General features: G+C 29.7%; 95 protein-coding genes, 1 tRNA gene and 6 pseudogenes. 40 read left to right on the forward strand and 62 right to left on the reverse strand.

The annotated features are described in order from the left end of the window. Both AJ882_RS02275 and AJ882_RS02280 read left to right on the forward strand, forming a co-directional pair. On the forward strand, positions 1-1073 hold a 1073-nt coding region (locus AJ882_RS02275; protein ID WP_070279650.1), incomplete at its 5' end, for a methyl-accepting chemotaxis protein. A gap of 134 nt (positions 1074-1207) precedes the next feature. Then, entirely contained in the window at positions 1208-2989 is a 1782-nt protein-coding gene (locus AJ882_RS02280; protein WP_011049598.1) for a PhoX family protein, read from the forward strand. Between the two features lie 37 nt (positions 2990-3026). On the opposite strand, the gene trxB is transcribed toward AJ882_RS02280, so the two are convergent. The 19 genes from trxB to mqnP all read right to left on the reverse strand — a co-directional run bounded on the left by trxB (position 3027) and on the right by mqnP (position 16480). Further along, positions 3027-3965: a thioredoxin-disulfide reductase gene (gene trxB / locus AJ882_RS02285; protein WP_002859362.1), complete on the reverse strand. Its 939-nt coding sequence runs from the start codon at positions 3963-3965 to the stop codon at positions 3027-3029. A gap of 133 nt (positions 3966-4098) precedes the next feature. Beyond that, on the reverse strand, positions 4099-4413 hold the full coding sequence (trxA, locus tag AJ882_RS02290) for a thioredoxin (protein ID WP_002778629.1): 315 nt from the start codon (positions 4411-4413) through the stop codon (positions 4099-4101). 56 nt (positions 4414-4469) lie between these two features. Next, on the reverse strand, positions 4470-4808 hold the full coding sequence (locus AJ882_RS02295) for a YraN family protein (protein ID WP_002851874.1): 339 nt from the start codon (positions 4806-4808) through the stop codon (positions 4470-4472). After that, positions 4808-6055 (reverse strand): homoserine dehydrogenase, encoded by a 1248-nt coding sequence (locus tag AJ882_RS02300; protein WP_002851705.1) that lies wholly within the window; start codon positions 6053-6055, stop codon positions 4808-4810. Before AJ882_RS02300 ends, AJ882_RS02295 begins: the two co-directional genes overlap by 1 nt. Before the next feature lie 3 nt (positions 6056-6058). Then, on the reverse strand, positions 6059-7261 hold the full coding sequence (locus tag AJ882_RS02305; protein WP_011049599.1) for an LL-diaminopimelate aminotransferase: 1203 nt from the start codon (positions 7259-7261) through the stop codon (positions 6059-6061). A gap of 11 nt (positions 7262-7272) precedes the next feature. Continuing rightward, positions 7273-8079 carry a hypothetical protein gene (locus AJ882_RS02310; protein ID WP_002876178.1) on the reverse strand — a complete coding sequence of 269 codons (807 nt, stop codon included), beginning with the start codon at positions 8077-8079 and terminating at the stop codon, positions 7273-7275. After that, on the reverse strand, positions 8073-9011 hold the full coding sequence (locus AJ882_RS02315; RefSeq protein WP_011049600.1) for a membrane protein: 939 nt from the start codon (positions 9009-9011) through the stop codon (positions 8073-8075). Before AJ882_RS02315 ends, AJ882_RS02310 begins: the two co-directional genes overlap by 7 nt. Next, the gene (rlmB, locus tag AJ882_RS02320) at positions 9004-9687 is read right to left on the reverse strand and encodes a 23S rRNA (guanosine(2251)-2'-O)-methyltransferase RlmB (protein ID WP_002854186.1); all 684 of its coding nucleotides are present in this window, start codon (positions 9685-9687) and stop codon (positions 9004-9006) included. The genes AJ882_RS02315 and rlmB overlap by 8 nt, the downstream gene beginning before the upstream one ends. A gap of 13 nt (positions 9688-9700) precedes the next feature. Next, positions 9701-10525 (reverse strand): 16S rRNA (cytidine(1402)-2'-O)-methyltransferase, encoded by an 825-nt coding sequence (rsmI, locus tag AJ882_RS02325; protein ID WP_002869759.1) that lies wholly within the window; start codon positions 10523-10525, stop codon positions 9701-9703. Positions 10526-10527: 2 nt separating this feature from the next. Beyond that, positions 10528-10728, reverse strand: a complete 201-nt coding sequence (gene rpmE / locus AJ882_RS02330; protein ID WP_002851603.1) for a 50S ribosomal protein L31 — start codon at positions 10726-10728, stop codon at positions 10528-10530. Positions 10729-10806: 78 nt separating this feature from the next. Next, on the reverse strand, positions 10807-11463 hold the full coding sequence (locus AJ882_RS02335; RefSeq protein WP_002851903.1) for a 16S rRNA (uracil(1498)-N(3))-methyltransferase: 657 nt from the start codon (positions 11461-11463) through the stop codon (positions 10807-10809). A 1-nt stretch (position 11464) separates the two neighbouring features. Next, the gene (locus AJ882_RS02340; RefSeq protein WP_002851635.1) at positions 11465-11872 is read right to left on the reverse strand and encodes a membrane protein; all 408 of its coding nucleotides are present in this window, start codon (positions 11870-11872) and stop codon (positions 11465-11467) included. Then, positions 11872-12297: a c-type cytochrome gene (locus tag AJ882_RS02345; RefSeq protein ID WP_011049601.1), complete on the reverse strand. Its 426-nt coding sequence runs from the start codon at positions 12295-12297 to the stop codon at positions 11872-11874. Before AJ882_RS02345 ends, AJ882_RS02340 begins: the two co-directional genes overlap by 1 nt. Then, the gene (locus AJ882_RS02350; RefSeq protein WP_070279652.1) at positions 12297-12878 is read right to left on the reverse strand and encodes a 6-pyruvoyl trahydropterin synthase family protein; all 582 of its coding nucleotides are present in this window, start codon (positions 12876-12878) and stop codon (positions 12297-12299) included. Before AJ882_RS02350 ends, AJ882_RS02345 begins: the two co-directional genes overlap by 1 nt. After that, positions 12875-13618: a 7-carboxy-7-deazaguanine synthase QueE gene (locus tag AJ882_RS02355; RefSeq protein WP_002909594.1), complete on the reverse strand. Its 744-nt coding sequence runs from the start codon at positions 13616-13618 to the stop codon at positions 12875-12877. The genes AJ882_RS02350 and AJ882_RS02355 overlap by 4 nt, the downstream gene beginning before the upstream one ends. Before the next feature lie 2 nt (positions 13619-13620). Next, a complete protein-coding gene (moaA, locus tag AJ882_RS02360) occupies positions 13621-14583 on the reverse strand; it encodes a GTP 3',8-cyclase MoaA (protein WP_011049602.1) in 963 nt (320 codons plus the stop codon). A 12-nt stretch (positions 14584-14595) separates the two neighbouring features. Then, positions 14596-15111 carry a DUF6115 domain-containing protein gene (locus tag AJ882_RS02365; RefSeq protein ID WP_002851715.1) on the reverse strand — a complete coding sequence of 172 codons (516 nt, stop codon included), beginning with the start codon at positions 15109-15111 and terminating at the stop codon, positions 14596-14598. Next, positions 15108-15605, reverse strand: a complete 498-nt coding sequence (locus AJ882_RS02370) for a hypothetical protein (protein ID WP_002872897.1) — start codon at positions 15603-15605, stop codon at positions 15108-15110. Before AJ882_RS02370 ends, AJ882_RS02365 begins: the two co-directional genes overlap by 4 nt. Beyond that, positions 15596-16480 carry a menaquinone biosynthesis prenyltransferase MqnP gene (gene mqnP, locus AJ882_RS02375; RefSeq protein ID WP_002859371.1) on the reverse strand — a complete coding sequence of 295 codons (885 nt, stop codon included), beginning with the start codon at positions 16478-16480 and terminating at the stop codon, positions 15596-15598. Before mqnP ends, AJ882_RS02370 begins: the two co-directional genes overlap by 10 nt. Positions 16481-16550: 70 nt before the next feature. Here mqnP and miaA point away from each other — a divergent pair, with 70 nt between their 5' ends. Next, positions 16551-17420 (forward strand): tRNA (adenosine(37)-N6)-dimethylallyltransferase MiaA, encoded by an 870-nt coding sequence (gene miaA / locus AJ882_RS02380; RefSeq protein ID WP_002851982.1) that lies wholly within the window; start codon positions 16551-16553, stop codon positions 17418-17420. Here the strand turns inward: miaA and AJ882_RS02385 are convergent. Beyond that, on the reverse strand, positions 17406-17969 hold the full coding sequence (locus AJ882_RS02385; protein WP_002851996.1) for a manganese efflux pump MntP family protein: 564 nt from the start codon (positions 17967-17969) through the stop codon (positions 17406-17408). The two genes, miaA and AJ882_RS02385, sit on opposite strands and share 15 nt — an antisense overlap. A 147-nt stretch (positions 17970-18116) precedes the next feature. Between AJ882_RS02385 and AJ882_RS02390 the strand changes: the two genes are divergently transcribed. Further along, positions 18117-18191, forward strand: a tRNA-Glu gene (locus tag AJ882_RS02390). 135 nt (positions 18192-18326) lie between these two features. Here AJ882_RS02390 and AJ882_RS02395 read toward each other — a convergent pair. Further along, complete coding sequence (locus AJ882_RS02395; protein WP_002888234.1) at positions 18327-18509, reverse strand: hypothetical protein; 183 nt, start codon at positions 18507-18509, stop codon at positions 18327-18329. A 263-nt stretch (positions 18510-18772) separates the two neighbouring features. Between AJ882_RS02395 and sodB the strand changes: the two genes are divergently transcribed. Continuing rightward, positions 18773-19435, forward strand: coding sequence for a superoxide dismutase [Fe] (gene sodB, locus AJ882_RS02400; protein WP_002851662.1), 663 nt, complete (start codon positions 18773-18775; stop codon positions 19433-19435). A 27-nt stretch (positions 19436-19462) separates the two neighbouring features. On the opposite strand, the gene AJ882_RS02405 is transcribed toward sodB, so the two are convergent. The 5 genes and pseudogenes from AJ882_RS02405 to AJ882_RS02425 all read right to left on the reverse strand — a co-directional run bounded on the left by AJ882_RS02405 (position 19463) and on the right by AJ882_RS02425 (position 24349). Next, positions 19463-20668, reverse strand: a complete 1206-nt coding sequence (locus AJ882_RS02405) for a saccharopine dehydrogenase family protein (RefSeq protein ID WP_011049603.1) — start codon at positions 20666-20668, stop codon at positions 19463-19465. Between the two features lie 41 nt (positions 20669-20709). Continuing rightward, on the reverse strand, positions 20710-21618 hold the full coding sequence (locus AJ882_RS02410) for an ABC transporter ATP-binding protein (protein WP_010891842.1): 909 nt from the start codon (positions 21616-21618) through the stop codon (positions 20710-20712). Continuing rightward, positions 21602-23218: an ABC transporter permease gene (locus AJ882_RS02415; protein WP_014517168.1), complete on the reverse strand. Its 1617-nt coding sequence runs from the start codon at positions 23216-23218 to the stop codon at positions 21602-21604. The genes AJ882_RS02410 and AJ882_RS02415 overlap by 17 nt, the downstream gene beginning before the upstream one ends. Continuing rightward, the gene (locus AJ882_RS02420; RefSeq protein WP_070279654.1) at positions 23218-24222 is read right to left on the reverse strand and encodes a Fe(3+) ABC transporter substrate-binding protein; all 1005 of its coding nucleotides are present in this window, start codon (positions 24220-24222) and stop codon (positions 23218-23220) included. Before AJ882_RS02420 ends, AJ882_RS02415 begins: the two co-directional genes overlap by 1 nt. Continuing rightward, a pseudogene (locus tag AJ882_RS02425) lies at positions 24219-24349 on the reverse strand (hypothetical protein). Before AJ882_RS02425 ends, AJ882_RS02420 begins: the two are co-directional and overlap by 4 nt. 222 nt (positions 24350-24571) lie before the next feature. Here AJ882_RS02425 and AJ882_RS02430 point away from each other — a divergent pair. The 7 genes from AJ882_RS02430 to AJ882_RS02460 all read left to right on the forward strand — a co-directional run bounded on the left by AJ882_RS02430 (position 24572) and on the right by AJ882_RS02460 (position 32313). Continuing rightward, positions 24572-25423 carry a ChaN family lipoprotein gene (locus tag AJ882_RS02430; RefSeq protein WP_011049606.1) on the forward strand — a complete coding sequence of 284 codons (852 nt, stop codon included), beginning with the start codon at positions 24572-24574 and terminating at the stop codon, positions 25421-25423. After that, the gene (locus AJ882_RS02435; protein WP_014517169.1) at positions 25420-27687 is read left to right on the forward strand and encodes a TonB-dependent receptor domain-containing protein; all 2268 of its coding nucleotides are present in this window, start codon (positions 25420-25422) and stop codon (positions 27685-27687) included. Before AJ882_RS02430 ends, AJ882_RS02435 begins: the two co-directional genes overlap by 4 nt. Positions 27688-27698: 11 nt before the next feature. Further along, a complete protein-coding gene (locus AJ882_RS02440) occupies positions 27699-28460 on the forward strand; it encodes a MotA/TolQ/ExbB proton channel family protein (protein WP_011049608.1) in 762 nt (253 codons plus the stop codon). Continuing rightward, entirely contained in the window at positions 28447-28857 is a 411-nt protein-coding gene (locus AJ882_RS02445; RefSeq protein ID WP_002851714.1) for a biopolymer transporter ExbD, read from the forward strand. The genes AJ882_RS02440 and AJ882_RS02445 overlap by 14 nt, the downstream gene beginning before the upstream one ends. A gap of 1 nt (position 28858) precedes the next feature. Continuing rightward, the gene (locus AJ882_RS02450) at positions 28859-29605 is read left to right on the forward strand and encodes an energy transducer TonB (protein ID WP_002867104.1); all 747 of its coding nucleotides are present in this window, start codon (positions 28859-28861) and stop codon (positions 29603-29605) included. A gap of 45 nt (positions 29606-29650) precedes the next feature. After that, the gene (locus AJ882_RS02455; RefSeq protein WP_074482885.1) at positions 29651-30856 is read left to right on the forward strand and encodes a putative transporter; all 1206 of its coding nucleotides are present in this window, start codon (positions 29651-29653) and stop codon (positions 30854-30856) included. Between the two features lie 98 nt (positions 30857-30954). Beyond that, on the forward strand, positions 30955-32313 hold the full coding sequence (locus tag AJ882_RS02460; RefSeq protein WP_014517170.1) for a hemolysin family protein: 1359 nt from the start codon (positions 30955-30957) through the stop codon (positions 32311-32313). Positions 32314-32326: 13 nt separating this feature from the next. On the opposite strand, the gene AJ882_RS02465 is transcribed toward AJ882_RS02460, so the two are convergent. From AJ882_RS02465 to tig, 10 genes are all read right to left on the reverse strand, one after another. Further along, positions 32327-33511 (reverse strand): metallophosphoesterase, encoded by a 1185-nt coding sequence (locus AJ882_RS02465; protein WP_011049610.1) that lies wholly within the window; start codon positions 33509-33511, stop codon positions 32327-32329. A 9-nt stretch (positions 33512-33520) separates the two neighbouring features. Next, positions 33521-33730 carry an alkylphosphonate utilization protein gene (locus tag AJ882_RS02470; protein ID WP_002851709.1) on the reverse strand — a complete coding sequence of 70 codons (210 nt, stop codon included), beginning with the start codon at positions 33728-33730 and terminating at the stop codon, positions 33521-33523. Next, positions 33723-34442 carry a TerC family protein gene (locus AJ882_RS02475; RefSeq protein WP_002867107.1) on the reverse strand — a complete coding sequence of 240 codons (720 nt, stop codon included), beginning with the start codon at positions 34440-34442 and terminating at the stop codon, positions 33723-33725. Before AJ882_RS02475 ends, AJ882_RS02470 begins: the two co-directional genes overlap by 8 nt. Positions 34443-34513: 71 nt before the next feature. Beyond that, a complete protein-coding gene (purN, locus tag AJ882_RS02480; protein WP_002867108.1) occupies positions 34514-35080 on the reverse strand; it encodes a phosphoribosylglycinamide formyltransferase in 567 nt (188 codons plus the stop codon). Then, positions 35071-36441, reverse strand: coding sequence for a bifunctional ADP-dependent NAD(P)H-hydrate dehydratase/NAD(P)H-hydrate epimerase (locus AJ882_RS02485; protein WP_002867109.1), 1371 nt, complete (start codon positions 36439-36441; stop codon positions 35071-35073). Before AJ882_RS02485 ends, purN begins: the two co-directional genes overlap by 10 nt. Then, positions 36425-37123: an NYN domain-containing protein gene (locus AJ882_RS02490; protein ID WP_011049611.1), complete on the reverse strand. Its 699-nt coding sequence runs from the start codon at positions 37121-37123 to the stop codon at positions 36425-36427. Before AJ882_RS02490 ends, AJ882_RS02485 begins: the two co-directional genes overlap by 17 nt. A 1-nt stretch (position 37124) precedes the next feature. Then, complete coding sequence (locus AJ882_RS02495) at positions 37125-38630, reverse strand: YifB family Mg chelatase-like AAA ATPase (protein WP_002867110.1); 1506 nt, start codon at positions 38628-38630, stop codon at positions 37125-37127. Beyond that, complete coding sequence (gene def, locus AJ882_RS02500) at positions 38627-39154, reverse strand: peptide deformylase (RefSeq protein WP_002851936.1); 528 nt, start codon at positions 39152-39154, stop codon at positions 38627-38629. The genes AJ882_RS02495 and def overlap by 4 nt, the downstream gene beginning before the upstream one ends. Positions 39155-39189: 35 nt before the next feature. After that, a complete protein-coding gene (gene clpP, locus AJ882_RS02505; RefSeq protein ID WP_002806309.1) occupies positions 39190-39774 on the reverse strand; it encodes an ATP-dependent Clp endopeptidase proteolytic subunit ClpP in 585 nt (194 codons plus the stop codon). Beyond that, complete coding sequence (gene tig, locus AJ882_RS02510) at positions 39774-41108, reverse strand: trigger factor (RefSeq protein WP_002851938.1); 1335 nt, start codon at positions 41106-41108, stop codon at positions 39774-39776. The genes clpP and tig overlap by 1 nt, the downstream gene beginning before the upstream one ends. 143 nt (positions 41109-41251) lie before the next feature. Here tig and folE point away from each other — a divergent pair, with 143 nt between their 5' ends. Continuing rightward, complete coding sequence (gene folE, locus AJ882_RS02515) at positions 41252-41824, forward strand: GTP cyclohydrolase I FolE (protein WP_002867111.1); 573 nt, start codon at positions 41252-41254, stop codon at positions 41822-41824. Next, positions 41824-43209 (forward strand): flagellar protein export ATPase FliI, encoded by a 1386-nt coding sequence (gene fliI, locus AJ882_RS02520; RefSeq protein WP_002867112.1) that lies wholly within the window; start codon positions 41824-41826, stop codon positions 43207-43209. The genes folE and fliI overlap by 1 nt, the downstream gene beginning before the upstream one ends. Before the next feature lie 2 nt (positions 43210-43211). Here fliI and purF read toward each other — a convergent pair whose 3' ends face one another. The 7 genes from purF to AJ882_RS02555 all read right to left on the reverse strand — a co-directional run bounded on the left by purF (position 43212) and on the right by AJ882_RS02555 (position 49127). Beyond that, positions 43212-44549 (reverse strand): amidophosphoribosyltransferase, encoded by a 1338-nt coding sequence (gene purF, locus AJ882_RS02525; RefSeq protein ID WP_070279656.1) that lies wholly within the window; start codon positions 44547-44549, stop codon positions 43212-43214. Position 44550: 1 nt separating this feature from the next. After that, positions 44551-45279 (reverse strand): 4-hydroxy-tetrahydrodipicolinate reductase, encoded by a 729-nt coding sequence (gene dapB / locus AJ882_RS02530; protein WP_002867114.1) that lies wholly within the window; start codon positions 45277-45279, stop codon positions 44551-44553. 62 nt (positions 45280-45341) lie between these two features. Next, positions 45342-46523: a replication-associated recombination protein A gene (locus tag AJ882_RS02535; RefSeq protein WP_002867115.1), complete on the reverse strand. Its 1182-nt coding sequence runs from the start codon at positions 46521-46523 to the stop codon at positions 45342-45344. Beyond that, positions 46523-47650, reverse strand: coding sequence for a hypothetical protein (locus AJ882_RS02540; protein WP_002867116.1), 1128 nt, complete (start codon positions 47648-47650; stop codon positions 46523-46525). Before AJ882_RS02540 ends, AJ882_RS02535 begins: the two co-directional genes overlap by 1 nt. Positions 47651-47783: 133 nt before the next feature. Further along, a complete protein-coding gene (locus AJ882_RS02545; RefSeq protein WP_002867117.1) occupies positions 47784-48131 on the reverse strand; it encodes a hypothetical protein in 348 nt (115 codons plus the stop codon). Positions 48132-48229: 98 nt separating this feature from the next. After that, entirely contained in the window at positions 48230-48802 is a 573-nt protein-coding gene (locus AJ882_RS02550; protein ID WP_002825721.1) for a YiiX/YebB-like N1pC/P60 family cysteine hydrolase, read from the reverse strand. Between the two features lies 1 nt (position 48803). Continuing rightward, complete coding sequence (locus AJ882_RS02555) at positions 48804-49127, reverse strand: DUF4878 domain-containing protein (RefSeq protein ID WP_002867119.1); 324 nt, start codon at positions 49125-49127, stop codon at positions 48804-48806. 243 nt (positions 49128-49370) lie between these two features. Between AJ882_RS02555 and AJ882_RS02560 the strand changes: the two genes are divergently transcribed. The 11 genes and pseudogenes from AJ882_RS02560 (at position 49371) to AJ882_RS02640 (ending at position 64453) form a co-directional block, all read left to right on the forward strand. Next, entirely contained in the window at positions 49371-50717 is a 1347-nt protein-coding gene (locus AJ882_RS02560; RefSeq protein WP_002859390.1) for a CitMHS family transporter, read from the forward strand. Positions 50718-50899: 182 nt separating this feature from the next. After that, on the forward strand, positions 50900-52897 hold the full coding sequence (locus AJ882_RS02565; protein WP_072227264.1) for an OPT family oligopeptide transporter: 1998 nt from the start codon (positions 50900-50902) through the stop codon (positions 52895-52897). A gap of 73 nt (positions 52898-52970) precedes the next feature. Further along, the gene (locus AJ882_RS02570) at positions 52971-53774 is read left to right on the forward strand and encodes an undecaprenyl-diphosphate phosphatase (protein ID WP_002854708.1); all 804 of its coding nucleotides are present in this window, start codon (positions 52971-52973) and stop codon (positions 53772-53774) included. A 130-nt stretch (positions 53775-53904) separates the two neighbouring features. Further along, positions 53905-55713 carry a threonine--tRNA ligase gene (gene thrS, locus AJ882_RS02575; RefSeq protein WP_002867122.1) on the forward strand — a complete coding sequence of 603 codons (1809 nt, stop codon included), beginning with the start codon at positions 53905-53907 and terminating at the stop codon, positions 55711-55713. Beyond that, positions 55710-56228 carry a translation initiation factor IF-3 gene (gene infC, locus AJ882_RS02580; RefSeq protein ID WP_002851726.1) on the forward strand — a complete coding sequence of 173 codons (519 nt, stop codon included), beginning with the start codon at positions 55710-55712 and terminating at the stop codon, positions 56226-56228. Before thrS ends, infC begins: the two co-directional genes overlap by 4 nt. Before the next feature lie 38 nt (positions 56229-56266). After that, the gene (locus tag AJ882_RS02585; protein WP_002900789.1) at positions 56267-57358 is read left to right on the forward strand and encodes a DNA adenine methylase; all 1092 of its coding nucleotides are present in this window, start codon (positions 56267-56269) and stop codon (positions 57356-57358) included. Between the two features lie 39 nt (positions 57359-57397). Beyond that, positions 57398-60848, forward strand: a pseudogene (gene vvfC / locus AJ882_RS09480) (autotransporter serine protease VvfC). An 80-nt stretch (positions 60849-60928) separates the two neighbouring features. Then, a complete protein-coding gene (gene argC, locus AJ882_RS02625) occupies positions 60929-61957 on the forward strand; it encodes an N-acetyl-gamma-glutamyl-phosphate reductase (RefSeq protein WP_002857251.1) in 1029 nt (342 codons plus the stop codon). 9 nt (positions 61958-61966) lie between these two features. Further along, positions 61967-62413, forward strand: coding sequence for a GNAT family N-acetyltransferase (locus tag AJ882_RS02630; RefSeq protein ID WP_002860626.1), 447 nt, complete (start codon positions 61967-61969; stop codon positions 62411-62413). Between the two features lie 3 nt (positions 62414-62416). Further along, positions 62417-63262: an acetylglutamate kinase gene (gene argB / locus AJ882_RS02635; protein ID WP_083261803.1), complete on the forward strand. Its 846-nt coding sequence runs from the start codon at positions 62417-62419 to the stop codon at positions 63260-63262. Between the two features lie 3 nt (positions 63263-63265). Further along, positions 63266-64453: an aspartate aminotransferase family protein gene (locus tag AJ882_RS02640; protein ID WP_074482881.1), complete on the forward strand. Its 1188-nt coding sequence runs from the start codon at positions 63266-63268 to the stop codon at positions 64451-64453. Between the two features lie 19 nt (positions 64454-64472). Here the strand turns inward: AJ882_RS02640 and AJ882_RS02645 are convergent, their stop codons facing one another. Beyond that, complete coding sequence (locus tag AJ882_RS02645; protein ID WP_002851780.1) at positions 64473-65102, reverse strand: protein-L-isoaspartate(D-aspartate) O-methyltransferase; 630 nt, start codon at positions 65100-65102, stop codon at positions 64473-64475. Between the two features lie 88 nt (positions 65103-65190). Between AJ882_RS02645 and AJ882_RS02650 the strand changes: the two genes are divergently transcribed. After that, positions 65191-65739 (forward strand): gamma carbonic anhydrase family protein, encoded by a 549-nt coding sequence (locus tag AJ882_RS02650; RefSeq protein ID WP_002867133.1) that lies wholly within the window; start codon positions 65191-65193, stop codon positions 65737-65739. On the opposite strand, the gene AJ882_RS02655 is transcribed toward AJ882_RS02650, so the two are convergent. The 7 genes from AJ882_RS02655 to AJ882_RS02685 form a co-directional block, all read right to left on the reverse strand. Further along, a complete protein-coding gene (locus tag AJ882_RS02655) occupies positions 65708-67081 on the reverse strand; it encodes a nicotinate phosphoribosyltransferase (protein ID WP_079254344.1) in 1374 nt (457 codons plus the stop codon). The genes AJ882_RS02650 and AJ882_RS02655 overlap by 32 nt on opposite strands. Beyond that, positions 67068-68090, reverse strand: coding sequence for a ribonucleotide-diphosphate reductase subunit beta (locus tag AJ882_RS02660; protein ID WP_002859397.1), 1023 nt, complete (start codon positions 68088-68090; stop codon positions 67068-67070). The genes AJ882_RS02655 and AJ882_RS02660 overlap by 14 nt, the downstream gene beginning before the upstream one ends. A gap of 2 nt (positions 68091-68092) precedes the next feature. Next, positions 68093-68515, reverse strand: coding sequence for an RDD family protein (locus AJ882_RS02665; protein WP_002867136.1), 423 nt, complete (start codon positions 68513-68515; stop codon positions 68093-68095). Continuing rightward, positions 68516-69124, reverse strand: a complete 609-nt coding sequence (gene pyrE / locus AJ882_RS02670; protein ID WP_002867137.1) for an orotate phosphoribosyltransferase — start codon at positions 69122-69124, stop codon at positions 68516-68518. Between the two features lie 2 nt (positions 69125-69126). Next, entirely contained in the window at positions 69127-69690 is a 564-nt protein-coding gene (gene frr, locus AJ882_RS02675; RefSeq protein WP_021137781.1) for a ribosome recycling factor, read from the reverse strand. A gap of 9 nt (positions 69691-69699) precedes the next feature. After that, positions 69700-70071: a preprotein translocase subunit SecG gene (gene secG / locus AJ882_RS02680; RefSeq protein ID WP_002854650.1), complete on the reverse strand. Its 372-nt coding sequence runs from the start codon at positions 70069-70071 to the stop codon at positions 69700-69702. Positions 70072-70174: 103 nt separating this feature from the next. Beyond that, positions 70175-70870 (reverse strand): Bax inhibitor-1/YccA family protein, encoded by a 696-nt coding sequence (locus AJ882_RS02685; RefSeq protein ID WP_002851668.1) that lies wholly within the window; start codon positions 70868-70870, stop codon positions 70175-70177. Between the two features lie 160 nt (positions 70871-71030). On the opposite strand from AJ882_RS02685, the gene AJ882_RS02690 reads away from it, so the two are divergent. After that, a complete protein-coding gene (locus AJ882_RS02690) occupies positions 71031-71666 on the forward strand; it encodes a carbonic anhydrase (protein WP_002859401.1) in 636 nt (211 codons plus the stop codon). Continuing rightward, positions 71663-73546, forward strand: coding sequence for a mechanosensitive ion channel family protein (locus AJ882_RS02695; RefSeq protein ID WP_002859402.1), 1884 nt, complete (start codon positions 71663-71665; stop codon positions 73544-73546). The genes AJ882_RS02690 and AJ882_RS02695 overlap by 4 nt, the downstream gene beginning before the upstream one ends. Before the next feature lie 22 nt (positions 73547-73568). On the opposite strand, the gene AJ882_RS02700 is transcribed toward AJ882_RS02695, so the two are convergent. The 4 genes and pseudogenes from AJ882_RS02700 to AJ882_RS02715 form a co-directional block, all read right to left on the reverse strand. Then, entirely contained in the window at positions 73569-74540 is a 972-nt protein-coding gene (locus AJ882_RS02700; RefSeq protein WP_002890622.1) for an iron-sulfur cluster assembly scaffold protein NifU, read from the reverse strand. A gap of 9 nt (positions 74541-74549) precedes the next feature. Further along, positions 74550-75731 (reverse strand): NifS family cysteine desulfurase, encoded by a 1182-nt coding sequence (locus AJ882_RS02705; protein ID WP_070279664.1) that lies wholly within the window; start codon positions 75729-75731, stop codon positions 74550-74552. A 177-nt stretch (positions 75732-75908) separates the two neighbouring features. After that, a pseudogene (locus AJ882_RS02710) lies at positions 75909-76309 on the reverse strand (hemerythrin domain-containing protein). Positions 76310-76442: 133 nt separating this feature from the next. Beyond that, positions 76443-77609, reverse strand: coding sequence for a hypothetical protein (locus AJ882_RS02715; RefSeq protein WP_002860616.1), 1167 nt, complete (start codon positions 77607-77609; stop codon positions 76443-76445). Between the two features lie 158 nt (positions 77610-77767). Between AJ882_RS02715 and rpmI the strand changes: the two genes are divergently transcribed. Both rpmI and rplT read left to right on the forward strand, forming a co-directional pair. Next, positions 77768-77959 carry a 50S ribosomal protein L35 gene (gene rpmI / locus AJ882_RS02720; protein ID WP_002777995.1) on the forward strand — a complete coding sequence of 64 codons (192 nt, stop codon included), beginning with the start codon at positions 77768-77770 and terminating at the stop codon, positions 77957-77959. 93 nt (positions 77960-78052) lie between these two features. Continuing rightward, a complete protein-coding gene (rplT, locus tag AJ882_RS02725) occupies positions 78053-78406 on the forward strand; it encodes a 50S ribosomal protein L20 (RefSeq protein WP_002851731.1) in 354 nt (117 codons plus the stop codon). A gap of 58 nt (positions 78407-78464) precedes the next feature. Here the strand turns inward: rplT and AJ882_RS09545 are convergent, their stop codons facing one another. Together AJ882_RS09545 and AJ882_RS09700 are read right to left on the reverse strand one after the other, a co-directional pair. Continuing rightward, positions 78465-79001: an FIST C-terminal domain-containing protein gene (locus tag AJ882_RS09545; protein ID WP_002867794.1), complete on the reverse strand. Its 537-nt coding sequence runs from the start codon at positions 78999-79001 to the stop codon at positions 78465-78467. Continuing rightward, positions 78977-79542 (reverse strand): annotated as a pseudogene (locus tag AJ882_RS09700) (FIST N-terminal domain-containing protein). Before AJ882_RS09700 ends, AJ882_RS09545 begins: the two are co-directional and overlap by 25 nt. 482 nt (positions 79543-80024) lie before the next feature. Here AJ882_RS09700 and cheP point away from each other — a divergent pair. Beyond that, complete coding sequence (gene cheP / locus AJ882_RS02740; protein ID WP_002860614.1) at positions 80025-80882, forward strand: cheVAW transcriptional regulator CheP; 858 nt, start codon at positions 80025-80027, stop codon at positions 80880-80882. Positions 80883-80909: 27 nt separating this feature from the next. Next, on the forward strand, positions 80910-81389 hold the full coding sequence (cheQ, locus tag AJ882_RS02745) for a cheVAW transcriptional regulator CheQ (RefSeq protein ID WP_002854628.1): 480 nt from the start codon (positions 80910-80912) through the stop codon (positions 81387-81389). Here cheQ and AJ882_RS02750 read toward each other — a convergent pair. Further along, a complete protein-coding gene (locus AJ882_RS02750; RefSeq protein WP_011049644.1) occupies positions 81358-82668 on the reverse strand; it encodes an MFS transporter in 1311 nt (436 codons plus the stop codon). The two genes, cheQ and AJ882_RS02750, sit on opposite strands and share 32 nt — an antisense overlap. Continuing rightward, a complete protein-coding gene (locus AJ882_RS02755) occupies positions 82652-82828 on the reverse strand; it encodes a highly acidic protein (protein WP_002865818.1) in 177 nt (58 codons plus the stop codon). The genes AJ882_RS02750 and AJ882_RS02755 overlap by 17 nt, the downstream gene beginning before the upstream one ends. Positions 82829-82920: 92 nt before the next feature. On the opposite strand from AJ882_RS02755, the gene moaC reads away from it, so the two are divergent. Genes moaC through AJ882_RS02770 form a run of 3 tightly spaced genes read left to right on the forward strand, consistent with a single transcriptional unit; the run spans position 82921 to position 84785 of the window. Continuing rightward, the gene (gene moaC, locus AJ882_RS02760) at positions 82921-83394 is read left to right on the forward strand and encodes a cyclic pyranopterin monophosphate synthase MoaC (RefSeq protein ID WP_002865819.1); all 474 of its coding nucleotides are present in this window, start codon (positions 82921-82923) and stop codon (positions 83392-83394) included. Then, positions 83372-83635, forward strand: coding sequence for a DUF493 family protein (locus AJ882_RS02765; RefSeq protein WP_002867797.1), 264 nt, complete (start codon positions 83372-83374; stop codon positions 83633-83635). The genes moaC and AJ882_RS02765 overlap by 23 nt, the downstream gene beginning before the upstream one ends. Then, complete coding sequence (locus tag AJ882_RS02770; RefSeq protein WP_002859413.1) at positions 83625-84785, forward strand: hypothetical protein; 1161 nt, start codon at positions 83625-83627, stop codon at positions 84783-84785. Before AJ882_RS02765 ends, AJ882_RS02770 begins: the two co-directional genes overlap by 11 nt. Positions 84786-84803: 18 nt before the next feature. Here AJ882_RS02770 and AJ882_RS02775 read toward each other — a convergent pair whose 3' ends face one another. Next, entirely contained in the window at positions 84804-85562 is a 759-nt protein-coding gene (locus AJ882_RS02775) for an exodeoxyribonuclease III (protein ID WP_002867799.1), read from the reverse strand. Positions 85563-85679: 117 nt separating this feature from the next. Here AJ882_RS02775 and eptC point away from each other — a divergent pair, with 117 nt between their 5' ends. The 5 genes and pseudogenes from eptC (at position 85680) to AJ882_RS02800 (ending at position 91960) form a co-directional block, all read left to right on the forward strand. Further along, complete coding sequence (eptC, locus tag AJ882_RS02780) at positions 85680-87218, forward strand: lipid A/FlgG phosphoethanolamine transferase EptC (RefSeq protein ID WP_002876162.1); 1539 nt, start codon at positions 85680-85682, stop codon at positions 87216-87218. Beyond that, positions 87215-87571, forward strand: a complete 357-nt coding sequence (locus AJ882_RS02785; protein ID WP_002876164.1) for a diacylglycerol kinase — start codon at positions 87215-87217, stop codon at positions 87569-87571. Before eptC ends, AJ882_RS02785 begins: the two co-directional genes overlap by 4 nt. Beyond that, positions 87568-87812, forward strand: a pseudogene (locus tag AJ882_RS02790) (replication/maintenance protein RepL); the annotation flags it as partial. The gene AJ882_RS02785 and the pseudogene AJ882_RS02790, both read left to right, overlap by 4 nt. Then, positions 87804-88799 carry a dihydroorotase gene (gene pyrC, locus AJ882_RS02795; RefSeq protein ID WP_002876170.1) on the forward strand — a complete coding sequence of 332 codons (996 nt, stop codon included), beginning with the start codon at positions 87804-87806 and terminating at the stop codon, positions 88797-88799. The pseudogene AJ882_RS02790 and the gene pyrC, both read left to right, overlap by 9 nt. Positions 88800-88808: 9 nt before the next feature. Continuing rightward, positions 88809-91960 (forward strand): annotated as a pseudogene (locus tag AJ882_RS02800) (type ISP restriction/modification enzyme). A 5-nt stretch (positions 91961-91965) separates the two neighbouring features. On the opposite strand, the gene AJ882_RS02805 reads toward AJ882_RS02800, so the two are convergent. Both AJ882_RS02805 and AJ882_RS02810 read right to left on the reverse strand, forming a co-directional pair. After that, a complete protein-coding gene (locus tag AJ882_RS02805; RefSeq protein WP_014517175.1) occupies positions 91966-92679 on the reverse strand; it encodes a class I SAM-dependent methyltransferase in 714 nt (237 codons plus the stop codon). Between the two features lie 80 nt (positions 92680-92759). Further along, positions 92760-93832, reverse strand: a 1073-nt coding sequence (locus AJ882_RS02810) for a methyl-accepting chemotaxis protein (protein ID WP_070279650.1), incomplete at its 5' end; no start/stop codon positions are given.

Below are 93832 nucleotides of genomic sequence, written 5' to 3' on the forward strand. Positions count from 1 at the left end.
TCATCCTCCTTTATTTCATCGTATCAAAATACCTCTCCCCACTTGCAGCTATCCAAACAGGTTTAACTTCATTCTTTGATTTTATCAACTATAAAACAAAAAATGTTTCTACTATAGAAGTAAAAAGCAATGATGAATTTGGACAAATCTCAAATGCTATCAATGAAAACATTCTTGCTACTAAAAGAGGCTTAGAACAAGACAATCAAGCCGTTAAAGAATCAGTTCAAACCGTATCAGTTGTAGAAGGTGGTAATTTAACAGCAAGAATTACTGCTAATCCAAGAAACCCACAACTTATTGAACTTAAAAATGTTCTAAATAAACTTCTTGATGTTTTACAAGCTAGAGTAGGTTCTGATATGAATGCTATTCATAAAATTTTTGAAGAATACAAAAGCTTAGACTTTAGAAATAAATTAGAAAATGCTAGCGGTAGTGTAGAATTAACTACTAATGCTTTAGGTGATGAAATAGTTAAAATGCTAAAACAAAGTTCAGACTTTGCTAATGCTTTAGCTAATGAAAGTGGAAAATTACAAACTGCTGTTCAAAGCTTAACCACTTCTTCAAATTCTCAAGCTCAATCTTTAGAAGAAACTGCAGCAGCTTTAGAAGAGATCACTTCTTCTATGCAAAATGTTTCAGTTAAAACTAGTGATGTTATCACTCAATCTGAAGAGATTAAAAATGTTACAGGTATTATAGGTGATATTGCAGATCAAATCAATCTTTTAGCTTTAAATGCAGCTATTGAAGCAGCTCGTGCTGGAGAACATGGTAGAGGCTTTGCAGTGGTAGCTGATGAAGTTAGAAAGTTAGCTGAAAGAACTCAAAAGTCTTTATCAGAAATTGAAGCTAATACTAATTTACTTGTTCAATCTATCAATGATATGGCAGAAAGTATTAAAGAACAAACTGCAGGTATCACTCAAATCAATGATAGCGTAGCTCAAATTGATCAAACTACTAAAGATAATGTTGAAATTGCTAATGAATCAGCTATTATTTCTAGTACAGTAAGTGATATAGCTAATAATATCTTAGAAGATGTTAAGAAGAAAAGGTTTTAATTAATCATTTATACCTAGTAAAAAACTAGGTATAAATTTTTCCTTCAATTTAAATTTTTCATCAAAGTTTCTAAAAAGTTTCCAAATATTTTTATACTTCCATTGTTTTAAATTTCAATATGGGGTAAAAACAAATGGAAAGAAGATTGTTTTTAAAAGGTTCAGCTTTAGGTTCTATGGTGGCTTTTTTTGCAAGTTCAAATTTAAGTGCTGTTATGCTTAAGGATAAGGATTTGTTAGGTTTTAAAGCTGTTAGTGCAAGCACACAAGATAAAGTTATAGTACCGCAAGGTTATGAAGCAAAGGTTTTAATTTCTTGGGGTGATCCACTTTTTAGTAAAGCAAAACCTTATGATGAAAATAAAATCATCGATATGAATGCAATTAAAAATGCTCATTTGGTTTTTGGAGATAACGATGATGGTATGAGTTTTTTTCCACTTTCAAAAAACAGAGGAATTTTAGCTGTTAATAATGAATATATAAATCCTGAAATCATGTTTAATCATCATGGTAAAAATTTAAGCAAAGAAGATATTTTATATGAGCAAGCCAGTGTGGGTGTGAGTATCTTAGAAATCGAAAAAAAGGGTGATGATTGGACTATGGTTTTAGACTCTAAGTATAACCGCAGAATCGATGCAAACACTAAAATGCAAGTAAGTGGAGCAGCTAAAAAAGAAGTTTTAAAAAATGAAAAATTTGTTCATGGAACTTTTGCAAATTGTGCAAATGGACAAACACCTTGGGGAACTTATATCACCTGTGAAGAAAATTTTGACGATTTTTTTGGAAGTTCAGATGAAAATCTAGAATTTAATGACTCTCTTAAACGCTATGGATTTAACAAAACTAGTCTTTATGGATGGGAAAAATTTGATGAAAGATTTGATTTAGCTAAAAATATCGATGAAGCCAATCGTTTTGGCTGGATAGTGGAAATCAATCCTTTTGATGCAAAAAGCACACCTGTTAAAAGAACTTCTTTAGGGCGTTTTAAACATGAAAATGCAGAAATTATCGTAGAAAAAGATGGTTCTGTTATAGTTTATATGGGTGATGATGAGATGAATGAATTTATTTATAAATTTGTTAGCAAACATAAATACAAAAAAGGTGCTGATACAAGTAAAATTTTAGATGAAGGTATTTTGTATGTAGGACAGTTTAACGGCAATGTGGGAGATTTTAAAGGACAGGGAAAATGGATAGCTTTAGAATATGGCAAAAACAGCCTAAATGAAAAAAATGGTTTTAAGTCTCAAGCTCAAGTACTCATCAATACGCGTCTTGCTGCAAGTATTGTAGGTGCAACTCCTATGGATAGATGTGAATGGATAGCAAGCCATAAACAAAGTGGTTCTAAAGAAGTATTTGCAACACTAACGAACAACAAAAATCGCCAAGAACCTAATGCAGCAAATCCAAGGACTAAAAATGTTTATGGACAAATTTTAAAATGGATGCCAAAAAATTCTCATAAAGACGATGATTTTACTTGGGAAATTTTTGCTCTTGCTGGAAATCCTGATAACCAACAAGGCTTATATAAAGGCTCAAATAATATTACAAGTGAAAATAAATTCAATTCTCCTGATGGACTTAAATTTGATAGAGATGGAAGACTTTGGATACAAACAGATGGATCTTATTCTAATAAAGATGAATACGAAGGCATGGGAAATAACTGCATGCTAGCAGCAAATCCAAAAACAGGGGAAATCAGACGCTTTTTAACAGGACCTATTGCTTGTGAATTAACAGGGATTGCTTTTAGTGAGGATTATACTACAATGTTTGTAGGCATACAACATCCAGGAGAAGGTTTGAAAGGTAGTACTTTTCCTTATGGAAAAACGCCAAGATCAAGTGTAATGATGATAAGAAAACTTGATGGTGGAGTGATAGGAAGCTAAATAAAAATAAAGTTGCTTTTAGCAACTTTATAAAATCTTAATGCAAGCTTTCTATATAAGCCATAGCACTTAATGCAGCTACAGCTCCATCACCTGCAGCACAAATAACTTGCTTAGGCGCATCTTTTCTAAGGTCCCCTGCGGCAAAAAGTCCAGCAACGCTAGTTTGCATTTTAAGATCAACACTTACTTGCCCACCTTCTTCCATATTGCATAAAAACTTACCATCGTCTTGTTTTAAAATTTCATTTCTTACATTAAGACCAACAAAAGTAAAAATTCCTGGAACATTTAAATCTCTAATACTACCATCTTTTAATTTTACTTTTACCCCAGTAACACCCATTTTATCACCATATACTTCATCTACACTTGCGCTAGTAATGAGTTCTATTTTTTCGTTTTTCTTAACTTTTTCTACTGTAGATGGAGCTGCTCTAAACTCATCTCTGCGGTGGATAAGATAAACCTTAGAACAAATATTTGCTAGATATAAAGCTTCTTCTAAAGCCGTATCTCCACCACCTAAAACTGCAACTTCTTTATTTTTATAAAAAAATCCATCACAAGTTGCACAAGTGCTTACACCTTTTCCAAAAAATTTATCTTCGCCCTTAAAACCTGCTTTTTTTGGAGCTGAGCCTGTACAAACTATCACAGCTTTAGCAAGTTCTGTTTTACCACCTTCTAATTTGATGGTAAAACTTCCATCACTATTTTTTAAAATTTGTTCTACTCCAACCATTTCATGTTTTAAACCAAAACGCATACATTGTTCATTCCAAGGAGTCATAAAAGAAATTCCATCCATAACTTGGGCTACACCTGGATAATTTTCTATTTCAGAACTTGAGGTAATTTGTCCACCAGGCATACCTTTTTCAAACATTACTACATTCTTAAGACCACCTCTAGTTGCATAAAGTCCAGCACTAAGTCCAGCAGGACCTCCACCTATGATTGCTACATCTAACATTTATATTTCCTTTATATTGAATTTTATTATTAATAATGATATAAAAATTATTCTTAATAGTAGTTAATAAAAATTATTATTTAGTATAAATTTGAAATTTTTAAGAAGAAGGCTAGTTATACTAGCCTTTAGTTTATAGTAAAGAGTTTAGTTTATCACTAATTGCTTGTTTAGATTGTGCACCAACGAGTTGATCTACAACTTCACCATTTTTAAAGAAAATAAGCGTAGGAATAGAGCGAACACCAAATTCAGCTGCTAAATCACCTTGTTCATCTGTATTTACTTTGCAAATTTTAGCTTTACCATCGAAGTCATTTGCAAGTTCATCAATAACTGGAGCAAGCATTCTACAAGGTCCGCACCATGGAGCCCAAAAATCAACTAAAGCTACACCTTCTTTTGCTTGAGCAAAATTATCACTTGTTAATTCAATATATTTTCCCATAATTTTTCCTTTCTTTAATTTTTGTCTAATTGTATTTTATTTTTTTAAATATCAGCTTAAAAACTTATATTTTCGCAAAATTGTATCACATCATTTTTAATGCAAATCAGATCAATCTGAAAATCCGATGAAATTCCATTTTTAAGATGATAAAATTCTATAGTTTTTAAAATTTTTTCAAGTTTTTTTCTATCCAAACGCTCGGAAACTTCATAATCATTTTGAGTAAATTTAACCTCTATAAAATGTAAAATTTCATCTTTTTTGGCTATTATATCGATTTCTCCAAATTTAGAATGGAAATTTCTTTTTAAAATTTCAAAGCCTTGTTTTTTTAAAAATTTACAAGCCTTATCTTCCCCTAAAATTCCATCTAAATAAGCTTTTACACCCATTATTCTATACGCATCATAAAAGGCTTGGTTTTTATAAAATCTTGTTTGCGTAAAATTTCAAGCAAATTTTGTATGCTTTTTTCATAAGTTAAATGTGTAGTAAAAAACAAAGTGCTGTAATTTTCATCATTTTTTTTAGGTTTTTGTAAAAAACTATCGATAGAAATATTATTTTCACTCATCAATTGTGTGATTTTAGATAAAATCCCTATTTTATCTTCAACTTTCACCCTTAAATAATATTTTGTATAAATTTCATCTTTGCTTAAAAGCTTGTATTCTAAAGTATTCACAAAACCAAGCATTGGTGCTTTTACCTGATCTCTTGCTATATCCATAAGATCTGAAATCACAGCACTTGCAGTGGCCTCTCCTCCTGCTCCTGCTCCATAATACAAACTTTCACCCAACAAATCTCCATTAATGCTTATAGCATTCATCACTCCATCAACTTTTGCAAGCATTTTTTCTTTATCTATCATAGTAGGATGCACCCTTAATTCTACTTTATTTTCACGCACCTTAGCTATACCTAAAAGTTTTATGGTAAATTCAAACTCATTAGCAAAATACATATCTTCAGGTGCAATTTCACTAATACCCTCGATCAAAATATCTTCAGGTTTAGCTTTAAGATTATAAGCGATACTTGATAAAACAAGCAGTTTATGTGCTGCATCTTGCCCTTCTATGTCAAAAGTTGGATCAGCCTCTGCATAACCTAAATTTTGAGCTATTTGCAAAGCTTGTTTAAAACTCATATTTTTTTGACTCATAGAACTTAAAATATAATTACTCGTACCATTTAAAATCCCTTTTATAGCCAAAATATTATTTGCACTTAAACCTTCTTTTAAAACCTTGATAATAGGAATTCCTCCAGCCACACTTGCTTCATAACCAAAAGCTAAATTTTTAGCCAAATTTTCAAGTTCATAACGATGATAAGCAAGCATAGCTTTATTTGCAGTAACAACAGCTTTTTTCTTTTTTAAAATTTCACTCACTATTTTAAAAGCTTCATCCACCCCACCCATTAATTCTACAAAAACATCTACATCAGCATTTAAAATTTCTGCAACGCTATGAGTAATTGGAATTAAAGCATTTTTTTTAGGACTTCTAGCAAGAGCGATCACAGGAGTTATGCTTTGCCCACATCTTGCACGAATGAGTTTATCATTTTCTAAAAGAAATTTAACCACCGCACTTCCAACAGTGCCATAACCAAGAATCGCTACTTTCATAACTTACTCTTTTAAATATTTTTTGATATTACGTGCAGCTTGGCGTATGCGATTTTCATTTTCAATTAAAGCAATTCTTACATACTCATCACCTGCTTCGCCAAAACCTACCCCAGGACTTACTGCAACACTAGCACGCTGTAAAAGTTGCTTTGAAAATTCTAAACTTTTTAAATGTCTTTTGCTTTCAGGGAGTTTTGCCCAAACAAACATACTTGCTCTTGGTTTTTGAAGTTTCCAGCCTGCATTTTCAAAAGCTTCAAGTAAAATGTGCATTCTTTTATCATAAGTTGCACGGATTTCATCTACACAAGTTTGATCTCCATCTAAAGCTATGGTAGCTCCTACTTGAATAGGTGTGTACATACCATAATCAAACCAAGATTTTATTTTTTTAAGCGCACTGACTAAGCGTTTATTTCCTACTACAAAACCCACGCGCCAGCCTGCCATATTGTAAGATTTTGAAAGAGTGTAAGTTTCTACCGCTATATCTTTTGCGCCTTCAATTTCCAAAATAGAAGGAGTTTTATAGTCATCATAAGTTAAATCTGCATAAGCAATATCTGAAATAATATAAAATCTTTCTTTTTTTGCCGTTGCTATCAATCTTTCATAAAAACTTTTCTCACAAGTTACTGTTGTTGGATTATGCGGGAAATTAACAACGACATATTTTGGACGCGGGATGCTTTCATTTAAAGTTTTATGTAAATTTTCAAAAAATTGATTTTCATCAAGCTCAAATTTTTCATTATAAGCTAAAGGCATTTTTGCTACATTACCTCCTGCTATAATAAAAGCTTGAGTATGTATAGGATAAGCAGGAGTTGGCACAATAGCAACATCTCCAGGATTTATAATCGCTCTTGCAAGATTTACAAAACCCTCTTTTGAACCCATAGTAGCTACAACTTCATTTTCAGGATCTAGGTTGACATTATATTTTCTTTTATACCAATTACAAATTGCTAAGCGAAGTTTATAAATCCCCATGGATGTAGAATATCCCGAGGTTTTATCTTTGTTAGCACTTTCACAAAGTTTATCTATAATGTGTTGTGGAGTTTTACCATCGGGATTTCCCATTGAAAAGTCGATGATATCCTCTCCAGCACGTCTTGCTGCCATTTTTATCGCATTTACTTCTGCGAAAACATAATTTGGAAGTCTTTCTATGGTATTAAAACGGATTTCATCAAACATTTCTTAATCCTTTATTTTTTAAGTGTGATTTTTAAACCCCTGCGTATATTATCTAAACTATACATATCGCTTACAATAGCATATATAGCACCATTTGGAATAAGTTCTGAAAAATGATTATTTTTATTTTCGCTTTTTACTGCTTTAATTAGATTCAGATTTTTATCTAAAAAGAAGATTTTAGGAAACCAATTGTCTAAATCATTTGCATCAATAATCAAATTTGTAGCATTTTTTAAATCAAACACATAGTCTTTAAGGGGTTTTTCTAATGATTTTGGAGTATTTAAATTAACATTTGTATTGGTTTTTAATACAGCATTGGAAAAATTTAAATCATATTCATAGTCATATGCTCCAATGCGCTTAATATTATCTATATAGACAGAATTTTCTTTTAAGAGATTGTAAAGCGTTCCAGGATCTAAAACATATTGAGATTCTACTTGTATGGTATAGTCAATATTTCCTTCTCTTAAAATCAAATCTGTAGGGATAAAATATATATATCCAGCATCTGTTAAAACATCGGATAAAATTTTAAAAAACATAACTTCATCAGCTTTTGCTTTAAAATTTAGTTTTAGACTTTGAGGATTTGATAGTGTTAAGGCAATTAAAGAATTGGTTTTTAATATTTGAGATATTTTTGCAATATCACAATTTCCATTATTATCTATGTAAGAATTATTTGAGAATAATAATTCTAGTTGAGAATTTTTACTAGGATTGTTTACTAAATTTTTTGCTAATTCAAGACTTGAGATTGCAAAAGATATATTAACCCAAAAAGTAAGAATAATAATTTTTTTTACCATTCTTTACCTTTATTTAATTTTACAAATTCAGCAGCTGAAATACTTGTAATTTTTCCATCTTTAATCAAGAAACGTTTTGAAATTCCTACAGGAAATTTTTGTTCTTTATTTTCTTGATCAAACATTGTTAAAGCTGCAGCCCCTGTTAAAATTAACTGATCTTTATCTAAAGAAATATTAAAATCTTTTTCTTTAACAAAGCTTGTTTTTTTAAGGCTTTTTAAATCTATCAAACCTATCCAAATCTTGGTAGAGGTTTTAAAATGTGCTTCTTTTAAAGAATCAGTTTTTAGTGTATTTGTGTCTTCTTGGATTTGGGTATTTTTTTCTTCATCGAGTAGAGTTGTGTTATTTTCACTGATATTATTTTCTATGCTTATGTTTTTATCATTTTCTTGTAATGAGGTGTTTTGGCTTGGTAAAACGCTCTCTGTTTGATTTGTTTCTTGTGCTTTATTGTTGTCTATAACAACAACATTGTTTCCACCTAAAGATTTTAAATTTTCTTGTGCTTGTCCTATTATGTCTATAACTGTTGCACTAGTATTATTTTGTTCATCTTTGAAAAAAGTTTTAAGTGTATCAAAATAATAAATTCCACTTCCTATAATCACTAAAACAATAAGAACAATCAAAAAAGGCCAAGTGTTAAAGGATTTTTGACTATAAGCATCTAGTTTTGGGGTTATCATTTTTGATTTTGTTTGTGGAGTAGGATTGTTTTCGTTAAGATAAGCTTCATACTCTTCGTTAAAATCACTAAAGTCGAGTTCGTATTCTCTGCTTAAAATTTTAACAAAACCTTTAACATTAAAACGACTTAAAACAGCAAAATTCTTTTCTACTAAAGCTTCAAGAAAATCAAGTTCAATTTGCGTTTTTGCTGCAACTTCTTTTAAATTTAATTCTTGTATTTTTTTCCAATTAAGCATTTAACATCCTATCACAAAGTATTGCAAAAGCAGCGCTGACATTAAGACTATCAAAATTATTTTTCATCGCAATGCCCACACATTCATCGCACTTTTTTATAATTTTAGAGCTTAAACCAAAACCCTCACTACCCAAAACTAAAACTTTTTTACCATTGCTTATTTTTACACTGTGAATTTCTTTTCCCGAGCCATCGCTCGCATAAAAATAAAAACCTACTTGTTTTAGTTCGTTTATTACACTTAAAGCATCGTTGCTTATTGCAATAGGTAAATCAAGAGCCGCTCCGCTGCTTGTGCGAATTACTCCTTCCATGGCTAATTTTTCACCAATAAAAATTAAAGCCCCAACCCCTAAAGCATAAGCTGTACGCGTGATAGCCCCTATATTTCCTACATCGCTAATTCCATAAAGCATAACAATAAAATCATTTTTTTTGATCTCATTTAAATTCGCAAAAGAACTTTCTTTAATATCTAGCAAAAAACCTTGATGATTTCCACCTTTCGCATAAGCTTGAGCAGTTTTAAAATCAAGTTTTTTGATTTTAAAACCAGATTTTGCGATTTTGGAAAAAGTAATTTTATCACATTCTTTTGCTAAATAAAGCTCATTGATACAGTCTTTATGATATTCTAAAATATAAAAAAATATTTGCTTCCCATAAACTATCATATTAAAATTTTACCTAATCTTGACTTAAAAGCAGTTTTTGATAAATTTCTTTTGCATTTTTTCCATTGATCTTTGATAATAATTTTGCTTTTGCTTTTAAAGACAGCTCTAAATCCATAATATCTTTTTCACAAAGAGTATTTTGCAAAAAATTTTGCTCTTTTGATTGCAGTACTACAACCCATTCACCGTTTAAATTAGACTTTTTTAAAATTTCAGAAAGCTCTTTAGCATTGCCTTTAAATTTTTTTTCAAATTTTTTACTGATTTCTTTAATCAAAAAAATTTCTCTTTGGCTGTCTAGAATCATAATCTGTTCTACTAAAGATAAAATACGCTTGGGGGATTCGTAAATAATACTTGGATAAGGAAAGTTTAAAATTTTTTCTATATCTTTTTGTCTTTCTTTGCCTTTATTTGCTAAAAAACCAATAAAGATAAATTCTTTTTGACAAAATGCTGAGCTTACAAGAGCAACTAAGGCTGCATTTGCACCTGGTAAAATTTCATAGGTGATATTATTTTCTTGTGCAAATTCTACCAAAGCCTTGCCAGGATCACTAATCCCTGGCATTCCTGCATCGCTTAAATAAGCTACATTTTTTTCAAATATCTTTAAATCAATACTTGCTAAAACTTCTTTTTCATTATGGGAGTGTAAGGCTATAAATTTAGAAATATGTATATCAGTGTGAAATTTGGTATTTAATAACGAAATCAAAGACTTACTTACTCTTGTATCTTCGCAAAACACAAGATCGCAAGTCTTTAAAAGTTCTAAGGCTCTAAAAGAAATATCGCTTAAATTTCCTATGGGAGTAGGAATAAAATAAAGCATAATTATTGCATTGCGTATTTTTTCTTAAATTTCTCTACACGACCTGCAGCATCTACAATTTTTTCACTGCCTGTAAAAAAAGGATGGCAATTTGAACAAATATCTACTCTTAATTCTGCTTTGTTTGACTTTGTTGTAAAAGTATTTCCACAAGCACAACTTACTTTGCATTCTACATATTCTGGGTGAATTTCTTTTTTCATTAGTTTTCCTTAAAAATTAAAACAATAAGCCGTGATTATAAATTATTTAACATAAAAAAGAGATTAATTTAAGAAAAGTTAAAGCAAAATTTTTGAAGCTATAGCTATAATAGCTGTTTGACTTTTTAGAATATTAGAGCTTTTAAGAGAGATTTTCCGGTTAAACAATAATCTCTCATCATTGTTAAATCCACCTTCAGGACCTATAAAATATAATTCTTTTTCATCGAAATGACTTTGTTGTTCTCCTTGAAAATCAACCATAATTGCATTTGGAAATTTTTGAACAAATTCTTGAGTGCTTTGGTGGATAATTAAATCCATTTTAGTATTTCTACCGCATTGTTCACAAGAAGAAATAATGATTTTTTCAAATCTTTCTAAATCGATTTTAAAATTTCTTTGTGAAAAATTTGTAAAAACCAAATGTAACTTTTTTACTCCAAGTTCATTTAAGAAAGGTAGAGTTTTTTCTAAAATTTTAATATCTATAATGGCTAAGGCTAAGTTTAATTCACTTTGTTTTATATTTTGTGATTTTTTGTTTAAAAATTTTAAAGTGCAAGAATTTCTTGTTAAATTTGTGATTGTATAGTTGTAAAGAAAATTATCTTGTAAATTTCTAAGATTTAGCTCCGAATTTTCCTTTACTCTTCTTACTTTTAAATGGTTAAAGTTTTCACCTTGAAGTTGTATAAACTCTTCTCCAGCTTGCTTGTTATACAAAAATTGCATTTTATAGATATCTTTCTATTAAAAAAGGCAAAAACAATAAAAAAATTTCAAAAGGTAAAATCAAACAACTAATCCATCTAAAAGTGGCATATTTTCTAAATCTTCTTGCTTTTTTAAAACAAACAAAGTGAAAAATTGCTAAGGCAAAAATTAAGATCCAAGAAAAAATCATTACCCAGATATTGACATTCATTTGAAATTGTTTCATTGCTGATAACAAACAACCTGTAAAAATAATCAAAGCTAAAAATAAATAATAAATTGGTAAAAATAATCGTATTCTGCGAATAAAAATGAATTCGGTTTTAAAATTTCCTTGTGTTAGTATAAGATAAAAAAGCATTAAAAAACCGCTCGCATAAAGACTATAAAGATGTAAAGCTAAAAAGAATTCGTAACTTTGATCCATTATTTTCCTTTGTTTATAAAATCAGCTAAATTTTGAATTTGTTCATCACTTAAAAAACTATGGTTTTTATCTTTTATCGTTTTTATTTTTTGTATAAAAATTTTATTGCTCAAGGTTTTAATGGCCGTGCTGTTTTTAGGTTTTAATTCCCCTTTTTCTCCATGACAAGTGGCGCATTTTTGTTTATATAAAGAGTTGATAATACTAGGATTGACTTCATGTTCATCATCTAAACTTTGTGCTTCATCATCTACAGGTAAAGGCAGGTTGGAGTCACTTAATTCTGTTTTTTCATCGTTTTGTTCTATTTGGACTACTTCTTGATCTGTATTTTGAGTCTTAGAAATATTTTTTTCATCATTAGAACAGGCAGATAAAACTAATAAAAAAAAACTTAAGGCAATTAAAATTTTAGCTTTTTGCATTAAATCTCCTTTGGATTTATAAAAATTTCTTCATTTTTTAATTTGTTATAAAAATCTATATCATTCCATTCTGCTTTAATGCCATTGGAAAATTCTATGTCTTGAAGTGAAATTTTTGGCATTAGCTCACTATAGGCATCTTCTCTAAAACCTTGTGCATAGCCTGTTCTTGTTTCATGAACAATGATGCTTTGTAAAGTCACTCCTTGTTCTCCATTTACCATTTTTGTTTGTTTTAATAAAGCATCTATAAGTATGAAAAATACACGACAAAAATTTTCAGCACTTACATTAACAGGCAGGCAAATCCAACGACTTGAATATTTTTTCATTTCTTCTAAATATTTTGCGTCATCATATTTAAAAAGAGTGATAGCATGATCAAAACTATCAATAATTTGGCATATATAGGTTTTTAAAAGTCCAAAATCATAGACCATTCCAGCATTATCTAAATATTTGCTTTCAAGTAAAACTTCAACTTTGTAAGAATGTCCATGAATGCTACTTTTGCAACGCTTAGAAGAACAAAATCTAACAATGTGTGCGTTTTCAAATTCAAATAATTTTCTTATAATCATACACCCTCTTTATCGTTCCAAAGACGAATATGAATTCTATCAGAATAATTATAACCATTCTTAATACAAAATTCAGCAATTTTTTGAGCATTTTTTTTAAGGTTTTGCTCATTTTCACCCATAGGCATACAAAAAATTTGATTTGGAGCTTCTTTTAGAATTTCATTGATTTCTAAAAATGAATTATCAAGAGTATTGGCATCTAAAACAAATTTATAAAAACTATCTTTTGCGTAATTTTTAAATGCTTTTAAAGCTTTAAAATTTAATCGTTTATCTTTTTTTATCCCACTATTTTGGAGTTTAACGCTTAAAGCAAAAATACATTCTTTGTAAAAAGGATATCTATCAAAATTAATTTCTATGCTTCCATTGCTTTCAAAGTGTATTTCGAATTTATTTTTTAATAACATTTGGATAAATTCTATAAATTCAGGATTTTCATAATGGATTAATGGCTCTCCACCTGTGATAACAACTATAGGATCAAAGTCTTTTTTTAATTTTATCACTCTTTTTAAAAGTTCATTAGCATTTAAAGTTTCATAACTTTCTTTAAAATCTTTTGTGAAAACAGCTCTTATCGTGTCACATCCAATGAGAGTTTTATCGTTTTTTGATATTTTTACATTAAAACCTAAACAGTTGAAATTGCAACCAGCAAAACGCATAAAAATAGCTAATTTTCCATTATATTTGCCTTCTCCTTGAATGCTTAAGAAACTTTCAACAAGTTGCAAAATTAACCTCCAGTTTGATAAAAAGCACGAGATGAGGTTTCATTATCAACAACACTCCATTTATTTTTTTCTGGTTTATTTCTTAATACTTCTTGTAATATTTCTACAGCGGCTTTAATATCACCTTTTCGAACCGCTTCTTTTATGCTTAATGCTTCATCAAAATAAAGGCAAGGTATTAACAAGCCTTCAGCACTTAAGCGTATGCGATTGCAAGAATCGCAAAATTCATGGCTATGAGGATCTATAATTCCAAATTCATAATCATCTGCCTTGTAAATACTCACAGGTGCTTTTTCATCTTTTTTTATAAGTTGAATTTGATATTTTTGACTCAAAATTTGTATAATTTCATCTCTTTTTAATCCTTGTAATTTACCATAAGCATGAGTATTTTCCATAAATTCTATAAAGCGAATTTGAGCTTTTTTTGATTTTGCAAATTCCAAAAGAGATATCAGTTCATCATCGTTTAAATTTTTAAGAGCTACAGTATTAAGTTTTACTTTCAAATCTAGATTTAAAGCTTCATCAATTCCAGATAAAACACTATCTAATACATCTTTTTGCGCAAGAGTTTTTGCTTTTTTGTGATCTAGGGTATCAAGTGAAATATTAAGTCGTTTAAGTCCAGCATTTTTTAGGTCTTTAGCAAAGTCTTTTAGTAAAAATCCATTTGTAGTTATAGCAAGGTCAATATCGCTTTTATAATCGCTAATCATTTTTATAAAAATACTTAAATCTTTTCTTAATAAAGGTTCTCCACCTGTTATACGGATTTTTTCAATTCCTTCGTCCATAGCTGCTTTAACAAATAAAAAAAGTTCTTCGAAGCTTAATAAATTTTCTTTTGGCTGATAATCGAAAGGAATTTTTGGCATACAATAAAGGCAGCGAAAGTTACATCTTTGTGTAACTGAAATTCTAAGATAATTTATCTTTCTACCGAATTGATCTATAAGCATTTATTTTCCATTCTATTTTATTAATTTCTTAAATTTTAAGACAAGTTCTACATTTCCAGTGCCAATGCGTAAATCTTTAGCGATTTGTTCTATGCTTTTTCCTTCTTTGAAAAGATTTTCTATTTTTTGTTCTTCTGTATCGTAATTTGGCGTAAGTTTAGCCATGCTTTGTGCTTTTTGTTCTAAATTTAAAAGACGATTTTGTTGTTCATTTTGAAAATCTTCTATGATATGTTCCATAGTTTTTAGTGTTCTTAAAACAGGAGTGATTTTTGAACTGATTTGTTTATCAAGTTCAATCATAATTTCTTCTTTTAAAAGAGAGGTTTTATAGTCTTCATCCTCTTCGCTATCATCTTTAACTCCTAATTCTTTACGAAAATAATGAAGTTCTTTGGTAATATCTTCTATCACATTTTGAAGTTTTGCTATTTTTGCATTATTTTCTCTTTCTTTGATATTCATATAGGCTAGCATTGCAATTAAAAGCACAATTATAAAAACTAAATAAAGTACATCATCACTCATTCTTGGCCTTTCTTATTTCTTATCATATTTCTTTGAATTTCAACAACAAAAGCATCAAAAGCCATTTTGTCTTCAGGCTTAATTTTGATAATTTTTGCCAATGTTTGACTTTGAGCTTTGATAAAAATAGCTATTTTTTGATTATTTAAATCAAATCTTAAATAATATTCTTTATCTTCTTCTAAAATAGTATCCAAAAAATTTAGATATTCAAAATTCAAAGATTCTACTACCCCTTTTTGCTTAAGTGGTATAAGTTCTTTATTTTTATCTAAAGAATTTTCAAGCCTTAAAATATCTTCTTTTAGACTTAAAAGAAGATCAAAAATAATTTTTTCACCCTCGTCAAAATCAATGCGTAAAGCAAGTTTTTTCCATTTTAAAATTTGAGAAATTGCTCCAAGTTTTAGGTATTCTCCAAGAAAACGGTTATTTTCTATTTCACAACATTCTAAATGAGCTTCAAATCCTGCTTTAAAAAGTGCTAATTCCATAATAAATCAATCCAAATAAAAATAAAAAAGATAATACTTAAATAACCATTTAGAGTAAAAAATGCTCTATCAATATGAGCAAAATTCTTGTGAACAATTTTATGTTCCAAGGCTAAAATAATACCGCTTATAATTACCCCAATAAGTGCTATTTTTCCAAGTGCTACACCCCAAACTTCCCACACAAAAAGAAGCCAAAATAATACCGCTAAAATATGGCAAAAAGCTGATATAAATAAAGTAGCCTTTGAACCAAATTTAGCAGGAATAGAGTGAAGTCCTATTTTTTTATCATACTCCATATCTTGTAAAGAATAAAGCAGATCAAACCCAGCTGTCCAAAAAGTTACACCTAAACATAAAATAACGCTATAAATGTGAATTTCACCCATAATTATAACACTTCCTGCAATAGGCGCAAGTCCTAAACAAAATCCTAAAACTAAATGTGCTAAAGAACTAAAGCGCTTAAAAGCTGAATAAATAGCCAATACCAAAAGCACAGGAAAAGACAAATAAAAGGCCAAGGTATTAATAAAATAAGAACATGATATAAAAATAAGTGCATTAATAATGATAAAAATCCATACGCTTTTTCTACCTATTTTTCCACTGACATTAGGGCGATTTGCACAACGAGGATTATCCTTATCTATATCTTCATCCATTAAACGATTTGTAGCCATGGCAAAATTTCTTGCACTTACCGCACAAATAATGCCTAAAATCAACGCCTTAAAACCAAACCAAGCAGTGTCATTTGCAAGTTTTGATGCTACAATCATAGAGGAAAATAAAAAAGGCAAAGCAAAAATAGAATGCTTAAATACTACAAGTTCTAAAATATCTTTAAATTTTATCCAGAATGTGTTCATTTTTCTACTTTAAAATATTTTTTGCTATGATTTTACTAAAATTTTTATAAATTTTAGGATAAATATTAAAATGTTTTTTGAAATAGCATTAATAGGAACAACTGCGAGTGGAAAAACATACATAGCCAATACTTTAGCAAGAGAATTTAATGCTGTTGTTTTAAGTCTTGATAGTCTTTGTGTTTATAAAGAGATTAATATAGCAAGTGCCAAGCCTTCACAAGATGATCTTGCGAGTATAAAATACTTTGGGGTAAATTTATTGAGCGTGAATGAACATTTTAATGTTGAGTTATTCATAAGAGAATATCAAAAAGCAAAAGAATTTGCTTTAGCTAGAAATTTACCTCTAATTATAGTAGGTGGAACTGGATTTTATTTAAAAACTATGATAGATGGTTTAAGTGAAAAAACCTTAGAGTCAAAGAGTTCTTTAAATAACGATGAAATTTATGCTCTTTTATTAAATATTGATCCAAACTATAAAATAGAAAAAAATGATACTTATAGATTAAAAAAATGGCTGGGTATTTATGAACAAACAAGAGAAATTCCTAGTGAATTTTTAAAAAGAACACAAAAAACTGGGGTGCTTAAAGATATAGAAATTTATGAGCTTGCGTGGGATAAAGAAATTTTAAAAAAACGTATTAAAACTAGAACAAAAGAAATGCTTGATAATGGACTTTTAGATGAAGCAAAAATTCTTTTTTCTAAATTTGATCATAAACTTAAAGCATTAAATTCTATAGGTTTGAAAGAGTGTAAAGAATATTTAGATGGAGAAATTTCCTTTAAAGAGCTTGAAAATTTAATCACGATACATACTACACAACTTGCCAAAAGACAAAGAACTTTTAATAAAAAATTTCAAAGTAAAGCCTTGGAATTTGATAAAGCTTTAGCTACTTTAAGAATGAAATTTTCAATCGAAAAATAAATGTTCTATTAGAATTTTTACTCCTAGTATAATTAAAACCAATCCGCCTAAAAGTTCAGCTTTATTTTTAAGATAAATTCCAAATTTATTCCCTATTTTTAGAGCAATGATACATAAAATGAAGGTGATAATACCTATTAAAAATATAGCTAATAATAAATTTACATTTAAAAATGCAAAACTCACACCAACTGCTAGTGCATCGATACTCGTAGCAATTGCTAAAGCTAGCATGGTTTTAAAGCCAAATTGATTGGCATTACTATCGCAATTTTCATTTTCCAATGACTCTTTGATCATTTTTAATCCTATTAAAGAAAGTAAAATAAAAGCTATCCAATGATCAATACTCGCAATAAAAGATGCAAAAGTTATGCCTATAAAATAACCAATAGTTGGCATCAAAGCTTGAAATCCACCAAAATAAATTCCAACAATAAGATAATGTTTTAAATGTAGTTTTTTAACACTAAAACCTTTACATAGTGATACAGCAAAAGCATCCATTCCTAAAGCACAGGATAAAAAAATAAGACTATAAAAATCCATAATAAATCCTAAAATTTTATAAAAAATTGAAGATGAAATTATAATTAAACAAAGATAAAAATCACATAATTTTGATATATTTAATTAAATTTTAAGAAATAAATATATATAATTCAATTTCATTTTTATTTTTTACTCCTTAAAAGTGGCCCATTCGTCTAGCGGTTAGGACATCGCCCTTTCACGGCGGTAACACGAGTTCGAGTCTCGTATGGGTCACCACTTTTTAATTTTTATTTTAAAATAACAATTTTTTCATTTTTTCTATTGAAATTTAATAAATATTAATAATTTATTTTGTAGAATACGAATAGCTTTTGATATAAGTCTATTATAGACTTATATCAAGGCTGGGCATTATTGAGCTGGTGTTTGCTCTTTTGTTTTTTTGTGAGTTTTAGCTTCATGTTTTTTATCAGCTTTAGCTTTTGAATGATGAGCTTTTGTATGTGTTTGATTTACATCGCTTGGAGTATCAGCTGCAAAAACATTAGCTGCGAAAGCACCTAGTAATGCTGAGATTAGTACAACTTTTTTCATATTTTCCTCCTTATGAATAATTTTTAGTTGCAAATTAATTGTAATTATTAAAAATCAACAAATAGATATTTTTGTAAAAATATTTCAAAAAAATATAATTTTTTATAATATATTTAAATTATTATTAAAATATATTATAAATGTATCTTAATTTAGGTTAAATAAATAGAAATTTTACCCACTAAGCTTTTAAGATATTTTTACTCTTTTTAATATTATTATGGTAATATTTTCAATATCAAACTAAAAATAAAGGAGAAATTATGTTTGAATTAAGAAAATTACCTTATGATACCAATGCTTTTGGTGATTTTTTGAGTGCTGAAACTTTTAGCTATCATCATGGAAAACATCACAATACTTATGTTACAAATCTAAATAATCTTATTAAAGATACTGAATTTGCAGGTAAAGATCTTGTAAGTATTATCAAAACTTCAAATGGGGGCGTATTTAATAACGCAGCTCAAGTTTATAATCATGATTTTTATTTTGATTGCATTAAGCCAAGTACAGGCTGTGGCTGTGGCGGTTCATGTCAAAGTATAGATGCTAATTTACAAGCGGCACTAGAAAAAGAATTTGGATCTTTAGAAAATTTCAAAGCTGAATTTATCAAAGGCGCTACAGGAGTTTTTGGTTCAGGATGGTTTTGGTTAGTTTATAATACTAAAAATCAAAAACTAGAATTTGTAGGTACTTCAAACGCAGCTACACCAATTACTGAAGATAAAGTTCCTTTACTTGTTGTAGATGTTTGGGAACATGCTTATTATGTAGATCATCGTAATGCACGCCCTGCTTATTTAGAAAAATTCTATGCTCATATTAACTGGGAATTTGTTGCAAAAGCTTACGAATGGGCTTTAAAAGAAGGCATGGGATCAGTTAGCTTTTATGCAAATGAACTTCACCCTGTAAAATAATTTAAAGGCATCAAAACGATGCCTTTTTTACTCTCCTAAGCTTGGAGTCATTTCGATAATCTTCCAAGGAAGTCCTTGAGAATTCAGCTCTTCCATAAAAGGCTTAGCGTCAAATTCTTCCATATTAAACACGCCTTTTCCTTGCCAAATTCCTTTAGCGATTAATTTCGTACCTATCATAGCAGGAACACCTGTAGTATAGCTCACAGCTTGCGCGCCAGTTTCTTTGTAACATTCTTCATGATTGCAAACATTATAAATATAAACTTGTTTGTCTTTTCCATCTTTTTTACCACGAATCACACAACCTATATTGGTATAACCTTTAGTGCGTGGTCCTAAACTTGCAGGATCAGGAAGCAAGGTTTTTAAAAATTCTATAGGAATGATTTCTTTACCTTGGTGTATCACAGGTTTAATCCCTAGCATTCCAACATTTTCAAGACATTTCATGTGAGTTAAATAACTTTGTCCAAAAGTCATAAAAAAGCGTATTCTTTTTAAACCTTTGATATTTTTTACCAAGCTTTCAAGTTCTTCATGATAAAGTAAATAGCTATCTTTCACTCCTACTTCTGGATAATCCCACTCCATTTTTATTTCCATAGGCTGCGTTTCTATCCACTTGCCATTTTCCCAATAACGCCCTTTAGCAGAAACCTCACGCAGATTGATTTCAGGGTTAAAATTCGTCGCAAAAGCATAGCCATGATCACCTGCATTGCAATCTAAAATATCTATATAAGAAATTTCATCAAATAAATTTTGCTGTGCATAAGCACAAAAAACATTAGTTACACCAGGATCAAATCCACTTCCTAAAAGTCCTAAAATTCCTGCTTGTTTAAACTCATCATTTCTCACCCATTGCTCTTTGTATTCAAATTTAGCTAAATCAGGATGTTCATAATTTGCCGTATCTATATAATCAATCCCTGCTTTTATACAAGCATCCATTAAACTCAAATCTTGATAAGGCAAAGCAACATTGAGTAAAATTTGCGCTCCTGTTTTCTTGATAAGTTCTACAACCGCATTGCTATCATCAGCATCAATTTGCGCTGTTTCAATTTGAACCCCTAAACGCTCTTTGATAAAAGTAGCGATTTCATCACATTTGCTTTTTGTTCTACTAGCTAAAGTGATTTTGCTAAAAGTATCAGAATTTATTGCGCATTTTACAGTAGCCACACGACTTACTCCACCTGCGCCTATGATTAAAAGATTTTTCATTCCTATCCTTCAAAAATTTTTTTGATTTTATCAAATTTAAACTAAAAATTGATAATATCAAAACTTATTTTCTCTTCTAAATCATAACTTGAGCTCACCAAAATAAAAAAAATTATATTTTTATAAAGTAATTTTAGCCTACAAAAAGCCCCTAAAAATTCTTTTTGTAAAATTTTAGCCTCAAAGCGATTTCCTATTTTAAGCTCTGCATAACCAAAAATATAATTTTTTGAAGCTATCCAAGCAAAAAATTCATCTTCTAAATCAAGTTTTTCTTCTATGATATTTAAATCAGGTAAAATTTGTGCACTTTTAAAATCAGGTTTAAAATAAAGCTCTTTAGGATTTGCATGAGCTAAAATTTTTCCTTTTTCTAAAAAAGCGATTTGATCAGACATACAATAAGCATCTTCAATATCATGAGTTACCATAATAGCCGTAATGCCTTGATTTTCTATCATTTTTTTCAATTCTCTTCTTAAATCCTGTTTTAAATTTTGATCCAAATTAGAAAAAGGTTCATCTAAAAGCAAAAGCTTACATCCTCTTGCCATAGCTCTAGCAAAAGCCACTCTTTGCGCTTGTCCTCCTGAAATTTCATCGATTTTTTTATATCTTAAATCTTCAATTTCAAAAGTTTTAAGCAAATGATTTAAAATTTGATTTTTATCTTTTTTATCATAAAGTGCAAAAAGTATGTTTTTCTCAACATTTAAATGAGGAAATAAAGCATAATTTTGAAACATCAAAGCCACTTCACCTTTGCAAGAAAACAAATCATAAGAACTAGCTTGTTCAAGCTTAGCAATAATCCTTAAAAGCGTGCTTTTTCCGCTTCCACTACCTCCTAAAATGCTTAAAAATTCTCCTTCTTTGACATGAAGATTGATATTTTCTAAAGCTTGTATTTTTCCAAAATTTTTAGATAAATTTTTAATTTCTAACATCATCTTTCCTTGTGATTTTATCCATCCAAACAACAACCATTAAAGAAAGAAAAACGATAAACAAGGAAGGCAAAGCTGCATCATAAATTCTTTCATCACTTGCAAACCAGAAAGCTTTAACACTTAAAGTTTCAAAGCCAAAAGGTGCTAAAATTCTACTTAAAGGAAGTTCTTTAATCGTATCAATAAAAACAATAATAAAAGCTAAAAATAAAAAATGTTTCATTAAAGGTGTGTGAATTTTAAAAAATAAAATAAAATAACTCGTTCTTAAATTTAAACTTGCTTCATCAATATTTAGATGAATTTTATTATATCCTCCTTCTAAAGAATAAATTGCACTCGCTAAAAAACGAATTATATAAGCAAAAACAAGAACAAGTAAAGAATTTCCCAATAAACTCATGTGAAAAAATTTATCCAAAAATACAAAAAGCACTATAATGCTAATCCCTAAAGCAGCAGCAGGTATAGAATAACCCAAAGAACTTATTTTTAAAATAAATAAATTAAAAAAATGATTTTTAACTATCCTAGAGCTAAACATCAAAAAATAAGCTAAAAAAGTGGTAATTAAAGCAGTGATTAAAGCTAAGATTATAGTTTGAAAACTGATAATATAAAATTGCGATTCAAAAAGCTTATGATCTTTTAGCCCCCAATAAACTAGCCAAATAAAAGGTAAAATAAAACCTACAAAAGCAATCATAAAACAATAAATACAGGATAGAATTTGTTTAATAGGATTTAATTTTCTTTTTTTGATAAAAAGAGCTAAATTTTGATTAAAACTATAATGATGTTTATTTTTATAATAATAATCCACATACATAATCAAAAATACAAAAAGCATTAAAATACCCGATAAAACACTAGAAGAATAAGAATCATTCAAATCATACCAGAGTTTAAAAATTCCAGCCGAAAAAGTATCCACTCCCAAATAAGCACTTGCACCATAATCACTCAAAGTTTCCATTAAAACCAATAAAGCTCCAGAAAAAATGGCAGGTCTTGCACTCAAAAGTGCCACGCGTGTAAAAATTCTAAATTCAGAATATTTTATGATTTTAGCTACTTCATAAGCCTCTTTAGCTTCACTTTTAAAAGCTGTTTTAGCAAATAAATAAATATAAGGATATAAAGAAATAGCCAAAACAAAAATAACACCATAATGATTGAAAAAATCTATCCTAAAGCCAAAATTTTCGTGAAAAAATCCTTGAAAATCCATAATTCCCACATAAACAAAGGCTAAAATATAAGCAGGTATGGCTAAGGGTAAAATGAGTAATTTTTCTAAAATTTTACAGAAATAAAAATCATAATTTGCGATCAAATAAGCAGAACTCACACCCAAAATCAAGCTTAAACACAATACTCCCATGCTAATTATAAAAGTATCTTTGATGAATTTTAAAAATAAATAATCAAAAAAATGACTCAAATTTTCTTTAATAGATGAAAATTGGGTTAAATCACTTGTATTAAAATTTTGAAATAAAATATAAAAAAGTTCAGCAAAAATACCAAAAATAGGTAAAGCAAGAAAAAGGGCAAGTAAAATTGCCCCGAGTTTATAGTATTTTAAGGTTTTATACATTATCTAAAACCGACTTCATCGTAAATTTTAACCGCTTCTTTAATATTTTCTGCTATCTTACTCACAGGGATTTGATCTTCTTTGAAAGTTCCAAAATCTTTTACCGTTTGGCTTAATTCTACATCATTTCTTATAGGAAATTCATAATTACTATCAGTAAGAATTTTTTGAATTTCAGGACTTAACATAAATTCCATAAATTTTTTAGCCGCATCTTGATTTTTACTTGATTTTGTCATAGCAATACCGCTAATGTTAATATGCGTTCCTCTATTGTCTTGATTAGGAAAAATAATACCCAAAGAATTCCCCACTTCTACATCTTTTGGATTTTTAGAATTCTTTAAAAGCCCTATATAATAAGTATTCATAACTGCAAATTTAGCTTCGCCTGCAAATACTTGTCTGGCTTGATCTCTATCTCCACCCTTTGGATTTGTCGCAAGATTTTCAAGCACACCTTTAGCCCATGCTTTAGCCTTTTTATTTCCATCATTAGCTATAATAGATGCTAAAAGAGTTTTGCTATAAGGAGCTGTAGCACTTCTCATAACAATTTCTCCTTTAAATTCAGCTTTTGCTAAATCTTCATAATTTTTCATTTTGCTAATATCGATATTTGCGTTTTTGTTGTAAGCAATAATTCTTGCTCTTTTTGTAATCGCAAACCACTCTTTATCCTTATCTCTTAAATGAGCAGGTATAAATTCTTCTAAATATTTTGATGAAACAGGGAATAAAAGTCCTAAATTTTTAGCTTCTGTAAGATTTGAAATATCAGCTGCGATGAAAATATCAGCAGGGGAATTACTTCCTTCAAGAGAAAGTCTTTTAATAAGTTCTGAAGCTTTAGCTTGAGTATGATTGACCTTAATACCTGTTTTTTCTTCGAATTTTTTTATGATTTCAAAATCAGCATTATAATGTCTTGCTGAGTAAATATTAAGCTCACTAGCACCTAAAAATGAAAAAGCCGTTAAAAACATAAGAAAGATTTTTTTCATATTTTATCCTTTATTGAGAATTATACTCGGTTTTATTAAGATCTTTAAAATCGGTATGAGAATGTTCAGAGCAAGCAAAAGCAAAGCCAAAGCATAGTAAAAATAAAATTATTTTTTTCATAGGCATTAATTCCTTTTTATATATTTTGATAAGAAATATTAATATTAAAAAGTAAATATAAAGTAACTTAATAATTTTATAACTGATAAATATTTTCATTTTATTATAATAAATTTTGATAATAATTATAAATAATTAAATTTTAATATAAATATTTAAGAGTATTTTTATATATAAAATATTAATATTCAATATCAAAAATAAACCACTAAGAAAGTAACAATAATAATGAAATTTTATACTATTTTAAGCATTCTATTTATAAGCTTTATGTTGAGCGCTTGTGCTGTTTTGCAAAAATCATCTCCACTTCAAGAAAATAAAGATTTTTATATACTTGATACGCATACTCAAAAAAAGATTTCTTTTGAAGATATGATTTTAGAATTGCTAAAAGCAGATGTGATACTGCTTGGCGAAAAACACGATGAGGTTAAACATAAGATAAGTCAAGTTATGATTTTTAATGCCTTAGAAGGAAATTTAAGTTCTCAAAATATAAACTTTGATGTAGCTTTAGAAATGTTAGTAAGCACAGAGCAAAATCACTTAGATAAAGCTTTTAAAAATAAAAAAACCATTAAAGCCAATGAACTTACTAATGCATTAAATTGGGATAAGGTCTGGAAATGGAAAGATTATGAGCAATTTGTCAATGTGGTTTTTTATTCAAAGTCAAAAATATTGGGTGTAAATCTTTCACGCTCAGAAATTACAAGTATTTATAATGGGGCTCAGCCCTTAAAGGGTTATGTTTCAACCACAAATGAAGTAAAAAAACAACTTTTTGACATTATATCCTTAAGCCATAAGCTAAATCCTGAAGAAAATAAAAAATTGCTAGATAAATTAGTAGAAATTCAGCAATTCAAAGACAGGCGTATGGCGGATGTATTGGTTCATCATCCAAATAAAGTTTTATTGCTAGCTGGAAGCTATCATACAAGTAAAAAAATAGGAATTCCTTTACATATACAAGATTTTAAAAGCAGTAAAAAAATAGTTGTAGTGAATTTAAGCTATGGAGAAATAGATTTAAAAGACAGTGATTATGTTTTGATTTATAAGGGGGAGGAATGAAAAAATTAAGTTTATTTTGTGCTGTAGGTTTATGTTTTGCTAGTTTTGCTTTTTCTGAAGAATTAGAATTTGATAGTCTTGAAATTTCAGGTTCAAAAATCAAAAACGATGAAAAACCTTTTGTAACTCCTGGAGCAACAAGCACAAGAGAGGATATAGGTTCAGATACACAAAGTATAGATTCTATAGTGCGTAGTATACCTGGAACCTACACAAACACAGATCAAGCTCAAGGTACAGTTCAAGTAAATATTCGTGGTATGAGTGGTTTTGGGCGTGTTAATACCATGATTGACGGTGTTACTCAAACTTTTTATGGTAGTGCATCAGATGATCCAGCTAGATTTCATTCACAAACGGGAACTTCAGCTTTTGGAGCTGTTATTGATACAAATTTCTTAATCGGAGTTGATGTTACAAGGGGAACTTTTGAAGGAGTAGGTGGAGCAAATGCCTTGATGGGATCAGCAAATTTTAAGACCATAGGTATAAATGATATTGTACATGATGGCAATATCTTTGGATTTTTAGGACGATTTTCTTATGGAAGCAATGGAATCGGACCAAGTTATATGAGTGCAGTGGCTGGAAAGACTGAACTTGAAAATAATGGATATGTGGGCGCGCTTTTTGGTTATAGCGCAAAGAGAATTACTCAAAATTACACTGTAGGCGGGGGTGGCAAGATAGGTAGTAGTATGGTTGATACTGATGGAGATGGTATAGCTGATACCAATATCGCTCCTTTTGATCCAGATTTTTTAACCCAAAAACCAAACTCTCAACTTTTTAAACTCGAATATGTCCCAAATTCTTTTACAAACACTATATTTTCTTATCGTAGATATCAAAACGAACTTGCCGGTAGAAAAATACACAATGACAATTATCAACTTGATTTTTGGCACAACCCTAATGAGTGGCTTAATGTAAATACGCTTATTGCCTACAATCAAGGCATACAAACCTATGGATCAAAATCTACTTTTGCGGCAAACGATGCCATAGCTAACACAAAGGCAAAAAATACTGCCACTACTTTTGATATAAGTGATACTTTAGAGGGTGAATGGCATGGATTTAATCTAAACACACGCTTTGGAGCAAATATTTTGCTTAATGATTATAAAAATACCTTAAATACATCAATTCAAGGAGTAAATTCTATACCTTTTCAGCCTCGTGGAAAACAAAATCTTTTTACTTATTATCTTGATAATAGTCTAAATTATGGTATCTTTACACTTGATACCAATGTGAATCTTTTAGATTGGAATATCAAAGGACACAGACCTGCTTGCGATGAAGTAAATTTTATGTGTTTTCCAAAAGCGGCGACAGATATAGATAAAAATGGACTTCGCCTGAATGCTTCTGTCATGCTTTCAGCTGCCATACACGAGCTTTTTACACCCTTTGTAAGTTTTGCGAGAACAAATAGAGCCCCTAATGTGCAAGAAATGTTTTTCTCAAATAACGAAGGCAATGGTATCAATCCTTTCTTAAAACCAGAACAAGCCAATACTTGGCAAATAGGTTTTAATTCTTTTAAACATGGACTTTTAAAAGATGATGATCGCTTTGGTTTTAAAGCCGTGTATTATCATACAAAAATAAAAGATTATATTTATAATGAACAATTTTATCTTGAAGATCCAAGTAAAGATCCTCCAAGCTCGCAATTTTATATGCACTTAAATTCAGCTGATGATACCATATTTAAGGGTGTGGAGTTAGAATTAAGCTATGACTTGGGTTTTGCTTATGCTAAAGCTATGTATTCAAGACAAGATACAAGTTCGACTATTTCTCAAACTTCAGGACCTCTTCTTGGCTCTTTTTCGGCAAGTAAAATCATGGAGCTTCCAAAAGATTATGCAAATGTAGAGCTTGGCTTTAGGTTAAATGATAAAATAAGCTTTGGTGGTATAGCAAAATACACAGGCAAAGCAAAAAGGGTAAATCCAAATACAGATGATTGGAATAAGGATCCAAACAATCCTTATTATCCTAAACCAACCACACAAGACTTACCAAAAATTCCTATTATAGTAGATTTATATTGGAATATAGAATGGTTTAAAAACCTCACAATGAGAGCAGAGGTGCAAAATTTATTTGATAAAAACTACATGGATGCCTTAAATGCTTATAATTCCTTAGATAATCAGCTTCAATATAATGGAGCAGGTGATCCTATCTATCTTTTTAGCAATTCTGCTCGTGGTCGCACCTTTGTAGTAAGTTTTGAATATAAATATTAAGGAATATACAAATGTTAAAAAAAATATTTTTATTTTGTTTTTTATTGTTAAATTTAAATGCTGAAGTAAATGTAACAGATACAAATTTATCTTTTGATTCTCCCAAGATAGAAACCGAAGCACCTAAAATAGAGCTTTCTCTTTCTAGTCTTTATCAAAATGCTGATGAGGTGGTAAAAGGTGTTATTTATATATTGGTTTTATTTTCCATTTTAGCATGGGCAGTTTTTATTTCTAAGCTTATGCAATTTTATTTTATGAAAAAAAATCTAGACTTGTCTATACAAAAGATAAAAGAATTAAAAAATCTCAATGAATTAGATCAGACAAAAGATTTTGCAGGTGTTTTATCTTTAGAAATTCAAGATGAGCTTGAAAAAAGTGAATATAAAAATGATCACATAAAAGAGCGTATAGAATTGCGTTTGCAAAATACCATCTCAAAGCAAATCACAGCAAGCAAAAATGGCTTGAGTTTGCTTGCGAGCATAGGTGCTAGCGCACCTTTTATAGGGCTTTTTGGAACAGTTTGGGGAATTATGAATGCATTTATAGGTATAGCAAATCTTGGCAATGCTTCTTTGGCAGTCGTTGCGCCTGGTATAGCTGAAGCCTTGTTTGCTACAGCTTTTGGCTTGATAGCTGCTATCCCTGCGGTGCTTTTTTATAATTATCTTACAAGAAAAAATTTAAAACTTATGCACCATTTAGATGAGCTTGCAAATTTTGTCTATATACTTTTTCATAGGAGTTATTTTAATGATAAAAACTGAAATGGCTCACAAAGAAGAGGAGTTAAGTGAGATCAATATAACTCCTTTTATAGATATTATGCTTGTATTATTGATTGTTTTTATGGCTGTTACTCCTCTTATCACAAGTTCTATCAAAATAGAATTACCCAAGAGTTCGCAGCAAGCAGAGGATAAGCTTAAAAATCCCATCATACTTTATTTAAATACTGATAATACTTTGGCTATTAATGATGATAAATTAAGCCTAGAAAATCTTTCAAGTGCTTTAGATATAAAAACCAAAGGCAATAAAGAAGAAATTATTTATTTTCATATCGATAAAAGTGTAAAGTATGAAGATATTATGCAAGTAATGCAAAAATTAAAAGAGAATGGCTATGGAAAAATAGCTCTTTCAAGTAAAAAGATGGATTAGTATGAAGTCTAGTGTGATTTTTGGGTTTGTGTTAAGTTTGATATTGCATACTTTAGTATTAATGTTTTTCCTTTTTTCTTTTTATACTCAAGAAAAATCAAGTGGTGTTGATTTTAAACAAGGAGCGGAATTTACTTCCATTATGATGGTATCAGAGCTTCCTATCGGGGAATTAAAAGAAGTTTCGATTGATCAAAAAAAGAGTAATTCTCAAGATAAAAACAAAAAACAAGACGAAAGAATAAGTCTTAATTCTCAAGATAAAAATGCTGTATTAAAAGTTCAAAAAAAGATTGAAAAGCAAGATGAAAACCAAGCTCAAAAAGAAATAGCTAATGCAAGTGAAAATTCAAAATTTAAAAATGAATCGCTCAGTGCTCCGCTACAAAGTAATGAAGATAAAACACAAACTATAGTAAGTGGCAATGCCAAAGAACAAGTTAAAAGCTATCAAGCTTTGCTTATGGCTCATTTGACTAAATTTAAAAAATATCCTCAAGAAGCGATAATGCAAAAACAAGAAGGCGTTGTAAGAATTCGCGTAAGCATTGATGAAAGCGGAAATGTCTTAAGCAAAGAGCTTAAAAAATCTTGCCCTTATGCAGCGCTCAATGATGAAGCTTTAAGTTTATTTAAAAGAGCTTCTCCATTGCCAAAACCGCCTAAAGAAATGTTAAAAAATGGTGATAAAATCAGTTTTGTTATGCCTATTGATTACAATATTAAAGACTATTTAGGTAAAAAATAAACTTTTCATTAAAAAAAGTTTATTAGAATTTTTATTTTAAAGGTGATGATTATGTTCTCTTCGTTTTTTAAAAGTAAAAAATGGGCTTTATGGGCTTATTTGGGACTTTTTTTACTGTTATTTTTCTTATATATACAAACAAGCTTAAATGTTGCGATCAATTCATGGTATAGTGATTTTTACAATGTTTTACAAAAGCCAAAAATAGAACTTTTGGATTCTAATTCTACGCAAAAAATAGAAGAAAATCTTGAAAATAATGCCACTTTAATCCAAGAGGCTAATCAAAGAGCTGAGCAAAATTTCCAAAAAGCTAATTTTATCAATAAAGGTGCATTGTATTATTATCAAAATTTATTAGAATATTTTTTCAACTCTAGGGCTATGATTGAAAAGCCAAATTATTCAGCAAGTGATTTTTATGCTTTGATTTTAGTTTTTTTGGCTATTGCTATTCCTTATGTTTTAATCGCTACAATTAATATCTATTTTGCTAGCGTCTATGCTTTTAAGTGGCGTGAGGCTATGACTTTTTCTTATTTAAAATTTTGGAAAAATAAAGATGATAATATAGAAGGAAGTTCGCAAAGAATTCAAGAAGATACTTATAATTTTTCTAAAATCGTAGAGAGTTTAGGACTTAGTTTTATAAAAGCTTTGATGACCCTTGTAGCATTTATTCCGATTTTATGGAGTTTAAGTGATGTTGTGAGTAAAGCTTTATTTGCAAATTTAAGCGAAAATTCTTCTTTTTATTTTTTAAAAAACATTGATGGTTTGCTTGTTTATATTGCACTTTTGATTTCTTTAGGAGGCTTGGTTGTGTCATGGTTTGTAGGTATTAAGCTTCCTGGACTTGAATATAACAATCAAAAAGCTGAAGCAGCTTTTAGAAAAGAGCTTGTTTATGCTGAGGATAATCGCAAAGAATACGCTAAAAATGAGACTATGATAGAGCTTTTTACAGGGCTTAAATTTAACTATAAAAGACTTTTTTTACATTATGGATATTTTAATATTTGGCTCATTTTATTTGAGCAAATGATAGTTATAGTGCCATTTTTAATCATAGCACCAGGGCTTTTTGCTGGAGCTATAGGACTTGGTATTGTAATGCAGATTAATAATGCATTTGATCAAGTGCGAAGCTCTTTTAGTGTTTTTATCACAAACTGGACAACTATCACTCAACTTAGAAGTATATATAAGCGTTTAAAAGAATTTGAGAAAAATATTTCTTATAAGTCTTAGTTTTTTCTTATAAAATACAAGAAAAAATTCAAATATTAAATTTACTTTTAATTGTGTATAATAAGGTTTAATAATATTTTATTTCTTAAGGAGCTTCATTGGACCCCAGTCAGGTTTTGGATTTAAACCAAACTTCTACAGCATCTTTTGATGCAGGATATTCTATACTTATGGTTGTTGTTGCACTTGCTCTAGTGTTTTTAAATGGTTTTTTTGTTTTGTCTGAATTTAGTATTGTTAAAGTACGTCGTTCCAAGCTTGAAGAGATGGTAAAAGAAAAAAAAGCTGGTGCCAAGAAAGCTTTGGAGGTTACTTCAAGACTTGATACTTATCTTAGTGCTTGTCAATTAGGAATCACTTTAAGTTCTCTAGCTCTTGGTTGGATAGGTGAGCCTGCTATTGCAAAAATGCTAGAAATTCCGCTTATTAATCTTGGTTTTAGCACTGTTATTATCCATACTATGGCTTTCATTATTGCTTTTAGCATTATTACTCTTTTACATGTGGTTTTAGGAGAACTTGTGCCAAAAAGTATAGCTATTGCAGTTGCAGATAAAGCGGTTTTATTTATAGCTAGACCGCTTCATTGGTTTTGGATGCTCTTTTTGCCTTGTATTAAAATTTTCGATTTTTTAGCAGCTATAAGTTTGAAACTTTTTGGAATAAAACCTGCTAAAGAAAGCGAGCTAACTCATAGCGAAGAAGAAATTAAAATCATAGCAAGTGAGAGTCAAAAAGGTGGAGTTTTAGATGAATTTGAAACAGAGATCATACGCAATGCTGTTGATTTTTCAGATACTGTTGCTAAAGAGATTATGACTCCTAGAAAAGATATGATTTGTCTAAATAAACAAAAAAGTTACGAAGAAAATATGCAAATCATTTGTGAGCATAAACATACTCGCTTTCCTTATATTGATGGTTCTAAAGATACTATTTTAGGTATGATACACATACGAGATATAATACAAAATGAATTAAACCATAAAAGTCAAAATTTAGATACTTTTGTTAAACCTTTGATTTTGGTTCCTGAAAATATCAGCATTTCAAAAGTACTTGTAATGATGAATAAAGAACTCTCTCATACTGCATTAGTAGTTGATGAGTATGGTGGAACTGCTGGAATTTTAACCATGGAAGATATCATGGAAGAAATTATTGGCGAAATTAAAAGCGAGCATGAAGAAGACAGCTATAAAAAACTTGCTGAAAATATCTATGAATTTCAAGGACGATGCGATATAGAAACTGTTGAAGAAATGCTTGTAATAAACTATGATGAGGATTTAGAACAAGTTACTATAGGTGGTTATGTATTTAATCTTTTAGGACGCTTGCCTATGGTAGGAGATCGCATTGAAGATGAACTTTGTTACTATGAAGTTAAAAAAATGGATGGGAATTCTATAGAGCGTGTTAAGGTGGTTAAAAAAACAAATAAAGATGAAGAATAAGCCTCTTTAGGCTTTATTTCTTTTTGTAAATTTGGTTTTTAATTTCTATACACTCAAAACCTTTTTCATCTAGTGTAACTACGCGTAAATATCCACCATCATCTATTTTACCCTCGCATAAAAATACTCTTTTGGCTATTTTCATAGGAAGTTTTTCTTTATTTCTGTGTCCAAAGATTTGATAAAGATTGTCCGAGGTGAAATTACAAAATTGATTTGCTACTTTTTGACTGTCTTCATATCCACCTACACCATAAATAAAGTCATGGCTTGGTATAAAACTTATTTTTTCAGGTTTGGAGGGTATAAAATTTACTCCTCCATGTGAACAAAATATGAATTTATTTTGGAATTTGTAGTATAAACATTCTTTTAGATGAGGATAGAGTTTTCTAGTATCTCTTGGAGTAAGTTTTTCTTTTCTAAAATCCTTTAAAGTATTTTCATTAAATTCTTTGGAATTTGACAATTCTCCATTAGCCCATTTTATAAGATGTCTTTCGTGATTTCCTTCTAATAAGCATACGTTTTCTTTTTCGCAAATTTTTAAAAGAAATTTTATTACTTTGCCATTTTCTATACCTCTGTTGATATAATCTCCCAAAAATATATAAAATTCATCTTCTTTGATTGTTTTAATGTATTCTTTTAAAACACTATAACAACCTTGTAAATCTCCTATATGATGAATTTTTTTATATTTGCTTAAATTTGGCATTTGGTAAAGACATTTTTTCCAGTCGCTCGAGTCTAAAATTGGGTATTTTTTTGGATTTTTTTTGAGTAAATCTTGAGTTTTTTCCAAAAGAGCATAAGGGATGATATATCCATTTTTTTTAGCTTCTAAAAGATTTTTTTCTTGACATTGTTTTAAAGAGCTATCAAAAACAATAACATACATTTTATAGCGATATTGTTTAGCTAAGTCTTTGTAAATTTTTAATGTTTCATTATAAGCGTTTATGATGCAAAACTCACCTTTTTGCATACGCATTTCTAGAAGTTTGAGTAAAATTTTACTCAAATCTTCATCATTTTTAACATTTAAAATTTTATATTCACTGACTATATTTTTAACGCTTCCTGATAAAAGACGCAAAGCATTTAAATCAAGTGTATAATTTTGAAGTTTATTATTTTTGATAAATTCTTCTTGTCCTGCGTAATAATTCCCTCTTAAAACAAGTAAGATTCGCACATTCTTTGCCTAGATTTTCTTTAAAAATTCAGTTTTTAAAACAATAACGCCAAATTTATCTACTCTAGCCTCAATTTCACCTTCTTTAGAAGTGAGCTTAATATTTTTTATAGTAGTTCCACGTTTTAAAGTTGTACTTGCACCTTTAACCTTAAGATCTTTTATTACACTCACGCTATCACCTGTGTTAAGTTCTATTCCATTAGCGTCTTTAGCCATTTTTTTCCTTTCTTTGATCTAAAATATTTAAAATTTGCACCACTAAAGCAAAAGCCATAGCGGTATAAATATATGCCTTATCAATATGAATATCAAAACTTTCAGCAACTAAAACTACGCCTATTAGCACCAAAAAAGCTAAGGCTAAAATTTTAATGCTTGGATATTTTTCAACAAAATCTGCTATAGGTTTAGAAGCAAAAAGCATCACAGCTACTGCGATAATAACAGCGATAATCATGATGGTTACATCTTGAGCAATTCCTACTGCGGTAATAACACTATCAAGTGAAAACACTATGTCAACCACAGCAATTTCGGCCACAACTATCCAAAGTTTATTGCTTGCTTTAAAATGACTTTGGCCTTCTTCTTGATGAGAAATTTGCTCTTTAATTTCTTTAATAGACTTTACAATCAAGAAAAGTCCACCTAGTAAAAGAACTAGATCTCTTCCTGAAATTTCATTGCCCAATACACTAAACAAAGGTGTTACAAGTTTCATTACCCAAAAAAGAGATAAAAGAAGTAAAATTCTTGTAATCATTGCAAAAGCTAAACCTAAGATACGTCCTTTATCACGATGTTCAGGGGGTAGTTTGCTTACTAAAATAGCTAAAAAAATGATATTATCTATCCCTAGTACAATTTCAAGAGCACTTAAAGTAGCTAAAGTAATCCAAGCATCAATACTAAATATCCATTCAAACATAAATTTCCTTGAAAATTTTAAAATTTTTTAAAGCGATATTTTATAGTTTTAAAGCAAATACCTTTAATTCTTTAAGAAAAAATTTCAATCACACTTAAGGGTAAAATTTCATGTTCTAGACTATGAATTTTTTCTTCAAATTCTTCAAAACTCAAATTTCTTTTTTCAAAAGCTTTTTGAGCTATAATCATTCCACTATCAAGTTCTTCACTGACCCAATGCACACTGACTCCAGCCACTTTCATATCACTTTCATAACTTTCTTTAATCGCATGTGCTCCTTTAAAAAGGGGTAATAAAGAAGGATGAAGGTTAATTGCCTTAATATTTTTTGTAAAAACAGGACTTAAAATTCTCATAAAACCTGCTAATACAGTAAGATTTGCTCCACTTTCTTTGATTTTTTGTACCAAAATCGTATCAAATTCTTCACGAGTATTATAAGCCTTATGATCAACAATGACAGTATCAAGACCAAATTTTTTTGCTCTTTGTACACCAAAAGCATCTTTTTTATTACAAATGCAAAGTACTACTTCATAGGTATTTTCCCCTATGGTTTTTTTATGAAGTTTTTCTAAAATATTTTCTAAATTACTTCCATTTCCACTAAAAAGTACAGCTAATTTTACAAGCATTTTAATCCTTTGATAAGTTTTAAAGCGTCAAAGCTATTTTTATTAAATTTATATTTTTTTGCAACAAGTCCATGAGCTAAAGTAGCATTTTTTGCTGCTTCTAAAGCACTAAAACCAAAACCTAAATGTGCAGCAATCATTCCACTTAAAACATCTCCACTCCCACCTTTAGCTAAGGCTTGATTTCCTAAATTTACAACAAATAATTTTTCTTTTTGCACAATAATAGGATTTGCTCCTTTTAAAACAAGAACACAATCATAATTTTGTGAAAATTTTCTAGCATAGAAAAAGCGATTTTTTTGCAATGTTTCTATATCTAAATTCTCATCAAAGCACATTTTATAAAGTTTTATAAATTCTTTTGGATGAGGGGTTATAACAACATCTTTTCTGTTTAAATACCAAAGCAAAGCTTCACTTAAAAAGCAGTTTGCATCCAAGATCAAAGGAGTGTTTTGCAAAATTTCATCTTTTAGAAAATCCAAATTTTCAAGCCCCATACCTAAAGCAATAGCACTTGCATTATTTTCAATTTTTTCTTTTAACATCAAAAGAGGCGAGAAACTTTTTTGTGCTACTAAAGAAACAAGACCTGCTCCAAAATTTAAGGCTCCAAGTCCTGCTAAAGTTCCAGCACTTGCATTGGCAACTATATAAATATGGCCAAAATTTCCTTTATTGGCGTTGATTTTTCTATCTATAGTTTTTAAATCTTTTTTTTCAAGCAAAAAAGCTTGAGAATTAGGGTAAAATTTCTTAGATCTAATGCCTAAATTGGCTATTTTAATCCTTCCTACAAATTCCTTAGCAAAATCTTCAAGTAAAATTTCCTTTAAAGCTCCCATACAAAGTGTAATATCAGCTTTAAAACAAGGATAAAATCCCAAATTTGTAGGTATATCACAAGCTATTTTTAAAGCCTTACTTTGATTAACTTTTTGAATAATTAAACTTGTTTTTTCATCTAAACAACGATTTGAACCTGTACCTAAAATACAATCAATGATAATATGAAATTTTTTAAAATTAGGCTCCTTTTGACAAAATTTAAAAGCATAATTTTGTAAAATTTGCTCTTGTTTTTTAAAAAGCGTATTTTCTTTAAAGCCTATTTTATAAGCTTTAGCGTGTTTTAAATTTCTTAAAGCCACCAAGCCATCTGAAGCGTTGTTACCCCCGCCTAATAAAAAAAGTATTTTTACTTTTCTAATCTTGCGTTGAATACGGATCTTTTTAGCTTCTTTTTTAATCAGTTTAGCTAAATTTAATCCCGCATTTTCCATTAAAATAAGTTCATCTAAGCCTTTATTTATAGCATTTTGTTCTAAAATTTTTATATTATCAATAATAGCTTTCATAATCTTTTTTCACCAAAAAATATATATTTTTTTCTCTTTCTTCTTCAAATTTTTTCATTTTGGGTAAAAATTTCTGGATCAAAGCACGAAAATTCTTAAAACCATAATTTTGCGGATGAAAATCCGAGTATTTGCGGTTCATATTAGTACGGATTTGTGCGTATTCGGCACGCCCTTTTTCATCGATAAGTTGTTCGGTGATATTGATTAAAGCTCTTAAATAATCCTTACTTAAAATATCTTCTTTTTTACTCTCATCTTTATCTAAATAAAAAAATTCACTAAAAGCATTTACATAGGATTTTATAGATTTTTCAAGCCCCATTCCTATAACTTGTTTTTTATTTTCTCTTAATTTTTGAATGAGTGAAGTATAATCACTATCGCTTGAAACAATAACAAAAATATCTATGTTTTTTTCATAAAATATGGACATGATTTCAGTGATTAAATACATATCGCTTGAGTTTTTGTTGGCTGCAAAATTAAATTGTTGCATAGCGATTAAAGAATATTCAGCAATTTGCTCTCTCCAACCTTGTATATTTTTTTGAGTCCAGTCTCCATAAATGCGTTTAATGATAACTTCTCCGTAATCTGAAGCAATATCAAAAATACTTTTAGTGTATTTTGCAGGGATATTTTCTGCATCTATAAAGATAGCTATACTTTTATTTTCCATTTTAATTCCTTGCTCTAAAGCTTAAAGCTTCTAAAATATGGGTTTTGTTAATATTAAGACTTTGTTCTAAATCCGCTATACTTCTTGAAACTTTTAAAATTTTATTAAGCGATCGCAAAGAAAGATTATAACGTGAAATTGCTAAATCTAGCGTATCTTTGGCATCTTTTTCGAATACACAAAAACGACTTAAATCTTCATCTTTTAATTTCCCATTAAATTCTTTTTGCCCCCGTTTTTTACTAAAAATAAAAGCTTGTAAAATTTTTTCACTCATTTCTTTAGAACTTATACTCGTTTTATCATCCTTGCTGATCTCATCCATAGCTACATAAAGATCAATCCTATCCATAATAGGAGCTGAAATGTGATTTTTGTATTTTTTAATCTCATTTTCACTACAAACACAAGAAAGATTTTTAGAAAATAAATTTCCACAAGGACAAGGATTTTGGGCAGCTATAAAGCTAAATTTTGTTTCATAAGTGATTTTAGAATTTACTCTTGAAATATGAATTTTATGATCCTCTAAAGGCTCTCTTAAACTCTCTATGATTTGCTTATTAAAATGTGGAAATTCATCAAAAAATAATACTCCACCATTTGCAAGTGCGACTTCTCCAATTCTAGCATTTTTTGTTCCTCCGCCAAAAATACTTGCTCTTGTAGAAGTATGATGAGGATGACGAAAAGCACGAATTTTAGTAAATTCACAATCTTTTGAATCTAAAGACATATAAGCATTTTGCATTAAAATTTCACTTAAACTTTGAGGAGGCATGATATAAACAAGGCGTTTAGCACACATACTTTTACCACTTCCTGGACTTCCTTCAAATAAGATATTATGCATACCTAAAGCAGCTATCATACAAGCTCTTTTAGCTTTTTCCTGCCCTTTGATATCTTTAAAATCAAGTTTAAAATCCATATTTTGTAAAAAAATTTCATTTTCTATTTGTAAAGGACTTGCGAATAAAGGATGATTGTGAGAAAAACGAAAATTTTCATAATTTTTTTCTTTAAAAAACTCTATTGCTTCATTTAAATTTTCAAGTCCATAAACCTCTAAATTTGGTATCATGGAAGCTTTTTGTGCTATACTTTTTGGAACAACGATTTTAGCTTTTTCAATTTTAGCAGAGAGAAACAAAAGCAAAGAAAAAAGCTCATTTGTGCTTTTAATACTTCCATCAAGTCCTAATTCTCCTACTACAAAAAAGTCATCTAATTCTTCATTTTGCAAAAGGATTAATAAAGCGATAGCCAAATCAAAATGTGATCCCTTTTTTGGGATACCTGAAGGACTAAGATTGATAGTGATTTTTTTAGCAGGAAAAGCAAAATCACAACTTAAAAGTGTGGCTTTGATGCGTTCGACACTTTCCTTAATCGCTGTACTTGCAAGCCCTACTATGCTTAAATTTGGCAAACCTCTTGTAAAAGTGGATTCTACCTCTATAATGTCTAAGCCTTCATGAAAGCTTATGCACTTTAGTTTTTTCATTTCTCTTTTTTATGATTTTTCTTCTTTTTCTTAAATTCTTTATCGAATTTTTGACGCTTAGCAAAGGAAATTTTTTCTATAAATAAATGTCCATTTAAATGATCATTTTCGTGTTGAATAGCCACAGCTAAAAAACCTTTTGCTTCAAGTTCTTTAAATTCTCCAAAGCGATCTTGATATTTAAGCAAGATATGATTATAGCGTTTCACTTCTTCAAAAAAATCTGGCACACTCAAACACCCTTCTGTGCAAGTGATCATTTCTTCATCTAAAGGAATAATTTCAGGATTGATAATCTCTAGCAAATCTTCTTTTTTTTGTTCATCGTTTTCATCAAAAATATTTACAAGTAAAACACGCAAAGGAATATCCACTTGAATAGCTGCTAAACCTACTCCATTACTTGCTATCATAGTTTCATACATATCATCAAGCAAGGTGTGAAGTTCTGTATCAAATTTATTTACAATTTCAGAGTTTAAAAAAAGTCTAGGATTGGGATAGGTGATAATTTTTCTAACCATTAAAAAACCTTTGTTTTAAATGATCTCCAAAGAAATCATTTAAAACTTTTTTCCAAAACCTTATCAATCAGCCCATATTCTTTAGCTTCTTGTGCTGACATGAAAAAATCTCTTTCTGTATCTTTTGCTATTTTTGCAACTTTTTGCTTAGTATTTTTTGCCAAAATATCATTAAGTATAGTTTTGAGTCTTAAAATTTCTTTGGCTTGAATTTCAATATCTGTGGCTTGACCTCTAGCTCCACCTAAAGGTTGATGAATCATAATGCGTGAATTAGGCAAAGCAAAACGTTTTCCTTCTGCGCCACAACTAAGCAAAAATGCTCCCATAGAAGCAGCTTGTCCTATGCAAATCGTACAAACATCAGGTTTGATATAGTTCATAGTATCATAAATACTAAAACCACTTGTAATTACACCACCTGGAGAATTGATATAAAGATAAATATCTTTTGTAGGATCTTCAGCTTCTAAAAAAAGAAGTTGTGCTACGATAGAAGCGGCAAGTTCATCATGAATTTCACCACTTAGCATAATAATTCTATCTTTTAAAAGGCGTGAATAAATGTCATAACTTCTTTCACCACGACTAGATTTTTCAATAACATAAGGAATAAACATTATTTATCTTCTTTCTCTTTTTTGCTCACTTTTTCCGATTTTTCTGTTTTTGGTATAAAAATATCATTAAAAAGTTTTTCTTCAATTAAAGCCATTTTCACAGCAGGCAAAGCTCCTTGTTTTTTATAGTTTTCTAAATGCTCTTTTGGATTCATACCATAGCGATATGCTTCAAAATAAATCGCTTGAATCAATTCTTGATCATTTACTTCAATCTTACGCAATTTTGCAAGTTCATCAATGATAAAAGTAAGTTTTACACTTTTTTGTGCTTCTTCTTTAAAAGAATCACGTTTTTCTTGATATTTTTCTTTACTTGCTTTAAGCTCTTCAATTTCTTTTTCGCTAAAAGTATTAAAAGCCGCACGCATCTGCATATCAGTTTCTTGTTCTACTATGCCTTTAGGTAAATCAAAATTATATTTTTCAATCAAAGCATCTGCAAATTTGCCTTTTAATTCATCATTTACAAGTTTGAAAAGTTTTTCATTTTTGATTTGCTCTTTTAATTTTTCATCTAAAACTTCAACACTAGCTTTTTCTTCTCCTGGTAAAAGTTTTTTAAGCATTTCATCATCAAGTTCTGGAATTTTAAGCTCTTGAATTTCATGTAGTTTTACTTTAAATACTGCATCTTTACCCGCTAAATGCGCTGCGCCGTATTCTTTAGGGAAAGTTACTTTGATATCTTTTTCTTCACCTATTTTCATTCCCACCATACCATCTTCAAAACCTGGAATAAATTGCTTAGAACCAATTTCTAAAACATAATTTTCAGCTTTACCACCTTCAAAAGCTTTATCATCTACAAAACCTTCAAAATCAAATTTTGCAAAATCACCTTCTTTTAAAGCTCTTTTTGTTTTTATAGCTTCAGGAGTAGCAAAACGCTTTAAAAGTTCATCTTTTTTCTCATCAATTTCTTTTTTACTTACTTTTGGAGTTTGATATTCAGGGATGAGTTTTTCATAACCCTCAAGTTTGATTTCAGGTTTAAAAGAAAGTATTAATTCAGCAATAATTTCTCCATCTTTACGATCAAATTTTTCAAAATATGGCTCACCTACAAGCTCTTTATTTTCTTTTTTAAGTTCTTGTAAAGCGCTATTTACAGCGGATTTAAAAAGATTTTGTTCTGCATCTTGAGTGAGCTCTCTTTCATATCTTTTAAGTACGGCACTTACAGGAACTTTTCCTGGTCTAAACCCATCCATTTTTACACTTTTAGAAGCTTTTTTTGCTAAATTTTCTACTTCACTTTTGATCATTCCTGAAGGAATTTTTACACTAGCAGTCGCATTAACAGAATCTAGTTGCTTTGCCTTTACTTCCATAGTTTTTTTCCTTATAAAATAAAATTTGCCTTCAATGATAGCAAATTTTTCCTTATTACTTGCATAAAATTTTAAAGTAATTTATGATAAAATTGCAATATTACATTATTATTAAAATATAAAAAATATTTTTGGAGAAAAATTTGCAAAAAAAATTTGAAGATTGTGTTAAAACCATACTTGAAATTATAGGAGAAAATCCAAATCGTGAAGGGCTTATTAAAACACCAAATCGTGTTTTTAAAGCTTATGAATTTCTTGCTAGTGGTTATACGCAAAATGTCAAAGACATTTTAAATGATGCTTTATTTGAAAGCTCTAATAATGAAATGGTTTTGGTGCGTGATATAGAATTTTATAGTCTTTGCGAACATCATCTTTTACCTTTTTTTGGGCGTGCTCATGTAGCCTATATCCCTAATAAAAAAGTAGTAGGTTTAAGCAAAATTCCACGCCTTGTAGAAGTGTTTGCAAGAAGACTTCAAATTCAAGAACAACTTACTGAACAAATCGCACAAGCTTTAATGGAAAATGTTGATGCAAAAGGTGTGGGTGTAGTCATAGAAGCAAGACATATGTGTGTTGAAATGCGTGGAATACAAAAAGCTAATTCCACCACTACAACTTCAGCTTTACGTGGAATTTTCTTAAAAAATGAAAAAACCAGAGAGGAATTTTTTTCTCTCATAAACTCTGCTAAACAGGTAAGATTTTAATGAATCTTGAAAAACTACGCTCCAAACTTGGTAAAGAAAATTTAAGTGCTATCTTTGGAGAGATTACAAAAATTTCTGCTACGAGTATAGAAATTCGTGGGCTTAAAACAGGGGTTGGAGATATAGTGAAGCTAGTTTCCAATGAAAATGAAAATTTAAACACTCTAGCTATGGTCGTAGAAATCAAGGAACAATTTAGCTATTTAAGCCCTTTTTCTTTTATAGAAGGTTTCAAAATAGGCGATCGTGCTTTCATAAGTGATGCAGGTATGCAAATAGGCGTTAGCGATGAACTTTTAGGCAGAGTAGTAGATCCTTTTATGCGCCCAAAAGATGGTAAAGGAGCTATAGAAGTAACCAAATATATGCCTATAATGCGTGCACCTATTGATGCCATGAAAAGAGGGCTTATAGAAGAAGTTTTTCCCGTGGGTGTTAAAACCATAGACGCGCTTTTAACTTGTGGTGTAGGACAAAAACTTGGTATTTTTGCAGGAAGTGGGGTAGGAAAATCCACTCTTATGGGAATGATAGTTAAAAATTCCAAAGCTCCTATAAAAGTAGTGGCACTCATAGGAGAAAGGGGGCGTGAAATTCCTGAATTTATACAAAAAAATTTAGGCGGAAAGCTCGATGATACAGTGATTATTGTTGCTACAAGTGATGATAGTGCTTTGATGCGTAAATACGGTGCTTTTTGCGCAATGAGTGTGGCAGAATACTTTAAAGAACAGGGCAAAGATGTACTTTTTATCATGGATAGTGTAACGCGTTTTGCTATGGCACAAAGAGAAATTGGACTAGCTCTTGGAGAGCCTCCTACAACCAAAGGTTATCCGCCAAGTGTTTTAAGTCTTTTGCCTCAACTCATGGAAAGAACCGGTAAAGAAGAAGGTAAAGGCACTATAACAGCCTTTTTTACCGTTTTAGTGGATGGTGATGATATGAGCGATCCAATCGCCGATCAAAGTCGTTCTATCTTAGATGGACACATTGTTTTAAGTCGTGAATTAACAGACTTTGGAATTTATCCTCCTATTAATATACAAAACTCTGCTTCAAGGGTGATGAGTGACATTATAAGTCCTGAACATAAACTTTGGGCAAGAAAATTTAAGCGTTTAAACTCGCTTTTAAAAGAAAATGAAGTATTGCTTCGCATCGGTGCTTATCAGAAAGGAAGTGATAAAGAACTTGATGAAGCTATTTCTAAAAAAGAATTTATGCAAAAATTCTTAGGACAAAATCCTGAAGAAAGCTTCGAATTTAATCAAACTTTAGAGCTTTTAAGTCAAATTGATACACCAAATACTCCTTTGCCACCAACTCAAAATATAAATGTAGGAAGTGCAAGTGCAACCTTGCCTAATCCTAATTTAAAATAAAATTATTTAATAAAATAATCTCCATCAAAACTGATTAAAGAATATTTTCTTTCATCGCCTATGCTTTGAGTTAGCTCTTTTATGCTTAAAAAACTTAGCGTATCAGCTTCTACATATTCACGCACTTCTTCAGCATTTTTATTTGCGCTGATAAGTTCTTCAAAAGTTGGAGTATCTATACCATAAGTATCAGGAAATTTGATCTCAGGACAAGCTATGGCAAGATGGATTTTACTCGCTCCTGCAGCACGAAGTAAGGAAATTATTTTTTTAGAAGTAGTGCCACGCACCAAGCTATCATCAATGACTACGATTTCTTTGCCTTCTAAAACTTTACGCATAGGATTAAGTTTTAATTTTACTTTTAAATTTCTAAGCTCTTGAGTTGGCTCTATAAAAGTTCTTCCTACATAATGATTTCTTACTATTGCCATTTCAAGAGGGATTTGTAAATATTGCGCAAAACCTATAGCTGCACTTACTCCACTATCTGGCACAGGCACGACAAAGTCTGCTTTATAAGCAAATTTTTTAGCTAAAGCTTCGCCCATTTTTTTACGCACTTCATACACGCTTTTGCCTTCTACTATACTATCAGGTCTAGCAAAATAAATGTATTCAAAAGCGCAAATTCTAGGAGTTTGAGAAAAAAGTTCTATGCTTTCAAATTTATCATTTCCCTGAGTAAAAATAAGCATTTCCCCTGGTTTAACATCACGAATAAATTCAGCCTCTATAAGATCAAAAGCACAAGTTTCACTAGCAACTATATAGCCTCCATCTTTTAAACGCCCTAAAGACAAAGGACGCACCCCATGAGGATCTCTTACAACATAAAGTTTATCTTTGCTTGCTAAAACAAAACAATAAGCTCCTATACATTCTTTTAAACTCTCAATAAATCTATCTTTTAGACTTTCTTGCTTACTTCTTGCGATAAGATGGACAACATTTTCTGTATCCATATTGGTTTGAAAAATAGCCCCATCTTGAATAAGTCTTGATCTTACCTCTTCTTTATTGACTAAATTTCCATTATGCGCTAAAGCAATATCACCTAAAACCGAAGTAGCTGCTATGGGCTGAGCGTCATTTAAACTTGAATTTCCTGCTGTAGAATAGCGATTATGCCCTATAGCGATTTCACCTTCTAAAGTTTTTAGATTATCAGGATTAAAAATTTGACTCACTTCACCTTTAGCTTTAATAGTCTTAATATTTTTACCATTACTCACACTAATGCCACTTGCTTCTTGCCCACGGTGTTGCATAGCAAAAAGCGCATAATACGCATAAGCGCTAGCATTTTTTGAATTGATAACTCCTACAACTGCACACATTTTAAATTCCTAAAAAATCATTGATTGAATACATTTTTGCTTCTTGCTTGCTAAGCCAAATAGCGATTTTAATCGCACCTTTAGCAAAAGTCGCCCTTGAAGTAGCGGTATGATTAAGTTCTAAAAACTCACCATCTTCGTAAAAACCTACCATATGGCGTCCTACTATATCGCCACCCCTTAAACTCATCACGGCAATCTCATCTTTACTTCTTTCACCTATAATGCCATCTCTTCCACTTACTCTTACTTTTTCAAGTTCTAAATTTCTAGCTTTTGCTACACTTTGAGCTAAAGTCATAGCTGTACCACTTGGGGCATCTTTTTTATGGCGATGATGCATTTCTAAAATTTCTATATCAAAATTTCTTAGCATTTGACTGGCTTTACTAGCAAGATAGTTTAAAACCGCAACACCTAAAGACATATTGGTCGCATAAAAAATCGGCATCACTTCACTAGCACTTTGCATCAAATGTAAAATTTTCTCATCAAGCCCTGTTGTACCTATTACCAAAGGTTTAGGCATAGTTCTTGCATAATTTAAAAGCTCATGAGTTCCACTTGGGGAAGAAAAATCAATAATCACATCGCTTTTTTCAAAAAGCTCTCCTAAATTTCCACCCTTATCATAAAGTATCGAAATTTGTGCTTGTGTTTCGCTTTTTAAACATTCTTCAATCTGTTTTCCCATTCGTCCTTTAGCGCCATAAATTCCTATTTTAATCATCTTTTTCCTTGAAAATAAAATATTGATTTTAGCATTTATTTTGTAAATTTTAAATAATAAAATTAAGCTTTATGGTTTTTTAATTTATATAAATTATCTAACAATTTTGCTTCTTCTCCTAAGCCCTTGCTATGATAAAATTTTAAATTTTTACTAAGATATTTTTGCTCTACCCAGCCACCAAAATCATGTGGATAAAGATAGTTTTGTTTTTCTTGATGATTGTTGTTAAGATAATTAGGTATTTCTAAAGCTTCATTATTTTTTACATAGTTTAAAGCTTCATTGATAGCTTTGTAGCTTGCATTAGATTTGATTGTGCTTGCTAAATAAACTACGCATTGGGCTAGGATAATTCTTGCTTCAGGATAACCTATATTTTTAACAGCCTCTAGAGTCGAAACCGCTAAATTTAAAGCATTTGGATCGGCATTTCCGATATCTTCACTTGAAAAAATCACCAAACGCCTAGCGATAAAATCCGCACTTTCTCCTGCATCAATAAGTCTTGCAAGATAATAAATAGCTGCATCAACGTCACTTCCGCGTAAACTTTTTATCATTGCACTTGCTAAAATATAATGTGTATCTTTTGAGCTAACACCTTCACTATTTATGGTGTTGCGAAGTTTTTTAAGATTTTCAAGACTGATATGTTTTTCATCTAAAACCAAGACAAATTCAAGCAAATTTAGCATAGCTCTTGCATCAGCACTTTTCAGTAGAAAATCTTTAGCTTCTTTATCAATACTAAATTTCATTTTTTCTTGTACACGCAAGAGTAAAGTTTCAAGTTCCTTTACCCCTAAAGATTTAAATTCAAAAAGCATGGAACGACTTCTTATACCAGAACTTAAAACAAAATAGGGATTTTCAGTGCTTGCGCCGATTAAAATTAAACGGTAATTTTCCATAGGAATTAAAAGCATTTCTTGTTGGGTTTTGCTAAGGCGGTGAATTTCATCAATAAAAATTAAAGGCTTATAAAGACTATTTTTATAATTATCTAAAATTTTTCTTAGTTCTTCGAGTTTAAAATTTCCTCCATCAAATTCATAAAAATCTAAGCCAAATTCTTTGGCTACAACTCTAGCAAAAGTTGTTTTTCCAGAACCTGCCGTTCCAAAAAAAATACTATGAGGAAGTTTTTGTAAAGCAGTAAATTTTTTGAAAATTTCTATAAGCTCATATTGTCCTAAAATATCATCAAAATTTTCAGGGCGAAAGGTCAAAGCTAGGCTCATTAATTTAAATCCATATTTGAAAATTCACTACCATTAATTTTTAGTTGAGGATTGGCTAAGCTATCATAAGATAAATTTAGAAAAAAGTTATTATTTTCTTTTAAAAAATATTGATTTAAACCTCCATAATCTTTTGTCCAAGGAAAAATTTCATCAGGCTCATCTGAACTGATAACTTGTAATTTTGCTTGATAAGAGTTGTTAATATTTAAATTGCCTTGTAGGCTGATATTTTGTTTATTTTTTTCAAGAATTAAATTTTGTATTTCTAGATCAAGATTTTTTTGAATAAAATGAGAGATATTGAAATTTGAGTTAAGAAATTTATTTATGGTTATATTAAATTTTGTTTTGTCAAAATTTAAATTCTGACCCAATAAAGATTTAAGATCAATATCAATTTCATTGGATTTTCCTTGTATGTTTAAGTTTATTGTTGAATTTTCTTCATTAAAATTTACTAGATTTTTGCTATAAAAAGAATTGATTTTATTGTTATCTAACACAAGATAATCAAAGTTGATTTGTTGTTGGCTTTTGCTAAATAAATTTAATTCATAAAATTGTACAGGATTGTTAAAAAATTGTTCGTAATTTAAATTTTGCAACACAAATTTAGTATAAAATTGAGAAAAATTAATCATATCAAAATGTATTTTAATGTTTTTAATTTCTAAATTTTTATTCATTAAAACTTCAATATATCCGCCGTTTATGATGGTATCTCCACCTTCATTGCTTAAATTTATATCTTTAATATTTAGAAATATTTTAGAGTTGTTATCGTGTAATTTGAGAGTAAAAGTTCCTAATTTATTGTTTTTTAACACTTTATCTAAAAAATCAAAAGGATTTGTAAAATTTCCTTTTATAATTTTATTTAAGAAAAAATAATTATTAAATTTAAGGTTGATTTTGGTTGAAAGCTGTGTATGAGAGTGATTTAAAGTAAAACTTCCTTTAGAGGTTAAAAAACCTTTTTTGAAGTAAATATCTGTAATTGTATAATCAGGATTGCTGTTTTTAATAAATTTATTAAATAAAAGTTCGTTAGTGTATCCTATATAAAATATATGAATAATAAAACCTAATATAAAACAAAAAACAATAAAAATCCATTTTTTCATTATTTGCCTTAGATGAAAATATAAGTGTTATTTTATAAATTGCTTGTTAAAAAAGAGTTTAAATTTTTATTTAAGAGTATGAAGTAGTTTGCCGAAGAATGATTTTTATAAATCCCTTGTTAAGGGATTTATATTAATAAGCTTTTTTATAACATTGAATTTCAATTTTTCTAGCTACTGGAATAGCCTGAGTATTTGGTGTAGCAGGTATTCCATAAGAAATTTTACTTTCTAAAAAATTTCCAACCTGTAAATCTTTAAAAGTTCCATCTTTATCTGTTCCAAAAATACCACAATCATCCATTTCTATTTCGGTATTTGGTAGAACTTTTATAGCCATTTGTCCGCCATAAATAGAGTCAATAAGCAAGGTTTTATTGTTATCATAAATTTGTGCAATAGTACCTTCAAGTTTTAGACTATCTGCAAAAAGCATTGAGCTAGCTAAAAGTGCTGATGCGAATAAAATACTTTTTTTCATAATTATTTCTCCTTAATGTAAAGTGATGACATTATAAAATTTTTAAGTGAAGTGAATGTGAAATTAAAAATTTTTGACTTTCATAAAATTAATACGCTTTAATTATTTTCAAAAAAAGCTTGTGGAAAAAGATATAAACCTTCATTAAAAGGAGCTTTGATTAGAGTATATTGAAGATGAAATGGGGTAATGGAGTTAATAGATTGTTCTAAAAAAGTAGTGCAGTAAAAAGCATCTTTATCTGTACTTATGATAAATTTTCTGCCTAAATGTTCCAAAGCTTTAGCAACTATTTTTTGTTTGGTTTTTTCATCAAATTTTAATCTTTTAATAGCAATTTTATGACTCAGTTTTAAAAAATCATCCATAGAGCTTAAGATAACTTGGTTTTTAGCATTTTTGTCATCATCTGTTGTAGCATGTATGAGTATAGTTGGAGAAGTTTTAACTACCATAGCGATATGAGAATAAGGGCTTTGACTTAAATTTTCTATTAAAAAACTTTCACTTCCTATTCCTGCACGAAAGACAAGATCACCTATTTCAAGAAAAGGTAGATAGGGTTTTTTGATGATTTGATTTGAAGGATTGGAATTTATAAAGAAACCCAAAATTCCAATCAATAAAAATAAAATTAAGAAAAAATATAAAATTTTATTTAAGTAAAACAAGCTATTTTCTATCTTTTTTAGCAAGAAAAACATTGCTGCTTTGATTATTATCATTGTTAAATAACACTAAAATTCTGATTTTAGCAGAATCTTTATTGATTGTTTTTTCTTCAATTTGAATATCTTTAACACCACCCATTCTTTTTGCTTTGGCTGCATTTTCAGCAACAACTTGAGTGATTTTATCACTAACAAATGTTTTTTCTTCATCGCTTTTAGCTTCGCTAAGATCAATGTAACTCATAACAGATTTAGTATTACCACTGTAAAGATCTTTTGTAAAATTTTTAGCTAAATCTTCAGGATTTGAAGAACCGCAAGCCACTAAAAAAAGGCAACTAAAGCCAAGAAAGAAAGTTTAAAAAATTTCATTTTTTTCTTTTGATAGTATAAATTAAAATATTCATAATTATAGCAAAATAATTCAAAATTATTTTTTTATTCTTGTTTATAATGGTTACATTAGAAAATATATTTTTTTTAAAAAGCTATAAATTTAAACACATATAAGTTGGAGTTAAAATATCCTATTTTATTATCGAATAAAAATGATACAAAAGGATAGGATATGGAAATTTTTTTAGCTTTATTGGGTTTTTTCTCGTTAGGATTGATAGTTTGGCTTTTGCTAAAAGATTATACTACTCCAGCATTAGCTTTTATAAGTGTAAGTATTAGTGTAGCTTGTATTTTACTTATTCTTGAACGGCTTGGTTTTGGCGTGGGTGTAGCTTTAGGGGTTAAAGGAGGTGTTTTTGATATTAAAACATTGGTTGTTTTTATTAAAGATGGAGTCAAAAGCGTAACGGATACGGCAGCTTTGTTTGTTTTTTCTATACTCTTTTTTAGTGTTTTAAATGCAAGTGGTTTTTTTACTAAAATTTTAAATGCATTTTTATCAAAAATGAAAGCTAATGTATATCAAGTTTGCATTCTTACTGTTTTTATTGCTGCTGCTGTGCATTTAGATGGTTCAGGTGCTTCTACTTTTCTTATTGTAATACCTGCATTATTACCTATTTATGAGCGTTTAGGTATAAGAAAGACTTCAATGTTATTGATTATTACTTCGGCTATGGGGGTTATGAATGTTATTCCTTGGGGTGGTCCTACTTTAAGAGCGGCTACTAATATAGGAATGGATGCAAATTTGCTTTGGCACCATATTATACCTATTCAGATTGTAGGTTTGGTATTATCCCTTCTTTTGGCAATTTGGATTGCTAAGATAGAAATAAAAAGAGGTGCAGGCGCAGGTAACTTGTCTGGAATAAATTTAAATATAGAAAAAAGCGAACACCATAATGAAAAATGGTTTTGGTTAAATTTACTTGTAGCTATTGGAGTTATTGGGCTTTTAATTAGCGGTATTATTCCTAGTTATATTTGCTTTATGATAGGACTTGCAATAATTTTACCGCTTAATTATCCTAATTTAAAAACAGCTAAAAAAGTTTTAGATCGTGCAAGTGGTGGTGCAATGCTTATGTATATTACTTTAATTGGTGCTGGGATATTAATAGGCGTATTTGATAAAAGTGGTATTATGGAGAAAATGGGTGTTTTGATTTTAAATTTTGTTCCAGATTATTTAGGCGCTTATATTCCTTTGATGGTAGGGATATTGGCTGTTCCAATGGCAATTATTTTTTGTACAGATTCTTATTTTTATGGAGTGATGCCTATAGTTTTGAGTGTAACTAAGGCTTTTGGCGCTGAACCTTTGACTATAGCTATTATCATGGTGATAGCAAGAAATTGTGCGACATTTATTTCTCCTGTTGTGCCTGCAACTTTGCTAGGTTGTGGTTTAGCAGAGGTTAATATTAAAGATCATATCAAAAGAAGCTTTTTTTATATATGGGGTATAAGTATTATTTGCTTGATTTTTGCTGAGGTAGCTGGGATAATATAATTAAAATAAAAGAACTTTTGATTTTTCAATGATTGGTTCATTGTTTTATGATATTTTTGAGTCAAAAATTTATAAAAATATAAGCGTTTTTTTGTATTATTTTATTTTGCTTTAGAGAAAAATTATAAATTTAAACTTATAAGAATATTTTTTAAGTTGAAAGTAAATTTTAAAACGGAGAAATGATGTACAAAAAACAAAATTTACCAGAACTTACCTTAAGGGGTTTGATTTTGGGAAGTATTTTAACTATTATTTTTACAGCTTCAAATGTATATTTGGGGTTAAAAGTGGGACTTACTTTTTCATCATCAATTCCAGCTGTGGTCATCTCCATGGCGGTTTTGAGTCTTTTTAAGACTTCAAATATTTTAGAAAATAATATGGTTCAAACTCAAGCTTCAGCAGCAGGAACTTTATCATCAGTTATTTTTGTTATCCCAGGGCTTTTTATGTGTGGGTATTGGAGTGAATTTCCACTTTGGCAAACTTTTATGATATGTCTTTGTGGTGGCGGACTTGGAGTGCTTTTTACTATACCATTAAGAAGGACTATGGTGGTTGAAAGCAAGCTTGCTTATCCTGAAGGTAGAGCTGCAGCTGAAATTTTAAAAGTAGCCAATAAAGATCAGAGTAGTAAAAAAGGAAAACAAGGCATTAAAGAAATAGCATTAGGCTCTTTTATAGCTGCTATTTTTAGTTTGTTAAGCAATGGTTTTAAACTCGCTGCAAGTGAGAGTAATTTTGCTTTTATTTGGAATAAAATGGCTTTTGGTTTTTCTATGGGATATTCTTTGGCACTTTTAGGGGCAGGTTATTTAGTTGGTTTAGCAGGTGCTATAGCTCTTTTTGTAGGTATGTTTTTAGCTTGGGGTATTTTTACTCCCTATCTTTCAAATTTTGAATTCGATAGTGCAAAAAATGCCGTAGATTTAGCTTCTAGTGTATGGAGTTCTAAAGTAAGGCTTATAGGAACAGGAGCTATTGCTATAGCAGCGCTTTGGACTTTAATAGAACTTTTAAAACCCGTTATTGAAGGTATTAAAGAAATTGTTAAAAATGTTAAAATTACCAATCAAGAAAAAAATGAAAGAACAAATATAGACCTTTCTTTAAAAAGTATTTTTATACTTTTTGTTTTAATGGTTGTGGGTTTATTTATTACTTTTTATAGTTTTGTTGAAGATGCTAACTTAAGTATTTATTATCAAATGCTATTTTCATTTGTTGGAACTTTAGTTTCTGTTTTAATAGGTTTTTTTGTTGCAGCAGCTTGCGGATATATGGCAGGACTTGTAGGATCTTCTTCTAGTCCTATTTCTGGAATCGGACTTATTGGTGTTATTATTTCTTCTATTGTTTTTTTGGTTTTAGGTGTGGAACTTTTTCAAGATCCTATGCTTTCTAAATTTGCAGTAGCATTAGCTATTTTTACTACTAGTGTTATTTTAGCTACAGCTGCTATTTCGAATGATAATTTACAAGATTTAAAGACAGGACATTTAGTCGGAGCTACTCCTTGGAAACAACAAGTTGCTTTACTTGTAGGCTGTGTTTTTGGTGCTTTGGCTATAGTTCCTGTTTTAAATTTGCTTTATCAAGCCTATGGTTTTGTCGGAGCAATGCCAAGAGAAGGTATGGATGCTTCATCAGCTTTAGCAGCACCGCAAGCAAATTTAATGAGCACTATCGCCCAAGGAATTTTTCATCACAATATAGAGTGGGGTTATATGGCTTTTGGTGTATTTGTAGGAATTTTAATGATTATTATAGATAAAATTTTAAAAGGAACACAGAAAATGTCTTTGCCGCCTTTAGCCGTTGGAATAGGTATTTACCTTCCCCCTGCTGTAAATATACCTTTAGTTATAGGCGGAATTTTAAAATATATTGTAATGCAACACTTGACTAAAAAATATGCAAAAAATTCTCATAAAGAAGAAAAACTTGCAAGTTGTGAGCAAAGAGGCACGCTTTTTGCTTCAGGGCTTATAGTGGGTGAAAGTATTTTTGGGGTAATTATCGCAGGAATTACTGTATTTTCAGTAAGTATGGGTGGTAGTGAAAATCCTTTAGCTTTAAATTTAGCAAATTTTCATGATAGCGAGCTTTTCGCACTTATCTTTTTTGTGGGAGTTGTATTATATTTCATTAAGCGTATTGTTAAAAAAGATGCTTAATTTTTGGGGTTAAAACCCCATTTAATCCATTCTGATATAATTTTTCTTTTGCAATTATCATTCAAGGATTAAAATGGAAAATTTATATGCTTTAATACTTGGAATTATAGAAGGTCTGACTGAGTTTTTACCTATTTCTTCAACAGGACATATGATTTTAGGTACGACTATTTTAGGTATCGATATAGATGAGTTTTGGAAAAGCTTTTTGATTATCATCCAGCTTGGTTCTATTTTGGCGGTCATTTTTGTATTTTGGCGTAAATTGTTTCAAGGGCTTGATATTTGGTTAAAACTTGCAGTTGGATTTTTTCCTACCGGAGTTATAGGGCTTTTTGTGGCAAAATACTTAAATGCTTTATTTAATGGTTGGGTTGTGGTTGGAATGCTCATTTTTGGCGGTGTTGTGTTTATTCTTATAGAACTTGCACATAAAAATAAACAATATCGTATCAATTCTTTAGAAGAAATAAGTTTTAAACAAGCTTTTTGCATAGGTATTTTTCAATCTTTAGCCATGATTCCTGGTACTTCAAGAAGTGGAGCAAGTATTATTGGTGGACTTTTGCTAGGATTTAATAGAAAAGTTGCGGCTGAGTTTAGTTTTTTGCTTGCCATTCCAACGATGATTATCGCTACAGCTTATAGCATTTATAAAGAGCCTGAGCTTCTTAGCAATGCAAATTCTTTAATTCCTTTAGGCATAGGTTTTATCACTGCTTTTATTGTTGCAGTTTTAGTTATAAAATTTTTCTTAAAATTTATTTCTAAATTCGACTTTATCCCTTTTGGAATTTATCGTATTATTTTAGGATTTGTTTTCTTTTATTTGTATTATAGTGGGATTTTAAATGCTGGAAGTGAATTTAAGCTATAAATAAATATTAAATTTATTCTAAGATTTTTTTAAAAATAAGCTGAATTTCAAAAATAATTAAGTCTTAGAAAGTTAAAATTAGAACTTTATAAACACTCACAGGGTAAGTGAGCGACAAAGGGTTAAAAATATGGAAAAAGAAGTTATTGCGTATTTGGACAATGAGACGATAATTGACTCTCAAAGTGTGAAAAATACAAATTTAAAAGAAATTTATTTTGATAATTCTAAAGAAAGTTTAGAAGTGATACGCCATTCTTGTGCGCATTTGATGGCACAGGCGATTAAGAGCTTGTATCCTGAGGCTAAATTTTTCGTTGGTCCTGTTATAGAAGATGGATTTTATTATGATTTTCGTGTAGAAAGTAAGATTGGTGAAGAAGATTTAGTAAAAATTGAAAAAAAGATGAAAGAACTTGCTGAAGCAAAGATTGAAATTTCAAAATATGAAATCACAAAAAACGAAGCTTTGGCTAAATTTCAAAATGATGATTTAAAACAAGAAGTTTTATTGCGTATTCCTGATGGAGCTGTAAGTATTTATAAACAAGGTGAATTTGAAGATTTGTGTCGTGGTCCTCATGTGCCAAATACGAAATTTTTACGCTTTTTTAAACTCACTCGTGTTGCAGGAGCGTATTTGGATGGCGATGAAAAAAGAGAAATGCTTACTCGAATTTATGGGACTGCTTTTGCAGATAAGGAAAGTTTAAAAGAGTATTTAACCATTATTGAAGAAGCTAAAAAACGCGATCATAGAAAGCTTGGAACAGAGCTTAAACTTTTTACTTTTGATGATGAGATCGGAGGAGGCCTTCCTATCTGGTTAAGTAATGGTGCAAGACTTAGATCTAAACTTGAACATATGCTTTATAAAATTCATCGTTTGCGTGGTTATGAGCCTGTGCGTGGGCCTGAGCTTTTAAAAGCAGATGCATGGAAAATCAGTGGGCATTATGCAAACTATAAAGAAAATATGTATTTTACACAAATTGATGAACAAGAGTATGGTATTAAGCCTATGAACTGTGTGGGGCATATTAAAATTTATCAAAGTGATGTAAGAAGCTATCGTGATTTGCCTTTGAAATTTTTTGAATACGGCGTAGTGCATCGTCATGAAAAAAGTGGGGTTTTGCACGGACTTTTTAGAGTGAGAGAATTCACTCAAGATGATGCACATATTTTTTGTATGCCAAGTCAGATTAAAGAGCAGGTTTTAGAAATTTTAGCTTTTGTGGATAATTTGATGAAATTATTTGATTTTAGCTATGAAATGGAAATTTCAACTAAACCTGAAAAAGCCATAGGTGATGATGAAATTTGGGAAGTGGCGACTAAGGCTTTAAAAGAAGCTTTAGATGAACAAGGTTTAAAATACGGCATCGATGAAGGTGGCGGGGCTTTTTATGGGCCAAAGATTGATATTAAAATCACTGATGCTTTAAAAAGAAAGTGGCAATGTGGAACTATACAAGTAGATTTTAACCTGCCAAGTCGTTTTAAACTTGAATACACTGATAGTGATAATGAAAAAAAACAACCTGTAATGTTGCATCGTGCGATTTTAGGTTCTTTTGAAAGATTTATAGGAATTTTAACCGAGCATTGTGCGGGTGAGTTTCCATTTTTTATCGCACCAACTGCGGTGGGTATAGTGCCAATAGGCGAAGCACATATTGCTTACGCAAAAGAAATTCAAAAAGAATTATTAGAGCTTAATATCGATAGCGAGGTGTATGAAAAAAATGAGAGCTTAAGTAAAAAAATTCGTATCGCTGAAAAGCAAAAATTACCTATGATTTTAGTTTTAGGCGATGATGAGGTGGCAAAGCGTAGCGTTGCTTTAAGAGATAGAAGAGCTAAAGAACAAAAAAATCTTAGCTTGGACGAATTTATTAAATTAGTTAAGGAGAAAATGAGTGAGGTACACTTTTGAGTAAAGAAAAAGAAGTATTGCTCAATGAAGAAATAAGAGCGGATGAAATCAGATGTGTTGGCGATGATGGCAAAGTTTATGGTATTATCAGTAGTGATGAAGCTTTAGAAATTGCAAATCGTTTAGGACTTGATCTTGTAATGATAGCTGCAGATGCTAAGCCACCTGTTTGCAAGATCATGGACTATGGTAAATTCCGTTATCAACAAGAGAAAAAACAAAAAGAAGCAAAGAAAAAACAAAAAGTGATTGATATAAAAGAAATCAAACTTTCTGTAAAAATTGCTCAAAATGATATTAATTACAAGGTAAAACATGCTTTAGAATTTTTAGAACAAGGTAAGCATGTGAGATTTCGTGTGTTCTTAAAAGGACGTGAAATGGCAACTCCTGAAGCAGGTGTAGCTTTGCTTGAAAAAATTTGGACTATGATAGAAAATGAAGCTAATCGTGACAAAGAGCCAAATTTTGAAGGTCGTTATGTAAATATGCTTGTAACTCCTAAAAAGGCTTAATCCACTTTTGTGGATAAGGCTTTTAAAGGTTTTAAATTTTGAAAGAAAATCCTTCTTTTTTAAAAGAGCAAATTATAACTTATCTTGGAAATAAAAGAGCACTTTTAAGTTTTTTAAATAAGGGCTTTAAGGTAGCTAAAAAAGAACTTGGTAAAGATAAATTTAGTTTTTGTGATATATTTAGTGGCTCAGGTATTGTAAGTCGCTTTGCAAAATCGCATTCAAATTACATTCTAGCAAATGATTTAGAAGATTATTCAAGAATAATAAATGAGTGCTATTTGAGTAATTTAAATGATGATTTAGAAAAAGATATTAAATATTATTATGAAAAATTGTTAAAAAATTTAGAGCTTAAAGAAGGTTTTTTAGCTAAGCTTTATGCCCCAAAAGATGATTTAAATATAAAAGCAAATGAAAGGGTTTTTTATACATACAAAAACGCTTGTTATTTAGATAGTGTTAGAGCAAAAATTGAAAATGAAATTCCACAAGAATTAAAACATTTTTTTATAGCACCTTTAATTTATGAAGCTAGTGTGCATTCAAATACTAGTGGAGTTTTTAAAGGTTTTTATAAGGGTAAGGATGGTATCGGAAAATTTGGAGGAGAAGCGCAAAATGCACTTAAACGCATTAAAGGAGAAATAGAGCTTAAAATCCCTATTTTTTCAAATTTTTCTTGTGAATTTGAAGTGATGCAAAAGGATGCAAACATGCTTGCAAAAGAACTTGATTTTTTTGATGTAGTGTATCTTGACCCCCCTTATAATCAGCACCCTTATAGTTCTAATTATTTTATGCTAAATTTAATTGCAAATTATAAAAAACCTGAAGAAATTTCTAAAATCAGTGGCATTCCAAAGGATTGGAACCGTAGTACTTTTAATAAGTCAAAATTTGCCCAAGATGCTTTATTTGAACTTATTAATGATTTAAAAGCAAGAGTGATTTTACTTTCTTATAATTGTGAAGGTTTTGTAAAAAAAGAAATTTTTTTAAAGCGCTTAAGCACTCTTGGAAAATGCCGGATTTTAGAGCAAAAATATAATACTTTTAGAGCTTCTCGCAATCTTAAAAATCGTAATATCCATCTTCATGAACAACTTTATATTTTAGTTAAAAATTAAATTTTGTGCTAAAATTATATTTATAAAAAGGAGGGATTTATGAAACTAAAATTATCTTTTTGTACATTAATGGCATTTGGTTTTTCTAACTATCTTTTTGCTTCAGCTATTGATCCAAAGTTATTTTCAAGAATATCTTGATTTTGCCAGTAATAAAGGCAAATTTCAAGTAGGTCAAATTGGCTTTTAAATTTTAGCAAAAAATCCTAGTCAAAATATCTCTTTTAATGTGCCTATGATTGATTTTTCTACTTCAAATCGTGGAGGAAAATTCCAAGGAGAATTTACCAATATAGGACAATCTTATATAGTCAGCGCTTCTCATATGAGTACAAGTTTAAATACTGGGAAGTAAATAAAGGCTATGTGAAATAAGGTAGTGTTTTACACTTTGGAGGGGTAGCAAATAGAATCGTAAGCTCAAGTGATAATTTTACTTATAAAAAAGAAAATGTGGATTTTGCTGTTTTAAAAATGAGTAAGATTAGTCTCAATAAAAGTGCAAATTTGAGTAAAGATTTAAATCTTATTGAAAAAAATTCTGGCGATGGTGGAGATATTTATGAATACAAGGATCCATTTTGGGATAGTTGTCAAAGTGGAAAATGTGATTATTCAAAAGGTAAAGGCAAGCTTTTTGATAGTTCGCGTTATGAGTACTTTGTAAGAGAGGGAAGTGGTATTGTAGCTTTAGGTTTTGAAGATACAAATAAAGTACCCATTAAGATTTTTGATTCTAATGAAATCAATTTAGGAGGTTTTGTCAGTTTAACTCCTAAAAATACTGAAGATAAGCGTTTTAAGTTGCAATTTCTTAATTATACCAATGATAAAAGAAATTCTTTTACAAGTTCTTCAATATCCTGGGATTCTGGAAGTGGAGTTTATGTTTATGATAAGATGGATAAAAATGGTATTTAGTGGGTGTGGTAAGTACGAGTAATTGTAATGTCCATTTTACTATGGATATACTTGTTTACAGGTTGATTATGCTTTGATCAATCAAGTAAAGATCAATGAATTTTAAAATGCTCATAAAGTAGCCATAGGATCTGGAACTTATACACTTAGTAGCGATGGTTTGGTGAAAGATGGTAAAAAAATAGAAAATGTAAGTTTGATTTCTAAGACTAATGTGGGTTATGTAAGCTATAAAAATTCTTTTGATGATAAAAATAATTGTGATAAGAGAATTGAAGAAATGCAAAATAGCAAGGATTTGTATTTTTCTCAAAATGGAAGTATAAATTTAAATAGCGATGTGGATTTAGGCGCTAGTGTTTTAAATTTGATAAAAATTCAAATTGGCAAATAACAGGCGATAAATGGCTTATACATGGCGGAATTTATGCTGATAAGGGTTCAAGGTAGAATATAATGTTAAAACCAAAAAAGATGATTTTCTTTATAAAATGGGTGAAGGAGAGCTTGTTGTCAAAAGTCAAAGTGTGGATACAGGACTTAGAATGGGTGAGGACCAAGGTAAGTCTTGAGGGTGAAGGTTTAAGTTTTGGCGAAATTTATATGAATGGCAGAACTTTGGATTTATCAGGCTTAACATTAAATTTTGATCAAATTAAAACTGACTCTAATAATGTTTTTATCACAAGTTCTTAATCAGGAATACATTTAAATTTAGAAAACAAGCAAGATTATCTTTATCATGGCAATATCTTTTCAGATGAAGCTGTAACAATGAGTGCCAATACAGACAAAGCTTTGATTTTTGATGGTAATATTTACAATAAAGAAGGTGTTTTTAGGACAGAAAATGCCAAGTTAAATTTTCAAGGACATGCTAGAATACACGCTTATGTAAGCAAAGAACAAGCTAAAAAACTTCAAGAACATGGTTTAAGTGCTTTAACTAAGCCTTAAGTTTTACACAAGAAGATTGGGAAGATAGGGTTTTTGTTTTAAAAGAGCTTAATTTAGAAAAAAAGCGAGTTTTATTTAGGGCGTAATGTAAGCTTAAAAGTAGAAAACCTTAATGCTAAAAATTCCAAAATAGAGCTTGGAAGTAAAAATTTGTGGATCGATGAAAAAGATGGGGAAAATATTATTGATAAGACTGATGATTATTCTTATGGAGATGTTGTATAAACAAGAGTTGGCAAAGAAATGGCTTTTGAGCAAAAGCTTTAAAATACCCAAAATGCTAAGATAGAAAAGGTTTATTTTAGTGTAAATTTAAATCTTGATCATTCTGATGTTACTTTGCAAAACACATTTTTTAGCGGTAATATCAAAGGTATCAATGATACGCAAAAAAAATCTTGCGATTAAAGATTCTTTGCTTGAGTCTCATATATAAATGAGCAATCTTCAAGTAGAAAAAAGTGCTATTTATAGGAAAGTTGATGCAAAAAAATTAAGTGCAAATAATACAATATTTAAAATCAATGTGGATTTTGAAAATTCTAAAGCAGATTATATTAATTCTAAGGAAAGCACACAAGGAGTAAATAATACTTTAGTATTAATTTTTCTTAATAATCCTAGTAAAAAGCGGGTTTAAATATCTTACTAGCTCATTTAAAAGATGAAAATAAACATTTAACAAAGGAATTTTTTACTATGCCAAATGTGAGTAAGGTTTTAGTACGTATACCCCAAATGTTGTTTTTTCTCATAATGAGGAAAATTTTGCCCAGAGTGGAATTTAGAAAAAATTGATTCTAAGATTAAAGATGAATATTTTTTTACTAATGATATGTAAAAACTAAATCTATACTTGCTCAAGCTATTTTAGGCTCCATGATAGGAGTGGAATAATATGCATAAAAGAATGGGGGAATTACGCAATAATCCTTATGAAAGTGGTGTATGGTTAAGAACTTTTGGATGGGGTACGAGTGATGAGTATAATAGTGGAAAATACTTTGAAATTCAAAGCGGACATGATAAATTAAACGAGTATTCGAATTTCGAGCTTTACAGTGGAGTAAGGTTTTTATAGTGATTTTGTTTTAGATATATTTATTATCAAAATGAAATAAATGCAAATTTTATTCCAGGAAATCAAGGTAGATTAGATGATAACGATGGTTCGCATAATATTATCTTAAGTGCTGAGTTAGGTTATAGAAAAGCTTATGATAAATTTTATCTTGAGCCGAGTTTGGAATTTATCAGTGGTTATGTAGGAGCTATGGATCTCTAAAAGGAGATATTGCTAGTTTAAAACGATTTTCTTATATTCCTTTAGTCGTAAAAACAGCATTTTTCATAGGAAGTCAAAATTAAAATTTAAATTTTAGAACAGGACTTGGTTTGTATGCGGATCCGATTAAAGCAGGAGATCAAATCTTGGAGGATCAAGCAAGTCAGAGAAGATATGAAGAAAAAAGATCAAAGAATGTTTATAAATTTAGGAAATGATTATAAGCTTAACGATAAAACACGCTTTAGTTTTGAATTTGAAAAGACATTTTTTGGCGATTTAAATGTAGATTGGAGTGCAAATGCTAATTTAAGATATAGTTTTTAAATAAAAAATAATTTAAAAATTGTATTTTTATTTTAAGCTTTTTTGTTTATAATACTTGCTTTTACATTTAAAGGATAAAGATGAAAATAAAAGTTGGGATTTTAGGAGCGAGTGGTTATGCGGGAAATGAACTTGTTCGCATTTTGCTTAATCATCCCAAGGTTGAAATTTCTTATTTGGGTTCGAGTTCTAGCGTGGGGCAAAATTATCAAGATCTTTATCCTAACACCCCTTTAAATTTATGTTTTGAAAATAAAAATTTAGATGAACTTGAACTTGATCTTTTGTTTTTGGCTACTCCGCATGAATTTAGTGCTAAACTTTTAAATGAGAATTTATTAAAAAAGATGAAAATCATTGATTTAAGTGCGGATTTTCGTCTTAAAAATCCTAAAGATTATGAGCTTTGGTATAAATTCACTCATCCTAATCAAGAGCTTTTGCAAAATGCGGTTTATGGACTTTGTGAGCTTTATAAAGAAGAGATAAAAAAAGCAAGTTTAGTGGCAAATCCAGGTTGTTATACCACTTGTTCTATCTTAAGTCTTTATCCGCTTTTTAAAGAAAAGATCATTGATTTTAGCTCAGTTATTATTGATGCAAAAAGTGGGGTAAGTGGAGCAGGAAGAAGTGCAAAGGTGGAAAATCTTTTTTGTGAAGTTAATGAAAATATCAAAGCTTATAATTTAGCTTTGCATCGCCATACTCCTGAAATTGAAGAGCATTTAAGCTATGCAGCCAAAAAGAAAATCACTCTACAATTTACCCCTCATCTTGTGTCTATGCAAAGAGGAATTTTAATCAGTGCTTATGCAAATTTAAAAGAGGATTTGCAAGAACAAGATATACGCGATATTTATACAAAATACTATCAAAACAATAAATTCATAAGGCTTTTACCGCCGCAGTCGCTTCCGCAGACTCGGTGGGTTAAATCAAGCAATTTTGCGGATATAAATTTTAGTGTAGATCAACGCACAAAGCGTGTTATTGTGCTTGGTGCTATTGATAATTTAATCAAAGGTGCAGCAGGACAAGCTGTTCAAAATATGAATTTAATGTTTGATTTTGATGAAGATGAAGGACTTAAATTCTTTGCAAATTTGTAAAGGATAAAAATGTTAATACGAGCTATGCAAAAAAGCGATTATGAAGCCGTTTATAAGCTTTGGTGTGAGATAAAAGGCTTTGGGATAAGAAGCATTGATGATAGCAAAGAAAATATAGAAAATTTTTTAGATAGAAACCCAAATCTTAGCGTTGTAGCAGTGATTGATGAAGAAATTGTAGGAAGTATACTTTGCGGGCATGATGGACGCACAGGAGGATTTTATCATGTATGTGTACATAAAGATCATAGAAAAAAGGGCATAGCGCACGAGATGACAAAATTTTGTCTTGAGGCTTTAAAAGCTCAAAAAATCAATAAAATCGCCCTGATCGCTTTTAAAAACAATGATTTAGGCAATGAGTTTTGGAAACATTATGGTTTTACTTTAAGAGAAGATGCGAATTATTACGATCTTTCTTTAAATGAGTATAATCAAACTAGCTTTAATGCTTAAGGAATGATCATGCAAAAATATTTAGAAAAAGCCAATGTCTTAATCGAAGCTTTGCCTTATATACGCAAATTTAATTCCAAGATTATACTTATAAAATACGGCGGATCAGCTATGGAAAATGAAGAGCTAAAGCATTGCGTGATGCAAGATATAGCTCTTTTAAAACTTGTGGGTTTAAAGCCTATCATCGTACATGGTGGGGGAAAAGATATTTCTGCTATGTGTGAAAAATTAGGCGTAAAGAGTGAGTTTAAAAACGGTCTTAGGGTTAGTGATAAAGCCACTACTGAAGTAGCCAGTATGGTTTTAAATCATATCAATAAAAATTTAGTCCATAGTTTGCAAAATTTAGGAGTTAAAGCCATAGGGCTTTGTGGTAAAGATGGCGCGCTTTTAGAATGTGTGAAAAAAGATGAAAATTTAGCTTTTGTTGGCACGATACAAAAGGTAAATTCGAAAATTTTAGAAGAGCTTTTGGAAAAAGATTTTTTACCTATCATTGCTCCTATTGGCATGGATGAGAATTTTAATACTTATAATATCAACGCTGATGACGTAGCTTGTGCGATCGCTAAGGCTTTAAGGGCTGAAAAACTTGCTTTTTTAACTGATACTGCAGGGCTTTATGAGGATTTTAATGATAAAAATTCTTTAATTTCTAAAATCAGCCTTGAACAAGCTAAAATTTTAGCTCCTAAAATAGAAGGTGGTATGCATGTAAAATTAAAATCTTGCATTGATGCTTGTGAAAATGGAGTCAAAAAGGTACATATTTTAGATGGGCGTGTGAAACATTCTTTGTTGCTTGAGTTTTTTACCGATGAAGGTATAGGCACTTTGGCGGGTTAAAGGATGAAAATGGATTATAAAGAACAAAGTCATATTGTCCCTACTTATAAGCGTTTTGATATAGTTTTAGAAAAAGGGCAGGGGGTTTATCTTTTTGATGATAAGGCTAAAAAATATCTTGATTTTTCAAGTGGTATAGGTGTTTGTGCTTTAGGATATAATCATGCTAAATTTAATGCTAAAATCAAAGCTCAAGTGGATAAACTTTTACATACTAGCAATTTATATTATAATGAAAACATAGCCGCTGCAGCTAAAAATTTAGCCAAAGCTAGTGCTTTAGAGCGTGTTTTTTTTACAAATTCTGGTACAGAAAGTATAGAAGGAGCGATGAAAACAGCTAGAAAATACGCCTTTAACAAAGGTATTAAGGGTGGACAATTTATCGCTTTTAAGCATTCTTTTCATGGGCGTACTTTAGGGGCTTTATCGCTTACTGCTAATGAAAAATATCAAAAGCCTTTTAAACCTTTAATTTCAGGGGTTAAATTTGCAAAATATAATGATATTTTAAGCGTTGAAAAACTGGTGAATGAAAAAACTTGTGCCATTATCTTAGAAAGCGTGCAAGGAGAAGGTGGGATAAATCCTGCAAATAAAGATTTTTACAAAGCCTTAAGAAAGCTTTGCGATGAAAAAGATATATTATTAATCGCTGATGAAATTCAATGTGGCATGGGTAGAAGTGGAAAATTTTTTGCCTATGAGCACGCACAAATTTTGCCTGATATCATGACTTCAGCTAAGGCCTTAGGTTGTGGGCTTAGTGTGGGTGCTTTTGTAATAAATCAAAAGGTAGCAAGCAATTCTTTAGAAGCAGGCGATCATGGTAGTACTTATGGTGGAAATCCTTTAGTTTGTGCAGGAGTGAATGCAGTTTTTGAAATTTTTAAAGAAGAAAAAATTTTAGAAAATGTCAATAAACTCACGCCTTATTTAGAGCAAAGTTTAGATGAGTTGATAAATGAATTTGATTTTTGTAAAAAACGCAAAGGCTTAGGGTTTATGCAAGGGCTGAGTCTTGATAAAAATGTAAAAGTAGCTAAGGTCATTCAAAAATGCCAAGAAAATGCACTTTTACTGATAAGTTGCGGGGAGAATGATTTGAGATTTTTACCTCCTTTGATTTTGCAAAAAGAACATATTGATGAAATGAGTGAAAAGTTAAGAAAGGCTCTAAAGAGTTTTTGATAAATTTTGTAAAAAAAGTTTATTCTTTCCCATCTACTATAGGCACAAATAAACATTCTTCTAAAATTTCTTTTTGTAAATTTGTGCCATTTTTTCTAAGGCGTGTGATGAATTGTTTGCCATTGTGTAAAATAGGAGCAACTAAAATACCATCATCGCTTAATTGATCGAGTAAAATTTCAGGAATTTGTGTCGCATAAGCAGAAAATAAAATCCTATCATAAGGAGCATAATTTTTCCAGCCATTTTGTCCATCATCAAATTTTACATTGATATTAAAAAGTTCTAATTCTCTGAAAGTTTGAGCGGCTTTTTTGGCTAAATTTTCTATGCGTTCTATGGTAAAAACACGCCTTATGACTTTGCTTAAAATCGCAGCTTGATAGCCACTTCCACAACCTATCTCTAAAATACTATCAGCATTTTTAAAATCTAAAGCCATAGTCATTTTAGCTACAGTTAAAGGTGAACTAATCCATTGAGAATTTGCTAAAGGCAAAGCATCAAGGCGATAAGCATGGGCTTTTAAAGGAGAAAAAATTTCACGCGGAATTTGACAAAAAGCATTAAAAAGCTCTTCATTGATAAAAACTTTTTGTGCAATTTCTTCAGCCATATTTTGACATCTTTTTTGTTCAAATGCGTTCATTACTTCTCCTATAAATTTAAATAAAAATTGTAACTAAAAAAGTTGAAATAGAGTTAAACTTAGCTATACTTAAATAAAAAGGAAAAAAATGCTTATAAAATTTAAAAATCATAGTCCCAAACTAGGTCAAAATGTTTTTGTTGCAGAGGGCGCTAAAATCATAGGAGAAATAGAAATAGGAGATGAAAGTAGTATTTGGTTTAATTGTGTTTTAAGAGCCGATGTTAATTTTATAAAAATTGGCAAAAGAACCAATATTCAAGATCTTAGCACAGTTCATGTTTGGCATAGGGAATTTGATAAAAAAGGAAAGTTAAAAGATGCTGGTTTTCCTACGATAATAGGAGATGATGTAACTATAGGACATAATTGCGTTATCCATGCTTGTGTGATAAAAAATCGTGTTTTAATCGGAATGAATGCTGTTATCATGGATAGTGCTTTGATAGAAGAAGATAGCATAGTGGGTGCTGGAAGCGTTGTAACAAAGGGTAAAAAATTTCCGCCACGCTCTTTGATACTTGGAAATCCTGCAAAATTTGTGCGTGAATTAAACGATGAAGAAGTCAGCTTTCTAAAACAATCCGCTTTAAATTATGTGGATTTTAAAAACGAGTTTTTAAAAGATCTTCAGTGATATTTTGAAGTTTAGGCGAGAGTTTTACTTCAAATTTCACAAAACGATCAAGATCTAAAAAACTCTCATCGAGTTTTGAAATTTGCTCTTTTGTATAATCTTGAATAGTATTTAAAGATGACTTTTTAAGAAGTCTTTTTTCTTTGTAGACTAATTCTAAAAGTTCTTTGCGTTCTAAATTTTCATCTTGATTTGGGTTTTCGTCAAAAACATAAAGTTCATCAAAAAGGATTTTTTGCGTGTTTTTATCATAAACCCTAAAAAGCTTTTTAAAATGAGGTAGGGTTGATTTTTCGTTATTTTCGCTGATTTTGATTTTAGGTTTTATGCCTTGATCTTCTAAGGCTGCGAGTTTATAAACGCAACTAAAAATAGGGTCACTTGAAGCAGTGATCAATCTTTCACCTACACCAAAGATATCAATAGGTGCATTTTGTTCTTTGAGTTTTTTAATGCTCCATTCATCAAGTGCGTTAGAAACTATGATTTTACATTTTTGAAGTCCTGCTTGATCAAGTTCTTGTCTGATTTTCAAACTCAACTTAAGTAAATTTCCAGAATCTATTCTCACGCCGCCTTCTTGAATACCAAATTCTTTAAAAACTTTAATCGCATTTTTAAGTCCGCTATTTAGACAATCATAAGTATCAATCAAAAAAACAGGATTTTTTGGATAAATTTTCACATAAGCTTTAAAAGCTTCAAGTTCATTTTCAAACATTTGCACCCAAGAATGTGCCATAGTTCCATTGATAGGGATATTATAAATTTTTCCTGCTAAAGTACAAGCACTTCCTATGCAACCTCCTATAAAAGCTGCTCTTGCTCCTTTTAAGGCTGCTTCACTTCCTTGTGCTCTGCGTGAACCAAATTCTAAAATTTTACTGTCTTTAGCTGCACGCACGATACGATTGGTTTTGGTAGCAATAAGGCTTTGGTGGTTTAAACTTAAAAGTAAAAAAGTTTCTAAAAGCTGTGCTTCTATGGTTGTAGCTTTAACGCAAAGTAAAGGTTCGTTTGGAAAAATCACTTCTCCTTCACGCATAGCATAAATTTCACCCTTAAATTTAAAGTTAGCTAAAAAATCTAAAAATTTTGTATCAAAAATACCTTGTTTTCTTAAAAATTCTATATCTTCTGTATCAAAACTCAAATTTTCAACAAAGTCTAAAATATCTTCAAGACCTGCAAAAATAGCAAAAGAACCTGAATCTGGAATTTTTCTAAAAAATATATCAAAATAACAAATTTGATCTTTTTTATTGTTTTTGAAATAGCCTTGAGACATTGTAAATTCATAAAAATCACAAAGTAAGGCTAAAGAAGTTTTAGAAGTCATCAAAGCTTATACTACCCTTAGAATAATTCGTTACTTTACTTTCAAAGAAATTGCTCTTTTGATCGTTAAATTTTGAAAAATCATCTACCCATTTAATAGGATGTTTTGCATTATATAACTTATCTAAATTGATCGCACTTAATCTTTGATCTACAAGATAATGGATATATTCTTCTATGATATCATCAGTAAAGCCCATGATTTGATTTTGAGTGATGTATTTACCCCATTTGATCTCAAGATCTCCAGCTTTTTTAAACATATCATAAATTTTATTGATATTTTCATCATGGAATAAATCAGGTCTTTCTTTGCGTACTGAATTGATCATATTTTGAAATAATAAAAGATGTGTGATTTCATCTCTTTGGATAAAGCGGATCATTTGTGCTGAACCTAGCATTTTTCCTGCACGTGCAAGTGCGTAAATGGCAGTAAAACCACTATAAAAATATACTCCTTCTAAAATTTGATTTGCCACCATAGCCAAAAGAAGTTTATTATCATCTACATCGCCTGCTAATTCTTCATAAATGCTTGAAATAAAGTCATTTTTTTCACGCAAAGTTTCATCATGCTTTTCCATTTCATAAATCAAATCTGTATTATCGCAAATCGCTTCTACCATAACAGCGTAAGATTTTGAATGGTTTGCCTCTTCATAAGCTTGGCGTGCCAAAACCGCATTGATTTCAGGAGCTGTGATGTAAGGGTTGATATTATCTGCTAAATTATTGGTTTGAAAACTATCCATAGAAATAAGCTGACTCCAAACCAAATCATACATTCTTTTTTCACCTACAGTTAAATTACAGCGATAATCAAGTGCATCTTTAGTTGTATCCACTTCTTTTGGAAACCAAGTATTTGCCTCCATTAAATCCCAAAGTTTTAAAGCCCAGGTATATTTTGCCTTAGTGAAATTTAAAATTCCATGTGGGTTACCATCAAAAATTTTACGATCTCCTAGGGTTTCGTTTGAGTTTGGATTGTAAATTCTTTTTCTTTGCATTTTTAACCTTTCTTTATGCTTTTAGTAGCTATACAACTTTGAGTTAAAATATCGTGTAAATTTAAACGATCTTTTCTTACAAAACTGACAAATAAACCAAAGAGTAAGCCAAAACTTATAATAAATATCACATATCTTAGTAAAATTCTAAGAAAACTTAGTTTCTTTCCCGTTTTTATATCAATAAGATATAAATCATATGCTTTAAGACCTGGGCTTTGTGCCTTTTTTGTTAAAAAAATAGCTTGAATCAAGCCAAATAAAAAAGTACATAAAGTTGTGATAAAATGGTTGTTTAAAAAAGCTTCTTTAGAGCCTAATAGAAAATAAAATAAATACAAAATAGGAATATAAATAAGAAAAATATCTATAAGCAAAGCTCTAAATCTTAGCCATCTAGAGCTAATTTTTGCTTTAGTTTTCATTTAATTTCCACGACTTCCTGGTTTTATAGCTTTACTCCCTTTTTTACAAAGTGGACAATTTGTTTCATCGTAAATTTCAAATTCAAAATTTCCTAGAGTAAAGAGTGGTAAATTTTCAGGTAATTTCGCATTATCTTTTCTTGGAGATTTTAAATTTTCTACTGCACAAAAACCACGATTTGCCAATGCTGCAAAACCTACAACAATGCCACCTAAACTTTCAATGATTTTTGCACTCTCTAAAGCACTACCACCTGTAGTAATGATATCTTCACAAATTATAAATTTTTCACTCTTTTTTACCTCAAAACCACGTCTTAAAGTCATTTCTTTATTTACTCTTTCGGTAAAGATAAAACGTTTACTACAAGCTCTTGCAAGCTCATAACCTGCTAAAATTCCACCTAAAGCAGGAGAACAAATGCTATCAAATTCTATCTTATAGCTTGTAATAATCTTTGCAAGTTCATCACAAAGTTTTGCTGCTAATTTTGGATCCTCTAAAACTTTTGCACTTTGAAGATAAAATTGCGAATGTTTACCTGAACTTAGTAAAAAATGCCCTTCTAAATAAGCACCACAATCTTTATAAATTTGCTCTAAATTCATCGTTAAACCTTTAAAAGTTCGCTTTCTTTGTTTTTTACACTCTCATCAATTTTTGTTGTATAGGTGTCGGTAAGTTTTTGCACTTCATCATAAGCTTTTTTTGCTTCATCTTCGCTTATTGCCTTATCTTTTTCTAGTTTTTTAACTGCATCGTTGGCATCTTTGCGTATATTTCTTATAGAAACTTTTGCCTTTTCACCCATAGCTTTAGCTTGTTTTACATTTTCTTCTCTTTGCTCTCTAGTCATCGGAGGGAAAAATAATTTTACACTTTCGCCGTCATTGTTTGGATTTACACCGATATTTGCAGCTGCAATAGCGCTTTCTATGGTTTTTAGTAAAGGTTTTTCCCAAGGAGTGATGCTAATAGTTGAAGCATCACTTGCTAAAACAGTTGCTACTTGATTTAAAGGAGTTTGAGTTCCATAATAATCCACTGTAATATGATCTAAAATATGGGTATTAACTTTTCCAGTTCTTAAAGTGGTGAAGTCTTTTTTTAAGGCTTCTAAAGATTTTTCACTTTGGGTTTTTTGTTTGTTAAAAATTTCATTTAGCATTATCATTTCCTTTAATTATTTACTTGAGTTAACATCGCTTGGAAGTTGTGGTGCACTTGGAGCGATAGAATTTGTGTTTGGGGTAGCAGGCACAATAGGAGCACTTGGAATAGTAGTATTGTTGTTTTCTACTTTAATTTTCTCTGCTAGAGAGTCTTTGCTAGCTTTATTGTATAAATAACCAAGACCAATAGTATTTGCAATAAGTAAAATTCCCATAACAAAGGTAAATTTTGCCAAAAATCCAGCTGGTCCTTTGGCGCCAAATAAACTTTCATTGCTTCCACTATAAGCTCCAAGTCCTATACTTGAACTTTTTTGAAGTAAAACTGCTATACAAATAACTACAACGATGATAAATTGTAAAATGATTAAAAGAGTGATCATTGAAAATTCCTAAAAGTTAATTTTTAAATGATTATTTTAGCTAAATAAAACTTGAAAAGTTTTGAAACTTGAAAAGTTTTTGTGAGAAAAATCCCACAAAAATTTATCTGCTATTGAAGCTTCTTAAGATATTAAGTAAAGATACGAAAAGATTAACAAAATCAAGATAAAGTGCTACTGCACCTTCGATTGGAGTTTCATAATTTCCGCGGATAATATTTTGCGTATCATAAAGAATGTAAAATGAAAATAATATTGCAGCTACTGCTGAAATAGCTAGATTAACTATACTGCTTTGGAAGAAAAGGTTTAGTAAAGATGCTGCTACAATAACGATTAATACTATAAATAAAGCTTTACCCATAACGGTAAAATCTTTTTTTGTATTCATAGCAAATACGCTAAGTCCTGCAAAAGCAACCGTTGTTAAAGCAAAAGCTTGAGCGATGATAATTCCTCCAGCTGGTAGAGCTAAAACTGAAATAAGCAAAGGTGTAAGAGTTAAACCTGAGCAGAAAGTAAAACCAAAAAGTAAAACAAGATTTAATGGAGCCTCTCTTTTTTTCCATTGCAAAGCAAATAAAAGTCCGATTTCAACAGCAAAAAGGATCCAAAAAGTTACTTGTGATTGTATAAAAAATGATGCTAAAGCAAAAATTCCTACATACGCACCTACTGTTGCAGCTAATAATGAAGCAGCAAAAAGTTGATAAGTTTGTTTAATAAAAATACTTAATTCGCTTGAACGTGTATTTTCAAATTCTTTTGATCTTGAGTAGTCTCTATCATAAAGACTCATAAAATTCTCCTTGCAAAATTGTTAGATTTTTTAAAATCTTGAGCGAAATCTAACATATTAGACTAAATAAAAAGTTAATTTATATAATATCTTTATGATTAAATGAAATCTTTGCTGAAATTTTGTTATAATTTCAAGATTTTAGTTTCAGGTTGGTTTTATGGAAAATCTTATTAGTGGTGCGATTAAGTTTATGCAAGAAGACTTTAAGGAGCATGAAGAACTTTTTGAAAGTCTAAAAAATAAGCAAAATCCCCATACTCTTTTTATAGGTTGTTCTGATTCTAGAGTAATTCCAAATTTGATCACCAATACGGGTCCAGGTGAGCTTTTTGTAATACGAAATATTGCAAATATAGTTCCACCTTATCGCATTGGGGAAGATTACTTAGCGACAACTTCAGCAATAGAGTATGCTTTAAATTCATTGCATATTAAAAATATTGTCGTTTGTGGCCATAGTAATTGTGGAGGTTGCAATGCTCTTTATTATTCTGATGAAGAGTTAAATAAAATTCCTAATGTGAAAAAATGGCTTACTATGTTAGATCCGATAAAAAAAGATGTAATGATTTTTGCAAGAGACGATTTGGCTATGCGCTCATGGCTTACAGAAAAATTAAATTTAGTAAATTCTTTGCAAAATATACTTACTTATCCAGGCGTGCAAGAAGCTTTAGATGAAGGAAAAATAGAAGTACATGCTTGGTATTATATTATAGAGACAGGTGAAATTTATGAGTATGATTTTAAAGCAAAAATTTTTACTTTAATACAGGATAGGAAAGTTCAATGAAGAAAATTATTTTTAGTTTATGTTTTTTTATTTTATACCTTGGAGCACAAGAATTTAAATTTATTGATGCGAATATTAGTAAAGAGGATGAAGGAATTTATGCTTTAGTTGAAAAATATGTTGATCTTAACAATCAAATTAAAGAATTTAAGAAAAACAATGATGAAAATTCAAGCACTTTTAATGGTATTTTAAGTGAATTTGAAAAAGACAAAAAGACTATTTTAGCAAAAATACCCGATATGATAGTAGGACAAAAGATTAATGAAGAGGCAGTGGCTAGATTTTTAAAAGCAAAAGAAAAATTACTAGATGTTCAAAAAAAGAATATTAATAAGCCTTATATTTATACAGATGCCACTCTTAATCTAGTTTATTTTAATATTGTGGAAAGTTTTTATTCTTCTTTGTTTGAAGTGGAAAAACTTTTTAAAAATACAGCAAGCAGTGAAGATTTGATTGCTACTGTTGATAAGGCAATGGAAAATTTACAAAATTCTTCTAATGTTAATTTAGATAGTTTTAAAAGCAAAATTACAAATTCAGAAGAATTAGAAAAAATTACCCTAAAAGAAAGATATATCAGTAATGCTGTAGATTCTTATTCTGAAATTCTTAAGTATTTACGCTCAAATGCAGATTTGCTTGAAAGTAATTATATTTTTTCATTACTCGAGCTTCAAGTTTGGATAGATCGTATAAATGAGGCAATTGGGGTAAGTTTTGTTAATATCGGAAAAATAGTAATTTCTGCTTTGGTTTTAGTATTTTTTATATCTTTAAGACGTTTTTTTGCAAATATAGTATATTTTTTCCTTGTTCAGTTTTTTTATAGAAATAAAAATGATGTAGATGATATTAAAGTCATTTTTATTGAGAATATTAAAAAACCCGTAGGCTTCTTGTTGATTGTCTATGCTATTTCTCTTTGTCTTACTATAGCAACTTATCCTGCACCTTTGAGTGTAAATTTAAGTAATTTTTTTCATATAGTTTATGCAGTTTTAATTGCATGGCTTATTTTAAGAATGCTTGATGGTTATGGCGTGGTATTGGTTTCTAAACTTGCTCAAAAAAGTGGAAAAAAAGAAGTTGTAAATTTAATTATTAAAATTTTATATTTTGTCATTATTATTATAGCTTTATTATATATTCTTGCTCAACTTGGTTTTAATATTTCGGCTATTATTGCATCTTTGGGAATTGGTGGTTTAGCTGTTGCTTTAGCGGCGAAAGATATCATTGCAAATTTCTTTGCTTCTATACTCTTACTTTTTGATAATAGCTTTAATCAAGGAGATTGGGTAGAGGTTTCAGGCATAGAAGGAACCGTGGTTGAAACAGGACTTAGAAAAACTACTATTAGAACTTTTGATAATTGTCTTGTATTTTTACCAAATTCAACTATTATGGGAGCTAATATCAAAAATTGGAGCAAAAGACGCATGGGTCGCCATGTTAGAATGTATTTGGGTGTTGGTTATGATGCTACTCCTGAAAAACTAGAACAATGTGTAAAAGATCTAAGAGAATTTTTGCATACAAGTGATTTAGTAGCTCACGATGAGGATAGCGCATTAAAATATGGCGATCATACAACAAAATATCGTCAAAATCTTGTATCTATTAATGATTTAGAAGGCTATAAAAATGCTTGTTATGTGGCTTTAAGTGAATTTGCAGATAGTAGTATTAATATAGAGCTTTATTTTTATATCAAAGAAATAGGTGGAAAAGATTTTAGAGAAGCTAGACAAAGTTTAATGCTTGAGTTTATGCGTATAATTGAAAAAAATGGTTTAACCTTTGCTTTCCCAAGTCGTAGTATTTATATAGAAAATTTACCACCCCTTGATTTGCAAGCAAAAGCTATAAAATAGCAAGATTTTATCTTGCTATTTTTTAAACCGGCATAACGCGTATATTTGGACTTAATTCTTCTTGTAAAATTGTTTCAATAGCATAAAGTGTTGCACCACTTCCACTAGAACAACCACTACAAGCACCAAGATAACGAATATAAACATCAATTGCTGCACCTTCAGTCTTTTGTATATCAATCACTTCCAAATCTCCACCATCATTATGAAGCATAGGGCGAATTTCAGCATCTAAAACACTTTCAACTGCTTTTAATTGTCCCACTACGGTCATTTCATCAAAAGCTACATCACTTTTCATTGTATTTTTGAGTTTTTCTCTATCTATTTCAGCTCTAGTTTCAGCTAAAATATCTACAAGGTAATAATCTCTTTTTTCATGTCCGCCTGGTTTGATACAGGATTTACAAAAAGCACCCGCTTTAGTATATTGTGTGATTTCTTCTACGCTATGCAAATCATTAAGTTTAATCACTTCTTTAATAGTTCCAAGACTTACCCTAGCGCACTCGCAAACTATAATTTGATCTTCAAAATCTTCAGGACTTATACCTTTATAATGCGCTGCTGCTTGTTTGATTACATCATAAGCCATAACCGAACAGTGCATTTTTTGAGGTGGAACAGCTGGAGTTTCTGGATTATCACGCATAGCAAATTCCACATCTAAATTTGTGATTTTTACTGCTTCATCTACAGTTTTTCCTATACAAAGATCCACCATAGTATCACTACTTGCTATAGCTGTACCACAACCAAAACTTTTAAATTTTGCATCGATAATTTTATCAGTTTTTTCATCTACAAGCCAAAAAAGTCTTACCGCATCGCCGCAACTTTCTGCACCAAAATCAGCTACGATCAATTTTGCATTGCGTGCTTTAGCATCTTCTTCACTAAATTCTCCCATATGTTGAGGATTATTCATTCTATCTTGAACTTTTTGTGAATACTCATCCCAAATGGATCCACCAATTAAACTATTTTTTCCCATTTTTCATCCTTATTTGTAATTATTTGGATTATAAGCATAAGTACAAGAAATTGCTCTTAATCTCTGTGTTGCATTTTTAATTTGTTTTGCTGCATAATCAATTTCTTCTTCAGTGTTAAAACGTGACAAAGAAAGCCTTAAAGCTGTATGCGCTAAATCATGCTCCGCACCGATAGCTTCCATAATAGGATTGCTTTCTAAAGCTTCACTTGCACAGGCTGAGCCCGTACTTGCAGCTATACCGTTTTTATTTAAATCCCAAAGCATTGCTTCGCCTTCAACTCCTTTAATACTTGCTAAGATTGTATTAGGCACACGGTGTTCTCTTTTTCCAACCACTGTTGTATCAGGCAAGGCTAAAATTTGATCTTCTAGTTTATCTCTTAAACGGCGTATATGAGAATCTTCAAAATCAAGCATAGTATTTGCAATACGCAAAGCCTCGCCCATAGCCACTATATAAGGCGCATTTAAAGTCCCGCTTCTACGACCACCCATGTGTTCTCCACCGTGTAAAAGTGGAGTAAGCTTAAGTCCTTTTTTTATAAAAAGTCCACCCACACCCTTTGGTCCATGAAATTTATGAGCTGAAAATGAAGCAAAATCAACTCCTACTTGAGTTAAATTAACCTTTATTTTACCTACTGCTTGAGTAGCATCTGTATGAAAAAGAGCACCAAATTCATGCGCAAGTTCTGCCATCGCTTTAATATCAAAAATCATACCTGTTTCATTATTTGCCCACATAACACTTACAAGTGCTGTTTTATCGCTAATCACTTTACGCAAATCTTCTACAGTAGAAACTCCTTCTTCGTTTACAGGAAGTTCTATGACTTTTACTCCAAGACTTTTTAAAAAATAAGCAGCAGCAGCAACAGCAGGGTGTTCTACACTAGAAATAATCACTTCATTGCGCTCTCTATCTAAAATATGATCAAAATACACACCCTTAAGCACCCAGTTAATGCTTTCTGTCGCACAGGAGGTTATAACTATGTCATCTAAGTCATTTGCTCCAAGCCCTGCATAAAGTTTATCTAAAGCTTCTCTTAAAGCAGGATGTGTTGCGCTTCCATATTGATGAAGGCTATTTGGATTTCCATATATATCCTTTAAAAAAGGTAGCATCAACTCATAAGCATTAGGATCAAGCATTGTCGTTGCGTTGTTATCTAAATATACTTTCACTTTAAAATCCTTAATTTATCCTTAATTTTAATTAGGATATTTTTTATCTTTATTTAAAAACGGATAATAACAAAAATTTATAAAAATTAGGTTAAAAATTATAACAAAAATAAAATGCTAAAGTAAAATTTTAAAGTGAAATATTTTGTGAATTTTATATAGCAAAAATGAGAAATACTATTTCTTAAATTTTTCTTCGTAATACTTTACTATTTTTGAATCTTCTTTGGCTGTATGTTTAAAGATAAAATCTTGAACAACGAGATTTAATTTTTCGGTCATTATATTTACAAATTTAGCTTCACTGATGATAATTTCTTCAATTTCTAAGATAATTTTTCTGTGAATTCTTGTATGATGGTTGATATAAGGATATTCTATTTCTCTCATAAAGGCTTCTTCATCTGAAAAATGTCTATTGATCATTATTAACAACTCTCTTAAGACAATTTTTAATTCTTTTGTTCCAACATGACATTGGTTCATTAAAGAGAGTTTTTAGAAATTTCAAAAAGTTCTTTATGTTGATGATCTAAAAGATCATTATTCATTGAAATAATTTTTTCATTATAAATCATGGTTTTGAGTACTTTTATATTTATATTTTTCGAGAGCGGATTATAATGCTATAATACTTAAAATTTTATTAATTAATTATATAAAAATTATTATTAAAGTATTTATAATTTATATATTTTTAAAAAAATTATTTTAAACCATCACAGACATATAAGAGTTTAAAATTTTATTTATATTTGCTTGTTTTTGACGACGATCTAAAAAATTTTCTATAGAGCTAGAACGTAGTTGATTTGCTTCTTCTAATCTTTGCGTATCTTGACTTTGGTTTTGATATTGTTTTTTAAGAGCATCAAAATCATTGCGATTTTGATCGATATAAATTTGAAATATTGAACTTGAATTTGCAAATTCTCTTAAATCCATATCTTTTTGGTAGTTAATATATTGTTGAAAAAATACAGATAGTTTATCTTGAGTACTTGTTTTTTTATCTACGCCATTCACATAAAGATAAAGATCAAAACTCATCTTTTTTTCATTTTCTTTTTTGATGTAATCTTCTATATCTGTTTCGCCCTTGAGAATTTTTTGTAAATTTTGATGAGAGCTTAGTTCTAAAGTGGCAGGTTTCATAAAAAAGTTAAATTCTTTTTCGTTTTGAGTTTTTATATCATGGTAGATAAAATTCATTAAAAGACCAGATTTTGATACTTCTGCATTTTTAGTTAAATAAGGTTTTAAAATTTCATTAGAAGAAGTGTTTTCTATGGCTTTATCAAAGTGAAAATTAGTTATTTTATTATCTAACATTAAAGTATTTAAATTTGTGATATTACTTAATGCCAAATCAATTTCTTCTTGATTGTTGTAAATTCTTGAAATTTGGCCTAAAAATTCTCCATTATCTGTTGAAAAACCTGATGATAGTTTTGAAATAAGATCGCGACTTAAATAAGCATTATCATCTTGTAAAAATTCTGAATTTATAGATTTTAATGAACTATGATAGCTGTTTAAAAGATAAGGTAGATCAATTTTATTGTAGTTTAAATTTTCATCTTGTTTTGCGAGTTCTTTCGCTATGCTTCTAACGCTTTTAATGTTGATATCATAAGATTCTGGTATATTTGCAATTTTATTTAAATCTTTATCAAAAAAACCTTCTTCATTGATTCTAAATCCAAATTCACTAGCATAAGTGATATTATTAAAAATATAACTTAATTGTTCTAAGCTATTTTCATTTCCTTTTTGATCTAAGGCTTTGCTATCTTTAATCAAATTTAGAGCAGAGCTATTCTGCAAAGGATTAGATAAGGTTAAATTTTGATATGGATTTGCCGAATTTATAGTCATTTTAAATCTTTCCAAAATATTGCTGATTTTTTTATAAGCAAAATGTGTGCCAAGTTTTTTAAAAATTAAATTCAGTCAAAAATTAGAAAAAATTTGATAGTATTTATCTTTTCTTTTAAAGTTTGAAAAATAAAAATTTATCTAAATAAGGAAAGCGTATGCCAAAGATGAAAAGCGTTAAAAGCGCAGTTAAACGCTTCAAAGTAGGTAAAAATAAAATCAAAAGAGGCTCAGCTTTTAGAAGTCATATTTTGACTAAAAAACCTGCAAAAAGAATGCGTGATCTTCGGACAGCTAAATATGTGCATAGCACAAATGTAAAAGCTGTTGAAAAAATGCTAGGAATTTAAGTTTTTGACTAAAAGTCATTCAAACTCCCCTCTGAGATAAAATTTCAAGGGCAAGCTCCAAATTTGGACGCCACTTTATGAAAGGAAATAAAAATGGCAAGAGTAAAAACAGGTGTTGTTAGACGCCGCAGACATAAAAAAGTTTTAAAATTAGCGCGTGGTTTTTATAGTGGACGCCGCAAACATTTTAGAAAGGCAAAAGAACAATTAGAAAGAAGTCTAGTCTATGCTTATCGTGATAGACGCCGTAAAAAAAGAGACTTCCGTCGTCTTTGGATTGTGCGTATCAATGCTGCTTGCAGACTCAATGATTTAAGTTATTCAAGATTTATCAATGGTCTTAAAAAAGCAGGCATTGAACTTGATAGAAAAATTCTAGCAGATTTAGCTATGAATGATGCTGCTGCTTTTGCAAAAATTGCAGAGGCCGCAAAAAAAGCACTTTGATTTTTTAGTGTAAGAATTTCAAGATTTTTGATTTCTTGAAATTCTTAATTTTTTAGTATTAATTTAGTTTAGCTAGAACATCTTCATAACATTTGAGTTGATTTAAGATTATTTTATTAATCTCATTTGTCATTTCTAGTTTTTGACCTTTTATATTAAGATAATAGTATTTAAAATCACTGTATTTTTGTATGAAAGTTTTTAAATATCTAGGTTTGAAATCATTAAAATTTTCAACTTCATAAAAAAATATTGCCACTAAACTTTTTGCAATTCCCGCTCCATAAATTTCTCCAAAACTAGAAAAACCAACTATGGGAAAATTATTAAAATGGATTTGATTTAAATGTTCTTTGTTGTGAAGTCTTCTTAAGATACAATCATTAAAAATTGCTCCTAGTGGTTTTGGTTTATTAAGAGAAAATTTTTCATAATCTTTTTTTATAGCTTCAATAAAATTTGTTTTTTTAAGCAAGCTTAATTCCTGAGCGCTTTCTATATCACAATAACTAAATAATGTTTTATTTGGGTTGATTTTCATAGGGGAAATAAGATAGTCTTCTCCAATTTTTAAAGCAAAAGTATATTCTTGCATTTTATTTTTAAGTTCTTCAAAAGTGCAGTTAAAATAATTACATAAAACTTCAACCGCGTTGATGGATTGAAAGGTTTTTTATTAATAAATTCGCGTACGGTTTTATCATATAAGCTTACATCAAGTATGGTAAAAGTAATGTTGCTTTGAGGATTGAAATTTTGAGACTTCATTAAATTAAAACGGTATTTAGGTTTAAATTGAACATGTATGCTTAAAGCTTGATTTTTAATATTTCTCCGTTATAAAATATAAATGCTCCGCTAAAGTCCATGTTTCCGCTAGACCCACCCCCTACTAAAGCACAAGGATAGGGGTTGTGTTTGTACAAAAGTTCTAAAAGAGAACTTTCGCTTTGACTTAAACCATCATAAATTAAATAATGCAAAGTATTTATGCAGTGTGCTTCAAAAGGTATATTTATAAATAAAACTTCTTTTTCTATCAGTTTTTTTCTTTCTGTATAATCTTTTATATCACTAAAAAGCTTGATTTTATTTGTGCAAAGATTTTCTATCATATCTTCACTAAAAAGTATCAAGCTTATTCCTTGGATATTTTGTTTATAAGGACTGTTTTCAATGTTTGAGTTAGAATCAAGGTTGCATAATAAATCAGTAGCACTGCTTAAGATGATATCACATTGCTCATTTATAGAATTTTGAATCTTATTTCCTATGATCGCTAGATTAAGTTGATTGACACAAAGCCTATAATTAATTTTGGCTTGATGTTTATTTTTTTTAATTTTTCTTCAAGTTCATTTTATTGAAGATATGGAGCTTCTAAAACTTTTTTTACTTCTTCTTTTTTTGTTGAGCTTTTATTTTTAAAATTAAAAAAACATCAATTTAACTCCATTAAAACTATTTTTTAATTACTAGTTAACTAAATCAAGACACCATAAATTCGGCATTTATTTGTAATTTTTATTATACCTTAAGTCATAAAAAATGCAATAAGTAAATTAAAATTTAGATATAATTGCAAATTATAATAATATTAATTAAGGATAAATTAAATATGATTGGAGATATGAATGAGCTTTTATTAAAAAGCGTTGAAGTATTGCCACCTTTACCTGATACTGTAAGTAAATTAAGAAAATATGTGAGCGAGGCTAATTCAAATATAGAAACTATGAAAGTTGCTGAAATCATTTCAAGCGATCCGTTGATGACGGCTAAGCTTTTGCAATTAGCAAATTCTCCTTATTATGGTTTTACAAGAGAAATTACAACCATAAATCAAGTGATTACTTTATTAGGCGTTGGTAATATCATCAATATAGTTATGGCTGACTCCATTAGAGATAATTTTAAAATAGACGTTTCACCTTATGGTTTAAATACTCAAAATTTTTTAAAAACGTGCAATGAAGAGGCAACTTTTATCGCAAATTGGCTTAATGATGAAGATAAAAAACTTTCTCATCTTTTAGTTCCTTGTGCAATGCTTTTAAGGCTTGGTATTGTTATTTTTTCAAATTTTCTTATACAAAATCATAAGGATAAGGATTTTTTAGCTTTTTTAAATAAAAGTGAAAATCTTGCTTTAGCGGAGAATGAATTTTTAGGCGTAGATCATATTTCTTTCTTGGGATTTTTGTTACATCGTTGGAATTTTGATGATGTTTTGATTGAAAGTATATGTTTTGTTCGCACTCCTCATGCTGCTCGCGAAAAAGTGAAAAAATCCGCTTATGCTTTAGCAATAACAGATCATCTTTTTGCTCCGCATGATGGCTCTTCTCCATTTAACGCAAAAGCTGCAGTTGCTTTACTTAAAGAGGCAAAAACTCAAGGAATTAATTTTGATTTAAACAATCTTTTATCTAAGCTTCCTAACAAAGCTAAGGAAAATTTAAACAAAGAAGATTAAAGAGCCTTTTTAAGGCTCTAAATTGTAGTGATGAAAAGTTTAATCTTGCCTCCTAATGAATTTTTAGATCACTATATTTTAAACGCTGAATTTCATCGTTTTGCTGGAATTTCAAAAAATGCTTATAAATTTTGGAAAAATGTAGAAATAGGTAGATATCAAGGAACAAGAATTATATTTTTGCATAGAAATTGCATTTTAGAAAAACATCAGCAAGCTTTAAGGCAATGTAGTGGTTTAAATGGTTTTGTATTGGCAAGTGCTTTTTGTTCTTTTACTGGATTAGCTCCCTCTCATTTAGTGGAAAAAAATAATTCTTCTATTTATAAACTTTTAGAGCTTAAGGAGATTTGCGGGATTAAATTTGTTAATTTAAAAAAATTTTATGATTTTTTAGGGCTAAATTATCATCAGCATATTTATATAGAAAAATGCCATTTTTTTAGCCCAGCTCCTTTTGAAAAGCGTATTAAAATCACTGAGAGTATGTGCGTTGGGTATTATTAAGATAAGAAAAAATAAATGTACATAGCAAAGCTATAATAGCCAAAAAGAAAACATAAAGTCCCAAAGAAAAACGCCAAAAATTACTTAAATTATTTAAGGCAAAACTATGCAAGAAAAAAGCAAGTTGCGGAGTTAAACCTCCAGCTATAGCATAAGCAATATTATATGAAAAAGAAAGTCCTGAAAATTTAATTTTTGCATCAAATACTTCACTCATTATTAAAGGGCAAAAATTCATCACCCCGCTAAAAAAACATACAAGTAAATATAAGCAAGCTACTAGGTTAAAATCAGCATTTTGTCTATATAAAGTATTAAAATAAAGCAAGCTCGCAATTCCAAAAAAAACACTAAAAAATACACAAGATTTAATAACGCTTATTTTATCCGCTAAAATTCCACTTATAATACACCCTAGGCAAATAAGCAAAATTCCACCTATTTGAAGATAGGTTTGTATAGAAGTATTAATTTGAAGTATTTTTGCCATATAACTAGGCATAAGCAAAATCATTACAACAATACAACCTGTCAAAACCCAAGTAATCATCATAGAAAGAACAATTCCCATTTTAGCTTTTTTAAACACTTCTTTTAAAGGAAATTTTTCTAAAGCCTTGTCTTTTTTCATTTGTTCAAAAACAGGAGTTTCTCTTAAAAATTTTCTCAAATAAGCAGAAATAATCCCAAAAATTCCACCTAAAAAGAATGGAATTCTCCAAGCCCATTCATGAAGTTCTTCTTGGGTATAAATTTTATTCATAATTAAAAAAACTAAACTACCTAATAAAATTCCACCTACAACCGAAGCGGTTAAAATTCCCAAATAAGTTCTTTTTTGACCTTGTGGTGCGTGTTCGTATACAAAAACCCAAGCTCCAGGAAGTTCCCCGCCTATAGCTATACCTTGACAAATGCGTATAAAAACTAAAAGCACAATACAAAGAAAACCTATACTTTCATAATTTGGAATAAAAGCTAGAGTAAAAGTTGGAATAACCATTAACAAAATACTAATCATAAACATTCTTTTGCGTCCAAATTTATCTCCAAAATGTGCCAGTATCACACCCCCTAAGGGACGCGCTAAATATCCAGCTGCAAATATTCCATAAGTATTAAACATTTGCCAAAAACTACTTAAATCTTTTGGAAAAAAGTTTGTTGAAATATAATTTGCAAAAAATACAAAAATAATAAAATCATAAAATTCTAAAGTTCCACCTAATGATGAAAGTCCTAAAACTTTTATATCTTTTTGGTTAAGGGTTTTGTTCATTCTTAATCTCCATCTCATAAAAATCATCATCATTGTTATCATCATCGTATTCATAATCATCATCATCATAATTATAATTTTTATGGTGATTTTGTGTATATTCTTCATCTTCATTTTCATAATCATCGTAATTTAAATCTTCTTCATCTTCATAAGCCATTGTTTTCTCCTTAAATAAAAATACAAAGCTTATTTTATCTTAAATTTGTTTGGTTTTGCTATAATTTTTATAATTTTTTAAAAGGTGAATTTATGAAATTAAGTCATTTAGATGAAAAAAATCATCCTAAAATGGTAGATGTAAGCGATAAAAATATTACTTCAAGAATAGCCACAGCTAGTGGTATGATATATATGAGTCAAGAAGCTTTTGATGTAATTAAAAACAATACCGCAAAAAAAGGTCCTGTTCTTCAAACAGCTATTATTGCGGCCATAATGGGGGCTAAAAAAACAAGTGAAATTATTCCTATGTGCCATCCTTTGATGCTTTCTAAAGTTGAAACTAATATTGTGGAATTTGTTAAAGAATGTGCATTTAAGCTTATTGTAACAGTTAAGTGTGAAGGTAAAACAGGTGTTGAAATGGAAGCTTTAAGTGGAGTTAGTATAGGACTTTTAACTATATATGATATGATCAAGGCTATAGATAAATCAATGAGAATTACGGATATAGTGCTTGAAAGCAAAGAAGGAGGTAAAAGTGGTAAATTTGTGCGATCTTAAAAAAGAACCTCAGATCAATTATCCTACTTTTTGGGATTATAAGGTGATTTTTGAGGTGCATATTAAGGCAAGTGAAATTTTTGAAGAAATTTTAGGTCAAAGAGAATATAAATTTGAACATTCGAATTCAAGTGCGAGTGGAAAATATCAAAGTTATTTGTTAAATGTTTATGTTGATAGCAAAAAAGATCGTTTGGATATATTTGATAAATTAAAAGCTAAAGCAAAATTTGTACTTTAAGAAAGAAGGAAAAATGAAAAATACTTTAATTATTTTTGAAAATTCTTTATCAAATCTCGGTAAAGATGAAGCAAGTGATTTACTTGAAGACTTGAGTTTTAATCTTGCGTATAAGCAAATTTCACATAATCCTCATGAAACAAAAAAAGTTTTAAATTCTCTTTTGGTTGAATTTTTAACTATTTTGAAAAAACTTGATTTTTTCGATGATGAAAATGTTACAAAGGTTATCAAAGCTTTGGTTAAGGCGAGTATTGTAGATGCTCAAAATTCACTTTATGGGTATATTAGCGAAGCTGAATTATTAAACAAACAGATTGAAAATCAAAAGAATTTGATTAAAAATCAAATCAGCGATAATTTTTTTGAATTCGAGAATATTTTACAAGAATGTTCTTTTTGTGATGAATTTAGTGGTGGTTTAAATGATGCTATTTTATTTGATATAGAAATGCTTGGAATTTTAAAAGAAACCGCTGAAAGTGCTTTTTTAACTACATTAGAAAAGGCTGAAGATATAGAACTTACAAGTAGTGAAATAGCTAAAAATCTCGTATATAATGCCATTTGCGAAGCTCATTTTGAAAAAGAAAGAATTTTAAAAATTTCAAGTATTATTTTAAATACCGCTTTTGAAATAGCTAATGAATCTATGGCTTATGCAAAAGATCTTTGTTTAGGAGTGATTAAAGGCACAAGGGATGGTATTGTTTTGGCAATGGAAAAATTTAAAGCTTCATTAACTTATGCAAATTTTGAAGAAGATGTTAGTTTAAAAAGCAAAGAACTAATAGGTATAGAAGATGATTTTATTGCTCTTTTAAAAAAAGAGATTCAATTACAAAATGATCCTTGTAAGAGTATAGTTGAGAATTTGCTAGAACATGAACTTGATAATCTTTTTGCTAAATTTAGACGTCTTGCAGGTGAAAGCAGAGAGCAACTAATATTAGTTTTAAATGATATTAAGAAAAATCCAAAGATTAATGATTTTAACAAACTTACTCAAAGAAAATTAAATCGTTTTAAACAAGAAATTTTTGAATTAGAAAAAATTGCTAGTGAAAAATACAAAGATTTAAATTCCAAAAAAGCTAAAAAGCTCGGTGTAAGACTTTGGGAAAAAGCAAAAAAATTCGTTAAAAAATAATATCCCATTTTTGGGATATTAAATATCTATTTCTATACCTACAGGTGCGTGATCAGAGCCAAAAATATCATCTCTTATGAAAGCGTTTTTAAGTTTATCTTTTAAACCCTTTGAAATGAAAAAATAATCAATCCTCCAGCCTACATTTCTTTCTCTTGCTTTCATTCTATAGCTCCACCACGAGTATTTTTCTTTGATTTCACCATTAATTTCTCTAAAAGTATCTATAAAACCAAGCTTTAGCAAATCATCAATCCAAGCTCTTTCTATAGGTAAAAAACCTGAAGTGTTGGCATTGGCTTTTGGATGAGTAAGATCGATTTCTTTATGAGCGGTATTGACATCACCGCAAATGATAATTTCAAATCCATCCTTTAAAAGCTTATCCAAATACACTAAAAAATCTGCATAAAATTTCATCTTAAAATTTAAACGCTCTTCATCTTTTTGACCATTTGGAAAATAGATATTAAAAAGTGCAATATTTTTAAAGCGGTGTTCTAAAACCCTACCTTCTTCATCATCAAAAAATTCGCATTTTTTTACTTCGCTATTAAAATTACAAAGACTCATTACCCCAGAATACCCCGCTCTTTTAGCAGAATTAAAATACATGTGTTTAAAAGGATATTCATAAATTTTTTTAGGAAATTTATCTTCATGTGCTTTGATTTCTTGAAAACCTATAAAATCAATTTGTTCTTGTGCTATCCAATCAAGTGCATTTTTATCACAAATAGCTCTTAAGCCATTGACATTCCATGAAAGTAGTTTCATTATTTTCCTTAAAATTTTCATTAAAAGTGTAAATCATAACATAAAAAGATTTAAAACTACAATCCATTTAAAAAAATTCAATAAAATTAAAAGCTTAAATTTGGAGGTGGGATTTATATGCTTAGATTAACTTGGCTTCAGTTTACTTTTTTTAATTCTTTGATGATTGTATTGTTGAATTTTAATTTATTTTATTTTGTGTATGAAAAAAATACACAAAACTGGTTTATAACTTTTGTTTTTATTGTGGCCTATTTTGCCCTTGTTCATGTGATTTGCTCTTTGCTTTTTATAAAGTTTTTTACTAAATTTTTTTCTATATTATTTATAATATCATCTTTTTTAAGTGTTTACTTTATTAGTTTTTATGGGGTGCTTATAGATTCTGATATGATACAAAATGTTGTTCAAACAGATATCAAAGAAGTAAAAGATTTGTTAAATTTAAAATTAATCTTATTTGTTGTTTTGGCTTTATTGTTGGTTTTTTATGTTGTTAAAGTAAAAATTGATTATTATGGTAGTTTTAAATCCCATCTAAAAATTAAAATTATCAATATAATATCAGGTTTGATTGTTGTTTGTGCGGTTTTAATCCCTTTAAGTAAAACTTTCTTGCCTTTTTTTAGAAACTATAATGAAATAAGAATGTATAATACCCCTTTTTATCAAATTTATGCCGTATATCGCTATTATGTTCGTTTTGTAAAAGCTAAGCCAGAATTTAAAACTATAGCTAATGATGCTTATAGAGAAAACAATCACACTAAAAAACTTTTAGTTTTGGTAGTGGGTGAAACCGCTAGAGCGGCAAATTACTCTTTGGGTGGATATGCTAAAAATGATACCAATTTTTATACCAAAAAAGATAATGTAGTGTTTTTTGATAATTTTTCATCATGTGGAACAGCAACAGCGGTAAGTTTACCTTGTATGTTTTCTATTTCTAAGCGTGAAAATTATTCAAGTTCAGAATTTCAAGAAAATGCGATGGATGTGCTTTATAAAACAGGTGTAGATACTGCATGGTTTGATAATAATTCTGGTGGTTGTAAAGGGGTTTGTGATAGATTAGCTTATAAGCAAAAGCTTTCTAGTGATTTGGATGAAAATTTACTCGCTCCTTTTAAAGAAAAATTAAATCATTTAAGTGATCAAAATATATTAGTTCTTCATTTGCAAGGTTCTCATGGGCCAACTTATTATAAACGCTATCCAAGTGAATTTAAAAAATTCACTCCAACTTGTGATACTAATGAGCTTTCAAAATGTGATAACGAGGCTTTAATCAACACTTATGACAATACTTTACTTTATACAGATTATCTTTTAAGTGAGATTATAAAACTATTAAAAGAGCAAAAAAGCTATGAAAGTTCTTTGTTTTATCTTTCAGATCATGGTGAAAGTTTGGGTGAAAATGATATTTATCTTCATGGTATGCCTTATGCTATAGCGCCAAGTTATCAAACCCGTATTCCTGCTATTTTTTGGAGCAATGATGAAAAATTAATGAATTTAGCTAAAGAGCATAAAGGTTTAAAACTTTCTCAAGATAATCTTTTTAGTACTCTTTTAGGATATTTTGATGTAAAAACAAGTGTTTATGAGCCAGAATATGATTTATTAAATCCTAAACTTAAGGCAAATCCATGAAGCCTAAATATCATTTTTTAAATAATGCAAGATATGCTTTAGAAGGGATTTTTGCTTTATTTAAAAATGAAATGGCGTTTAGAATTGAACTTTGTATTATTATCCCAGCGATAATTTGTAGTTTTTTCTTAAAAGTTAGTTTTTTGGAGCATTTATTGTTGGTAAGTGTTTTAATGCTTATTTTAATTATCGAGGCTTTAAATTCGGCTATTGAAGCTTGTGTTGATTTGATTACAAATGAATGGCATGAAAAGGCAAAAATTGCTAAAGATTGTGCGAGTGCGGCAGTGTTTTTTAGTGTGCTTTTAGCTCTTTTTGTTTGGAGTTTTATTTTATATAGTATTTACTTATGAAATTTGAAAATTTAATACAAGAAATTTTGGGAAAAAAGCGTTTTGAATTGTTAAAATTTTTATGCGAAAATGCCGATGAAAATGGTTTTATTATGATTAAAATCAGTGAGCTTGAAGAAAAATTAAACCAAAGCAAGCCCAATATCATCGCTACTTTTAAATTTTTAGAAGAAAAAAAGCTTTTTAAGCGTCTTAAAAATGGATTTTATCAGCTAAAAATATAGGAGATAAAATGAAACTTAAAAACCCTTTGGATATGCATTTACATTTACGCGATGAAAGTATGCTTGCGCTTGTAGCTCCTTTTAGTGCAAAAGACTTTAAGGCAGGGGTTATCATGCCAAATTTAATCACCCCACTTACTGAAATAGATGTATTAAAAGCTTATAAAGAACGCATTTTAAAAGCATGTAAAAATGAAGATTTTACGCCTTTGATGACTTTATTTTTCAAAGACTATGATGAGCAATTTTTAGAAAAAGCTAAAGACGAGCTTTTTGCTATCAAGCTTTATCCTGCAGGCATCACTACCAACTCAGATAATGGAATTTCAAGTTTTGATATAGAAAAGTTAAAACCTACATTAAATACTATGAGCGAATTAAACATACCCTTACTTGTGCATGGAGAAACCAATGATTTTGTCATGGATAGAGAAGCAAATTTTGCCAAAATATATGAAAAATTAGCTAAAAACTTTCCAAAATTAAAAATTGTAATGGAGCATATTACCACTAAGGTTTTGTGTGATTTATTAAAAGATTATGAAAATTTATACGCAACTATCACTTTGCATCATTTAATGATAACGCTTGATGATGTAGTGGGTGGTAAAATGGATCCACATTTATTTTGCAAGCCTATTGCAAAACGCTATGAAGATAAAGACGCTTTATGTGAGCTTGCTTTTAGTGGCTATGAAAAGGCTATGTTTGGAAGCGATAGCGCGCCTCATCCATTGCACACTAAAGAATGTTGTGGTTGTGCGGCTGGAGTTTTTAGCGCACCGGTGATTTTACCTGTATTAGTTGAACTTTTTGAAAAACATTCAAATGAAACAAATTTACAAAAATTTATTTCAGATAATGCTTGCAAAATCCATAATCTTAAATTTGAAAAAGATAAAATCGTCATCTTAGAAAAACAAGAATGGCAAGTAGCGCAAAAATACGGCGATGTAGTGCCATTTATGGCAGGGAAAACTTTAAATTTCAAAGTCGCAAATTAAAGGAAATTAATGCTAAAAGCTTATCTAGAAAACATAAAAGATATTTCTACAAACGATAAAGAACATACCCATAGAACAGCTTTGCAAAATTTATTGCAAGCTATAAAAGATAATCAAGACAAGCAAAATAAAATCTCTATCAAACAAGAACCAAATAACGACAAAGAAGGTAGAGGTGCTCCGGATTTTTTGATTACAAAAGATTTTTTAACACTAGGTTACATAGAAAACAAAAGAGTAAATGCAAATCTTGATAACATCATAACAAGTGATCAAATTTTAAAATACACAAAATTAAGCCCAAATATCATTCTCACAGATTATTTAAGATTTATATTATTAAGTTTAAATGATAAGAATGAAATTATCATTTGTAAAGAAGTAAAAATTTGCTCTCTTGATGAGATAAAAAGCGTTATTAAAAATCAATCTTTGCTAGATACTAAAACACAAGAGTTAAACGAACTTTTTAGCATATTTTTTTCTAAAATCCCAAATCCCATAAATTCAGCTTTAGATTTTGCAAACCATCTAAGCCTAAGAACAAGAATTTTAAAAGATGAGCTTTTATTATCAAGCAAAAATGAAACTTTATTAAGTTTATTTAACACCTTCAAAGAAACACTTTATAAAGAATTATCCTATGAAGAATTTTGCGATTCTTTTGCACAAACTTTAACTTATAGCTTATTCTTAGCAAAATTAAATAACGATACCGCAAAAGAAATAGATCTAAACAATGCTAAAAAATTCATACCAAAATCATTTCCATTGATCCGTTCTATGAGTGGATTTTTAGATGATAGTTTTGAAAATTTAGAAAATATAAAATGGCTTTTAGAAGAAATCATAAACATTATAAATCACATAGACATTACAAGCATTATTAAAGAATTAAACAAAACAGGCGAGAAAGACTTATTTAATCGTCCTACTATTTTATCTACTCACAAAGATCCTTATTTGCACTTTTATGAAACATTTTTAGCAAGCTATGATCCAAAGCTTAGAGAAGTAAGGGGAGTGTATTATACTCCTGCGCCTGTGGTAATTTTCATCATAAATGCCATAGATGAAGCTTTAAAACAAGATTTCAATCACAAAAAAGGCTTAAGCGAAGCTTTAGATAAAAATATAACCTTACTTGATTTTGCCACAGGCACTGGCACCTTTTTACTTGAAGCTTTTAGAAAAGCTTTAGAACCTATAAGCAAAAATAGCGTTAATTACAATCCAAAAGTTTTGATAGACAAATTTTGTGGTTTTGAATTTTTAATAGCCCCTTACACCATAGCACATTTAAAAATTTCTCAAAGTTTTAAAGAAGAATTTAACTCTCCATTAAACGATGATGAAAGTCTTAAAATAGCACTAACAAATACTTTATATTCTAAAAGCATATCCAAAGAACAAAATGATCAAAACACGCTTTTTACTCTCATTGATCTAACAAAAGAATTCAAAAAAGCACAAAAAATAAAAGAAGAACAAATTCTAATCATCACAGGCAATCCGCCTTATAGTGGAGCAAGTAGCAACAAAGGCTTATACGAAGATGAGATCAAAATAAGCTATGGTTTAGAACCAAGCAAAGCAAATCTTAATAATGAACAAAAAAAGTGGATAAGCTCGTATTTTAAAGAAAAATCCAAACAAAACACAAGTACTTTTAAAGCCATATATGAAAAACACAAACTAGAAAATGAAAAAAATTCAAAAGTAATGCTTGATGACTATGTAAAATTCATACGCTTTGCCCAAAGTAAAATCGACTCTCAAGAAAGCGGAATTTTTGCTTTTATTTCAAATAATAGCTTTTTAGATAATCCTACCTTTAGAGGTATGAGATATTCTTTAATGCAAAGCTTTGATAAAATTTATATACTTAATTTACACGGCGATACTAGAAAAAAAGAAAAAGCTCCTGATGGAAGCAAAGATGATAATGTCTTTGATATCATGCAAGGTGTGAGCATAAATATCTTTATAAAACAAAATTCAAAAGCTAAAAATACAAACATTTATTATCATGATTTATACGGCAAAAGAAAGGATAAATACGAATTTTTATATGAAAATGACTTAAATTCTATAAAATGGACTTTGGTAAAAAACAACGAGCCTTTTTATCTTTTCTTACCACAAAATAATGATTTATTAGAAGAATACAACAAGGGCATAAGCGTAAAGATATTTTTATGCTTTCAAGCGTAGGAATTGCAAGCTCTAAGGATGCTATATTAATCTCAACGAATAATAAAAAATTAGAACAACAAGTTTATAATTTTTATAATGAATTTGATAAAAAATACATCAAAGAAATAGCATATAAACCTTTTGATACGCAAAAAATTTATTATGATATAAAAAAAGTGGAAAGACCAAGAATTGACATAATGGAACATTTTTTGGGGTATGAAAACATAGGTTTGATTTATGATAGAGGCACTAATCTAAAAGAAATTTCAAATTTATTTATAAGCTCAAAAGTTATAGATAAACATTTAGTCGGAGCAAATAGCTATGTTTCTCCACTTTATCTTTATCCTACAACTAGAAGTAAAAAATTCCTAAAAAAAGAAAATCCAAATTTTAACGAAGAAAATTTCACCTCAAAAATAGAAAATTTCAAAGAAAGCTTTAGAACTTTCATAGATGAGCTTTATAAAGAAAAATTCTCACCAGAAGACATACTAGGCTATATTTATGCGGTGCTTTTTCATAAAATTTATAGAGAAAAATATCTTGATTTTTTAAAAATTGATTTTCCAAAAATTCCTTTTACAAAAGATAAAAATACTTTTAAAAATTTAAGCAAACTAGGCTTAAAACTTGTAAATTTACATTTATTAAAAAATGATGAGTTAGATTTTAATGTAGGTGAAGCCTTGTTTAAAGACATTAAAAATAAAAATTTCAAAATACAAAAAATCAAATACAACAAAGACGTAAAAGAACTTTTCATAAACGAAAGTTTGTATTTTAATAAAGTAAGTCCTGAAATTTATGAGTTTAAAATAGGCGGCTATGCTGTGCTAGATAAATACCTAAAAAGCCACAAAGAAGAAGACATAGATCATAAGCATTTTACCTTGATCATACAAACTTTAGATGAAACTTTAAAAATTCAAGATGAAATTTCAAAAATCAATCTTAGCTAGTATAACTAGCTAATGATTAAAAGTTTTATCTTAGCTTCTATAATCTCTTCTACTTCATCTTTTACAAAGCTTTCTAACTCTTGTTTGTTTGTATTAATACCATTCATACTTAAATGCCACAAAGCATTTTCTATCGCACTTTGTTTGTCTCTTTTTACCACTCTAGTTTCGTTAAAAATTTCACACTCATAAGGGATATTTTGTGTATTTAAAAAACCTTGCAAATCACTTTCATAAAAACCTTTAAAATGAGTGTTAAAATGCTCAAATATAGGATCTAAAAAGCTACTTTTACGCCTACTTGCCCAGCCTAAATACACTTTTTTAGAAGCTAAGTTTAAAAAAGCTTTATAGTCTTTTTCATTTTGTAAAGCAGGAGACATACTTAAAAATGCAAGATCAAATTTAACATTAGGATTGTTTTGCATCCAAGTTTCAAAGCTCAAATTTTCGCATTTTATATTGTTAAGATTTAGTTTTTTAGCATCTTCTTGTAAAATTTCAAGCATAGCATTTGCACTATCTAGGGCTAAAATTTCTTTAGCTTCTTTAGCTAAGTGTAAAGTCCAAACCCCAGTTCCACATCCTATGTCTATAATACTTTTATTTTGAAAAGAAATATTTAAATTTTGTAAATATTCAAAAGTTTGTTTTTGTATAGTGTTTAAAGTGTTTTGATATCTTGCGTAAGTTTTAGCCTTTTTATCCCATAAATTCATATATTTTCCTTTATAAAATATACAAAATCATAGCATAAATTTTTAAAATTCAAGCCCAAAGAAAGGGCTTGAATGATTAATTAAAACCTTTTCTTCTTAACATCTTCTAAGATATTATTAGCTATATCACTTACTGTACTAGAAATAATAGCTGATTCATTAGCAATTTCAACATTATCTTTAGTAGTTTGATCAATTTGAGCTACGCTATCATTGATTTGAGTGATACCTGCAGTTTGTTCTTTAATACTTTCTGCCATATCATTGATAGATTGAACAAGTAAATTAGTATTAGCTTCAATTTCTGATAAAGACTTTTGAGTTCTTTCAGCTAACTTTCTAACTTCATCAGCTACCACTGCAAAGCCTCTACCATGTTCTCCAGCACGAGCTGCTTCAATAGCTGCATTTAAAGCTAAAAGATTGATTTGATCTGCAATATCACCTATAATACCTGTAACATTTTTAATCTCTTCAGATTGAGTGATAACATCACTAGTTTTAACTGAAACATTTTGCATAGAAGAAGTGATCTCTTCTAAAGCTGCTGCAGTTTCTTCTAAAGATTGAGCTTGAGAATTTGAAGAAGTGGTTAAGCTTTGAACAGCAGTTTGTAATTTTCCACTTTCATTAGCTAAAGCATTAGCAAAGTCTGAACTTTGTTTTAGCATTTTAACTATTTCATCACCTAAAGCATTAGTAGTTAATTCTACACTACCGCTAGCATTTTCTAATTTATTTCTAAAGTCTAAGCTTTTGTATTCTTCAAAAATTTTATGAATAGCATTCATATCAGAACCTACTCTAGCTTGTAAAACATCAAGAAGTTTATTTAGAACATTTTTAAGTTCAATAAGTTGTGGGTTTCTTGGATTAGCAGTAATTCTTGCTGTTAAATTACCACCTTCTACAACTGATACGGTTTGAACTGATTCTTTAACGGCTTGATTGTCTTGTTCTAAGCCTCTTTTAGTAGCAAGAATGTTTTCATTGATAGCATTTGAGATTTGTCCAAATTCATCATTGCTTTTTACTTCTATAGTAGAAACATTTTTTGTTTTATAGTTGATAAAATCAAAGAATGAAGTTAAACCTGTTTGGATAGCTGCAAGTGGGGAGAGGTATTTTGATACGATGAAATAAAGGAGGATGA

Origin of the sequence: Campylobacter sp. BCW_6461, assembly GCF_001762735.1 — a bacterium.
Lineage (GTDB): Bacteria > Campylobacterota > Campylobacteria > Campylobacterales > Campylobacteraceae > Campylobacter_D > Campylobacter_D jejuni.

Coding starts and splice junctions, on each gene's coding strand:
- AJ882_RS02280 (WP_011049598.1), top strand. CDS start 1,208: ATGGAAAGAAGATTGTTTTTAAAAGGTTCAGCTTTAGGTTCTATGGTG.
- trxB (WP_002859362.1), bottom strand. CDS start 3,965: ATGTTAGATGTAGCAATCATAGGTGGAGGTCCTGCTGGACTTAGTGCT.
- trxA (WP_002778629.1), bottom strand. CDS start 4,413: ATGGGAAAATATATTGAATTAACAAGTGATAATTTTGCTCAAGCAAAA.
- AJ882_RS02295 (WP_002851874.1), bottom strand. CDS start 4,808: ATGGGTGTAAAAGCTTATTTAGATGGAATTTTAGGGGAAGATAAGGCT.
- AJ882_RS02300 (WP_002851705.1), bottom strand. CDS start 6,055: ATGAAAGTAGCGATTCTTGGTTATGGCACTGTTGGAAGTGCGGTGGTT.
- AJ882_RS02305 (WP_011049599.1), bottom strand. CDS start 7,261: ATGTTTGATGAAATCCGTTTTAATACCATAGAAAGACTTCCAAATTAT.
- AJ882_RS02310 (WP_002876178.1), bottom strand. CDS start 8,079: ATGGTAAAAAAAATTATTATTCTTACTTTTTGGGTTAATATATCTTTT.
- AJ882_RS02315 (WP_011049600.1), bottom strand. CDS start 9,011: ATGCTTAATTGGAAAAAAATACAAGAATTAAATTTAAAAGAAGTTGCA.
- rlmB (WP_002854186.1), bottom strand. CDS start 9,687: ATGATAGTTTATGGGAAGCAAATATTTTTTTATATTTTAGAATATCAT.
- rsmI (WP_002869759.1), bottom strand. CDS start 10,525: ATGCTTTATTTTATTCCTACTCCCATAGGAAATTTAAGCGATATTTCT.
- rpmE (WP_002851603.1), bottom strand. CDS start 10,728: ATGAAAAAAGAAATTCACCCAGAATATGTAGAATGCAAAGTAAGTTGT.
- AJ882_RS02335 (WP_002851903.1), bottom strand. CDS start 11,463: ATGCAATTTTTGTATAACAAGCAAGCTGGAGAAGAGTTTATACAACTT.
- AJ882_RS02340 (WP_002851635.1), bottom strand. CDS start 11,872: ATGGATCAAAGTTACGAATTCTTTTTAGCTTTACATCTTTATAGTCTT.
- AJ882_RS02345 (WP_011049601.1), bottom strand. CDS start 12,297: ATGCAAAAAGCTAAAATTTTAATTGCCTTAAGTTTTTTTTTATTAGTT.
- AJ882_RS02350 (WP_070279652.1), bottom strand. CDS start 12,878: ATGATTATAAGAAAATTATTTGAATTTGAAAACGCACACATTGTTAGA.
- moaA (WP_011049602.1), bottom strand. CDS start 14,583: ATGCTTATAGATCAATTCGGTAGAAAGATAAATTATCTTAGAATTTCA.
- AJ882_RS02365 (WP_002851715.1), bottom strand. CDS start 15,111: ATGAGTGATGATGTACTTTATTTAGTTTTTATAATTGTGCTTTTAATT.
- AJ882_RS02370 (WP_002872897.1), bottom strand. CDS start 15,605: ATGGAATTAGCACTTTTTAAAGCAGGATTTGAAGCTCATTTAGAATGT.
- mqnP (WP_002859371.1), bottom strand. CDS start 16,480: ATGAACACATTCTGGATAAAATTTAAAGATATTTTAGAACTTGTAGTA.
- miaA (WP_002851982.1), top strand. CDS start 16,551: ATGTTTTTTGAAATAGCATTAATAGGAACAACTGCGAGTGGAAAAACA.
- AJ882_RS02385 (WP_002851996.1), bottom strand. CDS start 17,969: ATGGATTTTTATAGTCTTATTTTTTTATCCTGTGCTTTAGGAATGGAT.
- AJ882_RS02395 (WP_002888234.1), bottom strand. CDS start 18,509: ATGAAAAAAGTTGTACTAATCTCAGCATTACTAGGTGCTTTCGCAGCT.
- sodB (WP_002851662.1), top strand. CDS start 18,773: ATGTTTGAATTAAGAAAATTACCTTATGATACCAATGCTTTTGGTGAT.
- AJ882_RS02405 (WP_011049603.1), bottom strand. CDS start 20,668: ATGAAAAATCTTTTAATCATAGGCGCAGGTGGAGTAAGTCGTGTGGCT.
- AJ882_RS02410 (WP_010891842.1), bottom strand. CDS start 21,618: ATGATGTTAGAAATTAAAAATTTATCTAAAAATTTTGGAAAAATACAA.
- AJ882_RS02415 (WP_014517168.1), bottom strand. CDS start 23,218: ATGTATAAAACCTTAAAATACTATAAACTCGGGGCAATTTTACTTGCC.
- AJ882_RS02420 (WP_070279654.1), bottom strand. CDS start 24,222: ATGAAAAAAATCTTTCTTATGTTTTTAACGGCTTTTTCATTTTTAGGT.
- AJ882_RS02430 (WP_011049606.1), top strand. CDS start 24,572: ATGAAATTTTATACTATTTTAAGCATTCTATTTATAAGCTTTATGTTG.
- AJ882_RS02435 (WP_014517169.1), top strand. CDS start 25,420: ATGAAAAAATTAAGTTTATTTTGTGCTGTAGGTTTATGTTTTGCTAGT.
- AJ882_RS02440 (WP_011049608.1), top strand. CDS start 27,699: ATGTTAAAAAAAATATTTTTATTTTGTTTTTTATTGTTAAATTTAAAT.
- AJ882_RS02445 (WP_002851714.1), top strand. CDS start 28,447: ATGATAAAAACTGAAATGGCTCACAAAGAAGAGGAGTTAAGTGAGATC.
- AJ882_RS02450 (WP_002867104.1), top strand. CDS start 28,859: ATGAAGTCTAGTGTGATTTTTGGGTTTGTGTTAAGTTTGATATTGCAT.
- AJ882_RS02455 (WP_074482885.1), top strand. CDS start 29,651: ATGATTATGTTCTCTTCGTTTTTTAAAAGTAAAAAATGGGCTTTATGG.
- AJ882_RS02470 (WP_002851709.1), bottom strand. CDS start 33,730: ATGGCTAAAGACGCTAATGGAATAGAACTTAACACAGGTGATAGCGTG.
- AJ882_RS02475 (WP_002867107.1), bottom strand. CDS start 34,442: ATGTTTGAATGGATATTTAGTATTGATGCTTGGATTACTTTAGCTACT.
- purN (WP_002867108.1), bottom strand. CDS start 35,080: ATGCTTGTAAAATTAGCTGTACTTTTTAGTGGAAATGGAAGTAATTTA.
- AJ882_RS02485 (WP_002867109.1), bottom strand. CDS start 36,441: ATGAAAGCTATTATTGATAATATAAAAATTTTAGAACAAAATGCTATA.
- AJ882_RS02490 (WP_011049611.1), bottom strand. CDS start 37,123: ATGGAAAATAAAAGTATAGCTATCTTTATAGATGCAGAAAATATCCCT.
- AJ882_RS02495 (WP_002867110.1), bottom strand. CDS start 38,630: ATGAAAAAACTAAAGTGCATAAGCTTTCATGAAGGCTTAGACATTATA.
- def (WP_002851936.1), bottom strand. CDS start 39,154: ATGGTTAGAAAAATTATCACCTATCCCAATCCTAGACTTTTTTTAAAC.
- clpP (WP_002806309.1), bottom strand. CDS start 39,774: ATGTTTATTCCTTATGTTATTGAAAAATCTAGTCGTGGTGAAAGAAGT.
- tig (WP_002851938.1), bottom strand. CDS start 41,108: ATGGAAGTAAAGGCAAAGCAACTAGATTCTGTTAATGCGACTGCTAGT.
- fliI (WP_002867112.1), top strand. CDS start 41,824: ATGAATCTTGAAAAACTACGCTCCAAACTTGGTAAAGAAAATTTAAGT.
- purF (WP_070279656.1), bottom strand. CDS start 44,549: ATGTGTGCAGTTGTAGGAGTTATCAATTCAAAAAATGCTAGCGCTTAT.
- dapB (WP_002867114.1), bottom strand. CDS start 45,279: ATGATTAAAATAGGAATTTATGGCGCTAAAGGACGAATGGGAAAACAG.
- AJ882_RS02535 (WP_002867115.1), bottom strand. CDS start 46,523: ATGAGCCTAGCTTTGACCTTTCGCCCTGAAAATTTTGATGATATTTTA.
- AJ882_RS02540 (WP_002867116.1), bottom strand. CDS start 47,650: ATGAAAAAATGGATTTTTATTGTTTTTTGTTTTATATTAGGTTTTATT.
- AJ882_RS02545 (WP_002867117.1), bottom strand. CDS start 48,131: ATGAAAAAAAGTATTTTATTCGCATCAGCACTTTTAGCTAGCTCAATG.
- AJ882_RS02560 (WP_002859390.1), top strand. CDS start 49,371: ATGGAAATTTTTTTAGCTTTATTGGGTTTTTTCTCGTTAGGATTGATA.
- AJ882_RS02565 (WP_072227264.1), top strand. CDS start 50,900: ATGATGTACAAAAAACAAAATTTACCAGAACTTACCTTAAGGGGTTTG.
- AJ882_RS02570 (WP_002854708.1), top strand. CDS start 52,971: ATGGAAAATTTATATGCTTTAATACTTGGAATTATAGAAGGTCTGACT.
- thrS (WP_002867122.1), top strand. CDS start 53,905: ATGGAAAAAGAAGTTATTGCGTATTTGGACAATGAGACGATAATTGAC.
- argC (WP_002857251.1), top strand. CDS start 60,929: ATGAAAATAAAAGTTGGGATTTTAGGAGCGAGTGGTTATGCGGGAAAT.
- AJ882_RS02630 (WP_002860626.1), top strand. CDS start 61,967: ATGTTAATACGAGCTATGCAAAAAAGCGATTATGAAGCCGTTTATAAG.
- argB (WP_083261803.1), top strand. CDS start 62,417: ATGATCATGCAAAAATATTTAGAAAAAGCCAATGTCTTAATCGAAGCT.
- AJ882_RS02640 (WP_074482881.1), top strand. CDS start 63,266: ATGAAAATGGATTATAAAGAACAAAGTCATATTGTCCCTACTTATAAG.
- AJ882_RS02645 (WP_002851780.1), bottom strand. CDS start 65,102: ATGAACGCATTTGAACAAAAAAGATGTCAAAATATGGCTGAAGAAATT.
- AJ882_RS02650 (WP_002867133.1), top strand. CDS start 65,191: ATGCTTATAAAATTTAAAAATCATAGTCCCAAACTAGGTCAAAATGTT.
- AJ882_RS02660 (WP_002859397.1), bottom strand. CDS start 68,090: ATGCAAAGAAAAAGAATTTACAATCCAAACTCAAACGAAACCCTAGGA.
- AJ882_RS02665 (WP_002867136.1), bottom strand. CDS start 68,515: ATGAAAACTAAAGCAAAAATTAGCTCTAGATGGCTAAGATTTAGAGCT.
- pyrE (WP_002867137.1), bottom strand. CDS start 69,124: ATGAATTTAGAGCAAATTTATAAAGATTGTGGTGCTTATTTAGAAGGG.
- frr (WP_021137781.1), bottom strand. CDS start 69,690: ATGATAATGCTAAATGAAATTTTTAACAAACAAAAAACCCAAAGTGAA.
- secG (WP_002854650.1), bottom strand. CDS start 70,071: ATGATCACTCTTTTAATCATTTTACAATTTATCATCGTTGTAGTTATT.
- AJ882_RS02685 (WP_002851668.1), bottom strand. CDS start 70,870: ATGAGTCTTTATGATAGAGACTACTCAAGATCAAAAGAATTTGAAAAT.
- AJ882_RS02690 (WP_002859401.1), top strand. CDS start 71,031: ATGGAAAATCTTATTAGTGGTGCGATTAAGTTTATGCAAGAAGACTTT.
- AJ882_RS02695 (WP_002859402.1), top strand. CDS start 71,663: ATGAAGAAAATTATTTTTAGTTTATGTTTTTTTATTTTATACCTTGGA.
- AJ882_RS02700 (WP_002890622.1), bottom strand. CDS start 74,540: ATGGGAAAAAATAGTTTAATTGGTGGATCCATTTGGGATGAGTATTCA.
- AJ882_RS02715 (WP_002860616.1), bottom strand. CDS start 77,609: ATGACTATAAATTCGGCAAATCCATATCAAAATTTAACCTTATCTAAT.
- rpmI (WP_002777995.1), top strand. CDS start 77,768: ATGCCAAAGATGAAAAGCGTTAAAAGCGCAGTTAAACGCTTCAAAGTA.
- rplT (WP_002851731.1), top strand. CDS start 78,053: ATGGCAAGAGTAAAAACAGGTGTTGTTAGACGCCGCAGACATAAAAAA.
- AJ882_RS09545 (WP_002867794.1), bottom strand. CDS start 79,001: ATGCAAGAATATACTTTTGCTTTAAAAATTGGAGAAGACTATCTTATT.
- cheP (WP_002860614.1), top strand. CDS start 80,025: ATGATTGGAGATATGAATGAGCTTTTATTAAAAAGCGTTGAAGTATTG.
- AJ882_RS02750 (WP_011049644.1), bottom strand. CDS start 82,668: ATGAACAAAACCCTTAACCAAAAAGATATAAAAGTTTTAGGACTTTCA.
- AJ882_RS02755 (WP_002865818.1), bottom strand. CDS start 82,828: ATGGCTTATGAAGATGAAGAAGATTTAAATTACGATGATTATGAAAAT.
- moaC (WP_002865819.1), top strand. CDS start 82,921: ATGAAATTAAGTCATTTAGATGAAAAAAATCATCCTAAAATGGTAGAT.
- AJ882_RS02775 (WP_002867799.1), bottom strand. CDS start 85,562: ATGAAACTACTTTCATGGAATGTCAATGGCTTAAGAGCTATTTGTGAT.
- eptC (WP_002876162.1), top strand. CDS start 85,680: ATGCTTAGATTAACTTGGCTTCAGTTTACTTTTTTTAATTCTTTGATG.
- AJ882_RS02785 (WP_002876164.1), top strand. CDS start 87,215: ATGAAGCCTAAATATCATTTTTTAAATAATGCAAGATATGCTTTAGAA.
- pyrC (WP_002876170.1), top strand. CDS start 87,804: ATGAAACTTAAAAACCCTTTGGATATGCATTTACATTTACGCGATGAA.
- AJ882_RS02805 (WP_014517175.1), bottom strand. CDS start 92,679: ATGAATTTATGGGATAAAAAGGCTAAAACTTACGCAAGATATCAAAAC.